General features: G+C 70.4%; 110 protein-coding genes, 1 tRNA gene and 11 pseudogenes (2 of these 122 cut by a window edge). 67 read left to right on the forward strand and 55 right to left on the reverse strand.

Features of this window, described 5'->3' with window-relative positions; translation table 11 throughout:
• The 4 genes and pseudogenes from OOK07_RS22725 to OOK07_RS22740 all read left to right on the forward strand — a co-directional run.
• A protein-coding gene (locus OOK07_RS22725) for a cation:proton antiporter (protein ID WP_266798173.1) crosses the window boundary here: on the forward strand, positions 1-124 show its 3' portion. 1655 nt of this gene lie to the left of the window's left edge; the window shows 124 of its 1779 coding nt (coding positions 1656-1779); its start codon lies off the left edge, out of view; its stop codon occupies positions 122-124.
• A gap of 593 nt (positions 125-717) precedes the next feature.
• Positions 718-2112 (forward strand): chloride channel protein, encoded by a 1395-nt coding sequence (locus tag OOK07_RS22730; RefSeq protein ID WP_406312182.1) that lies wholly within the window; start codon positions 718-720, stop codon positions 2110-2112.
• A 625-nt stretch (positions 2113-2737) separates the two neighbouring features.
• Positions 2738-3121 carry a DUF7144 family membrane protein gene (locus OOK07_RS22735; protein WP_524540338.1) on the forward strand — a complete coding sequence of 128 codons (384 nt, stop codon included), beginning with the start codon at positions 2738-2740 and terminating at the stop codon, positions 3119-3121.
• A pseudogene (locus OOK07_RS22740) lies at positions 3118-3280 on the forward strand (IS110 family transposase); the annotation flags it as partial. The gene OOK07_RS22735 and the pseudogene OOK07_RS22740, both read left to right, overlap by 4 nt.
• On the opposite strand, the pseudogene OOK07_RS22745 reads toward OOK07_RS22740, so the two are convergent.
• A pseudogene (locus tag OOK07_RS22745) lies at positions 3276-3678 on the reverse strand (IS110 family transposase); the annotation flags it as partial. The pseudogenes OOK07_RS22740 and OOK07_RS22745 sit on opposite strands and share 5 nt — an antisense overlap.
• Before the next feature lie 2 nt (positions 3679-3680).
• Here OOK07_RS22745 and OOK07_RS22750 point away from each other — a divergent pair.
• A pseudogene (locus OOK07_RS22750) lies at positions 3681-3866 on the forward strand (transposase); the annotation flags it as partial.
• Positions 3867-4043: 177 nt separating this feature from the next.
• Here OOK07_RS22750 and OOK07_RS22755 read toward each other — a convergent pair.
• Positions 4044-4250 carry a hypothetical protein gene (locus tag OOK07_RS22755; protein WP_266798176.1) on the reverse strand — a complete coding sequence of 69 codons (207 nt, stop codon included), beginning with the start codon at positions 4248-4250 and terminating at the stop codon, positions 4044-4046.
• Positions 4251-4387: 137 nt separating this feature from the next.
• Between OOK07_RS22755 and OOK07_RS22760 the strand changes: the two genes are divergently transcribed.
• Positions 4388-5644: an IS701 family transposase gene (locus OOK07_RS22760; RefSeq protein WP_266802008.1), complete on the forward strand. Its 1257-nt coding sequence runs from the start codon at positions 4388-4390 to the stop codon at positions 5642-5644.
• Positions 5645-5750: 106 nt separating this feature from the next.
• Here OOK07_RS22760 and OOK07_RS22765 read toward each other — a convergent pair.
• Positions 5751-5824 (reverse strand) — tRNA-Gly (locus OOK07_RS22765).
• 109 nt (positions 5825-5933) lie between these two features.
• Complete coding sequence (locus tag OOK07_RS22770) at positions 5934-6959, reverse strand: dCTP deaminase domain-containing protein (RefSeq protein WP_266682607.1); 1026 nt, start codon at positions 6957-6959, stop codon at positions 5934-5936.
• 289 nt (positions 6960-7248) lie between these two features.
• Between OOK07_RS22770 and OOK07_RS22775 the strand changes: the two genes are divergently transcribed.
• Both OOK07_RS22775 and OOK07_RS22780 read left to right on the forward strand, forming a co-directional pair.
• Entirely contained in the window at positions 7249-7887 is a 639-nt protein-coding gene (locus tag OOK07_RS22775; RefSeq protein ID WP_266682608.1) for an adenylyltransferase/cytidyltransferase family protein, read from the forward strand.
• Positions 7888-7902: 15 nt separating this feature from the next.
• Positions 7903-8790 (forward strand): deoxycytidylate deaminase, encoded by an 888-nt coding sequence (locus OOK07_RS22780; protein WP_266682609.1) that lies wholly within the window; start codon positions 7903-7905, stop codon positions 8788-8790.
• Here OOK07_RS22780 and OOK07_RS22785 read toward each other — a convergent pair.
• From OOK07_RS22785 to OOK07_RS22805, 5 genes are all read right to left on the reverse strand, one after another.
• Positions 8768-9226, reverse strand: a complete 459-nt coding sequence (locus OOK07_RS22785) for an HIT family protein (RefSeq protein WP_266798177.1) — start codon at positions 9224-9226, stop codon at positions 8768-8770. The two genes, OOK07_RS22780 and OOK07_RS22785, sit on opposite strands and share 23 nt — an antisense overlap.
• Positions 9223-9729 carry a dihydrofolate reductase gene (locus OOK07_RS22790; protein WP_266798178.1) on the reverse strand — a complete coding sequence of 169 codons (507 nt, stop codon included), beginning with the start codon at positions 9727-9729 and terminating at the stop codon, positions 9223-9225. The genes OOK07_RS22785 and OOK07_RS22790 overlap by 4 nt, the downstream gene beginning before the upstream one ends.
• A gap of 8 nt (positions 9730-9737) precedes the next feature.
• Positions 9738-10634: a thymidylate synthase gene (gene thyA, locus OOK07_RS22795; protein ID WP_266798179.1), complete on the reverse strand. Its 897-nt coding sequence runs from the start codon at positions 10632-10634 to the stop codon at positions 9738-9740.
• A 172-nt stretch (positions 10635-10806) separates the two neighbouring features.
• Positions 10807-11559 (reverse strand): helix-turn-helix domain-containing protein, encoded by a 753-nt coding sequence (locus tag OOK07_RS22800; protein WP_266682613.1) that lies wholly within the window; start codon positions 11557-11559, stop codon positions 10807-10809.
• Between the two features lie 786 nt (positions 11560-12345).
• Entirely contained in the window at positions 12346-13152 is an 807-nt protein-coding gene (locus tag OOK07_RS22805) for a class I SAM-dependent methyltransferase (RefSeq protein WP_266798180.1), read from the reverse strand.
• Positions 13153-13326: 174 nt separating this feature from the next.
• Between OOK07_RS22805 and OOK07_RS22810 the strand changes: the two are divergent.
• Positions 13327-13824: pseudogene (locus OOK07_RS22810) on the forward strand (winged helix-turn-helix domain-containing protein); the annotation flags it as partial.
• Positions 13825-14061: 237 nt separating this feature from the next.
• On the opposite strand, the gene OOK07_RS22815 reads toward OOK07_RS22810, so the two are convergent.
• From OOK07_RS22815 to OOK07_RS22825, 3 genes are all read right to left on the reverse strand, one after another.
• On the reverse strand, positions 14062-14496 hold the full coding sequence (locus OOK07_RS22815; RefSeq protein WP_266682615.1) for a peptidoglycan-binding domain-containing protein: 435 nt from the start codon (positions 14494-14496) through the stop codon (positions 14062-14064).
• 170 nt (positions 14497-14666) lie between these two features.
• Complete coding sequence (locus tag OOK07_RS22820; RefSeq protein WP_266798181.1) at positions 14667-15650, reverse strand: YIP1 family protein; 984 nt, start codon at positions 15648-15650, stop codon at positions 14667-14669.
• Positions 15651-16096: 446 nt separating this feature from the next.
• Positions 16097-17368: an FG-GAP repeat domain-containing protein gene (locus OOK07_RS22825; RefSeq protein WP_266798182.1), complete on the reverse strand. Its 1272-nt coding sequence runs from the start codon at positions 17366-17368 to the stop codon at positions 16097-16099.
• A 162-nt stretch (positions 17369-17530) separates the two neighbouring features.
• On the opposite strand from OOK07_RS22825, the gene OOK07_RS22830 reads away from it, so the two are divergent.
• Complete coding sequence (locus OOK07_RS22830; protein WP_266798183.1) at positions 17531-17857, forward strand: antibiotic biosynthesis monooxygenase family protein; 327 nt, start codon at positions 17531-17533, stop codon at positions 17855-17857.
• 19 nt (positions 17858-17876) lie between these two features.
• On the opposite strand, the gene OOK07_RS22835 is transcribed toward OOK07_RS22830, so the two are convergent.
• Together OOK07_RS22835 and OOK07_RS22840 are read right to left on the reverse strand one after the other, a co-directional pair.
• On the reverse strand, positions 17877-18419 hold the full coding sequence (locus OOK07_RS22835; protein ID WP_266798184.1) for a GntR family transcriptional regulator: 543 nt from the start codon (positions 18417-18419) through the stop codon (positions 17877-17879).
• Positions 18416-18676 carry a GntR family transcriptional regulator gene (locus OOK07_RS22840; protein WP_266798185.1) on the reverse strand — a complete coding sequence of 87 codons (261 nt, stop codon included), beginning with the start codon at positions 18674-18676 and terminating at the stop codon, positions 18416-18418. Before OOK07_RS22840 ends, OOK07_RS22835 begins: the two co-directional genes overlap by 4 nt.
• Positions 18677-18830: 154 nt before the next feature.
• Here OOK07_RS22840 and OOK07_RS22845 point away from each other — a divergent pair, with 154 nt between their 5' ends.
• The gene (locus tag OOK07_RS22845) at positions 18831-19124 is read left to right on the forward strand and encodes a hypothetical protein (protein WP_266798186.1); all 294 of its coding nucleotides are present in this window, start codon (positions 18831-18833) and stop codon (positions 19122-19124) included.
• Positions 19124-19411, forward strand: coding sequence for a hypothetical protein (locus OOK07_RS22850; RefSeq protein WP_266798187.1), 288 nt, complete (start codon positions 19124-19126; stop codon positions 19409-19411). Before OOK07_RS22845 ends, OOK07_RS22850 begins: the two co-directional genes overlap by 1 nt.
• An 81-nt stretch (positions 19412-19492) precedes the next feature.
• Here the strand turns inward: OOK07_RS22850 and OOK07_RS22855 are convergent, their stop codons facing one another.
• Positions 19493-21775: a (Fe-S)-binding protein gene (locus OOK07_RS22855; RefSeq protein ID WP_266798188.1), complete on the reverse strand. Its 2283-nt coding sequence runs from the start codon at positions 21773-21775 to the stop codon at positions 19493-19495.
• Between the two features lie 231 nt (positions 21776-22006).
• Here OOK07_RS22855 and OOK07_RS22860 point away from each other — a divergent pair, with 231 nt between their 5' ends.
• The 6 genes from OOK07_RS22860 to OOK07_RS22885 all read left to right on the forward strand — a co-directional run bounded on the left by OOK07_RS22860 (position 22007) and on the right by OOK07_RS22885 (position 28727).
• Positions 22007-23122 (forward strand): MraY family glycosyltransferase, encoded by a 1116-nt coding sequence (locus OOK07_RS22860; RefSeq protein WP_266682622.1) that lies wholly within the window; start codon positions 22007-22009, stop codon positions 23120-23122.
• 94 nt (positions 23123-23216) lie between these two features.
• On the forward strand, positions 23217-25064 hold the full coding sequence (gene dnaK / locus OOK07_RS22865; protein WP_266682623.1) for a molecular chaperone DnaK: 1848 nt from the start codon (positions 23217-23219) through the stop codon (positions 25062-25064).
• The gene (gene grpE / locus OOK07_RS22870; protein WP_266682624.1) at positions 25061-25723 is read left to right on the forward strand and encodes a nucleotide exchange factor GrpE; all 663 of its coding nucleotides are present in this window, start codon (positions 25061-25063) and stop codon (positions 25721-25723) included. Before dnaK ends, grpE begins: the two co-directional genes overlap by 4 nt.
• 33 nt (positions 25724-25756) lie before the next feature.
• Positions 25757-26935: a molecular chaperone DnaJ gene (gene dnaJ / locus OOK07_RS22875; protein ID WP_266798189.1), complete on the forward strand. Its 1179-nt coding sequence runs from the start codon at positions 25757-25759 to the stop codon at positions 26933-26935.
• Between the two features lie 5 nt (positions 26936-26940).
• Positions 26941-27390, forward strand: a complete 450-nt coding sequence (locus OOK07_RS22880) for a heat shock protein transcriptional repressor HspR (protein ID WP_266518527.1) — start codon at positions 26941-26943, stop codon at positions 27388-27390.
• 218 nt (positions 27391-27608) lie between these two features.
• Complete coding sequence (locus OOK07_RS22885) at positions 27609-28727, forward strand: substrate-binding domain-containing protein (protein WP_266798190.1); 1119 nt, start codon at positions 27609-27611, stop codon at positions 28725-28727.
• 99 nt (positions 28728-28826) lie between these two features.
• Here the strand turns inward: OOK07_RS22885 and OOK07_RS22890 are convergent, their stop codons facing one another.
• From OOK07_RS22890 to OOK07_RS22900, 3 genes are read right to left on the reverse strand one after another with little or no spacing between them, the layout of a single operon-like run.
• Positions 28827-29669, reverse strand: a complete 843-nt coding sequence (locus OOK07_RS22890) for a transglutaminase family protein (protein ID WP_266798191.1) — start codon at positions 29667-29669, stop codon at positions 28827-28829.
• A 1-nt stretch (position 29670) separates the two neighbouring features.
• Positions 29671-30603 carry an alpha-E domain-containing protein gene (locus tag OOK07_RS22895; protein ID WP_266682635.1) on the reverse strand — a complete coding sequence of 311 codons (933 nt, stop codon included), beginning with the start codon at positions 30601-30603 and terminating at the stop codon, positions 29671-29673.
• On the reverse strand, positions 30600-32144 hold the full coding sequence (locus OOK07_RS22900; RefSeq protein ID WP_266798192.1) for a circularly permuted type 2 ATP-grasp protein: 1545 nt from the start codon (positions 32142-32144) through the stop codon (positions 30600-30602). Before OOK07_RS22900 ends, OOK07_RS22895 begins: the two co-directional genes overlap by 4 nt.
• A gap of 252 nt (positions 32145-32396) precedes the next feature.
• Here OOK07_RS22900 and OOK07_RS22905 point away from each other — a divergent pair, with 252 nt between their 5' ends.
• Positions 32397-33440: a helix-turn-helix transcriptional regulator gene (locus OOK07_RS22905; protein WP_266682637.1), complete on the forward strand. Its 1044-nt coding sequence runs from the start codon at positions 32397-32399 to the stop codon at positions 33438-33440.
• Here OOK07_RS22905 and OOK07_RS22910 read toward each other — a convergent pair.
• Both OOK07_RS22910 and OOK07_RS22915 read right to left on the reverse strand, forming a co-directional pair.
• Positions 33403-33646, reverse strand: a pseudogene (locus OOK07_RS22910) (helix-turn-helix transcriptional regulator); the annotation flags it as partial. The gene OOK07_RS22905 and the pseudogene OOK07_RS22910 sit on opposite strands and share 38 nt — an antisense overlap.
• A gap of 195 nt (positions 33647-33841) precedes the next feature.
• On the reverse strand, positions 33842-34822 hold the full coding sequence (locus OOK07_RS22915) for a helix-turn-helix transcriptional regulator (protein ID WP_405671226.1): 981 nt from the start codon (positions 34820-34822) through the stop codon (positions 33842-33844).
• A 146-nt stretch (positions 34823-34968) separates the two neighbouring features.
• Here OOK07_RS22915 and OOK07_RS22920 point away from each other — a divergent pair, with 146 nt between their 5' ends.
• The gene (locus tag OOK07_RS22920; protein WP_266682638.1) at positions 34969-35196 is read left to right on the forward strand and encodes a hypothetical protein; all 228 of its coding nucleotides are present in this window, start codon (positions 34969-34971) and stop codon (positions 35194-35196) included.
• Complete coding sequence (locus tag OOK07_RS22925; protein WP_266682639.1) at positions 35193-35528, forward strand: Rieske (2Fe-2S) protein; 336 nt, start codon at positions 35193-35195, stop codon at positions 35526-35528. Before OOK07_RS22920 ends, OOK07_RS22925 begins: the two co-directional genes overlap by 4 nt.
• A 157-nt stretch (positions 35529-35685) precedes the next feature.
• On the opposite strand, the gene OOK07_RS22930 is transcribed toward OOK07_RS22925, so the two are convergent.
• Complete coding sequence (locus OOK07_RS22930; RefSeq protein ID WP_266682640.1) at positions 35686-36099, reverse strand: pyridoxamine 5'-phosphate oxidase family protein; 414 nt, start codon at positions 36097-36099, stop codon at positions 35686-35688.
• A 131-nt stretch (positions 36100-36230) separates the two neighbouring features.
• On the opposite strand from OOK07_RS22930, the gene clpB reads away from it, so the two are divergent.
• On the forward strand, positions 36231-38837 hold the full coding sequence (clpB, locus tag OOK07_RS22935; protein WP_266798193.1) for an ATP-dependent chaperone ClpB: 2607 nt from the start codon (positions 36231-36233) through the stop codon (positions 38835-38837).
• 48 nt (positions 38838-38885) lie between these two features.
• Here the strand turns inward: clpB and OOK07_RS22940 are convergent, their stop codons facing one another.
• Positions 38886-39020 (reverse strand): hypothetical protein, encoded by a 135-nt coding sequence (locus OOK07_RS22940; RefSeq protein WP_266682642.1) that lies wholly within the window; start codon positions 39018-39020, stop codon positions 38886-38888.
• A gap of 148 nt (positions 39021-39168) precedes the next feature.
• Between OOK07_RS22940 and OOK07_RS22945 the strand changes: the two genes are divergently transcribed.
• The 8 genes and pseudogenes from OOK07_RS22945 (at position 39169) to OOK07_RS22980 (ending at position 46762) form a co-directional block, all read left to right on the forward strand.
• Complete coding sequence (locus OOK07_RS22945) at positions 39169-39699, forward strand: YbjN domain-containing protein (RefSeq protein WP_266518564.1); 531 nt, start codon at positions 39169-39171, stop codon at positions 39697-39699.
• An 82-nt stretch (positions 39700-39781) separates the two neighbouring features.
• The gene (lxmK, locus tag OOK07_RS22950; RefSeq protein WP_266798194.1) at positions 39782-40990 is read left to right on the forward strand and encodes a class V lanthionine synthetase subunit LxmK; all 1209 of its coding nucleotides are present in this window, start codon (positions 39782-39784) and stop codon (positions 40988-40990) included.
• A gap of 82 nt (positions 40991-41072) precedes the next feature.
• Positions 41073-41618 carry a hypothetical protein gene (locus OOK07_RS22955; protein ID WP_266798195.1) on the forward strand — a complete coding sequence of 182 codons (546 nt, stop codon included), beginning with the start codon at positions 41073-41075 and terminating at the stop codon, positions 41616-41618.
• Positions 41612-42343, forward strand: a pseudogene (locus tag OOK07_RS43480) (ABC transporter transmembrane domain-containing protein); the annotation flags it as partial. The gene OOK07_RS22955 and the pseudogene OOK07_RS43480, both read left to right, overlap by 7 nt.
• A gap of 316 nt (positions 42344-42659) precedes the next feature.
• Positions 42660-43538, forward strand: a complete 879-nt coding sequence (locus tag OOK07_RS22965; RefSeq protein WP_353963541.1) for an LLM class flavin-dependent oxidoreductase — start codon at positions 42660-42662, stop codon at positions 43536-43538.
• Complete coding sequence (locus tag OOK07_RS22970) at positions 43535-44491, forward strand: hypothetical protein (protein ID WP_266798198.1); 957 nt, start codon at positions 43535-43537, stop codon at positions 44489-44491. The genes OOK07_RS22965 and OOK07_RS22970 overlap by 4 nt, the downstream gene beginning before the upstream one ends.
• Before the next feature lie 82 nt (positions 44492-44573).
• Positions 44574-45533: an ABC transporter ATP-binding protein gene (locus tag OOK07_RS22975; RefSeq protein ID WP_266798199.1), complete on the forward strand. Its 960-nt coding sequence runs from the start codon at positions 44574-44576 to the stop codon at positions 45531-45533.
• Entirely contained in the window at positions 45530-46762 is a 1233-nt protein-coding gene (locus tag OOK07_RS22980) for an ABC transporter permease (RefSeq protein WP_266798200.1), read from the forward strand. Before OOK07_RS22975 ends, OOK07_RS22980 begins: the two co-directional genes overlap by 4 nt.
• A 33-nt stretch (positions 46763-46795) precedes the next feature.
• Here OOK07_RS22980 and OOK07_RS22985 read toward each other — a convergent pair whose 3' ends face one another.
• Together OOK07_RS22985 and OOK07_RS22990 are read right to left on the reverse strand one after the other, a co-directional pair.
• Complete coding sequence (locus OOK07_RS22985) at positions 46796-48148, reverse strand: M16 family metallopeptidase (RefSeq protein WP_266798201.1); 1353 nt, start codon at positions 48146-48148, stop codon at positions 46796-46798.
• 27 nt (positions 48149-48175) lie between these two features.
• Positions 48176-49480 carry a M16 family metallopeptidase gene (locus tag OOK07_RS22990; RefSeq protein WP_266798202.1) on the reverse strand — a complete coding sequence of 435 codons (1305 nt, stop codon included), beginning with the start codon at positions 49478-49480 and terminating at the stop codon, positions 48176-48178.
• Positions 49481-49653: 173 nt separating this feature from the next.
• On the opposite strand from OOK07_RS22990, the gene OOK07_RS22995 reads away from it, so the two are divergent.
• Positions 49654-49866 (forward strand): LxmA leader domain family RiPP, encoded by a 213-nt coding sequence (locus tag OOK07_RS22995; protein WP_266798203.1) that lies wholly within the window; start codon positions 49654-49656, stop codon positions 49864-49866.
• Between the two features lie 142 nt (positions 49867-50008).
• Here OOK07_RS22995 and OOK07_RS23000 read toward each other — a convergent pair whose 3' ends face one another.
• The 3 genes and pseudogenes from OOK07_RS23000 to OOK07_RS23010 form a co-directional block, all read right to left on the reverse strand.
• The gene (locus tag OOK07_RS23000; RefSeq protein WP_266682657.1) at positions 50009-50449 is read right to left on the reverse strand and encodes a hypothetical protein; all 441 of its coding nucleotides are present in this window, start codon (positions 50447-50449) and stop codon (positions 50009-50011) included.
• The gene (locus OOK07_RS23005) at positions 50446-50721 is read right to left on the reverse strand and encodes a helix-turn-helix transcriptional regulator (RefSeq protein WP_266682658.1); all 276 of its coding nucleotides are present in this window, start codon (positions 50719-50721) and stop codon (positions 50446-50448) included. Before OOK07_RS23005 ends, OOK07_RS23000 begins: the two co-directional genes overlap by 4 nt.
• 49 nt (positions 50722-50770) lie before the next feature.
• A pseudogene (locus OOK07_RS23010) lies at positions 50771-51232 on the reverse strand (aminotransferase class I/II-fold pyridoxal phosphate-dependent enzyme); the annotation flags it as partial.
• A 102-nt stretch (positions 51233-51334) separates the two neighbouring features.
• Here OOK07_RS23010 and OOK07_RS23015 point away from each other — a divergent pair.
• Both OOK07_RS23015 and OOK07_RS23020 read left to right on the forward strand, forming a co-directional pair.
• Positions 51335-51604, forward strand: coding sequence for a type II toxin-antitoxin system Phd/YefM family antitoxin (locus OOK07_RS23015; RefSeq protein WP_266682659.1), 270 nt, complete (start codon positions 51335-51337; stop codon positions 51602-51604).
• Entirely contained in the window at positions 51597-51860 is a 264-nt protein-coding gene (locus OOK07_RS23020) for a type II toxin-antitoxin system RelE family toxin (protein ID WP_266682660.1), read from the forward strand. The genes OOK07_RS23015 and OOK07_RS23020 overlap by 8 nt, the downstream gene beginning before the upstream one ends.
• A 192-nt stretch (positions 51861-52052) precedes the next feature.
• Here the strand turns inward: OOK07_RS23020 and OOK07_RS23025 are convergent.
• The 3 genes and pseudogenes from OOK07_RS23025 to OOK07_RS23035 all read right to left on the reverse strand — a co-directional run.
• Positions 52053-52493 (reverse strand): annotated as a pseudogene (locus OOK07_RS23025) (aminotransferase class I/II-fold pyridoxal phosphate-dependent enzyme); the annotation flags it as partial.
• A 35-nt stretch (positions 52494-52528) separates the two neighbouring features.
• On the reverse strand, positions 52529-53833 hold the full coding sequence (locus OOK07_RS23030; RefSeq protein ID WP_266798204.1) for an SWIM zinc finger family protein: 1305 nt from the start codon (positions 53831-53833) through the stop codon (positions 52529-52531).
• On the reverse strand, positions 53830-56673 hold the full coding sequence (locus OOK07_RS23035) for an SCO1167/SCO6262 family helicase (protein ID WP_266802009.1): 2844 nt from the start codon (positions 56671-56673) through the stop codon (positions 53830-53832). Before OOK07_RS23035 ends, OOK07_RS23030 begins: the two co-directional genes overlap by 4 nt.
• Positions 56674-56970: 297 nt before the next feature.
• Between OOK07_RS23035 and OOK07_RS23040 the strand changes: the two genes are divergently transcribed.
• From OOK07_RS23040 to OOK07_RS23050, 3 genes are all read left to right on the forward strand, one after another.
• Entirely contained in the window at positions 56971-59121 is a 2151-nt protein-coding gene (locus OOK07_RS23040; RefSeq protein ID WP_266798205.1) for a plasmid pRiA4b ORF-3 family protein, read from the forward strand.
• A gap of 205 nt (positions 59122-59326) precedes the next feature.
• Entirely contained in the window at positions 59327-59578 is a 252-nt protein-coding gene (locus OOK07_RS23045) for a hypothetical protein (RefSeq protein ID WP_189927069.1), read from the forward strand.
• Positions 59578-59970: a type II toxin-antitoxin system VapC family toxin gene (locus OOK07_RS23050; protein WP_266682663.1), complete on the forward strand. Its 393-nt coding sequence runs from the start codon at positions 59578-59580 to the stop codon at positions 59968-59970. Before OOK07_RS23045 ends, OOK07_RS23050 begins: the two co-directional genes overlap by 1 nt.
• A 236-nt stretch (positions 59971-60206) precedes the next feature.
• On the opposite strand, the gene OOK07_RS23055 is transcribed toward OOK07_RS23050, so the two are convergent.
• A complete protein-coding gene (locus OOK07_RS23055) occupies positions 60207-61397 on the reverse strand; it encodes a pyridoxal phosphate-dependent aminotransferase (protein ID WP_266798206.1) in 1191 nt (396 codons plus the stop codon).
• Positions 61398-61526: 129 nt separating this feature from the next.
• Between OOK07_RS23055 and OOK07_RS23060 the strand changes: the two genes are divergently transcribed.
• From OOK07_RS23060 to OOK07_RS23140, 17 genes and pseudogenes are all read left to right on the forward strand, one after another.
• Positions 61527-61817: a hypothetical protein gene (locus tag OOK07_RS23060; RefSeq protein ID WP_266798207.1), complete on the forward strand. Its 291-nt coding sequence runs from the start codon at positions 61527-61529 to the stop codon at positions 61815-61817.
• A gap of 379 nt (positions 61818-62196) precedes the next feature.
• Positions 62197-62733, forward strand: a complete 537-nt coding sequence (locus OOK07_RS23065; protein ID WP_266798208.1) for a DUF2617 family protein — start codon at positions 62197-62199, stop codon at positions 62731-62733.
• A 99-nt stretch (positions 62734-62832) separates the two neighbouring features.
• Entirely contained in the window at positions 62833-64464 is a 1632-nt protein-coding gene (locus OOK07_RS23070; RefSeq protein ID WP_266798209.1) for a polyamine aminopropyltransferase, read from the forward strand.
• 50 nt (positions 64465-64514) lie between these two features.
• Positions 64515-64775, forward strand: a complete 261-nt coding sequence (locus tag OOK07_RS23075) for a hypothetical protein (protein WP_266798210.1) — start codon at positions 64515-64517, stop codon at positions 64773-64775.
• Between the two features lie 90 nt (positions 64776-64865).
• A complete protein-coding gene (locus OOK07_RS23080) occupies positions 64866-65867 on the forward strand; it encodes an SRPBCC domain-containing protein (protein ID WP_266798211.1) in 1002 nt (333 codons plus the stop codon).
• A 42-nt stretch (positions 65868-65909) separates the two neighbouring features.
• A complete protein-coding gene (locus OOK07_RS23085) occupies positions 65910-66698 on the forward strand; it encodes an aldose epimerase family protein (protein WP_266798212.1) in 789 nt (262 codons plus the stop codon).
• Between the two features lie 10 nt (positions 66699-66708).
• On the forward strand, positions 66709-67257 hold the full coding sequence (gene pyrE, locus OOK07_RS23090) for an orotate phosphoribosyltransferase (protein WP_266682670.1): 549 nt from the start codon (positions 66709-66711) through the stop codon (positions 67255-67257).
• 198 nt (positions 67258-67455) lie between these two features.
• The gene (gene fbaA, locus OOK07_RS23095) at positions 67456-68478 is read left to right on the forward strand and encodes a class II fructose-bisphosphate aldolase (protein WP_266518593.1); all 1023 of its coding nucleotides are present in this window, start codon (positions 67456-67458) and stop codon (positions 68476-68478) included.
• 78 nt (positions 68479-68556) lie between these two features.
• Positions 68557-70023 (forward strand): MFS transporter, encoded by a 1467-nt coding sequence (locus OOK07_RS23100; RefSeq protein WP_266682671.1) that lies wholly within the window; start codon positions 68557-68559, stop codon positions 70021-70023.
• A 123-nt stretch (positions 70024-70146) separates the two neighbouring features.
• Positions 70147-70560, forward strand: a complete 414-nt coding sequence (locus OOK07_RS23105) for a DUF3151 domain-containing protein (protein ID WP_266798213.1) — start codon at positions 70147-70149, stop codon at positions 70558-70560.
• Positions 70561-70712: 152 nt separating this feature from the next.
• A complete protein-coding gene (locus tag OOK07_RS23110) occupies positions 70713-71576 on the forward strand; it encodes a tryptophan 2,3-dioxygenase family protein (RefSeq protein ID WP_266682673.1) in 864 nt (287 codons plus the stop codon).
• The gene (gene kynU / locus OOK07_RS23115; RefSeq protein WP_266682674.1) at positions 71569-72774 is read left to right on the forward strand and encodes a kynureninase; all 1206 of its coding nucleotides are present in this window, start codon (positions 71569-71571) and stop codon (positions 72772-72774) included. Before OOK07_RS23110 ends, kynU begins: the two co-directional genes overlap by 8 nt.
• A 222-nt stretch (positions 72775-72996) precedes the next feature.
• Positions 72997-73884 (forward strand): alpha/beta hydrolase, encoded by an 888-nt coding sequence (locus OOK07_RS23120; protein WP_266682675.1) that lies wholly within the window; start codon positions 72997-72999, stop codon positions 73882-73884.
• 21 nt (positions 73885-73905) lie between these two features.
• Positions 73906-74172: pseudogene (locus tag OOK07_RS23125) on the forward strand (DNA-binding response regulator); the annotation flags it as partial.
• 234 nt (positions 74173-74406) lie between these two features.
• Positions 74407-75774: a sensor histidine kinase gene (locus tag OOK07_RS23130; RefSeq protein ID WP_266682677.1), complete on the forward strand. Its 1368-nt coding sequence runs from the start codon at positions 74407-74409 to the stop codon at positions 75772-75774.
• Entirely contained in the window at positions 75771-76436 is a 666-nt protein-coding gene (locus OOK07_RS23135) for a response regulator (protein ID WP_266682678.1), read from the forward strand. Before OOK07_RS23130 ends, OOK07_RS23135 begins: the two co-directional genes overlap by 4 nt.
• 68 nt (positions 76437-76504) lie before the next feature.
• Positions 76505-76744 (forward strand): hypothetical protein, encoded by a 240-nt coding sequence (locus OOK07_RS23140; protein ID WP_405671201.1) that lies wholly within the window; start codon positions 76505-76507, stop codon positions 76742-76744.
• Positions 76745-76872: 128 nt separating this feature from the next.
• Here the strand turns inward: OOK07_RS23140 and OOK07_RS23145 are convergent, their stop codons facing one another.
• From OOK07_RS23145 to OOK07_RS23175, 7 genes are all read right to left on the reverse strand, one after another.
• Entirely contained in the window at positions 76873-78474 is a 1602-nt protein-coding gene (locus OOK07_RS23145) for a carboxylesterase/lipase family protein (RefSeq protein ID WP_266798214.1), read from the reverse strand.
• An 84-nt stretch (positions 78475-78558) separates the two neighbouring features.
• Positions 78559-79197 (reverse strand): GOLPH3/VPS74 family protein, encoded by a 639-nt coding sequence (locus OOK07_RS23150; RefSeq protein WP_266798216.1) that lies wholly within the window; start codon positions 79195-79197, stop codon positions 78559-78561.
• Between the two features lie 162 nt (positions 79198-79359).
• Complete coding sequence (locus OOK07_RS23155) at positions 79360-80019, reverse strand: response regulator (protein ID WP_266798218.1); 660 nt, start codon at positions 80017-80019, stop codon at positions 79360-79362.
• A complete protein-coding gene (locus OOK07_RS23160; RefSeq protein ID WP_266798220.1) occupies positions 80016-81167 on the reverse strand; it encodes a sensor histidine kinase in 1152 nt (383 codons plus the stop codon). Before OOK07_RS23160 ends, OOK07_RS23155 begins: the two co-directional genes overlap by 4 nt.
• A gap of 116 nt (positions 81168-81283) precedes the next feature.
• The gene (locus tag OOK07_RS23165; RefSeq protein WP_266682683.1) at positions 81284-81598 is read right to left on the reverse strand and encodes a hypothetical protein; all 315 of its coding nucleotides are present in this window, start codon (positions 81596-81598) and stop codon (positions 81284-81286) included.
• Complete coding sequence (locus OOK07_RS23170) at positions 81595-81840, reverse strand: hypothetical protein (RefSeq protein WP_266682684.1); 246 nt, start codon at positions 81838-81840, stop codon at positions 81595-81597. Before OOK07_RS23170 ends, OOK07_RS23165 begins: the two co-directional genes overlap by 4 nt.
• A 74-nt stretch (positions 81841-81914) precedes the next feature.
• Positions 81915-82361 (reverse strand): ATP-binding protein, encoded by a 447-nt coding sequence (locus OOK07_RS23175; protein ID WP_266798222.1) that lies wholly within the window; start codon positions 82359-82361, stop codon positions 81915-81917.
• A 223-nt stretch (positions 82362-82584) separates the two neighbouring features.
• Between OOK07_RS23175 and OOK07_RS23180 the strand changes: the two genes are divergently transcribed.
• Entirely contained in the window at positions 82585-83436 is an 852-nt protein-coding gene (locus OOK07_RS23180) for a helix-turn-helix domain-containing protein (protein WP_266682686.1), read from the forward strand.
• On the forward strand, positions 83436-83621 hold the full coding sequence (locus OOK07_RS23185) for a DUF397 domain-containing protein (protein ID WP_266798223.1): 186 nt from the start codon (positions 83436-83438) through the stop codon (positions 83619-83621). The genes OOK07_RS23180 and OOK07_RS23185 overlap by 1 nt, the downstream gene beginning before the upstream one ends.
• Before the next feature lie 97 nt (positions 83622-83718).
• Here OOK07_RS23185 and OOK07_RS23190 read toward each other — a convergent pair whose 3' ends face one another.
• Positions 83719-84393, reverse strand: coding sequence for a class I SAM-dependent methyltransferase (locus OOK07_RS23190; protein WP_266682688.1), 675 nt, complete (start codon positions 84391-84393; stop codon positions 83719-83721).
• A 157-nt stretch (positions 84394-84550) separates the two neighbouring features.
• Entirely contained in the window at positions 84551-84991 is a 441-nt protein-coding gene (locus tag OOK07_RS23195; protein WP_266682689.1) for a UCP032817 domain-containing protein, read from the reverse strand.
• Between the two features lie 188 nt (positions 84992-85179).
• On the opposite strand from OOK07_RS23195, the pseudogene OOK07_RS23200 reads away from it, so the two are divergent.
• Positions 85180-86491: pseudogene (locus OOK07_RS23200) on the forward strand (helix-turn-helix domain-containing protein).
• Between the two features lie 46 nt (positions 86492-86537).
• Positions 86538-87740, forward strand: coding sequence for a cytochrome P450 (locus OOK07_RS23205; protein WP_266798224.1), 1203 nt, complete (start codon positions 86538-86540; stop codon positions 87738-87740).
• 26 nt (positions 87741-87766) lie between these two features.
• On the opposite strand, the gene OOK07_RS23210 is transcribed toward OOK07_RS23205, so the two are convergent.
• From OOK07_RS23210 to OOK07_RS23220, 3 genes are all read right to left on the reverse strand, one after another.
• A complete protein-coding gene (locus tag OOK07_RS23210) occupies positions 87767-87985 on the reverse strand; it encodes a hypothetical protein (RefSeq protein ID WP_266682692.1) in 219 nt (72 codons plus the stop codon).
• Positions 87986-88056: 71 nt separating this feature from the next.
• Positions 88057-89664, reverse strand: a complete 1608-nt coding sequence (locus tag OOK07_RS23215; RefSeq protein ID WP_266798225.1) for an ABC transporter permease — start codon at positions 89662-89664, stop codon at positions 88057-88059.
• Complete coding sequence (locus OOK07_RS23220) at positions 89661-90566, reverse strand: ABC transporter ATP-binding protein (protein WP_266798227.1); 906 nt, start codon at positions 90564-90566, stop codon at positions 89661-89663. Before OOK07_RS23220 ends, OOK07_RS23215 begins: the two co-directional genes overlap by 4 nt.
• Before the next feature lie 73 nt (positions 90567-90639).
• On the opposite strand from OOK07_RS23220, the gene OOK07_RS23225 reads away from it, so the two are divergent.
• Positions 90640-91134: a GbsR/MarR family transcriptional regulator gene (locus OOK07_RS23225; protein WP_266798228.1), complete on the forward strand. Its 495-nt coding sequence runs from the start codon at positions 90640-90642 to the stop codon at positions 91132-91134.
• Between the two features lie 12 nt (positions 91135-91146).
• Here OOK07_RS23225 and OOK07_RS23230 read toward each other — a convergent pair whose 3' ends face one another.
• Entirely contained in the window at positions 91147-93402 is a 2256-nt protein-coding gene (locus OOK07_RS23230) for an NACHT domain-containing protein (RefSeq protein ID WP_266798229.1), read from the reverse strand.
• The gene (locus OOK07_RS23235) at positions 93399-94535 is read right to left on the reverse strand and encodes an alpha/beta hydrolase (RefSeq protein ID WP_266798230.1); all 1137 of its coding nucleotides are present in this window, start codon (positions 94533-94535) and stop codon (positions 93399-93401) included. The genes OOK07_RS23230 and OOK07_RS23235 overlap by 4 nt, the downstream gene beginning before the upstream one ends.
• 269 nt (positions 94536-94804) lie before the next feature.
• Between OOK07_RS23235 and OOK07_RS23240 the strand changes: the two genes are divergently transcribed.
• On the forward strand, positions 94805-95194 hold the full coding sequence (locus tag OOK07_RS23240; RefSeq protein ID WP_266798231.1) for a hypothetical protein: 390 nt from the start codon (positions 94805-94807) through the stop codon (positions 95192-95194).
• A gap of 24 nt (positions 95195-95218) precedes the next feature.
• Here OOK07_RS23240 and OOK07_RS23245 read toward each other — a convergent pair whose 3' ends face one another.
• Positions 95219-96208 (reverse strand): DUF6801 domain-containing protein, encoded by a 990-nt coding sequence (locus tag OOK07_RS23245; RefSeq protein ID WP_323182981.1) that lies wholly within the window; start codon positions 96206-96208, stop codon positions 95219-95221.
• 103 nt (positions 96209-96311) lie between these two features.
• Positions 96312-97823 (reverse strand): APC family permease, encoded by a 1512-nt coding sequence (locus tag OOK07_RS23250; RefSeq protein WP_266798234.1) that lies wholly within the window; start codon positions 97821-97823, stop codon positions 96312-96314.
• Positions 97824-97973: 150 nt separating this feature from the next.
• Here OOK07_RS23250 and OOK07_RS23255 point away from each other — a divergent pair, with 150 nt between their 5' ends.
• Genes OOK07_RS23255 through OOK07_RS23265 form a run of 3 tightly spaced genes read left to right on the forward strand, consistent with a single transcriptional unit; the run spans position 97974 to position 100776 of the window.
• Positions 97974-99362 (forward strand): ethanolamine ammonia-lyase subunit EutB, encoded by a 1389-nt coding sequence (locus OOK07_RS23255; RefSeq protein WP_266682701.1) that lies wholly within the window; start codon positions 97974-97976, stop codon positions 99360-99362.
• Positions 99359-100129, forward strand: a complete 771-nt coding sequence (eutC, locus tag OOK07_RS23260) for an ethanolamine ammonia-lyase subunit EutC (RefSeq protein WP_266798236.1) — start codon at positions 99359-99361, stop codon at positions 100127-100129. Before OOK07_RS23255 ends, eutC begins: the two co-directional genes overlap by 4 nt.
• A gap of 35 nt (positions 100130-100164) precedes the next feature.
• Positions 100165-100776: a Uma2 family endonuclease gene (locus OOK07_RS23265; protein WP_266798237.1), complete on the forward strand. Its 612-nt coding sequence runs from the start codon at positions 100165-100167 to the stop codon at positions 100774-100776.
• Positions 100777-100785: 9 nt separating this feature from the next.
• Here the strand turns inward: OOK07_RS23265 and OOK07_RS23270 are convergent, their stop codons facing one another.
• The gene (locus OOK07_RS23270; protein WP_266682704.1) at positions 100786-101622 is read right to left on the reverse strand and encodes a diacylglycerol kinase family protein; all 837 of its coding nucleotides are present in this window, start codon (positions 101620-101622) and stop codon (positions 100786-100788) included.
• 195 nt (positions 101623-101817) lie between these two features.
• Between OOK07_RS23270 and OOK07_RS23275 the strand changes: the two genes are divergently transcribed.
• Together OOK07_RS23275 and OOK07_RS23280 are read left to right on the forward strand one after the other, a co-directional pair.
• Entirely contained in the window at positions 101818-103101 is a 1284-nt protein-coding gene (locus tag OOK07_RS23275; protein WP_266682705.1) for an adenylosuccinate synthase, read from the forward strand.
• Between the two features lie 567 nt (positions 103102-103668).
• Positions 103669-105498 carry a bifunctional metallophosphatase/5'-nucleotidase gene (locus OOK07_RS23280; RefSeq protein WP_266682706.1) on the forward strand — a complete coding sequence of 610 codons (1830 nt, stop codon included), beginning with the start codon at positions 103669-103671 and terminating at the stop codon, positions 105496-105498.
• Here OOK07_RS23280 and OOK07_RS23285 read toward each other — a convergent pair.
• A complete protein-coding gene (locus tag OOK07_RS23285; protein WP_266682707.1) occupies positions 105495-106178 on the reverse strand; it encodes a TetR/AcrR family transcriptional regulator in 684 nt (227 codons plus the stop codon). The two genes, OOK07_RS23280 and OOK07_RS23285, sit on opposite strands and share 4 nt — an antisense overlap.
• 173 nt (positions 106179-106351) lie before the next feature.
• On the opposite strand from OOK07_RS23285, the gene OOK07_RS23290 reads away from it, so the two are divergent.
• Both OOK07_RS23290 and OOK07_RS23295 read left to right on the forward strand, forming a co-directional pair.
• Complete coding sequence (locus tag OOK07_RS23290) at positions 106352-106735, forward strand: hypothetical protein (RefSeq protein ID WP_266682708.1); 384 nt, start codon at positions 106352-106354, stop codon at positions 106733-106735.
• Between the two features lie 51 nt (positions 106736-106786).
• Positions 106787-107044 (forward strand): hypothetical protein, encoded by a 258-nt coding sequence (locus tag OOK07_RS23295; RefSeq protein ID WP_266682709.1) that lies wholly within the window; start codon positions 106787-106789, stop codon positions 107042-107044.
• Positions 107045-107084: 40 nt separating this feature from the next.
• Here the strand turns inward: OOK07_RS23295 and OOK07_RS23300 are convergent, their stop codons facing one another.
• Positions 107085-107942, reverse strand: a complete 858-nt coding sequence (locus tag OOK07_RS23300; RefSeq protein WP_266798239.1) for an NAD(P)H-binding protein — start codon at positions 107940-107942, stop codon at positions 107085-107087.
• 187 nt (positions 107943-108129) lie between these two features.
• Between OOK07_RS23300 and OOK07_RS23305 the strand changes: the two genes are divergently transcribed.
• A complete protein-coding gene (locus OOK07_RS23305; RefSeq protein WP_266682711.1) occupies positions 108130-108423 on the forward strand; it encodes a DUF3303 family protein in 294 nt (97 codons plus the stop codon).
• A 3-nt stretch (positions 108424-108426) separates the two neighbouring features.
• Here OOK07_RS23305 and OOK07_RS23310 read toward each other — a convergent pair whose 3' ends face one another.
• The 5 genes and pseudogenes from OOK07_RS23310 to OOK07_RS23325 form a co-directional block, all read right to left on the reverse strand.
• Positions 108427-109077, reverse strand: a complete 651-nt coding sequence (locus tag OOK07_RS23310; protein ID WP_266682712.1) for a putative DNA-mimic protein — start codon at positions 109075-109077, stop codon at positions 108427-108429.
• 84 nt (positions 109078-109161) lie between these two features.
• Positions 109162-109665 (reverse strand): annotated as a pseudogene (locus OOK07_RS43735) (glycosyltransferase family 2 protein); the annotation flags it as partial.
• Positions 109632-110204 (reverse strand): glycosyltransferase, encoded by a 573-nt coding sequence (locus OOK07_RS43740; protein ID WP_406312221.1) that lies wholly within the window; start codon positions 110202-110204, stop codon positions 109632-109634. The gene OOK07_RS43740 and the pseudogene OOK07_RS43735, both read right to left, overlap by 34 nt.
• On the reverse strand, positions 110201-110902 hold the full coding sequence (locus OOK07_RS23320) for a GntR family transcriptional regulator (protein WP_266682713.1): 702 nt from the start codon (positions 110900-110902) through the stop codon (positions 110201-110203). The genes OOK07_RS43740 and OOK07_RS23320 overlap by 4 nt, the downstream gene beginning before the upstream one ends.
• A 138-nt stretch (positions 110903-111040) precedes the next feature.
• On the reverse strand, positions 111041-111254 hold the 3' end of the coding sequence (locus OOK07_RS23325; protein ID WP_266682714.1) for an aspartate aminotransferase family protein. 1142 nt of this gene lie beyond the right edge of the window; only the last 214 of its 1356 coding nucleotides appear in the window; the start codon falls outside the window, past its right edge — the gene reads right to left on this strand; its stop codon occupies positions 111041-111043.

The following is a 111254-nucleotide window of genomic DNA, read 5'->3' on the forward strand; positions in this document are numbered from 1 at the left end:
CCTCGTGCGCCGGGACGGCCGCCTCGATCCGGTCACGGAAGGCAGCACACCACTGCCCCGGCCAGGGGACACGGCCGTCCTGCTGACCCCCGGCGCGCGGGGAACCGACAGCCCGCCGGAGTAGGCCGGCGTCGGCTGGTGCCCGTCCGAAGCTCCGCCCCAAGTACCTGGGCGCCGAGCCTCTGCGCGTGGGAAGGGGAATCCGCTGCGGGCGGGTTCGTGCGCCCGGCCCCACTGACAGGCGATCCTCGGCTCGGACATGCCCTGATGCCGAATCGGGCACCAGCCACCATGATCGGTCTTGAGGGTGAGCGCGTGGGCGAGAGCAGAGTCCGCGCTGTGCCCTGATCGTTCCCTGGAGTAGTCACCACCCCAGGGCGATCACGGATCAGTGTCATTGGCCGGGAGGGTAGCGATGCCGCGGAGAACAGCCGCTGTTCCACGCCCAGCGGGGCGCGTCGCTCTCAAGGAGCGGATGGCCCGGTGGCAGGGATGCTCGTCGCCGTGTTCCTCGGCATCTCCGTGCAGAGTACGAACCGTGCGACGAGCGGCCCGGCCCCGTGCGGGTTCCGGAGGAGCGCTCCGTCCGCCGGATCCTGGAACTCGTGCCGATCCCTTTCGGCCCAGTGAGTCCTCGTTCCGGTTCCACCGGGGCGCCGCGACGATCACGGCTGGCTGCCGCAGCTCCGGAATCATGGCTCAATCCTGCTGTGATGCATGCAGGTCGGAGGTCTCGGCGTGACCTCTCAGAGCCGTCAGGTCGAGCCTGAGGGAAAGCCCGCTGTGGCCGCCACGGACCCGCTCTCACTCGTCCGTAGCCGCGGTTACGTGGTTCTCCTCCTGATCGCGGCGGTTATCGGCGTCCCGATCTCGGCGACGGCTTTCGGCTTTCTCGCACTCGTCAACAAGCTCCAGTCGCTCACCTACACGGACCTGCCCAAGGCCTTGGGGTTCCATGGCACGCCCAACTGGTGGCCCGTGCCGCTGCTGGCCGTGGCCGGGCTCCTCGTCGGCCCGATCGTCCGTTACCTTCCCGGCAACGGTGGACACGAGCCGGCCCGCGGGTTCGTGGCCTCGGGGCCGACCCCGGCAGTCAATCTGCCCGGCGTGGCGCTCGCCGCGCTGGCCTCACTCGGCCTCGGGGCTGTCATCGGACCGGAGGCCCCGCTCATCGCCCTGGGCAGCGGCCTCGCCGTGGGCGGGCTGCGACTGACGCGGAAGTCGTTCCCGAAACAGGCGACCGCCGTCGTGGGAGCCTCCGGCAGTTTCGCCGCGATCAGCACCCTGCTCGGCTCACCGCTGCTCGGAGCGTTCCTGCTCATGGAGATGTCCGGCTTGGGCGGACCGATGCTCGGCGTTGTCCTGGTGCCCGGATTGCTCGCCTCCGGCATTGGTGCGCTCATCTTCACCGGCCTGGGCTCATGGACAGGTCTGGGCACCTACTCGCTGACCCTGCCGAACGTCCCCCATGCCGCGACGCCGGACGCCGCCGGGTTCGGCTGGGCACTCCTGATCGGGGTAGCGGCGGCTCTGCTCGGCGTCGGGATTCGGTGGCTCGCCCTCCGCCTGCTGAAACTGGTCGAACCGCGACGGCTGACGGCCACCGTGCTCGCGGGCGTCGTCGTCGGTGTGATCGCCCTGCTCTACGCGGAGTGGACCAGCCACCCGGCATCGGGAGTCCTGTACTCGGGACAGAGCGGCCTCGGTCCCCTTCTCTCTACGAACGCGCAGTATTCGGCAGGCGCCCTTGTGGTGCTCGTCGCCTGCAAGGCGGTGGCGTACAGCGTGTCCATGGCAGCATTCCGTGGTGGCCCGGTGTTCCCCGCCGTGTTCGTGGGCGCAGCCGGAGGCATCGCACTCTCCCACCTGCCCGGTCTCGGCGTGACCGCTGGGCTCGCGATGGGCGTGGGCGCGATGTCGGCGGCCATGCTCAAAATGCCCATGACCTCCTTGTTGCTGGCCACCCTGCTTCTGGGCCTGGAGGGGCTTACCGTCATGCCGCTGGTGATCGTGGCGGTCGTGGCCTCCTACGTCCTCACGCTCAGGTTGACCCCGCCGCCGACCGCCGCACCCGCCACCGAGCAGGACGCAGGCGGGCCGCCGAGCGGCTGAGCTGCCAGGGGGTGCGGTCCGCAGTTCGTAACCTCCCGTCGGCGGCCAACGCCCGTGATCCCAAGGCCGGCTGGGCAGAGCCACCATCGGCGCTCCACGGCCGGTCAGGAGCGGCCACTGGATCCGTCTCGACATGCCGCCCGGCTCGCCGTAACCCGCACGCCCGTCTCAGCGAGCAGGTGCCCCGGCAGCGTGGCTCCCCGGGGGGCCCGGTCATGGCGCGCCGGACCAGGCCCGCTCGGTATGCGCCGGTTGCGGACGTGACTGTCGTCTACGGCTGGCGCTGCGGCGAGCTGCACGGCGCGACAGTCGGCACCGCTGACCCCAGGGCGGCGGTCTGCAGATCGCCCACCAGGCCGCGGTTGGCGATGCGGAAAGCTGTCCATGAGCGCCCCGTCGCAAAAGGTCCTGACGCAATCCACTGTCCGGCAGGCTGTATACGGGCACCTCTCGGAGCTGCTGCGGACAGGGCCGTCGGCCCGCGGTACCCGCGAGCCGGCCCCGCGAGAGCACAGCCGGCCGCGCAACACTCACGGTCCACCACCGGTTGCGGGCTGCCCCGGTGCTGCATCTCATGGATCCCATGCAGCAACAAACCTCTCCAGCAGGCGGTGCCGTGCCTCCGATGGAGCGATCGCACTGGGTGGCCTTCGCTGGAATCCTGCTATTGGTCAGCGCCCTCTTCAACCTGCTCAACGGATTTGTGGCGATCTTCAATCACGGCTACTACTCGACCGTCTATTCCGGAGGCAACCGGCTGCTCATTTTCAACTACACGGCCTGGGGCTGGATCTGGGTCGTCATCGGCATGGTGATGGCCCTGGCGGGTCTCGGCGTGCTCGTGGGCTCCAGAGCGGCGCGGCTGACGGGCATCTGTCTGGCAGCGTTCTGTCTCGTCGGTCAGATGATCTTCCTTCCGGTCTACCCATTCTGGTCTCTGTTCACGATGCTGGTGTCGGTGCTGGTCATCTACGGTCTGCTGGCCGAGCCGCGGCACGTGCACGGATGATCGTGGACCAGCCCGCCTCGATCGGCGCCCTGCCCCTGACAGTCGCCCGCGACGCCGGCCGCAAGGTCGCCTACCTGCCCGGTCTGTCCATGCGGCGAATCGCCGATCTCTACCCGGGAGGCGAAGACCGACGCCAAGGACGCCGCCGTGATCGCCGAGCTTCCAGAGCTCGCCGTTGCTCGTGGACAGCGCCGAGAGAGCGGGCCAGCGACGGGATCACGACGTCGAGGGTGGCGGTCCCGGGGACGATCACGGTCTGCTCGTCGAGCGCGTCGAAGAGCTCGTCGATCAGCCGTTGGGCCATGCGCGGGCCTTGGGACGGATCACCTCAACGAGCTTGCGGCGACCGGCTTTGCGCAGGGCGGCCGGAGATCCGTAGCGTTCCAGCAGCCAGTTGACCGCGGGGTGGTCCATACGGGGGCCAAGGACGCGCTCCAAGCTGGGGTGGAACTGGGTGAGCAGGCCGCGTATCCGGTTGGAGGTGCGGGTGGCCTCGTCAGCTCGGCGGTGCTCTCGTCGGTCAGTTCCAGCGAGCGCAGAGTGTGCGGCATGGTGCGGCCACCTGGCCTCCTACGCCGGCCTCGCCCCGACCACGAAGTCCTCGGGCACCTCGATCCACGGCGAACACGCACCCAGAGGCGGAAACCGGCAGCTCAAACGCGCGATGCTCCTGCCCGCGTTCGCCGCCCTGCACGACCCCGCCTCCCGCACCTACTACGACAAGTGCCGGGCCCGAGGGAAGACATAGAGGCACCCCCCTTGTCATTGCCGGCGGCCCACCCCTCGGCCTTCGTCCCCCTCGTCAGCGCGGCATGAAGCACCATCCAGGCTCAGCCAGAAGGCTCTTAGTACTCCAGCCGTAGATCGTGATCTCGCCGGTAGAGACGGTGAACAGAACTGTCTGGTGGGGCGCGGGTGGTTGTTAGCCGCTGATGCCTCTGTCCGCGAGAAGGTCCTTGATGCGTGCGTCAACCTGGTGGCGGTCGTAGCCCCGCCACACGATCTTGAACGGCGGCGGGCCGACCGGCGAGTCTACTTCAGACAGGGCTTTGAGATAGCGGTCGACCTGATGGCGGTCATAGCCCCGCCGCATCAGATCGAAGCCGCGGAACTCGGACGATGTCGACACTTCGCACCCCACTCCAACCCGGTAGGAAGACAGGTGCGGCCACCGCTGATCATCGGTGTGTGAAGACAGAAGACCCTGCGGTGGCCGCAGGTCACAGCGTAGTGCCTGCCCGCTGGCAGGCGATGTTCGAAGACCTGATGGGACGGATCGCGGGCCGCTTCGCGCGGGTCGAACCCCGGCGTCGGACCCGGCAGTTGGTGCTGGGGCTGCTGGCTGACCTGCCGCGCAAGAACTGCTGGACGATCGCCGAGCACACCGGGGACGCCACGCCGGACGGGATGCAGCACCTGCTCGGGCGGGCGAAGTGGGACGCCGACCTGGTCCGCGACGACCTGCGCGAGTTCGTGCTGGAGCACTTGGCCGATGACCAGGCTGTACTCGTGGTCGACGAGACCGGCGACCTGAAGAAGGGCACCCGAACGGTGGGCGTGCAGCGCCAGTACACCGGCACCGCGGGCCGGATCGAGAACGCCCAGGTCGCCGTCTACCTCACCTACACCTCCCGGCACGGCCACGCCGGCATCGACCGCGCCCTCTACCTGCCCAAGTCCTGGACCGGCGACCCGGAACGCTGCGAACAGGCCGCCGTCCCAGAGGATGTGGGCTTCGCGACCAAGCCGCAACTGGCCTGGCAGATGATCGAACGTGCCCTGGACGCCGGAGCCCGGGCCGCGTGGGCGGCCGGCGACGAGGTCTACGGCGACAACCCGAAACTTCGCACGGCGCTGGAGAGGTGCGAACTGGGCTACGTGCTCGCGGTCTCCCGCACCCACCACCTCTCCACCTCCGCCGGACCCCAACGGGCCGATCACCTCGCCAAGCGCATCCCGCGCCGGGCCTGGCAGAAACTCTCGGCCGGACACGGTGCGAAGGGACACCGCTACTACGACTGGGCGCTGATCGCCATCACCACAGACGTTCCGGGCCATCAGCACCTGATGATCCGCCGCAACCGCACCACCGGCGAACTGGCCTACTACCGCTGCTACTCGCCCCGTCCGGTCCCGCTGTCCACGCTGGTCAAAGTCGCGGGAAGCCGCTGGACGGTGGAGGAGATGTTCCAGAGCTCAAAGACACTGGCGGGACTGGACGAGCACCAGGTACGCCGCTGGGGCTCCTGGCACCGCTGGGTCACCCTGGCCCTGCTCGCGCACGCCTTCCTCGCAGTCGCCACCGCCCTCGAACGCCGCAACCAAGCCCCGGCCGACGATGGGACCAGCCCTGACGGACTGATCCCGCTCACCTGCAACGAGATCCAGCGTCTGTTCACCGCCCTCGCCGCCCGTCCCGCCCGCGACACCGCCCACCGAATACGCTGGTCCACCTGGCGACGACGCCACCAAGCCCGCGCACGCCACAGCCACTACCGCCGCCAAGCAGCCCTTCAACCATGAAGATCACGATCTACGGCTGGAGTATTAGGGGCACGCGGAGGGCACGCCACCCCAAAATTGGCTAGACAACAAACAAACCCCAGGCCACTGGCCTGGGGTTTCGCTATGGAGCGGGTGACGAGAATCGAACTCGCACTCTCAGCTTGGGAAGCTGATGTTCTACCACTAAACTACACCCGCTTGTCAGACGCCCGACCAAGTCGGCGTCCAAGTGCTCAGCCACTGTACCTCATCCGCACAGTACGAGGCCTGGGATCCATGCGCTCCAGGCCTCGTTGCGGACGGGGCGTCACCCGTCGTCGGTGGGGCCTGTCGGCGTCCCGGGCTGGATCGCTTTTGCCGCCGCCCGGGCAACCAGCACCACCCCCGTGACCGTGGCTCCGGCGTACAGCGTGGCCAGCGCGGAGAGCAGGGCGATTTTCCAAACGTCCAGGTCGGCGAGCTTGTCGACCAGGTCGCCGAGCATCACGAGCACGATTCCCAGCAGGGTGGTCGCGATCAGGAACACGCCGAACACGACGATCATGTTGCTCGTGTTGGTGACGCGGTCCACGGCCGTCTGGGCGTCGGTCACGCGATTCTTCATCTCCGCGTGGTTGCTCTCGACAGCGCGCCCCATGTCCGAAATCTCGCGGTCGATCCTTTGGCGCTGAATGTCGATTTCGGTGCGCAGGTCCTTGACGTTGCGGAAGTAGGAGAGCCCGCCGTCCTCCCCGTGCTCGCCCGCCCCGAACAGGGTGCTCAGGTAGTCGAATCCCACGTTGGCCACGGGGGTTTCAGGTGCCCGCTCAATGTCGAAGAACTGCAGATAGGCGATCGCATCGCCTTTCCGCATGGTGATGTTCTTCGGGCCCACATTTGCCACGATGAAATAGAGGCGCTCGTCGGCCTTCAGCCGCCAGTCATCGCTTTCCGGGTCCACCTCACGGCCGTAGCCGGGGTGGACCGTCGAGCCGTGCAGGACGAGAAGTCCCTTGGCGGCGAGGCCGAACCTGTCGCCGATGGTCGCGGTGACGTCGAAGTCGAACGAGAACTTCTCGATCGTGGATATCAGCGCGGTGTCGCCAGGAGCCAGGGTGAACTCGGGCATCACCCGGTCGCCCTTGATTGCCGTGTACTTGGCTTCCCCGGGATTGTCTGGAATTACCAGCAGGTCGTCACCGAGTCGAACCGAGTAGCCCGCGCCAAGCAACTGTTCGGGCTTCCATGACCCCGACCGGAAGATGCGTTCGGAGCTCTGCAGCTCGGTGAGTAGATCTTGTGGGGAGAGGAGGCAACCTGGACGGTGCGGACGCCGATCGCTTTCAGCAACCATTACCTGACCTTCTCTGGTGGTCCGGAGTGGAGCCAACCATACGGTGAACTCGCTTGCCACGGAAGGAGTTTGCGGCGCTTTGCCTGACGATGCGGGCCGGGGCGGACCGCGGCAACGGGCCGCTCGGGCATGCGCCGCCCTCACGGGGAAGCGCCACGGTAAGATGCGCGACTACCATTGAGGCGTTACCGCGGAGTCGGAGGGGGTAGGGTGACCTCAAGATTCGACGAGAATGCGTGATTGACGAGTCTTCCCCCCCCCAGACAGATCCCGATGAGGCCAAGAGGAAATGACGAGCCGGTCAGTAAAAGCCCAATGGGTCAATGGCTTGATTCGCGAGGATCCCATGTTCGGTAAAGACCTATTCGCAGACGAATCCCACTTCGACCTGCGTTTCGTGGAGAATTACGAAAAAATCACGGAAATCGTCAAGGCGCTTCGCGTTCTGGGTATGCGGGTCGTGTTGACGAGTGGTTCTTTCGATATTATTCACGAGGGCCACTCGATGTATCTCGAGGCTGCCCGGAAATACGGCGAATTCCTTATCGTCGGGCTCGACAGCGATGAGAAGATCCGCCGGCGGAAGGGCCCCAACCGTCCGGCCGTACCAGAAATGGAACGGCTGAGGATGGTGACACATCAGCGCGGCGTGGGACTCGTGACCCTGAAGCAGGTCGACCATCCCCGCTGGGCCCTCATCGACGCCGTCCGCCCCGATGTGCTGGTTGCCACGGCGGACACCTACACCGCCGAGGAGATCGCCGATCTCGAGGCGAAGTACTGCGTCCGGGTGGAGGTCCTGGAGCGCATGGCGACCGTGAGCACCTCGGCCCGTCTGCGCCGCCTCCAGCTGGGTCTCACCGAACAGGGCGACGACGAAGGCAATGGTCAGCGGCCTGCAGACCCTTCTCCCGGCAGCCCCGCGTAGAGGTCCGGTGCGCCAGTGAAGCAGACGATCCTGTACCTGCCGGTGGTGCACGCCGGCTACGAGGCATTCCTGAACCGGCATGCGGACTCCGACGAGATCCTGATTCTCGGCCGGGAGTTCACCGAGGTCTTCCCCAAGCTCGCGAAGGACATCCGGAGCCTGAGCCCGGAGCGCGCGGCGCAGCATGCCCGCCTGATCGTTCCGGACACCCGTGTACGGGTGATCGAGCCGGCCGATCTGGCCTGCGCCGTGGTCGCCGAGCTCGTCGTACTGCCCGACGAGGAAATGATGCACCGGCTCGTCGAGCTACCGGCCTTCCCGGACAAGGCCGAGCTTCGATTCGAGTCGACGTTCCTGCGCTGGGACCGCGACTGGAGCCGTGCGACGAAGCCGGCCCGATTCGACTACCGGATCTCACGGTCGAGTCTGGACCGGCGGTTCATGACCCGGGCGGACCGGGAAGCGCGGCGCAGTTCGGACTGGTGGCGGCAGGTGGGCGCGGTGGCCGCGCGCGACGGCCACGTCCTGCGGGCCGCTCACAACCACCACCACCCGACCGAGTACACGCCGTACATCGACGGAGACCCGCGCAACGACTTCAGCAGAGGCGTACGGCCCGATCTGTCCACCGCCATCCATGCGGAGGCATCCCTGGTGGCCCGGGCCGCACGGGACGGACTGAGCCTGGCGGGCTCCGACCTCTACGTCAGCACGTTCCCCTGCCCTGCCTGTGCACGGCTCGTGGTCGAGACAGGGTTCCAGAAGTGCTTCTTCGCCGGTCCGTACTCGATGCTGGACGGAGAGGAGATCCTGCGCGCGGGCGGTGTCGAGCTGATCTGGGTCGACATGACACCCGGGCAGGGTGATGCCTCCGGCGCCGCTAGCGGCCCGGAGACGAACTGAACCTCATCCGCACCGGGGTGAAGTCCTCATCGGCCGCGACCGCGCCTTCGCCGACGAGCACATGCACGTGCAGATGCCTTATGGTCCCGCCCGTGTACCGGCAGTCGCCGTTGCGGGCGCCCAGGCCGTAGTGGTCCAGGCCGTACTTCTCCTTCGTGTACGCGAGGACGTCCCAGAAGTCGGCGCGGGCGCCGGAGGAGAGTTCGAGCAGATCGGTGACGTGTTCCTTGGGGATGAGCAGCAGATGCAACCGGGTCCCGGCATACGGGAATTCATTGGGCGTGACCATCCAGTGGGCCGTCTCCCAGAGGATCTGCTGTTTCTCATGGCTGCGGATGACGTCCGGGCAGAACAGACAGATGCCCGCGCTGTCCAGCCGCTCCATCTCCGCCCGCTGCTCTTCGGTCCGGCAATTGCCGAAGTAGTACAGGGTCACCCGGGCACCCTTTCGAAACGCAGGAACGAGTGGGGCCACGTCGTCGCGCTTGCGGCGACGTCGACGCGCGACGTCTGTGCGAAGCCCTCCAGCCACCCCGATGGCATCCGGGAATCGCCTTGCACCTGCGCGTGTACGCGCGTCAGGTAGATCCTGTCGATGCTGGGAAGCGCCTGTTGGTAGACGGAGGCCCCGCCGATCACGAAGACCTCCTCGTCTCCGGACGCCTGCTCCAGCGCCTCTGCCCTGGCCAGGGCGGACGTGACCGAGGGCTGCCAGTGGACGTCCGCCGAGCCGGGACGCGGGGTCGCGCTCACCACCACACTGGTGCGGCCGGGAAGAGGACGGCCCAGGCGCGCGACGATGGATTCATGCGTGAGACGTCCGAGCACCACCGCATGCCCCTGGGTGACGTCCTTGAAGTACCGCAGATCTCCCGGTATGTGCCACGGCAGATCTCCGTCCTGACCGATGACGTCGTTATCCGAGGCGGCGACGATCAAGGACCTTCTCATGTCGCCACCGGAATGGCCCCGATGGCCGGATGCGGGTCATAGTCCGACAGGTCGAAATGCTCACCGCGGAAGTCATGGATATCGGTCACCCGGCGTCCGCTCTCGTTGAGCGTCACCGTCGGCAACCGCCGCGGTTCCCGGTCCAGCATGGCCTTCACACTGTCGACCTGGTCCTCGTAGACATGGGCGTCCGAAATGGTGTGGTAGTAGCGCGCGGCGGGGATGCCGGTGAGGTGTTCGAGCATCAACAGCAGGGCCGCGTACTGAATCATGTTGGACGGGACGCCGACGGGAACGTCTCCGGAGCGCTGGAACATGTGCAGATGGAGTTGGCCGGCGAGGACCCTGACATGGACCCAGCCGTGACAGGGGGAAATGGTCGTCTGCGGAATCTTCCCCGTCCCGCGGATCTGGTACTGCGGAATCCAGGGACTGACGAAATGAGTACGGTCGTTCGGGAGCTCGGTCAGCTGCTCCACCAGATGCTTGAACTGGTCGAAGCCTTCGCCTTCCACGGTGGGGAAATCGTGGAACGCCCCACCGTACGAGCCCGGCCCCAGATCACCCGGCGGCAGACCGCGACGCGACGTCTTCGCGTCACTGGCCCACGGCCCCCACCAGTCGCACCCGAACTCGGCCAGTTCATCGAGGGTTGTCGCCCCGTTGATGAATGCGCAGAGCTCTCCGATGGGTTTGCGCCAGAACCGGGAGACGCTTCTCTCGGTGATGATCGGAAACCCATTTGCCAATTCGAAGCTCATGGTCTGCTGCATCAGGGTCAGGGCATCCGGGCCTTGTCGCGTGGGTGCCGTGAGGCCGTGCTCCAGGATGGCACCCAAGATCGTACGATATTGCGAATCCGGTGCACGGTCCGCATACGCGACATACTTCACGAGGTTCCCTTCACTTGGCCCGGTGTCATTCTCTGCGTCAGTCTCTGCGCCAGGGCGAGGTCATGCTAGCAGCCGTGCTTACCGACTCTCCGCACGGTTATTTCCTCGTCATCCCAAAAGACATTGGTCATCATTGGTCATTCCAAGGGTCATTCCAAAGGCCTGCGAAGACCTACATGAGATCCTTGATGCTTACACTCAGGGCGGAGGCGATCTCCTGCAGATAGGTCAGGCTGAGGTTGTTCACCCTGTCGCTGTTCTGCTCCCAGTCCCTGAGCTGATCAGCGCTGAAGGCACCCGGGATCCTGGTGGATTCCGCCACCTGGCGACGCGTCATGTTCCGCAGCTCGCGCAACTCCTTGATACGTGCGCCCACCCGATGCTGTTCGAGCTGCGCGAGAGCAGTCCTGCGCTGCAGCAATTTGGGTCGCAATTCAGCGATCTCCAGATTCAGCTGCTCCTCAAGCCGTGAAATCGAGTCGTATCGCACAAGGGCGAGGGGGCTCGGGATCCCGGTCACCATACGACTGATCCTGGTGTCGATATGTGCGACCACCACAATCGGGATGATGGCTTCCTGGGCGAAAACGAGTTCCTGTCCCGCCCCCGTACTCGGATGGTGCGCGAGATAAATGAGGAAGTCGGAGTTGATGACCCGGTGGCGGTCCGTCCGGAAGACTTCCACGTCCGGCACGCTGGTGTGGTGAACCGGGTCCGTGACTTTTCTGGGCTCATACAGTCGAACGTTGTTGCGTGCGCAGACGTCGGCCACCGTGTCGGAAATCTCGAACAGGTACTTGCGCTCGTCGGCGTCCAGTCCGGTCAGGGCGGACGCCAGGTAGGCGTCGAGGTGGCCGTGCGGGACCTGGGGAGTCTGGACGCTCGGCTCTCGGGCCGCCGAGGACGGGCGATCGGGAAGGGTCATCGCTCGAATTCCGTCCTGCCGTCCAGATGCCATGTGCGCCCCCCAGACTACTCTGACGCCCCACCGCGCCCGGGTCGGACCGGAGCGGTGGCCGCCTGCGCAGGGTCGAAGCGGGGGCATCTGAGCACGCGTCAGGAGTGGGACATGCCCGCGCGGAGCGGAAGTTGGGGCGTACGGTGGAGACGCGGCGGAAGGCTCCGGCAGGTGGGGGCGCCGCCGGAAGTACCATCCCTTTGATGCCGTAACGTGGCTTTTGTCGGCAGGCGGTCGGTAGGTAGCCTGCAGCCGGACGCCGCTCTTGGGGAAGGGACTCTGGGACTTCATGGAACGCACTGTCGTCCGTTGTGCCGAGGGGCACGTGTTCACCACCGCTTCGCTTCCGATGCAGCAGGCCGAGCGACTCGGCCCTGTCCGGCTCATCAGGTGCCCAGGATGTGCCAGGTTGCGCAGTGTGGCGCCGGTTGCCCTGGAGAGGCACTAGCGGCAGGCACCGGTGTCGTGTCTGCGGCCCGCCGCATATCCTCGGGACGTGCCTTTCTCCGACATCGAGATGCGTCCCGAGCGCGGCCCGACCGCCTCCCGGCCCAACCCGGATTTCCGTCGGACGCAGGTGTGAGGGCGGCGGCATGAGCGGTGTGCGGGAGAACCTGACCTACGAGTCAGCGGACGGTCGGCGGAGGCGGGTGTGGGATCTGCCCGGCGCAGTCCTCGTCCGGGTCGGGACGCGCCTGTCGCATGCCTGAGGATCCCGACTCACGCCCATCCTCTGCGCGGGCGCGTCCGTGTTCAGGCCGCGGCACGGAAGACGTACGCCGTCATCGGGGCGGTGACCGGCCCCGGGCCCAGACGGGCCGTCATCTCCTCGATGACGGTGGCCCGGACGGCCGTTCCGTCGCCGCGCTCCTCAACGGCGGCGCGCACCGGTGTCCCGGTGAGGTACCCGGTGGCGAGGTCGGCGGTCGACGTGGCCCGGCCCTGAAGCGTCAGCTCCTGCTCGTCCTCGACGGCGAACCCGGCGGCCGCCAGATCGGCGGCCACGACGGCGGGGTTGGCATAGCCGTGCGGAACGGTCTGGAAGAAGCGTGGCGGGTCGACCGGAAAGGCCCGCTCCAGCCCGGCCTGCAGCGCGACTTCGAAGCCGTGCGTCCCGAGCGGGCCCCAGGTGTTGAACAGGAACCGGCCGCCCGGGGCCAGCACCCGGCGGACCTCGGTGAAGGCCTCGATGCGGTCGGGAAAGAACATCACGCCGAACTGGCAGACCACCAGGTCGAAGGCTCCGTCGGGGAACGGCAGCCGCTGCGCGTCGGCCTGCCGCCACACCGCGCCAGGGGCCCGGGCCGACCCGAAAGCGACCATGGACTCGTTCAGGTCGGTGGCCGTCACCTCGGCCGAGGGTGCCGCTGCGAGCAGATCGGCTGTCAACACGCCGGTTCCCGCGGCGAGTTCGAGGATTCGCCGCGGGTGGAGTGCCGCCGCCCGGGCCGTCAGGTCCTCGGCGAAGGGCCGGAAGACCACCGGTACGAGGAACTGCTCGTAGGCCATCGGCATGGATTCGGACCATCGCCGGTCGGCATTGACTCCTGTCACCCTCATGACGGTAGCGCCGCGTCGGGAAACCTCTTCCATGCCGCGCCGCCATGCACCCTGGGGCTGGACCCACCTGATGAGGCGGCAGGGCACACGTTCTCTGACACGGCAATGGTCAGCCGATGGCTGCCCCCGTTTTGTTGCTCAGGTGCCGGCCGTTCCTCTTCGCCGGCGGCAGGTCTCCAACGGGTGCAGAGGCAGTATTCCGCTCCGGTCATCGTCCTGTCCGCCCGCCACGACGAGACTGCCAAGATCAACGCCCTGGATGCCGGCGCCGACGATTACGTCACCAAACCCTTCGGCATGGGCGAACTCCTCGCCCGTATCCGCGCCGCCCTGCGCCGCGCCACCCCCGCCGACGAACAGCCCGTGATCACCACAGCGGCCTTCACCATCGACCTCGCCGTCAAGCGCGTCAGCACCGCAGCCGGCGAAATCCGCCTCACCCCCACCGAATGGCACCTGCTGGAGATTCACGTCCGCAACCCCGGACGCCTGGTCACCCAGCGCCAACTCCTCCAGGAGGTCTGGGGACCGCGCTATGAGAAGGAGACCAACTACCTGCGCGTTCACCTCGCCAACCTGCGCCGCAAGCTGGAACCAGAACCCTCCCGACCCTGCTACCTCATCACCGAGCCCGGCATCGGCTACCGCTTCACCCCCGACACTCCCGCTTGATTCCGCGTTCGCCATTCCGGAACCAACGATGGCGACGGCTCATCCGGATAAGCGGCTGTGTCTGGGAACTAGGCGAGTGTGAACCTTCGTTGGGGCGGGGGTACAGATCATCTGCAGGGCGGTCGTGCAGCGGCTTGAGCAGGTCCGGCTCTCATCACGCACCCCGTCGAGAGAAGCGCTCTGAGCGGTCTTGCGGCCTGGCACCAGCCGCTCGGCCGCTCCCTCTCCTGAGCCGGGTCAGCAGTCGAACGGGGCGTCTGGCTGGTTGGCCCAGAAGGAGAGGAACGACCACGTCTGCGCACCGATGCGGCCGTCGACTGCGATGTCGGCGCATTGCTGGAAGAACATCGTCGTGCGCCGTGTTGCCCGGCCGAAGTCCCCGTCCTCTGCCAGGTCGGTGCCTATGGCCTCGTTCAAGTAGCACTGAGCCTGTCGGACGGCCCTTCCTGCCGAGCCGCGCTGAAGGTTCGGCCGACGATTGGTGTAGTCGCAGATGTCGTCGGGGCCTTGGGCTACGAGCGTTCCGGGATGTCTGGCGGCCTGCGCGGCCTGCGCGCCGGTCACTTGGACGGTGACGGAGGGCGGACTGTGCTGCGATGCCGCGGAGGCCGGCCCGCCTGACAGCGCGAGCGGAAGAACCAGGGTCGCGGCGGCGAGGAATGCTCGTCGCATCCTCATCACCTCCAAGAGATGGGCCTCGTCCCATCGTGCGCCTGCGTATCTCCCGTTGCATCTCGCACTCTGTGCTCACAAGTCCCACCGTCACCGCCGCTCCCCGTTGAGGTGATGTGAAAAGGGGCTCCCCGCTGCTGCGGGGAGCCCCTTTTCCGGTGGTCGTGGGGTCAGAAGGTGCCCAGTTTCACGATCGACAGGAGGGCGATCAGCTGGATCGCCGAAGCGCCCAGGGCCTTGGGCCAGGGCAGGTCGTGGGAGCGGCTGACCATCATCGTCAGGAGGACGCCGGCGGCCACCCAGGTCGCCCAGCCCAGGGCCTGGACGAAGGTCGCGTTGCCGCCGAAGAACATGGCGAAGACCAGGCGGGGGGCGTCCGTGAGGGACATGATCAGCATGGAGAGGCCGACCGTGGGCTGCCAGGCGCCGTCGCCGCCGAGCTGGCGGGCCAGGGTGTGGCTGACCACGCCCAGCACGAAGGACGAGATCACCAGGGCCACGGCCGTGGTGAGGACGATGGGGACAGCGTTCGCAAGGGTGGCGGTGATCGCGTCCTGCCGCGCGCCGTCGAAGCCGAAGACCGCGAGCAGGCCGTAGAGGAACGTCACGATGAGGGCCGGGCCCCACATCGTGTAGTCCCGCATCTGGAGGAAGGTCTGGGCGGGGGACAGGACGATGCCCCGGAGCAGGTCCTTCCAGTGCAGTCGGGGGCCTGCCGGGGCCGCGGGGGTCGAGCCCGCGCGGTAGGTGCCGCCCTGGCTGTACGGGTCCTCGCCGACCGAGAACGCCTGGGTGTGACCCGGGTGGTTCGCCGCGTACGGGTCAGGGGTGCCCTGCGGTGCGTAGCCGCCGCCGTCCCCGAAGTACTCCGGCTCGCCGTACCCGCCGCCGCTGCCCTGCGGCCACTGGCCGCCGCCGTTCCCGTGCCGCTGCTGCCCGGGGTGGGGCTGCGGCGCGGGGGGATAGCCGTACGACGGGCCCTGAGGTGCCTGCTGTCCGTACGGCGGGTGTTGCGGTCGCGTTTGCGCAGCTCCGTTGTTCCGGGCGCCGCGTCCGATCCTGAATCCAGCCACGCCTTCGAACGTACCTGGTCCCGCAGAGTGGCGGGCCGGGCCCGGCGTTTCGGGCCCGGCTTTGCGGCCGAGCTGTGACATCCCCTAAGGGGACGCGCGGGTGACCCCTTAGGGAAGCACCGGGTGTAGTCGGGGGCGCCCGTGGTGGGGACGCCGTTGGCCGGAGGGCCGAGGCTCGTGGCGCCGGTGGCCGTCGCACCGCGCAGGGACCGGACCGCGCCGTCGCCGGAGTTCTCGCCCGCCGCCGAGACCGTGAGCCCTGTGCCCCGGGTGCGCGTGAAGCGGTCGCCGACGCGGTCGCCCTTCTCCGAACTGCCGGGTACGCCCCGGGTGTTCCGCGTGATGGTCCGGGCGCCGGCCGCCGGCCGCCGTCCTGAGACTGGAGGCCTGAGGCTGGAGGCCGAGCCGCACAGGACGGTGAGCGCGCCGGCGCCCGAGTTCTCGCCCGAGGCGCCGATCGCAAGCCGGGAGGCCGTCCACCGCCGCCCCGGGGTGTCCCTCGGCCCGCGTTCGTCAGTCCGCGTCCGTCAGCCCGCCAGGAACGCCGAGCTGGAGAAGGTGACGACGGGGCCGGTCGCCACCAGCCCCTTCTTCATGCCGCGATAGACGGCGATGGTGTCCTTGGTCTCGCCCCGGTACGTGCGCACCGCGAGGTCCGCCCGTCCGTCGCCGTCGAAGTCGCCGACGGCCAGCACCCGGGTGGTGCCGTGGGCCGGTGGCGCGACGGTCACCATGCCCGCCGTGGACAGGCCCGTCGTACGACCCCGGAAGACCCGGAGCTGTGAGCCGCTGGAGACGAGTTCGCTGAGGCCGTCGCCGTCGAAGTCGGCGGCGTCGAGCATGGAGCCGGGGGAGGCGAGGGTGGCACGGGCGGCGGCCGGGAGGTCGTAGCGCAGGGCCGTGTCCCCCATCGCGCCGACCGCCGCGTCCAGGGCGGCGCCTCTGCCGAAGCGGCCGAGGGCGATGTCGATGCCCTCGGGCAAGGCGGTGCCGGTGCGGGTCGGGCCGTCGGGGCCGCCGAGGACGACGGACGCCTTGCTCGTGCCCTCCGCCGCACGGACCACCAGATCGTCGTAGCCGTCCCGGTTGACATCGGCCGCCGGGCCCGTGGGGAACTCGCCCGGCGAGGGGACGGGCGCTCCGGACGCGCGAGGAGCGCCTTTACGGCTGAACGGGCCGCGCAGATAGCTGAGTCGCTCCCCGGACGCGTGCAGCACGAGATCCTCCGCGCCGTCGCCGTCGAAGTCGCCGCACACCGGCTGGTCGGGCCAGTCGTCGCCGAAGCGGGCGGCGGCGGGGACGGTGAGCGTGACTGCGTGGGTCAGCCCGCCGGGCGAACCGAAGAGGACCTGGAGGGGGACCGGAGGGCGCCCCTGGCCGTCGTAGGGCGGGTCCGTCGAGACGATCAGGTCCGTGAAGCCGTCCTTGTCCAGGTCGCAGCTCGCCTCCGCGTCGAAGACGGCGGGCAGTCGGCCCTTGGTGCGGGCCGCGTACCTGACGGGACTGATCAACTGCCGTGCACCCGGGGTGATTCCGCGCGGGCTGCCGTAGACGACACCGATGCCCGCGTCGTCGGCATGGCTCTGCGCCTTGACGAGCGCGTCGAGCACGAGGTCGCGGTGGCCGTCGCCGTTGAAGTCGTCGGGGGTTTTGCTGCCCTTGCCGTGCGGGACGGGGAGTTCGGCGGGGGCGTCGGCGATCTGTACGGGGGTGGGGTGGGCGGCTCCCGCTCCGGCGTCCCCGCCGGGTCCGCAGGCGGCAAGGAGGAGAGTGCTGCCGATGGCCGCCGCCGTACACATCCCGCCTCTTCGCCCGCGCACCGTTCACCTCGTCAGCACCGTCGACAACGCCTGGGCAATGATGCACGTGTTCGAGGTGGGGCGACAGCCCCGGGATCGGCCAACCGACTGCTCCGGCCCTGGGCCGCACGATCGCGGATGCGGTTGCGGCAGGATGGCTTCATGAGCGTAGTCAAGATCAACGTGTTGACCGTGTCGGCCGAGCAGCGGGAGGTCCTGGAGAAGCGGTTCGCCGCGCGGGCCGACGCCGTGGGGGACTCCGACGGTTTCGAGTGGTTCGAGTTGCTGCGGCCCGTCGAGGGCACTGACCAGTACCTGGTGTACACGCGGTGGCGTGACGAGGAGTCCTTCAAGGCCTGGATGGAGGGGACGATGAAGTCGGCCCACCAGGGCGGCACCGAGGGTGGCGAGCGCCCGAAGCCGGCCGCCTCCGGCTCGACTCTCTGGTCCTTCGACGTGGTGCAGTCGGCGGGTCCGAAGAACGGCTAGCAGGCTGCCTTGGGCACGGTCATCGGATCCTGAACTCGTAACGCAACCGCTGTCGCAGGGCGGGCATCACCATGCGGTCGAGCTGGATCGGCCGGTCGTCGCGGTCGAGCGTGAGCCGGGTGAGGCGCAGGACGGGGTCTCCCTGCGCGGTCCGCAGTGCGTGTCGCTCATCCTCGTCGGGCATGCCGGCCGTCACGTCCTCCCGGACGAGGAAACCGGCATGGCCCAGGCTCGCCAGCAGGGTGACGGATCCGCCGGGGATCTTGGCCGTCCCGGCCAGGCCCGTACCGCGGGCGATGTCGGCGGGGTAATAGGTGTCCGTCAGTTCGTTCGGCTCGTCGTCGAGAAGGATCAGACGCCGTCGTACGACGACGGGCTCGCCCTCCGCAATCCCGAACTGCCCCGCCACCTCGGCCGGGGCGGGCACCTCTTCGGCATGGACGATGCGCTGGGTTCCACGCCGGCCCTGTGCCGCTGCATCAGCGCTCCAGGCGTCGCCCTGCCCTTTCTCGCGCGGCGTCAGATACGGCATCGAGGTGCTGACCCACTTACTTGCACTCATGCGGGCGGTTCGGCCTCTGCGACGGGTCGCTCGGTGACGAATGAACCCAGGCCGACCTCGGCTCGGATGAGCCCTTCCGCCTTGAGGTGGGCCAGTGCCTTCTGTGCGGTCGAGACCGCGATGCCGAACTCGTTGGACAGTTCGACGACGGACGGCACGCGGGCACCCACCGGGTACTCGCCGCTGGCGATACGGGTCTCGATGGCGGAGGCGACCTGGCGCCAGACGGGTCGTGTGCGGTCAAGCTCGGGGCTCATGCGGTTGACGCTAAAACTCTGCGGTAGACCGCGCGACCGCAGTAGACTTCGGTAGACCGCGAATGAGCTGGTGTGTCACATAGAGGACCCCCGCGACGGGTGGAGCCGTCCGGGGGCATGGCCACCAGCTGAACCCTGAAACGGAGCCGATGACGTGACCGACCTTATCCACCGTCTCCTCGCCTGGATGGGCCTCCTGCTCATCCCGCGCCGAACCGAACACGTACCGCCGTCCCCTGCCGCACCACTGGAACCGTCGCTCCACCCCCTCCCGCCCCACCGCAGCCCGTACGGCCTCCACACCCCCCTCGACGGCACCGCCACCATCGCCGTACGCCCCTACCTCACCGCCCATGAACAGCGGCAACGGCGTCGCGAACTCGCTCTCGCCACGCTGGGGTTGGACATGCCCGGCTCGTACTGGATTCACGGTGTGGAGGTCGCCTGATGGAGTCGGAGTCACCTCGCCTGCTGCCCTGGCCCGGCCCCGAGGGCAAGCCCTGCTACCTGATCACCGACGACCTCGGCGGTCCCGTCTCCCGTCTCGCCGACGCCACCGAGTCGATCCAGCTCGGCATGGGGACCGAACTCCTCGCACACGCCCGCGACCTGCTCCCCGACACGAACATGCCGGCCGGTGAACTCCGTTTCCTCGCCGAGCGGTTGACCGAGGCTCTCCAGGACGCCCTCCGCGTCGCCGAGAGCCGCGGCCTGAGGTCGGGCCGCCTGAACTGACCGCCCCCGGGCGGGAAGCGCCGACGCCCCCACGTCCACGTAGGACATGGGGGCGTCGCTGCGGCCGTAGCGGCCGTGGAACTACTTCGCCGGCTCCGGCTCCGGTGCGCTCTCCGGCTCCGGCTCGCCCGCCGGGTCCGCCGGCGTCCTGACCGAGTCCAGGAGGAGCTGGGCGACGTCGACCACCTGGATGGACTCCTTCGCCTTGCCATCGTTCTTCTTGCCGTTCACGGAGTCCGTGAGCATGACGAGGCAGAACGGGCAGGCGGTGGACACGATGTCCGGGTTCAGCGAAAGGGCCTCATCAACACGCTCGTTGTTGATGCGCTTGCCGATCCGCTCCTCCATCCACATCCGCGCGCCCCCGGCGCCACAGCAGAAGCCGCGCTCCTTGTGGCGGTGCATCTCCTCGTTACGGAGGCCCGGGACGCTCGCGATGATCTCGCGCGGGGGCGTGTAGATCTTGTTGTGGCGGCCCAGGTAGCAGGGGTCGTGGTAGGTGATGATGCCCTCGACCGGGGTGACCGGGACCAGCTTGCCCTCGTCCACCAGGTGCTGCAGCAGCTGGGTGTGGTGGATGACCTCGTAGTCGCCGCCGAGCTGCGGGTACTCGTTGCCGATGGTGTTCAGGCAGTGCGGGCAGGTGGCGACGATCTTCTTGGCCGACTTCGGTTTGGCGGACTCCGGGACCACCTTGCCGTCGTCGTCCAGCTCCTCGCCGAACGCCATGTTCAGCGCCATGACGTTCTCCATGCCGAGCTCCTGGAACAGGGGCTCGTTGCCCAGGCGGCGGGCGGAGTCGCCGGTGCACTTCTCGTCGCCGCCCATGATCGCGAACTTGACGCCCGCGATGTGGAGGAGTTCGGCGAAGGCCTTCGTGGTCTTCTTGGCGCGGTCCTCCAGGGAGCCCGCGCAGCCGACCCAGTACAGGTACTCGACCTCGGTGAGGTCCTCGATGTCCTGGCCCACGACGGGGACCTCGAAGTCGACCTCCTTGAGCCACTCCAGGCGCTGCTTCTTCGCCAGGCCCCAGGGGTTGCCCTTCTTCTCCAGGTTCTTGAGCATCGTGCCCGCCTCGGACGGGAACGCGGACTCGATCATCACCTGGTAGCGGCGCATGTCGACGATGTGGTCGATGTGCTCGATGTCCACCGGGCACTGCTCGACGCAGGCGCCGCAGGTGGTGCAGGACCACAGCACGTCCGGGTCGATGACGCCGTTGTCCTCCGCGGTGCCGATCAGCGGGCGCTCGGCCTCGGCGAGCGCGGCGGCCGGCACACCGGCCAGCTGCTCCTCGGAGCCCTTCTCCTCGCCCTCCATGGTCTTGCCGCCGCCGGCCAGCAGGTACGGGGCCTTGGCGTGCGCGTTGTCGCGCAGCGACATGATCAGGAGCTTCGGGGAGAGCGGTTTGCCCGTGTTCCAGGCCGGACACTGCGACTGGCAGCGGCCGCACTCGGTGCAGGTGGAGAAGTCCAGCAGGCCCTTCCAGGAGAACTGCTCGACCTGGGAGACGCCGAAGACGTCGTCGTCACCGGGGTCGGTGAAGTCGATCGGCTTGCCGCCCGAGGTCATCGGCAGCAGGGCGCCCAGGGAGGTCTCACCGGTGGCGTTGCGCTTGAACCAGATGTTCGGGAAGGCGAGGAAGCGGTGCCAGGCCACGCCCATGTCGGTCTTCAGGGCGACCGTGATCATCCAGATGAAGGAGGTCGCGATCTTCAGGCCGGCGAAGAAGTAGGTGAGGTTCTGGAGCGTGGAGACGTCCAGGCCCTTCAGCCACGAGACCACCGGGTACGAGATGAAGAACGAGGCCTCGTACGCGTCCACGTGGTGCTGGGCGCCCTCCAGCGCGTGCAGCATGAAGATGCAGACGCCGACGATGAGGATGACGGCCTCGACGAAGTACGCCTGGCCGAAGTTGGAACCGGCGAAGCGGGACTTGCGGCCCGGACGGTTCGGCTTGCTCAGCTGGCGGATCACGATCAGGACCGCGATGCCGAGCACCGTCATCGTGCCGATGAACTCGACGAAGACGTTGTACGGAGCCCACTCGCCGATGACCGGCAGCAGCCAGTCGGCCTGGAACAGCTGGCCGATGGCGTTGACGATCGTCAGGAGCAGCGAGAAGAAGCCGACTGCCACGAACCAGTGCGCCACACCGACGATGCCCCAGCGGTTCATCCGGGTATGGCCGAGGAACTCCCTGGCCACGGTGACGGTGCGCTGGACCGGCTCGTCGGTACGGGTGCCCGCGGGCACGTCCTGGCCGAGCCGCATGAAGTTGTAGATCTGCACGATCGCGCGGGCGAACAGGGCCACGCCGACCACGATCAGAACCAGCGACACGATGATCGCGGCGAGTTGCATTTGGGGGCTCCTCGGGCCTGCGAGGGGTTTCGTTCGAGGGCGGGGCCTCGACATTACTAAGCGGTAACTTATGCGGTCCGTCTGAGACTACCCCCATCTTCCATCGCACTGTAGCCAGCCGTTTGGTGATCTGTGTCGCTGAGGGTTGCCTTAAGGGCCGGGTTCAAGGTCTCTGACGATCCGATCGTGTTATTCATGCCAAATTGGTACATTCGCGCCTAACTTAGATCCGTGCTCTACGGGATCGTCGCCGCCACCACCGCCCTTCTGCTCGCCGCCGTGCTCACCGCACTGCTGCGGGTGCCTGCCCTGCGCCTCGGGGTCGTCGAGCGCAGACGGCAGCGGCAGCGGCCCCTTCCGCTGTTCGGAGGTGTGGCGGTGGTGCTCGCCACCTGCGCGGTCGCGGTGGCCGGCGACCGGGCGGGTGTCGCGCCGCTCGGATCCGGGGTGGGCAGGCTGCTCGCCGCGGGGGCCGCGGTCTCGGCGCTCGGGCTCATCGCGGACCTGCGGCGGGTCAAGGCGCGGGTGCTCGTCGCCGGTACCGCCGTGGCGGCGGCCTGGGTGGTGCCGTACGACGAGATCGGGGTGCCCGCCGGTCTGCTCGCCGTCTGCTGGATCGTCTTCGTCGCCGTCGGGTACAAGGCCCTCGACCATGCCGACGCGCTCGCGGGGACCGTCGGGGTCGTCACCGCCTTCGGCGTCGGCGCCTGTGCGGCGGCCGAGGTGATGGACGGGCTCGCGGTGCTGCTGAGCGTGCTGGCCGCCGCACTGACGGGGTTCCTCATGCACAACTGGCCTCCCGCGCGCGTGGGACTCGGTGCGTGCGGGTCGCTGTTCGCCGGGTTCGTGCTCGCGGCGTCGGCCGTGTTCACCCAGGCCGGTTACGGGCTGGCGTCCAGCGCGGGGGTGCTGTTCCCGCTCACCGCGGTGGCGAGCGCCGACGTCCTTCTCGTGGTCCTGTCGCGGCGACTGGCCGGGCGGCCGTTGCTGCGGGGCGGGCCCGACCATCTCGCCCACCGGCTGCGGCGGTTGGGGCTCACCCCGCAGGGGGCGACCGTGCTGCCCGGGATCGGGGCGTTCGCCGGGGTGCTGGTCGGGGTGCTCATGCACATCGGGTGGACCGCCGAGTCCGGGGTGTTCTGGGTGGGGGCGGGGACGCTCATCGTCGTACTCCTGCTGCTTCGGGTGCCGGTGTACGGAGTCCGCAGACCCGTCCCCGCGCAGACCGGAAGAGCCACACAGGCCGGGAGAGTGCTGTCCACGCAGGCCGGGAGACCCGTGTCCACGCAGGCCGGGAGGCCGGTGTCCACGCAGGTCAGCGGCCACTTGCGTGTAAGGAACGGATAAGAGTTGAGCCCCTGCGACTCAGGTCTGTTGACCCATCGCCGGGTGTCGTGCACACTTGAGTCCGTTCCACTCAAGTCAGCTGGAGGAAATCACCATGGCACGTGCGGTCGGCATCGACCTGGGCACGACTAACTCCGTCGTCAGCGTTCTGGAGGGCGGCGAGCCCACCGTCATCACCAACGCCGAGGGTGCCAGGACCACGCCGTCCGTCGTCGCCTTCGCGAAGAACGGTGAGGTGCTTGTCGGCGAGGTCGCCAAGCGCCAGGCGGTCACGAACGTGGACCGGACCATCCGTTCGGTGAAGCGTCACATGGGCACGGACTGGAAGATCGAGCTTGACGGCAAGGTCTTCAACCCGCAGCAGATGTCCGCGTTCATCCTGCAGAAGCTGAAGCGCGACGCCGAGTCCTACCTGGGCGAGAAGGTGACCGACGCGGTCATCACCGTCCCGGCGTACTTCAACGACTCCGAGCGCCAGGCGACGAAGGAGGCCGGCGAGATCGCCGGCCTGAACGTCCTGCGTATCGTCAACGAGCCCACCGCGGCCGCGCTCGCGTACGGCCTCGACAAGGACGACCAGACGATCCTCGTCTTCGACCTCGGTGGCGGCACCTTCGACGTGTCGCTCCTGGAGATCGGCGACGGCGTCGTCGAGGTGAAGGCCACCAACGGCGACAACCACCTCGGTGGTGACGACTGGGACCAGCGCGTCGTCGACTACCTGGTCAAGCAGTTCGCCGGCGGTCACGGCGTGGACCTCGGCAAGGACAAGATGGCCCTGCAGCGTCTGCGTGAGGCTGCCGAGAAGGCCAAGATCGAGCTGTCCTCGTCTACCGAGACCTCGATCAACCTGCCCTACATCACCGCGTCCGCCGAAGGCCCGCTGCACCTGGACGAGAAGCTCACCCGGGCTCAGTTCCAGCAGCTGACGGCCGACCTGCTGGAGCGCTGCAAGACGCCGTTCCACAACGTCATCAAGGACGCCGGCATCTCCATCAACGAGATCGACCACGTCGTCCTCGTCGGTGGTTCCACCCGTATGCCCGCCGTGGCCGAGCTCGTCCGCGAGCTGACCGGCGGCAAGGACGCCAACAAGGGCGTCAACCCGGACGAGGTCGTCGCCATCGGCGCCGCCCTGCAGGCCGGTGTCCTCAAGGGTGAGGTCAAGGACGTCCTGCTCCTCGACGTGACCCCGCTGTCGCTTGGTATCGAGACCAAGGGCGGCATCATGACGAAGCTCATCGAGCGGAACACGACGATCCCGACCAAGCGGTCCGAGATCTTCACCACCGCCGAGGACAACCAGCCCTCCGTGCAGATCCAGGTCTACCAGGGCGAGCGCGAGATCGCGGCGTACAACAAGAAGCTCGGGATGTTCGAGCTGACGGGTCTGCCGCCGGCCCCGCGTGGTGTCCCGCAGATCGAGGTCGCCTTCGACATCGACGCCAACGGCATCATGCACGTGACCGCGAAGGACCTGGGCACGGGCAAGGAGCAGAAGATGACCGTCACCGGCGGCTCCTCGCTGCCGAAGGACGAGGTCGACCGGATGCGCCAGGAGGCCGAGAAGTACGCGGAGGAGGACCACGCCCGCCGCGAGGCCGCCGAGTCCCGCAACCAGGGCGAGCAGCTCGTCTACCAGACGGAGAAGTTCCTCAAGGACAACGAGGACAAGGTCCCGGGCGAGATCAAGACCGAGGTCGAGGCGTCCGTCGAGGAGCTGAAGGCCGCGCTCAAGGGCGAGGACACCGCCGAGATCCGCACCGCCACCGAGAAGGTCGCGGCCGTCTCGCAGAAGCTGGGCCAGGCCATGTACGCCGACGCCCAGGCCTCGCAGGCCGCGGCGGGCGGCGAGTCCGCCGGCGCCGAGGCCCCGAAGGCCGACGACGACGTCGTCGACGCCGAGATCGTCGACGAGGACCGTAAGGACGGTGCCGCGTGACGGAGGAGACCCCGGGTTTCGACGAGAAGCCTGACGTCCCCTCCGGCGCCACCCCCGACGACGCCGAGCCGCAGGCCGCCTCCTCCTCTTCGGAGGAGGGGGCTGCCCCGGCCGGGGACGCAGCACAGATCGCCGGCCTGACGGCCCAGCTGGACCAGGTGCGCAAGGCGCTCGAAGAGCGCACCGCGGACCTCCAGCGGCTCCAGGCCGAGTTCCAGAACTACCGCCGCCGGGTCGAGCGGGACCGGATCACGGTCAAGGAGATCGCCATCGCGAACCTCCTGACCGAGCTCCTGCCCGTGGTCGACGACATCGGCCGCGCGCGGGAACACGGCGAACTCGTCGGCGGATTCAAGTCCGTCGCGGAGTCGCTGGAGACCGTCGCGGCGAAGATGGGACTGCAGGCGTTCGGCAAGGAGGGCGAGCCCTTCGACCCGACGATCCACGAGGCCCTCATGCACTCGTACGCGCCGGACGTCACCGAGACGACCTGCGTGGCGATCCTGCAGCCCGGGTATCGCATCGGCGAGCGCACCATCCGCCCCGCGCGGGTGGCCGTGGCCGAACCCCAGCCGGGGGCGCAGACCGTCAAGGCGGACTCCTCGGAGTCCGGCGAGGCGGCCGACGACAAGGAGAGCGGTGGCCCGGACGAGGGCTGAGCTTGAACCGATGAGAAAGGAGGGGCGTCGAGGATGAGCACCAAGGACTTCATCGAGAAGGACTACTACAAGGTCCTCGGCGTCCCCAAGGACGCCACCGAGGCCGAGATCAAGAAGGCGTACCGGAAGCTCGCCCGCGAGTTCCACCCGGACGCCAACAAGGGCAACGCCAAGGCCGAGGAGCGCTTCAAGGAGATCTCCGAGGCCAACGACATCCTCGGTGACCCCAAGAAGCGCAAGGAGTACGACGAGGCCCGCACCCTCTTCGGCAACGGCGGCTACCGCCCGGGGCCGGGCGGCGCGGGCGGCTCGTTCAACTTCGACCTGGGTGACCTCTTCGGAGGCAACCCCCAGGGCGGCGGGGGCTCCGGAGGCTTCGGCGGCGGAATCGGTGACGTCTTCGGGGGCCTGTTCAACCGCGGCAGCTCCGGCACCACGCGGGTGCAGCCCAGGCGCGGCCAGGACATCGACACCGAGGTCAGCCTCAGCTTCACCGAGGCGATCGAGGGGGCGACGGTCCCGCTGCGCATGTCCTCGCAGTCACCCTGCAAGGCCTGCTCCGGCACGGGCGACGCGAACGGCAACCCGCGGGTGTGCCCGACATGCGTCGGCACCGGCCAGGTGGCGCGGGGCTCCGGCGGCGGCTTCTCGCTGACCGACCCCTGCCCGGACTGCAAGGGCCGCGGCCTGATCGCGGAGAACCCCTGCGAGGTCTGCAAGGGCAGCGGCCGCGCCAAGTCGTCCCGGACCATGCAGGTCCGCATCCCGGCCGGGGTGTCGGACAGCCAGCGCATCCGCCTCCGCGGCAAGGGCGCACCGGGCGAACGGGGCGGCCCGGCGGGCGACTTGTACGTCACCGTGCACGTCGACGCGCACCCGGTCTTCGGCCGCAGGGACGACAACCTCACCGTCACCGTCCCGGTGACGTTCACGGAGGCGGCCCTCGGCGGCGAGGTCAGGGTTCCCACGCTGGGCGGCCCTCCGGTCACCCTGAAGCTGCCCCCGGGCACGCCCAACGGCCGCACCATGCGCGCCCGGGGCAAGGGCGCGGTCCGCAAGGACGGCACCCGCGGCGACCTCCTGGTCACCGTCGAGGTGAGTGTCCCGGTGGGCCTGACGGGGAAGGCTCGTGACGCGCTGGAGGCGTATCGCGAGGCGACCGCGGGCGAGGACCCGCGGGCGGACCTCTTCCAGGCCGCGAAGGGAGCTTGACAGAGATGGACGGCCGTCGACGCAATCCGTACGAACTGACCGAGGAAACCCCGGTCTACGTCATTTCGGTGGCGGCCCAGCTCTCCGGCCTGCACCCGCAGACCCTGCGCCAGTACGACCGCCTCGGCCTGGTCTCGCCCGACCGCACGCCCGGCCGCGGCCGCCGCTACTCGGCCCGCGACATCGAACTGCTGCGCACCGTGCAGCAGTTGTCGCAGGACGAGGGCATCAACCTGGCCGGCATCAAGCGGATCATCGAACTGGAGAACCAGGTCGCCGCGCTCCAGCAGCGTGTCGCCGAACTCCAGTCGGCGGTCGAGGGCGCGGCGGCGGCGATGCAGCAGCGTGAGGCGGCGGTGCACGCGTCGTACCGCCGCGATCTGGTCCCGTACCAGGAGGTGCAGCAGACCAGCGCGTTGGTGGTGTGGCGGCCGAAGCGGCAGCAGTCCGACTGACGTCCTTGTGTCAGGTCGTGGCAGGGGCTCGGAGACATTCCGGGCCCCTCCGTCCTGTTCGGACCTTTGGTTGACAGACCGGCACGTATCGGCCCGACTCTAACGTTGACGTCTCATTACCCGGTTATTCCTTGACGATCGTGTGAAGAAAGCGTTGGCTGCCTTCACCTGGGCTGCGTGAAGCACCCTGGTTCGGAAGGTATTGGAAGGTAAGCGCAGTGAACACCCGTACCCGTCGTATCGCCCTGTGTGCGGCAGTCGCCACGACCGCCCTCTCGCTCTCCTCCTGCGGGGTGCTGAACGTGTCGGAGGATGGCAAGTCGGCGAGCCCCACGAAGGGCAACGACGTCACCATCGGGCTGCTGCTGCCGGAGACGGCCAACACCCGGTACGAGGACTTCGACTACCCGATCATCAAGGAGCAGGTCGCCTCGCTCACCAGGAAGCAGGGCAAGGTCGACTACGCCAACGCCGGCCAGAACGCGGACAAGCAGGCGTCCCAGATGCAGAAGATGATCGACGACGGGGTCGACACCATCCTGCTGGACGCCGTGGACGCGCACGCCATCGCCGGTGAGGTGAAGAAGGCGAAGGACGCCGGTATCCCGGTCATCGCCTACGACCGGCTGGCCGAGGGTCCCATCGACGCGTACATCTCCTTCGACAACGAACTCGTCGGCGAGGTCCAGGCCCGCTCCCTGCTCGACGCGCTGGGCAGCGGCGTCGACACTTCCGACAAGATCGTCATGATGAACGGTTCGCCCACCGACCCGAACGCCAAGCAGTTCAAGGCGGGTGCCCTGTCCGAGCTCAACGGCAAGGTGACGATCGCCGAGTCGTACGACACCAAGGACTGGGACCCGAACAACGCCCAGGCCAACATGACCGAGGCGATCAAGGCGATCGGCAAGGACAACATCGCGGGCGTCTACTCCGCCAACGACGGCATGGCCGGCGGCATCGTCAAGGCCATGGAGAACGCAGGCCTCACCAGCCTGCCGCCGCTCACCGGCCAGGACGCGGAACTGGCGGCCGTGCAGAGGATCGTGGCAGGCGAGCAGTACATGAGCGTGTACAAGTCGTACCCGCAGGAGGCCCAGGCCGCCGCGCAGATGGCCGTGGCCAAGGTGCAGGGCAAGGACATCGAGTTCGACGCCCTCACCCAGGACACGGTCGACAGCCCCACGGACAAGGGCATCCCCGCACAGCTCGTCACCGTGACCGCCCTGACGAAGAAGAACATCAAGTCGACGGTCGTCGCCGACGGCATCTACAAGATCTCCCAGATCTGCACGTCGAAGTACGCCTCGAAGTGCGTGGCGGTCGGCCTCAAGTAGGCCGGTTGTCGACCGTCTCCCTCGTGTGCCGCGCGGACGACGCGAACCCGGTGCCGGCCAGGTTCGCGTCGTACGTGGGGCAGCAGCCCGAGCCGGGGTTCACGCCACCCGGGTGAACTCCACCGACACCTCCGGCGGCCCGCCGGCCACGCCCCGGTAGATGCCCTTGTGCGGGGTGACGTCGTCGTAGTCGCGGCCCCGGGCCACCACGACATGGGACTCGTCGGCCCGGGTGCTGTTGGTGGGGTCGTAGCCGCACCAGTCGCCCGCCCAGTACTCGATCCAGGCGTGGCTCTGCCCGGCGACGGGACGCTGGAGTTCGGCCTCGCGGTCGGGGTGGAGGTAGCCGGAGACATAGCGGGCCGGCAGCCCCACGCCCCGCAGCAGGGCGACGGTGAGGTGGGTGATGTCCTGGCAGACGCCCGCGCCCTGCTCCCAGGCCTCCGCGGGGGACGTGTTCACGCTGGTGGCGCCGGGCAGGTAGGAGACCCGGCCGGCGACCAGGGCGGAGACGGCAGTCGCCGTGTCGTGCGGGTCGAGGCCGGCCGCCGCCTTGCGTGCCTTCTTGATGAGCTTCGCCGGGACCGTCGTACGGACCGTCGGATCCGTGAACTCCAACAGACGGGAGTTCATGGTGAGTTCGGCCAACTTCGCCCAGGTGGGAGCCGCCGGGAGCGGGTCCGCCGGGGACGTCTCGACCAGGCTGGAAGCGGTGATGGTGAGGTCGCCGTGCGGGTCCATCAGGTCGAAGCCGGTGACCTGGGTGCCCCAGTAGTCCCAGTACGACCAGGTGGCCGTCGCGGGGCTCACGGTGACGCGGGCGTCCAGCGTGGTCTGGCCGGGCAGCGTCAGCGGGGTCATGCGGACCTCGTTGTGCGAGGAGGCCGCGGGCTGGGCGTAGGAGACCCGGGTGGTGTGCTTGATGCGGAGGCGACGAGCCATCTCAGGCTCCTTCCTGGGCCCACTCGACGGGCCCCTGGTACGGGAAGAACCGCTCCGCCACCGCGTCCGCGGACGCCAGGCAGGCCTGCTGCAGATCCCGCAGCAGGACCGGGAGCTGGTCTTCGAGGGCGTGCCTGTCCAGGTATTCGAGGCGGGTGCGCAGCCGGCCGATGGGGCGCCGCGCCGGGTCCTGGCGGGGGCGGCCGAGCGCCGTCAGGCACTCCTCCGCCGTGGTCAGCGCGTGCAGCGCCGAGCGAGGGAAGTCCCGGTCCAGGAGCAGGAATTCGGCCACCCGCGGAGTGTCGCCGAAACCGCCGTACACGCGCGCGTACGCCTCGTCGGCGCCGGACGCGCTCAGCAGCGTCGTCCAGTCCGGCGCGTGCGCGGCGTCCAGCACCCGCACCGACAGCAGCCGTACGGTCATGTCCACCCGCTCCAGGCTGCGGCCAAGGACCACGAACCGCCAGCTGTCGTCCCGGCTCATCGTCGAGTCCGCGAGGCCGAAGAAGAGGGCCGCCCGGCGCCGTACCAGTTCCAGGTAGGCGTACGGGCCCGTGCGCCGTGCCGCGAGCCGCTGGTCGGCGAGCGCGTGCCAGGTGGAGTTGAGGCACTCCCACATCTCGGAGGAGACGGCCTCACGGGCACTGCGCGCGTTCAACCGGGCGGCGCCCAGCGCCCCTTCGATGGAGCCCGTGGAGCGGGCGTCGAAGGCCAGCTGGTCCAGGACCTGCTGCATGTCCACGCGCTCGTCCCCGGCGTCCATGCCGAGGATCGCGTACAGCGAACGGCAGGCGGCGTCCTCGTCGCGCCAGGGGTCCTCCAGCATGCGGTGCAGATACGCGTCGAGGATGCGGCCCGTGGCGTCCGCCCGCTCGACGTAGCGGCCGGTCCAGCTCAGGGCCTCGGCTATCCGGGAGAGGATCACGTCGTTCACTGCTGCTGGGCCCCTTCCTGTACGACGGCACGGGTGCCGTCTGGTCCGAGCCGGCGCGGGGCGACGGCGGGGATCGCGGCGGCCGGCTCGGGCGCCGGCGGCTCGGACTGGCCCTCGGCGAGCACCCAGGTGTCCTTGGAGCCGCCGCCCTGGCTGGAGTTGACGATCAGGTTGCCCTCCTGGAGGGCGACGCGGGTCAGCCCGCCGGGCAGCACCCAGACGTCGTTCCCGTCGTTCACCGCGAACGGCCTGAGGTCGATGTGACGCGGTGCCATGCGCTCGCCCGCGAGGGTGGGGGAGGTGGACAGGGCGACGGGCCGCTGCGCGATGTAGCCGCGCGGGTCGGCGATGACGGCTTTGCGAGTGCGTTCAAGAGTGTCCTTGTCGGCCTTCGGGCCGATGACGATGCCCTGGCCGCCCGCGCCGTCCACGGGCTTGATGACCAGCTGGTCGATCTGGTCGAGGACCGCCTCCAACTGTCCTGGCTCATCGGGCCGATAGGACTCGACGTTGGGAAGAACCGGTTCCTCGGCGAGGTAGTAGCGGATCAGGTCCGGGACGTAGGTGTAGAGCAGCTTGTCGTCCGCGATCCCGTTGCCGACGGCGTTCGCGAGTGTGACGTTGCCCGCCATGGCCGCGCCCATGATGCCGGGGCAGCCGATCACCGAGTCGGGACGGCAGTGGAGCGGGTCGAGGAAGTCGTCGTCCAGGCGCCGGTATACGACGTGGACGGGCACCTCGCCGCGCGTGGTGCGCATCCACACCCGGTTGCCGCGGCAGACCAGGTCGTGCCCCTCGACCAGCTGCACGCCCATCAGGCGGGCGAGCAGGGCGTGTTCGAAGTAGGCGGCGTTGCTGGGGCCGGGGGTCAGGACGACGACCCTCGGGTCCGGCACGCCATCGGGTGCGGCGGCACGCAGGGCGGCCAGAAGCCGGTGGCAGTACCCGTCGACGGGCAGGACGTGCTGCTCGGTGAAGAGGGACGGGAAGATCCGGGTCATGGCCCGGCGGTTCTCGATGACGTACGAAACCCCGCTGGGCACCCGCACGTTGTCCTCAAGCACCCGGAAGTCCCCGGCCTCGTCGCGTACGAGGTCGATGCCGGCGACGTGGATGCGCACCCCGCCCGGTGGCTCGACTCCCTGCGCGGACCGGTGGAAGTGGGGGGAGTTGAGCAGCAGCCGCCAGGGCACGACACCGTCCTCGAAGGCACGGCAGTGCCCGTAGGCGTCGGCGAGATAGGCCTCCAGGGCTCTGACCCGCTGGCTCACCCCGCGTTGTATGAGATCCCATTCGAGGGCGTCGAGGATGCGGGGCACGAGGTCCAGCGGCCAGGGCCGCTCCTCGCCCGCGAAGGCGTACGTGACGCCGCGGTCCGTGAAGGCGCGGGCCATCTGGTCCGCCCGGAACCTGAGTTCACTCGGCTCGATCGGCTGCAGCGCCGCCAGCACCGGCTCATAGGCGGCTCTGACCTCACCCGGCCGCTCAAACATCTCGTCCCACGCATCGGCCAACGCGTATGCGTCAAATATGTCCGCCATGGGGGGACGTTAGAGGCGAGGTGTAACGCGACGATCACTCCGGTATTTCCAGGAGCTTGCGTGCCCGGGCGGGGCGGGAGGGGTGCCTGGGACCACCCCCAGCTTGTTGCAGGACGACGGCAGGAGGACGGTGGGAAACGGGAGTTATGGGTTCTTAACGACCGGCAGCTGTGGTCGAGCCGTGTTGCGGAGCGGGTCGCGTCCGCGCATAGTTGCGCTGCGGAAGCGGCGAAACCGGGGGTGGGATGGGCGATGGCCGGGCACGGGACGGATGAGCATCCACACGGTGCTGACCGACTGTGCGAGGCCGGGGATCGCGTGTATTCCCGGGCCGTACGGCGGGGCCGCGTGCCGCGGCTGGACGCCCAACCGGTGCCGTGTCTGCTGGAGCTGGCCCTGCTGCACCCGGACCCCGACGACATGGACTGGCTGGTCCCGACGTCCCCGCAGGAGGTCATGACCCGGCTGCTGCGCGGGGTGTACGACGAGGTCAGCGCGAGCCAGCGGAAGGTGGGGGCGGCGGTCACCGCCGTCGAGCGGTACGCCGGACTGGGATCCGCCACACAGGCGGCCTCCGGCCCGGCGGAGGGTGCCGCGATCCGTGTCCTGGACGGGCTGTCCCGCATCCAGGCCGCGATGGACGCGGCGACCCAGGCGTGCACGACGGAGGTCCTGACGGTGCAGCCGGGCGGCATCCGCCCCGAGCACGAGCTGACGGAGGGGCTGCACCGGGCGCTGGCCCTGCGAGGGCGCGGCGTGCGCATGCGCGACCTGTACACGCATGTGGCCCGGCACGGGCAGGGGCTGCTCAACTACCTGGAGCTGATGGGCGGTTCGGTCGAGGCCCGCACCCTCGACGAGGTGATCGACCGTCTCATCCTCTTCGACCGCACGGTGGCCTTCATCCCCGCGAACGCGGACCGCACCCTCGCGCTGGAGCTGCGTCACCCCGCGCTGGTCGAGTATCTGGTCACTGTCTTCGACCGGCTGTGGCGGCTGGCGATCCCACTGACCGCGCCGCTGCCCGACACCGGCATCGAGGGCATCTCCCACCGCGAGCAGTCCATCGCGGCGCTGCTGGCGGAGGGCCACCAGGACGCGGTGATCGCGGAGCGGCTCGGCATAAGCGTCCGCACCTGCCGCGCCCACATCGCCCGGCTCTCCGAGACCCTCGGCGCGGCCAGCCGCACCCAACTCGGCGTCCGCATCGCCCAGGTGGGCCTCGACGGCCCGCGTCATTCCGCCGACGTCGCCCCGGTCACTCTTCCCGGTCAAGAATCCCCGACCGTCCGATGAGGCAGCCGAGCTGGGCCCGGCTCTCGCTGCCCAGGGTGGGCCGCCGGCTTGGCGATGTGCACCCGGGCGGTGCGGACGTTCATGCCGAGGCGCTTGGCGATGACGGTGTCGGTGTGGCCCTCGACGAGGAGGGCGGCGATGGCGTGCCGGCGGGGCGTGATGCCGTTGAAGGCGGCCCGGGTGGGGGCCACGGGGTGCATGGGTGTGCCATGTGCCACTGGCGACGGCGGGACGCAGCAGGCCGAAGTCGGTGAGTCAGGGGGCCGCTTCGGACTCCGTGCCGCTGACACGGCCCTCGCGCAGAGCGCGGCCGTACACTTCCAGGCCCGCTTCGCACAGCTCCGCCGGGCCGTGCCGGTGCGCCTGCCTCGTCGCGAATGACCCTTTTCCTCCGGGTGGGTTCAGGGTTCCTGCTTCAGGATCCCCGACTGCGCGATGAGAAAGCCGAGCTGGGCGCGGCTGCCGCTGCCCAGGGACGTGGCGAGCTTGGCGATGTGGGCGCGGCAGGTGCGGACGTTCATGCCCAGGCGCCGGGCGATCGCCTCGTCGACGTGACCCTCGACGAGGAGCTTGGCGATGGAGTGCTGGATCTCCGTGATGCCGTCGGGGGCGGTCTCGTAGGGGGCGCCGGCGCTCAGCGGGACCGCACGCGACCACATGAACTCGAAGACCTTGATCAGATAGCGCACGAGCCCCGGATGGCGGAGTTCGAGGGCCACCTCCCCGTCGTCGCGCGTCGGGATGAAGGCCACGGTCTCGTCGCAGACGATCAGCCGCTCGACGAGTTCGTCGATGGTGCGGTACTCCACCTTGCCGTCGGTGAACTGAGCCACGTAGGCCAGAGTTTCCGGGCTGTAGCGGGCGGGGTGCTGGTACAGGGTGCGGATGCGGCAGCCGCGTTCAATCAACGGCCTGTCGCGCTCCAGCGCTTTGGTGAGGGTGTGCTCCAGGCGGCGGCGGCTCGGCTGGACGGTGAGCATCTCCCTCTGGCACTGGGTGGTGGCCAGATCGAGCGCCGAGTTGATCCGGTCGAGGCCCTCCAGCACCGTAATCGAGTGGGTGTTCGCGGTCGACTGGGCGCTGAGGGTCATGAACGGCTCGAAAGCGTCGGCGAGTTCGATCGACAGCCGCCGGCGCTGGGTGATCTCGTTCTCGATCGGGTTGAGCCGCTGGGCCAGAGCGATCGAGGGGGGTACCGGCCGTAGCCAGTTCGGGTCGTCCGGATCGGGATGAAGGAGGGCGAACTCCATCAGACAGGGCGCAGGCTCGACATCCGCACGGGCTATGCGTCCCGTCCGGAGAGCGTTGCCGTAGAGGCGGCGTCCGTCCTCGCACAGGTCGGTCAACCCATGGGGATGTGTCCGCTTAGTCTCATTTATCACCAGATCTCCACCCCCCAGGGTCCTGAACGTGCAGGAACATGATGCATCGTTTGTGTGGCCATGACGTGCCGGAATGGGCCATCGTCGTATTCGGACGGGGGAGAGGTGACCTTCAAATGAGGACGAAGCCGACTATGCATAAGAGAATGCTTCGCTCGGCGCTTGTCGCCGCCTTCTCCGCCGCCTTGGCCTTCGGAGCGCTGGGCGGCCTCACGGGGACGAAGAGTGATGCCGCGCAGGACAGCAGCTGGAGCACGACGGCCACCGCAGCAGCCCCTCCCGGGGACAGCAGCTGGGTGATCGCCGCCTCCGACGTCCCGGGCGACAGCTCCTGGGTGGCTCCGACCGACAGTAGTTGGGCCGTCTCGTCATGACCACCCCACCCGACGACCGCTCCTTTCGCCGCGAAATGGCCACCGCCTACCGCTCCGGCTGGCACTTCATCGATCTGGTCACCGCGATCCCCCACGCCGGTGACTCGTTGATGGTGACTGTCTTCGGCGAGCCGGTCGTCGTCACGCGCGACGAGGATGAGGACGTACGGGCGTACCGGTGTCTGCGGCGGCCTCGGGGGGCGCCGCAGCCCGTGCGATGTGCCATCCGGTACGGAATGATCTTTGTGAACCTGGACCAGCGAGACCATCGGCTGGTGGAACCGGAAACCCCCCAAGTTCGGACCATCTCAGCCACCCCCCGCAGTGCCTGACGCGATTCCCCCGTCGCAACAGATCGCTCAGGTGCTTCCCCCCGCAGCGGCGTCACCGTGACCTGAACACGGTGACGCCGCTGCAGTTTTAGGGGATATCTCCGGGTATCGGGCTATTCGGCCACAGTCGAGCACTGGCCGAAAATCATCGGTGCCGTCATCCGAGCCCCATCGCCCGCGTCAGCTCGATCTCGATCACCACGCGTGACGGGTTCGGCGCCGGCGTCCGCTCGTAGCGCTCGGCATAGCGCCGCTCCGCCTCCGCGACCCGCTCCCGGTCGGTCCGCACGAAGGCCCGGCCCTCCAGCGTCGCCCAGCGCCGGCCATCCACCTGGCACACCGCGACCCGGGCGCCCTCGGGCCCGGCGTCCAGCACGTTCGCCACCTTGGTGCTCGTCTTGTTCGTGATGACCCGGGCCAGCCGGGCGCCGGGGTCGTAGGTCACCCCGACGGGCACGACGTGCGGGCTGCCGTCCGGACGCTGGGTCGTCAGCGTGCACAGGTGCCGCTCCCGCCAGAAGCTGAGGTACGTGGCGTCGGGGGCACCGGGATCCTGCGAATAGGTCGCCATACCCACGGGAACTTAGCCGCCGGACCGGCCCCGCTATCGCCTTGAGTGGAATAGACTCAACTTTGTGTACGCTGATTGAGTCAGCAATGGGAGACGTGGCGGAGAGCTGACATCAGGAGGAGAAAGCGAACGTGGACGCCGAGCTGACCAACAGGAGCCGGGACGCGATCAGGGCGGCCGAGCAGCGGGCCGTGACCGACGGGCACGCCGACCTGAGCCCCGCCCACCTGCTCCTGGCCCTGCTCCAGGGCCGGGGCCAACAGGGAAACGAGAACATCACCGACCTGCTGGCCGCGGTCGACGCCGACCAGGCGGCCGTGCGCGCGGGTGCGGAGAAGATCCTCGCCGGGCTGCCCAGCGTGACCGGCTCGACCGTCGCGCCCCCGCAGCCGAGCCGAGAGCTGCTCGCCGTGATCGCGGACGCCGGCGAGCGCGCCGCGGCCCTGGGCGACGAGTACCTCTCCACCGAGCACCTGCTCATCGGCATCGCCGCGAAGGGCGGCGCCGCCGGTGACGTACTGTCCGGGCAGGGGGCCGGTGCGAAGAAGCTGCAGCAGGCGTTCCAGCAGGCGAGGGGAGGACGCCGGGTGACCACACCCGACCCGGAGGGTCAGTACAAGGCTCTGGAGAAGTTCGGCACGGACTTCACGGCCGCGGCGCGCGAGGGCCGGCTCGACCCGGTCATCGGCCGGGACCAGGAGATCCGCCGCGTCGTACAGGTGCTGTCGCGCCGTACGAAGAACAACCCCGTCCTCATCGGCGAGCCCGGCGTCGGCAAGACCGCCGTCGTCGAGGGACTCGCCCAGCGGATCGTCAAGGGCGACGTGCCGGAGTCCCTCAAGAACAAGCGGCTGGTCGCGCTGGACCTCGGCGCGATGGTCGCGGGTGCGAAGTACCGCGGCGAGTTCGAGGAGCGGCTCAAGACCGTCCTGGCCGAGATCAAGGACTCCGACGGCCAGATCATCACCTTCATCGACGAACTGCACACCGTCGTGGGCGCGGGCGCCGGCGGCGACTCCGCCATGGACGCCGGCAACATGCTGAAGCCGATGCTCGCACGCGGCGAGCTGCGCATGGTCGGTGCGACGACGCTGGACGAGTACCGCGAGCGGATCGAGAAGGACCCGGCGCTGGAGCGCCGCTTCCAGCAGGTGCTGGTGGCGGAGCCCACCGTCGAGGACTCGATCGCGATCCTGCGCGGGCTCAAGGGCCGCTACGAGGCCCACCACAAGGTCCAGATCGCCGACAGCGCGCTGGTGGCCGCCGCGGCCCTCTCCGACCGCTACATCACCTCCCGCTTCCTGCCCGACAAGGCCATCGACCTCGTCGACGAGGCGGCTTCCCGGCTGCGTATGGAGATCGACTCGTCCCCCGTCGAGATCGACGAACTCCAGCGCGCCGTCGACCGGTTCAAGATGGAGGAGCTTGCGCTGGAGAAGGAGACGGACCCCGCCTCCCGGCAGCGCCTGGAGAAGCTGCGCCGCGACCTCGCCGACCGGGAGGAGGAGCTGCGGGGCCTGACCGCCCGCTGGGAGAAGGAGAAGCAGTCCCTCAACCGCGTCGGTGAGCTCAAGGAGAAGCTGGACGAGCTGCGGGGCACGGCCGAACGCGCGCAGCGCGACGGCGACTTCGACACCGCCTCCAAGCTTCTCTACGCCGAGATCCCGGAGCTGGAGAAGGAGTTGGAGGCCGCCTCGGAGGCCGAGGAGGAGGTCTCCAAGGACACCATGGTCAAGGACGAGGTCGGCTCCGACGACATCGCGGACGTCGTCGCCGCCTGGACCGGCATCCCCGCCGGCCGCCTGCTGGAGGGCGAGACGCAGAAACTCCTGCGCATGGAGGACGAGTTGGGCAAGCGCCTGATCGGCCAGCGGGAGGCCGTGCAGGCCGTGTCCGACGCGGTACGGCGCACCCGCGCCGGCATCGCCGACCCGGACCGCCCCACCGGCTCCTTCCTCTTCCTCGGCCCGACGGGCGTCGGCAAGACCGAACTCGCCAAGGCCCTGGCCGACTTCCTCTTCGACGACGAGCGGGCGATGGTCCGCATCGACATGTCGGAGTACGGCGAGAAGCACAGCGTGTCCCGCCTGGTCGGCGCCCCGCCCGGCTACGTCGGCTACGAGGAGGGCGGCCAGCTCACGGAGGCGGTGCGCAGGCGCCCGTACAGCGTGGTCCTGCTGGACGAGGTGGAGAAGGCCCACCCCGAGGTCTTCGACGTCCTCCTCCAGGTGCTGGACGACGGCCGTCTGACGGACGGTCAGGGTCGTACGGTCGACTTCCGCAACACGATCCTCGTGCTGACGTCGAACCTGGGCAGCCAGTTCCTGGTGGACCCGCTGACCGGCGAGGAGGAGAAGAAGGAGCAGGTGCTGGAGGTGGTGCGGACCTCCTTCAAGCCGGAGTTCCTCAACCGCCTCGACGACCTGGTCGTCTTCTCGGCCCTGAACAAGGACGAGCTGACCCGTATCGCCCGCCTGCAGATCGGTCGCCTGGCGAAGCGGCTCGCGGAACGCCGGCTCACCCTGGACGTCACCGACGAGGCCCTGGCCTGGCTCGCCGACGAGGGCAACGACCCGGCCTACGGCGCCCGCCCGCTGCGCCGCCTCGTCCAGACCGCCATCGGCGACCGCCTCGCCAAGGAGATCCTCTCCGGCGAGGTCAAGGACGGCGACACGGTCCGGGTGGACGCCTTCGGGGACGGGCTGATCGTGGGGCCGGTCACCGGCAAGACCCTGTAACCGGCCACCTGCCGTACGGGCCCGTCACCCTTCCGGTGGCGGGCCCGTTCAGTTCTGCAACTGGTTGAGCCGCATGCCGTCCACCCACAGCATGATCACCGCCACGACGAACCAGACGGCGACCACCAGGCACACCAGCCACAGGCCCCACAGCAGCCACCGCAGCTCTTTCCTCATCCGCATGCCGTGATCATGGCGCCCGCTGGTCATGGCACCGTCACTGCCAGATGACCGGATCGTGTCAGCCCGTGGCTGACAGGGCCGACCGGGCTTGCCACCCCCCTCCCCGGATGAGGGAGGATGACTGAATCCGTACGAAGGGAAAATCACGGTGAGCATCGACCCGTCCTCGATTCCGAACTTCGGGGGCCAGCCCGAGCCGCAGCCCGGCGGACCGGCGGGCCCCGTCGTCCCGGATCAGGACCTCGTGAAGCAGCTCCTCGACCAGATGGAGCTCAAGTACGTCGTCGACGACGAGGGTGACCTCGCGGCGCCGTGGGAGCAGTTCCGTACGTACTTCATGTTCCGTGGCGAAGGGGACCAGCAGGTCTTCTCCGTTCGGACGTTCTACGACCGCCCCCACCAGATCGACGAGAAGCCCACCCTGCTGGAGTCCATCGACGACTGGAACCGGCGGACGCTGTGGCCCAAGGTCTACAGCCACACCCACGACGACGGCACCGTCCGCCTGATCGGCGAGGCGCAGATGCTGATCGGCACCGGCGTCGCCCTGGAGCACTTCGTGTCCTCCACGGTCAGCTGGGTGCGCGCCGCCATCGAGTTCGACAAGTGGCTCGTCGAGCAGCTCGGCATCGAGCAGGAGATCAACGAGGCGGACAAGCCCGAGGACGACGAGGAGTAGTCCTCGCCCCGTACCCGCACGGGAGCCCGGCCGGGGCACCGACCATCACGGTCGGGTGCCCGGGTCGGGCTCTTCTCGTGCGGTGGACAGGGGGCCGGCCGGTGCTGACCGATTGTGGACATGCGCATTGCCCGGTCGTCGCGCGTGCGGTAAGAATCGGGCGTGCAGAAAATGGAGAAGAAATATCTTCAGGGCCGCCCCACGGCCGTTCCCGCAGGAACTCTTGTCGCACATCCGGACGTGGAGGAGTTGCTGTCCTGGCTTTCCCTCGGATCGCTCGGGCGCGGCGGAGGTCTTCTCCTTCCCCGGACGCAATGACAACTGGTCGGGAGTGACGGACGGCGGCCATGCGGTTTTCGTGAAACGGCTCTCCGGAAAGACGCCGGAATCCCTTGCCAGATTCCGCAGGGTGCTCGCCTTCGAAAATTCGGCCCACGGAATTCCGCATCCTGTTCTCATCGGCTCGGACGAGGAAAGCAGACTGCTGGTCTTCGAATTCATCGAGGACGGCAGGTCCGGAAACGAACTGGCTGCCGACGACGAGTTCACCCCCGAGCTTTCCCGGCAGGTCGGCGAGGTCCTGGCCCGGCTCCACGACCTGGACCCGGCACACGGCACGGACGTGACGGACGTACTCGACGATCCGCACTCCCTGCCGCCGGTCGCCGAACTGGAGGCGCTGCCGCTGCGGGCCTATCTCTCCGCGACCGGCGCCTCGCTGCAGGCGTGGGGGCTGCTCCAGCGGGACGCACCGCTGGTCGGCGCGCTCAGGGCGCTGCGGGACTCGGAGGCCGGGGTCGCCAGGGTGCCCGGTCACGGGGACTTCCGGCTCGACCAGTTGCTGGTCCGGGACGGCACGGTGCATGTCACCGACTGGGAGGAGTTCCGCCTGATGGACCCGGCCCGGGACGTCGGTGCCTGGACGGGCGAGTGGCTGTACCGCGCGGTGCTGCGCATCCCGGTGACGGGCGGCGAGGACGACGGGACGTTCGGTCCGACGCTGAGCCACGACGAGATCCTGGAGCGCGGGCAGCGCGAGATCGCCCGGGTGCTGCCGCTGGTCGGTGCCTTCTGGGACGGCTACCGGGCGCACCGCCCGACACCCGACCCGGCCCTCCCCGTCCGCGCCACCGCCTACGCCGGCTGGCACCTGATCGACCGCCTGCTGGCCTCGACCCGGGAGAGCGCCCGCCTGTCCGCCATCGTCCGGGCAGCAGCCGGCATCGGCCGCACGGCCCTGCTCGACCCGGAGAGGTTCACCTCGGCGGTGGGCCTGGGGGACGCGCCGTGAGTACGACGAGGGCGGCTGCGGCCGGTGGTGTGGGTGGTCTGGAGAGTACGCGGGTGTCGGCGATGAGGCTGGGGGAGGCGTCGTGAGCGTGGGTGTGAGTGTGGCCGGGTTGGACCGGCGGTTGTCGGCGGCGGTGGATGCCGTCGAGGTCGCGGACGGCGCGCGCTCGGCGTCGGTCGCGGGACAGGAGGTCACCGCGGAGGGTGCCGCCGCTCTGCGTGCCGTGCTGTCGCGGAAGCTCTACGAGGTTCTGCACACCGGCCGCGACGCGAGCGGGGACGCGCCCGCGCGGACCCTGCGCGACCCGGAGACCGAGGCCGCGCTGACCCGGGCGACCCCGCACCGCGAGGTGCTGGTGTCGGGCGTCCTGGCCGCGGCGCCCGGCGGGCGGGTGGTCGAACTCGACGGCCTCCGCGTCCGCGTCCCCGACGACGTGCCCCTCACCGAGGGCGCGGAGGGTGTCGTACGGCTGCGGCTGCCCGCCGTGCGGCCGGCGCTCTCGCCCGGGTTCTTCCTGGCCGACGGGTCCGCCGGACGTCCGGGACCGGGCGCGGTGCTGCGGGTCTACGTGCGGGTGCCGCACTGCTGCGGGGCCGCCGGGCGTTGGTCGTCTCGGCGGTGGTGCTGAGCCTGGCGTCCGCGGCCGGCACGCTGGCGCTGCCCCTGCTGGTCCGCGACCTGGTGGTGGCGCTCACCGAGGACGACGGGCTGCTCGGCGCCGTGGCCCGGATGGCCGCCCTCGCCCTCGCCGCAGCCCTCGCCTCCGCACTGTCGGGATACCTCCTGGCGCGGGCCGGCGAGGGCATGGTCGCCGGGATCAGGTCGGCCGTCGTCGGACACGTCCTGCGGATGCGGCTGCGCGACGTGCGGCGCGAGGGCACGGGCAATCTGGTGGCCCGGGTCAGCTCCGACAGCTCCCAGCTGAGATCGGTGGTCGACGTCGGCGCGGCCCAACTGCCGTCCTCCGCAGTCCTGGTGGCCGGAACCCTCGTGGTGATGGGCTTCCTCGACTGGGTGCTGCTGCTCGTCGTGGCGAGCACCTTCGCCGTCGCGGCCGCCGGGATCGGGCTGTCGATGCGCACGCTGCGCCAGGGCGTCGAACGCCAGCAGAGCGCCATCGGCCGGATGTCCCAGCAGCTGACCGCCGCGCTCATCGCCCTGCCGACGATCAAGGCATTCCGGGCCGAGCGGCAGATGGCGGGGGAGCTGTCCGGCAGCATCTCGGGGGCGGAGCGGGCCGCGGTCTCGGTCGCACGGACGCAGGCGCTCACCGGGCCCGTGATGCAGCTCGGCCAGCAGGTGGCGATCGTCGGCACCATGGTCGCCAGCGGAGTGCGGCTCGGCAGTGGCGCGCTGACCGCAGGCGAGTTCGCCGCCTTCCTCGTCTACCTGCTCCAGCTGATCTCCCCCCTGACGATGCTCATCGCGGGCGTCGCCCGTATGCAGACGGGCCTCGCGGCCCGCGGCCGGCTGGCGAGCGTGCTGACGGAGCCGACGGAGTACGACGACCGGGAGGGCGGCGCCGAACTGATCCCGGCGGCGGGCGCCGACGTCGCCGCCCGCCGCTCCCGCCGTGGTCTTCGAGGACGTCTCGTACGAGGGCGACACGGGGCAACTGGTCGTCGACCGCGCCTCCTTCAGTGTCGGCTCCCGCGGTCTCACGGCGCTCGTGGGCCCCTCCGGCGCGGGCAAGACGACGCTGCTCGGGCTGGTCGAGGGGTTCCTGCGGCCCGGCGCCGGCCGGATCCAGGTCCTGGGCCGGGACCTGGAGCGATGGCCGCTGTCGGAGCTGCGGGCGCGCAGCGTCGCGGCGCTCACCGGTCAGCCGTACGTGGCCGGGTACGGGGCCGGGGCGCCGGTGTTCCAGTCCGCGCTGCTGGGAGCCCCGTACGCGAGTCCGCGCACCGCCATGCGCGAGTACCTCTCCGTCGTACGGGCGTTGCTCGCGGGGGAGCGGGTGCGGGTCGGCGGTGAGTACCACCGCCTGCACGCGGGGCTCGTGGACCTGCCCCATCCCGAAGTGGAGGTGGGCGCCGGGGTGCTGCGCCCGGCCATGGCCCGCACGGCGGGCTCGGTCGCCGATGTGGCGATCACCTGGATGACGCCGCCGGGCTACGTCGAGAAGACCCTGCGCCCCGCGCTGGAGGAGGGTGCGGAGAGCGCGGGCAGGGACTCGACTGCCCGGGTGGTCACGGTGGTTCACGTCGCCGTGGCCCGGGAGGACCGTGACCCCGGCCGGTTGGCCCTGCTCGCCGCCTCGGCCCATCTGGGCGCCGACCACTACACCGACATGCTGCGCCGGGCCGGCGTCCCGGCCGACACCGCCGATCCGGTGGCCGGCGCCCGGCTCCTCGTGGAGCACGACGTCTTCGTCACCGGCACCCCGCAGCGGATCGCCGAGGCGCTGACGGAGTACCACCGGGCGGGCGTCGACGAGATCGTCCTCAACACGGCCGGGGTGCTGTTCGCCGAGGGGCAGGCGGCGGCGCTGGCCGACCTGGAGGCGGTCCTGACGGCGTGGCGGCCGCACGGGCGGACGGGCACGTGACGTCCGAGGCACCGCACGCCGCGGAGCAGCCGCTCTTCACCCACGGCACCGGACTCCTGCGGACGTCGGTGGCGCGGTTGCCCGGCGGCGGCTTCGTCTGGGAACGCCGCCCCGGCCCGGCGGCCCCCGAGGGCCTGGCGCCTCCCGCGCCCGGCCTCGCACGGACGGTGACGGAGGCCGGCCGGAGCCAGGGCGTCGAGCCCGCGCTGCCGACCGTGGCCGACCCGACCGCCACGGTGCTGCGCTACCGGCTCCCCGGCGCCTTCTCCGCCGCCCGCCTCCTGCGCATACCCGATCCGCAGGTCCCCGCCCTGGTGACCGAGGCGCTGCGCGGCACCGGCCGCCTGCTCGCGGCCCTGCACACGCACACCCCTGCTGCCTCGCTCGCCGCCCCGCCCACCGGCCCGCCTTCGGGCATACGGCGGCTGCGGGGCTGGTTGGCCCGGGGTGAGGGTCCGGGTGACGCGGGGCGGCTGCACCGGGCGTTCGTGGCCCGGCTCGGGGAGGGGCGCAGACGGCGTGCGATCGAGGCGGCGGACTGGGCGGGGTGGGCCGGGGGCGGGGCGCTGCTGCACGGCGCCCCCGGCCTCGGCGGGCTCGTACCGTCGCCGTACGCCGGCCGGGGCGCGCTGCTGACCGGCGAGGAACTCGCCGTGGGGACACCGGAGTTCGACGTCGGATGGCTGCTCGGCGAACTGGTCGAGCTGCGGGCCGCGGCCCGGCTCGGGCTCGGCGGCGCCCCGGCCCACGACTACGCCCCGCTCGCCCGCGCCCTCCTCGACGGCTACGGCCCGGCGCGCCCCGCCCCCCTCGCCCGCGCCGCCCTCCTGCGCATCCTCACCCACACGCACGACTACGCGGCGTACGTCGGCTGGCACGACGACCTCACCTCCTACCTGGACCTTCTCGCGGGCCTCGTCGACGAGGACGGGGCCCCGGCGGCTCGGTGGTGAAAACTTGACGAGTCGTTGTGGTTTCACAACACTGTTTTGGGTCAGAGTAATGAAGCAAGAGCGCGAAGACAGGGGGACGGTCATGCACGACGTGGACATCGTCGGGATCGGCAAGCGATACGGCGGCCGGTCCGTGCTGCGGGACATGACGTTCTCGCTGCGCCCGGGCGAGCTGTTCGGATTCGTCGGAGGCAACGGCGCCGGGAAGACCACGACGATGCGGATCGTCCTCGGCGTGCTCGCGCCTGACGCCGGCGAGGTCCGCTGGCACGGCGAGCCCATCACCTTCGAGTCCCGCCGCAGGATCGGCTACATGCCGGAGGAGCGCGGTCTCTACCCGAAGATGGGCGTCCTGGACCAGCTCTCCCACCTGGCCGAACTGCACGGCCTGCCGCGCCGCAAAGCCCGCGCGGCGAGCCGGTACTGGGCCGGGCGCCTCGGTCTTTCCGGGCGCCTCGGCGACGAGGTGGGCCACCTCAGCCTCGGCAACCAGCAGCGCGTCCAGCTCGCCGCCGCCCTGGTGCACGACCCGCGGCTCCTCGTGCTCGACGAACCCTTCTCCGGCCTCGACCCCACCGCCGTGGACGTGATGACCGAGGCCCTGCGCGAGAAGGCCGCCGAGGGCGTCCCCGTCATCTTCTCCAGCCACCAACTCGATCTGGTGGAACGGATCTGCGACCGCGTGGGCATCATCAGCGGCGGCCGCATGGAGGCGTGCGGCACCATCGGGGAACTGCGCGGCGAGACCGCCGTACGCCTGGTCGTCGACGCGCCCGACGCCCCCGCCGACTGGGCCGGGGGCCTCGACGGCGTACGCGTGACGCGCCACGAGGGCACCCGCACCCACCTCGAACTGGCCGCCGGCGCCGACGACCAGGCCGTCCTGCGCGCCGCCCTCGACACCGGCCCCGTGCACGAGTTCGCGCGCGAACAGCCGCCGCTGAGCGAGCTGTACCGCGGTGTGGTGGAGCAGCGGACCGCGAGCACAGGAGAAACCGCCGCGCCCGCCACCGCCACCGCGCCCCTGAGGAGCGCCGCATGAAGCAGCACGCGAGCGACCGCGTCCCGCCCGTCTCGTACCGCCTCTCGCCCGCCCGTGCCGTCGGCGTCGTCGCCCGCCGGGAGATCAACACCCGGTTGCGGACGAAGGCGTTCGTCGTGTCCACGCTCGGGCTGCTGCTCGGCCTCGCCGTGTACGCGTTCGTCGTGGTCTTCGTCGGCGACGACACCCGCACCGTGGCCCTCGACCGGCAGACCGCCGCGCTGCGTCCCGCCCTCACGGCGGCCGCCGAGGGCCGCGGCGAGGAACTCCGGTTCCGGCAGGCCGCGGGCCGGGCCGAAGCCGAGCGGCAGTTGCGCGACGGTGACGCCGACGCCTATCTGCACGGCTCCCCGGGCGGTTCCGGCCGCCTCGGCATCCTCGTCGAGCGCGATCTGAACCCCGGTCTGGAACGGGTCGTAAGGGCCGCGGCCCAACAGGATGCCGTGGCCCGGGAGTTGGAGCGGTCCGGTCTCGACCAGGAGCGGCTGAGCGCGTCGGCGGAGCGGGCGGCCCCGCGTACCGAGGCGCTCGAAGCGACGTCCGTACGGCCCGACCGTCTGGTGCTCGGCCTCGCCGCGAGCGGTCTGCTCTACCTCTTCCTCGTGCTGTTCGGCATCGTGGTCGCCCAGGGCGTGGTCGAGGAGAAGTCCAGCCGTGTGGTGGAACTGCTGCTGTCCGCCGTACGGCCCTGGCAGCTGCTCATCGGGAAGATCGTCGGCGTCGGTGTGGTCGGACTGGTGCAGCTGGTGGTGGTCGGCGGTGCCGCGGTGACGGCCGCCCGGGCCGCGGGGCTGCTCGACCTGCCCGACGCCGGCGTGGGGACGCTGGTGTCCGTCGCCCTCTGGTACGTCCTGGGCTTCTTCCTCTTCGCCACCCTGCTCGCGGCCGCCGCGGCGCGGGTCTCGCGACAGGAGGAGGTGCAGTCGGTCGTGCAGCCGGTGATGCTGCTGATGGCCGCGCCGTTCATCCTCGGGATCACGCTGCTCACCAAGGATCCCGCGAACCCGCTGATCGAAGCCCTCTCCCTGGTCCCGCCGTTCAGTCCGGTACTGATGCCCGCCCGGATCGCCATGGGCACCGCCCCGCTGTGGCAGCCCGCCCTCGCGGCGCTGCTCACCCTCGCCGCCGTCGCCGTCCTGGTCCGCCTCGGTGGCCGGGTCTACTCCAACAGCGTGCTCCGCAACGGCGCTCGGGTACGGCTGCGCGAGGCCCTGTCCCGCACCTCCTGAATCCCCCGGCCGCTACGAACTCCCCACCAACCCTCAACCGAAGGAAGGACCCCCATGTCCACCGTTGTCATCATCGCCATCGCCGTCGCCCTGATCGTCGCCGTCGTCGCCGGCAACAAGGCCCGCAACCGTCGCTGACGCCCCGTCGGCGACCACCACGCCGGTGAAGGCCCGGGGGTCGTAGAACTCCCGGGCCACAGCCATGACATGACGCTTCGTCACCGCACCGAGCCGCTCGGCCTGTTCATGCAGCCAGGCCGGACCCACCCCCACCTCCACCAGGTTGGCCACCGCCATCGCCAACGAGCCCGGCGACGCCATCGCGGTGGTCGTGGAGCCGATCGCATAGCGCCGGGCGGCGTCGATCTCGGCGGCCGACGGCGGCTGTCGGACGAAGCGGTGCAGCTCGCCCCGTATCGCCGCCAGGGCCGCCGCCGTGGACGCCGTGGAGGTGTCCGCCTCGACGACCAGCGTGCCGGAGCCGGGCGCCGAGTCGATGCCGGAACGAGCGGTGTACGCGTATCCGTTGCGCTCGCGCAGGTTGTCGACGAGCCGGGAGGCGAAGTAGCCGCCGAAGGCGAGATCGGCCAGCTGGAGAGCCGGGAAGGCGGGGTCGGTCCGGGGCAGCGCCCGCGCGGAGAGCCGGATGTGGCTCTGGACGGCGCCGGGCCGGTCGTACGGCCGCAGTCGTCCGCCGCGCACGGGCGGAGGACCCGGCGTCCGGGCAAAACCGCGGCCACGCGGCCAGCACTTGAGGGCCGCCTCGACCAGGGCGAGCGCCCGGTCCGGATCGAGGTCGCCGGTCAGGACGAGCACCGAGCCCGCAGGCCGTACCGCGGACGCGTGCAGGGCGCGCAGGTCCTCGAAGCCGACGGCGGGCAGCTGTGCCGGGTCGGGGATCTCCAGGGCCGCGAAGTCGTCGCCGAACCGGTGGCGTTGCAGGGCGGCCCGCGCCACGGCGGCCGGGTGGGACCAGGCCACGCGCAACCGCTCGGCCAGCGCGGCCCGTTCGTGGGCGAGCGCGCCGGGCGGGCAGCCGAAACCGTGGAGCGCCTCGGCGAGTACGTCGAGCAGCACGGGCAGTCCGTCACGCGCGTCGCCGCCCAGCGCGAACCCGGAGAGGATCAGACGCCGCGCGTCCGTCCCCGCCCGGAGCTCGCCCCCCACCGCGGCCAGCTCCCGGTCGATCCGCTCCGCCTCGTGGTGGTGGAGCAGACACGCCGCGAGCAGTTCGGACCGCGCGGCATCCCGTGGCACCGTCCTTCCGCACGGCACCACCAGCCGCAGTTCGACGAGCGGGACCACAGGGGTGCGCACGACGACGACCCGCACGCCGTTGTCCAGGACGGTGTCCACATCGGGGAGCACGATGTCGGTGACCTCCACCTCTTCAGCTGTATGGGCAGTTCTCAACTACGTCCGCGCGCCGGCCCGTTGGGGTTGGGCGGCGGGTTCGATCACCGCCACCGCGCGCCCCGCCGCCCGCATCCTCTCCGCCGCCGCGGCGATCCGTCCGGGCGTCACCGAGCCGACCAGGGCGGGCAGCCGGAGCGCCAACGTCCCGTCGCCGTGCAGCAGTTCGGCGCCGCCCGCGGCCCGGGACCGGGCACCGGCATCGGCGAACCCCCGATGGAACTGCGCGGTCCAGCGGGCCGTGATCCGCGCGAGTTCCTCGTCGCCGACCGCACCCCGGGCCACCGCGCGGACCTCGTCGTCGATCGCCGCGACCAGTTCCCCGGCATCGGTACGGGCGGTGTGGACGGCGAGGCAGGTGACGAGGTCCGGGTGGCGGGCGTCGAACGGTACGCCGAACAGACCGCTCGCCATCGACACGTCCACCGCAAGCCCCGCACCACCGAGCAGCCGGCGCCGCAGCCGCCCGGCCCGGCCCTGTCCGAGCACCGCGACGAGCGTCAAGTGATCGACGCAGGCGTCGAGTTCGACGGCGGGATCGGGCAGCCGGTACCCGACCGCGACGGCGGGCAGCGAGGCCCACCGATCGACGACACGCACGTCGCGCACGTCGGCCGCTTCACGCACACCGCGTTCATACGGCGGCGGCCCGGCCGGCGCCCCTGCCGAGCCGGTCCCCCCGGGTACCGGCTCGAAGTGCCGTCGTACGAGGGTGGAGGCCTCGGCAGGGTCGAAGCCGCCGGCGACGGTGAGCACGGCGTTGCCCGGCGCGTAGTACGAGGAGAAGAACTCCGTGCACTCGGGGATGCCGATCGTGCCGAGGCCGTCGATGTCGTAACCGCCGCGGGTGTTTTCCGAGTCGGGGAAGAGCGCCCCCGGGAGCATCCAGGGAAAGGCACCGTAAGGCCTGCCCGCCACATGGATCACGTGTTCCTCGCGAATGACGCGCGCCTGGTTCTCCAGGTTTTCCCGGGTTATCCGCGGGCCGCGCATTCGGTCCGCCTCCAGGGAAAGGACGAGTTCCAGCGCGGCCGGGGGCAGTACCGAGTGATAAACGGTGCAGTCCTGCCGGGTGTTCGCGTCACAGCCGCCGCCGGCCGCCTGGATGAGCCGCGCGTGTTCCGAGGGCCCGTAATTCCCGCTGCCCTGGAACATCATGTGCTCGAAGAGGTGGGCCAGCCCCGCGTGGTGCGCGGGTTCCGAGCGGAAGCCCACGTCGTAGCGGAGGGCCACACCCACCGCGGGCGTGTTCCGGTCCGGCAGGAGAAGCACGCGCAGGCCGTTGTCCAGAACGAATCCCACCATGCGGAAAACGCTAGCCACGGCATACGCACTGACACAACGTCAAAGCATGTCCGATGTCGGTCATTTGATGTCGGCGACCGAATGCGGACACCGTTCTTGCCCGTCGGCCGAGGTCCTGGCAAGGATGTTCCTGCCGCCCCCGGAAGCCCAACGGGCGAAGGGTGGCGGCGGAAATGGACACCTACTCGGAAAAGGAGTTCCTCATGGACTCGCAGGCTCTTGTCGGGGGTTACGCCGCTTACGCTTCGGCCGAGGAGATCGTGGCGGGTGCGGAGGCGCCGGCCGCGTCGATCACCATCACGGTGACCTCGTCGCAGGGGTGCATCAGCGCCGCGTCGGCGATCAGCGCCGTCTCGGTCGGCAACACCTTCGAACACGGATGCTGACCGACCCCACGCTGTCGTAGACGCTGTCGCTGTCGATCTGACAGTCGGCACACGGAGCGGGCGCCCGCCGCTGCAATCGGCGGGCGCCCGCTTCACGCGTCCCAGTGTGCCTCAGCCCGCGCCGGCGGCCCCGGCCCCTCGCTCACTCGCCGTCCTCGAACTCCTCGTCGGGCTGGGACCAGCCGAGGATGACGGTCGGCAGGGCTGCCGCGGCGAGCATCAGGGTCGCCAGGACGCCCGGCGCCCGGTCGAGGACCCGCTCGTGGTTCTGGAAGACGACCAGCATCAGGACGACGGCCATCCCCGAGGCGACCGCGAACTGGTAGCCGACGTAGCCGACCCGGTTGCGCACATCGCGCTCGCGCTCGTCGAGCCCGTCGGCCGGACGCTCGGCCACCGCCCGGGTCAGCGAGCGCAGGGCCGCCCACAGCAGCAGCCACAGGCACAGGCCCACGACCCAGGGCGTGTGCGTGAACGCGTTGCCGTCCGAGGTCAGCGCGAACGCGAGCATCCCGGCGAGCAGCAGCGCCATGCCGGCCGCCATGGGGCGGGCCCGCTCGGTGCGGGCGGGGGGATGACTCACCTGGACTCCTCCGTCGGCTGGTAGATCTGCGTGGACAGCGGCGCGAAGGGATGACGGCTGAACACCGCCTCGACCGGCAGCCCGAACACCTCGCAGATACGGAACGCGAGATCGAGGCTCGGGTAGTAGTTGCCGCGCTCCAGCGCCCCGATCGTCTGCGGGTTGACGTCCACGGCGGCGGCCAGATCGACCCGGCTGAGGCCGCGCTCGGCGCGCAGCACCTTCAGCCGGTTGTGGATGGGCGAACTTTCGCCGCGACGTACGGGACTCACACATCAAAGTGTCGTGAAAACACAACGCCGAGTCAAGGTTTCCCAACCCTCAACCCCTCCAACGCGCCCATCCATGACGCCACATGGACCGCAACCGCCTCACCGCCTCCTCAAGCACCCCCGTCTGCTTGCAGAACGCGAAGCGAACAAAGGGCGCGCCCTGCTCGCGGTGGTCGTAGAAGACCGCGTTGGGGATCGCCACCACTCCGCAGCGTTCGGGCAGGGCGCGGCAGAACGCGAAGCCGTCGGGCTCGCCGAGGGGCCGGATGTCGGTGGTGATGAAGTACGTGCCGGCCGGGCGGAATACCTTGAAGCCCGCCCGCTCCAGGCCGCCCGCGAGCAGGTCCCGTTTGGCCAGCATGTCCGCGCGGGAGTCCGCGAAGTACGCGTCGGGCAGGCGCAGAGCCTCGGCCACGGCGTACTGGAAGGGCCCGGAGGCGACGTACGTCAGGTACTGCTTGGCCGAGCGAACGGCGGCGACGAGATCGGGGGCGCCGGTCACCCAGGCGACGCCTCGTTCGCGCACATATTTGCGTGAGGGACCCACGGGACTACGCACTCCAGAGACAGTGAGCTGTTGTGTACACATGAGGCACTCGGTACTCTTGGGTGCATGACGCAGCCCATGCCCATAGAGTCGATCCGCGATGTCCGGGCACACCTTGCCGAGGTCGTTGAGCGGGCCGATCGGGACGACGTACCTACCGTCATCACCCGGCGCGGCAAGCAGGTCGCCGCCGTGGTGTCCATCGAAGTGCTGCGCAAGTACCAGGAGTGGGAAGAGCGCGAGATCAACCGGATCATCGACGAGCGCATGACCAACCCGGCACCCGGTATCCCGATCGAGGACGTCATGAGGGAGACGCTGGCGCGCAGTGAGTGAGTACCGCACCGTCTTCCGAGCCGAGGCTCAGGCCGAACTCCGCAAGGTGCCGCGAGACATGGCCCTTCGCATTTTGGCCAAGCTGGCTCAGCTGGAGAACGATCCGATGGGGTTCAATACCACGGCCCTCGTCTCCCAGCCCGACCGGCGGCGCCTACGGGTAGGCGACTACCGCGTGATCTACACAATCGACAACGGCGAGCTGGTGGTGTGGGTCGTACACGTCGGGCATCGCTCCACCGTCTATGACACCTGAGCGCTCCTGACATCGTCAGAATATTCAGCACCGATCCAGCGTCCTGGGGTGCCTGCGTGTCACGCACCGGGATGCGTCCGACCTGGTGCTGACCACGACCATTCATGGCGCGCTTCCGGCGCGAGTTCCGGGCGTGTGAGGTACGGCAGGCAATGAGGAAAGGAATGCGACGACCGGCCCTTAGGGCAGCGGTCAGTGCGCAAACGCCTTGCGGAGCCGTTCCGCCGCGTCTGTCAGCACCTCGGTGCGCTTACAGAACGCGAACCTGACATAAGGAGCGCCCGCCTCGCGGTGGTCGTAGAACACGGCGTTCGGGATGGCGACGACACCGGCGCGCTCCGGCAGCGCACGGCAGAAGGCGAAGCCGTCGATCTCGCCGAGGGGCCGGATGTCGGTGGTGACGAAGTAGGTGCCGGCGGGCTTGAAGACCTTGAACCCGGCCTCCGCCAGGCCGCTCGACAGCAGAGCCCGCTTGGCCCGCATGTCCTCGCGGAAGGCGGTGAAGTAGCTGTCCGGGAGGGCGAGCGCCTCGGCGACCGCGTACTGGAACGGGCCGGACGCCACGTACGTCAGGTACTGCTTCGCCGCCCGCACCGCCGTCACCAGGCCCGGCGCCGCCGTGACCCAGCCCACTCCCTGTTCGCACACCTATTTGTGTGCGGTGCGGGTCAGACTGCGAGCAGGGCGCTCAGGACGACGGCGGGGTCGGCGTCGGGTGGTCCGGCCGGCCACCAGGTGCCTTGGTCCTTGGTGTACGGGTACCACAGTCCGTCGCGGCCCAGGCGCAGCTGCGCAGCGTGACCCTCGACCGTCCAGCGGTTGCGCCAGGAGCGGAGACGGGGTGGTCTGCCGTCGGCCCAGTCCGCGCGCAGCGCCGCGCGGGCGCGATCCAGGAGGGAGGCGGGCGGGTACCAGGGGCTTTCCAGCACGTCCAGGGCTGCCGCGCCGCCGTGCCGCCATGCACGGGTGGCGGCTGCGAGCTCGCCGGGGGTGCGACCGCAGTTCGAGGCGATCCTGGCGAAGACGTCCATGGTGGGGTGAGCGGCGGCGAGGCGGACGGCGTCCTGCCATTCGGTGAGCGGGGCGGGCAGGGCCGTGCCGGCATGCTGTGCGCCGAGAGCTCCGGCGAGGAGATGGTGGGCACGCGTCGCGGCGTCGGCGGCGAGCAGTTCCAGGGCGGCCGGGTCCAGACCGGGCTCCGGCACGGCGGAGTCCACCAGCGCGGGGCCGCGGCCGGGCCGATCGGGCAGCGCCGGCGGGCCGGGCAGGGACGGGAGTGCGGTACGGGAGGCGAAGGCGGACCCGGCTGGATCACCCGGCCGGGCAGGGAACGCGGCCGGGCCCACTCCTGCGGTCGCTGCGGCTTCGGCGGAGGCGCGGGCGGTGTTGCGGCGGCCGAGCTCGTCCATCAGCTCTCGCTCGCCGCGACCGCGCAGGAGCAGCAGTACGAAGGGATCGCGGTCCAGGAGTCGGGCGACCTGGTAACAGAGGGCGGCGGCGTGTTTACAGGGGTAGCCCCAGTCGGGGCAGCTGCACTCGGGGTCGAGGTCCCGGGGGCCGGGCAGCAGCGGGACGCCGGCGGCCGCGGCGTCGTCGGCGAGCCCGGCGGGCATCTCGCCGTCCAGCAGCGCGGCGATGTTGGCGGCCCGCTCGGCGATCATGTCGAGCAGCTTGTCCCACTGCCGGTCCGTCAGCTGCTCGACCTGGACCGTGGAGCGGTACGGGGTGCGGCGACTGCCCTGCACCGGGGCGGCGGCCGAGCCGGGGCCGACGGTGACCGGTCCGACCGCGCCGCCGCGCGCGTAGGTCCGGCCCCGCGAAAGGCGGCCGGAGTCCAGGGACGAGTCCTCCAGGGAGCGCAGCCATGCGCGGCCCCACCAGGACTCGGCGAAGGGCGCGCGGCTGCCCTTGGCCGGCGGGAGTGCCTCGAAGGTACGGGCGGCTGACCTGCCCGGCCGGCTGTGCCTGGTCATCGTCCCGTCCTTCGCAGCGTGACCAGTTCGGCCAGTTCGCTGTCGCTCAGTTCGCTGAAGGCCGCCTCGCCAGAGCTGAGCACCGAGTCGGCCAGCTCCCGCTTCTGGCGGAGCATTTCGGCGACCCGGTCCTCCACGGTGCCCTCGGCGATCAGCTTGTGCACCTGGACCGGCTGGGTCTGTCCGATTCGGTAGGCGCGGTCGGTGGCCTGGTCCTCCACGGCCGGGTTCCACCAGCGGTCGTAGTGGATGACGTGTCCGGCCCGGGTCAGGTTCAGACCGGTCCCGGCGGCTTTGAGGGAGAGCAGGAACACCTTCTTCTCGCCGGACTGGAAGGCGTCGACCATCTCCTCGCGGCGTTTGACCGTGGTGCCTCCATGCAGGAACAGGGTGTCCACGCCGCGGTCGGCAAGGTGACGCCCGATCAGCTCGCCCATGGCCACGTACTGGGTGAAGACCAGGGCCGACCCGTCCTCGGCCAGGACGGTGTCCAGGAGTTCGTCCAGGAGTTCCAGTTTCCCCGAGCGGCCCGGGAGCTTGGCGCCGGCGGGTTCCTTCAGGAACTGCGCGGGGTGGTTGCAGACCTGCTTCAGGCCGGTGAGGAGCTTCATCACCAGGCCGCGCCGGGCGATGCCCTGCCTCTCCTCGATCTCGTCCATGAGCTCGCGTACCAGCGCCTCGTACAGCGAGACCTGTTCCCTCGTCAGGGACACCGGCTGGTCGGTCTCGGTCTTGGGGGGCAGTTCGGGCGCGATGCCGGGGTCGGACTTGCGCCGGCGCAGCAGGAACGGGCGGACCAGCGTGGCCAGCCGCCGGGCGGCCTGCTCGTCGCGGTCGCCCTCGACGGCAGTGGCGTAGCGGTCACGGAAGGAGGTGAGCGTGCCGAGCAGGCCAGGGGTGGTCCAGTCGAGCAGTGACCACAGTTCGGACAGGTTGTTCTCGACCGGGGTGCCGGTCAGCGCGACCCGTCCCCGCGAGGGGATCTTGCGCAGCGCCTGGGCGGTGAGCGCGTGCGGGTTCTTGACGTGCTGGGCCTCGTCGGCGACGAGCAGGCCCCAGGGCTGCCCGGTGAGGCGTTCGGTGTCGCGGCGCATGGTCCCGTAGGTGGTCAGGACGAAGCCGCCGTCTGCTCCGCCGTCGAGGCTCGCCAGGTCGCGGCCGGGGCCGTGGAAGCGGCGCACCACGGTGGCCGGTGCGAAGCGCCGGATCTCGCGCTCCCAGTTGCCGAGCAGCGAGGCGGGGCAGACCACCAGGGTGGGGCCGGCGGTGGTTTCCCGTTCCTGGCGACGCAGATGGAGAGCGATCAGCGTGACGGTCTTGCCCAGACCCATGTCGTCGGCGAGGCAGCCGCCCAGGCCGAGCGAGGTCATCCGGTGCAGCCAGTTCAGGCCGCGCAGCTGGTAGTCGCGCAGGGTCGCGGCCAGAGCTTTCGGAGGCCTCTGGGGCTCGCGCGCGGCGCGGGACTCGGGGTCGGCGATCCGGGAGCGCAGCTCCTCCAGCATGCCGCGCGCAGTGACCGCCACCTGTTCGCCGTCCACCTCGACGCTGCCGGTCAGCGCGGCGCCCAGGGCGTCGATCGGGGTGAGCGAAGTCGTCCTGGACTGCGCGGCACGTCGCAGTCGGCGGACCAGCTCCGGGTCCACGACAACCCACTGGTCGCGCAGCCGCACGATCGGCCGGTGCGCCCGGACCAGCCGCTCCAGTTCCTCCTCGGTGAGTTCCCGGTCCCCGAGGGCGACCTGCCAGCGGAAGTCCAGCAGGTCGCCGGAGGACAGGAAGGACTCGGCCGAGGACTGCGTCCCCTGGCGGCGTACGGGTTCCAGGACGCCGGTGGCGGTCAGCTCGCGTACCAGCTCCTTGGGCCAGTGCACGGCGACGCCGGCGGCGGCAAGGCTTTCGGCCGCGTCGCCCAGCAGCGACTGGGCCTCCTCGTCGGACAGCTCCAGACCGGTCGGGGCGGCGGAGTCCAGCAGCCGTCCGGCCGGGGGCCAGGCGCGGGCGGCCCGGCGTAGCGTCAGCAGCGTGTCCACCTTGGCCCGTGGGCCGAACAGTTCAGGGGCGGTGGCCCTGCCGGACCACAGGTCCGCGGCGTCGGCGAGCACCGTGGGATCGGCCAGGCTGCGCAGTTGGACCAGGGCTCGGAAGGAGTCCGCGTGGCCCAGTTCCAGCCGCAGAGACACCGCCAGCCCCGCGTCTCGGCCGGCGGCGACCTCCGCCGCCCACCTCCGCTGCTCGGGTACGGACTGTGGAGCGCGCGCCGCGAACGCCGGTCCGCCGGTCACCTGGCGGGCGGCGGGAGGGCGGGCGACGGAATCGGCCATGGCGTCGAGGAAGGCCCGAAGCAGCGGCTCGGCTGTGGGAAGCGTGAGAGGGGAGAGTCCGGGGACCGCGACCGCGCGGGCCTCGGGAGGCATGGCCGCGGCCAGGGAGTTCAACCGCTCATGGTCCTCGGCGTCGAGCGGGCCGACCCGCCAGGCGTCGAATCCCTCCGGCGACACCCCGGGCAGTATCCGTCCCCGGGCGAGCAGACGCAGACCGAGCAGGGTCGCTCCGCCCCAGAACGTGGTAGCGGCCGATGCCCGCCCGCTGCCGTCCGCGCCGAGTGCCCGGCAGCGGGTCAGCAGCGGCAGCGCCTGCTCCACCGGCAGCAGCACGGCGAGCACCCGCGCCCGGCGCACGGACGAACCGTGCGGGCGGACCACGGTGAGTTCCTCGGGCTCCACCCCGAGGTCCGGTGGCGCACCCCCGGGCGTCCAAAACGCCATCCGTCCCATCCGGGGCGGGTCCGCGGGAAGGAACACCGCCTCGCCCAAGGCGAGCTCCGGCAACCGAGCAAACATCCGTTCCCGGGCCGGAGTCGCCGACTCGGGCTCCGCCGACGGGTAAACCTTCGCCACCACGCCCACTCCTGGCCAGGTTCTTGCAACTGTTGGGAGGGCGCGGGTAGCCCACGGGCCCTCGACGGGTCAAGGCTATCCGCGCGGACGGGCAGAGAGCGCCAGAAGTGCTTCGCCCACTCGGCGCAGTGCGGAATGATGGTCACCGGCACCCACCAGGGGCGGCTGCGACCCCTTTGCGATCGCAGGCCCTTACCGGTGTCGCATCCGCCTCCGCCCGCTTTGAGGGAACCCATCGTCGTGACCGCCGAGCCCGTGCCGACCTATCAGTTGAAGATCGACCTGCGAGACGTCAGCCCGCCGATCTGGCGCCGGGTCACCCTGCCCGCCGACACTTCGCTCGGCTGCCTGCACGACATCGTCCAGACATGCTTCGGCTGGGACGACTCGCACCTGCATTCCTTCACCGAACCTGCCTCAGGCGGCCGGTTCGTCGACTTCGACGCACCGTTGGACCGTGGTCCTCTCCGCGACGCCGACGAGGAGTCCGTGACCGTGGCCGAGGTGCTGCCCTACGAAGGCGGCCGGCTGGAGTACACCTACGACTTCGGCGACGACTGGCGGCACCGGATCACCCTGGAGAAGATCCTCCCCGCGTCCACCCCCGACCGGCGCGTCCGCTGCACCGGGGGTCGCCGCGCCATGCCCCGCGCGGAGGACATCGGCGGCGCCTGGGGGCTGCAGACCGTACTCGACGCCGTTACGGACGGTGACGCTCCGGCCCCCGAGCCGTGGACCGTCCTGGTCGAAACCCTGTGCGAGGAGGGCTTCGACCCCGCTCGCTTCGACCGCGACGCCCTGGACCTGGAACTGGCCGGACTGGACCCGCAGCCGCCCACGGCAACCCCGGCAGCAGGGCGGGCCGAAGCCGCCCCCAGAGGGCGGCGCTGTTCCTGCGGCGAGGTCCACGACGACGAGGACCTGGACATGGAGTTCGTCCCGGTGCGACCCGTGTCCCTGGCACCCCGCGCGGAACTCGCCGCGGCCGTCCAGCAGGTGCCGCTGATCGCCTCCGCGCTCCGTCTGGCCCAGTGGTGCCAGGGCGGACGAGCCGTCACATCCCGGGACGTGCTCAAGCCCGCGTTGGGCCGCCTGGCCGTCCAGGAACTTCGACTGTGGACCCAGGACGATGAACTGAGCGCGCTCCGGCCCGCGGATCGCGACCAGCGGCTGGCCCGCCTGCGCAGCTCAGGAGACCTGCCCTGCCTGGACGGCCCCTGGCGGCTCGCTGTGTACGCGGACCTGGTGGAGATCAGCAAGGGCATCGCCCACCCCGGCAGCGGCCTGCCCGCCACTGCGGGAGACGAGGGGGTACTGGAACTCTGGTGCGATGCGCTCGGGGACGAACTCGATGATCTGAACGACCTGGGGAACCTCGGCCTGTCCTCGGTGCTGCTGGGCGCGCTGGGCATGGAGGACGAGGACGGCGACGGCCTCGCAGCGGTGGTGCTGCGGGCACTGTACGAGGTTCCCGACGGCGAATGGCTGGACGCTGCGCCGCTCCTCGGTGCTCTTCGCGAGGACCTTCCGAAGCAGCAGGCACGACTGGTCGAGCTGTTCTTCCTACAGATCCTCGACCAGGCGGCCGTCGTCCTCGCCGAGTATCAGGCAGCGGAGGTCGAGCCCGGTCCGGAGACGAGCCGGCAGCAGGATCACATCCTCCTCGGCATCCTCGGTATCGGGGCGAGCGTCGAGGACGGCGACGGCACTCCGCCGGCCGGGACACGACTCCGGCTCACTCCGCTGGGACGCCACGGACTGCGCGAGTACCTGCTCGCCGAGGGATTCCACGCTCCTGTCATCGGCGAACTGGCCGATGCCGACGCCCCGACCTTGCTCGACGCCCTGCTCGACTACGACCCGGAGGCCGCCCACTGCGAGATCACCGGATGGATCGGTCATCGGGGCCAGGGCCCTGCCGCAGTCCAGCTCATCGACGCCTGCGCCGGCTTGGAGGCCGATGCGGCCCTCCGCCGCCTTGCCGCCGCGCCGGTGCTCGCGGAACTCGATGAACCCAGAGCGCTCGCGGTCCTGCGTAAAGCCGCGGCCTCCCAGGTCCCCGGCTGCGCGGAGACCGCGGCGATCGCGCTGGCCGGCCGTGGTGAGATCCCAGAGGGACACGGTCCGGAACTCCAACTGTGGGGGCTCGTGGACCACCTGTGGGGCCCGCTCGGCGTGGCGGACGAGGCACTTGCCATGTTCCTGGAGCAGGAGGGGGACTCGGTACTGCCGTTCCTCGATCAGGCCGCCGACGATCTGTGGCGCTGCGACCACCCCGCCACCGGGGCCGTTCTGGATGCGGCAGGGCGACTTCTGAGGGCTCGGGACAAGGCGCTGGCCAAGCGACTGCGCAGGTCCGCGACGAGAGTAGGACCCGGGCGTCGACCATGAGGTGCCGGCATGCGTGAGTGCTGAGCGACGCTGGTACCGGCAGGGCCTGGGTCCGAAAGGGAGACGATGACGACCGGCTCATGTCCCGCCCGGGTGATGACGGCCTCTTCGCGGTCGTCGGTGACGGAGTTGAGCACGTCGGCGTACCGCGCGCGACTCGGAATACGCCATGCACCGAATTGCTACCGCTGGTAGGATCTGGGCCATGAGTGGTAGTAAGAAGTACTCGATCAGCCTCCCCGAAGACCTCGCTGAGGCCGCGCGTACCCATGTAGGTCCAGGCGGCTTCTCCGCTTACGTGGCCGAGGCCCTCGAGCAGCGTGTGGCCATGGACAAGCTTCGTGAGATGGTCGCCGACTTCGAGACCGACAACGACCCGCTGTCCCGGGAAGAGATCGAAGCGGCCCGCGCCGTACTGCGCCATGATCAGCGCGACTCGAGCGGTGCCGCAGCCTGATGCCCGGCACGCTCCTCCTCGACAGCGAGGGCCTGTCCAAGCTCTACCTCAAGGACCGCACCGCTCTGGCTCTCGTCCAAGCGGCCTCGGAAGAAGGCATCCGAGTGGCCACGACCGCCATGACCACGCTTGAGGCGGACTACGAGCGCATCCACCCCGCCCGCATCCGGTGGGTACTCTCCCGGATCGACGTCCATGACGTCACCAAGAGCGTCACCGACCAAGCGGCAGCACTGTTGCGCGACCATCACCTCAGCGGCCACAAGTACGCCATCGACGCCGTCCTCGCGGCCATTGCACGCTCGGCGCCAAGACCCGTGACCGTCCTCACCTCCGACCCTGAGGACATCAGTCTGCTCTGTGGAACCGCCGTCGAGGTCATCAAAGCCTGACGCGTGCAGATCGTGGGCACACCCGCTCACGCATGACGCTGTGCAAGCCCCCGACCGCGCACGGCCATCAGCCACCTGAGTTCCGCAGTTCGTAGGCGCGTACGGGTCCGTCGATCGATGTCTGCGCAGGTCACGGGTCGCGCTGCGTGGTTCCTCCGGTGTGGTGGTGTGTGCGCGGCGGCTCCCCGCAGCCGATGCCGTGCGGCCGGTACCTTTGCTCGTACGGTTGTCGGCTGCTATGCGGCCAGCCCCTTGAGCCGGGAAGCCGCCTCCTCAAGGACGCTCGTCCGTTTGCAGAACGCGAACCGGACGAAGGGCGCGCCCTGCTCGTGGTGGTCGTAGAAGACCGCGTTCGGGATCGCCACGACCCCGCAACGCTCGGGCAGCGCACGACAGAAGGCGAAACCGTCCGACTCGCCGAGTGATCTGACGTCCGTGGTGATGAAGTATGTACCGGTCGGACGGAAGACCGTGAATCCTGCCTGCTCCAGGCCGCCCGCGAGCAGCTCGCGCTTGGCCCGCATGTCGGCGCGGAACTCCTCGAAGTACGAGTCCGGCAGACACAGCGCCTCGGCCACGGCGTACTGGAACGGCCCGGAGGCGACGTACGTCAGGTACTGCTTGGCCGAGCGAACGGCGGCGACGAGATCGGGGGCGCCGGTCACCCAGCCCACCTTCCATCCGGTGAAGGAGAACGTCTTGCCGGCCGAGCCGATCGTGACCGTGCGCTCGCGCATCCCCGGGAAGGTGGCGAGCGGCAGGTGCTTCGCCTCGTCGAAGACCAGATGCTCGTACACCTCGTCCGTGACGACGAGCAGGTCCCGCTCGACGGCCAGTTCGGCGATCGCGGTGAGCTCCTCGCGGGTGAGGACCATGCCGGTGGGGTTGTGCGGGGTGTTGATGAGGAGGAGGCGGGTGCGGTCGGTGACGGCCGCGCGCAGTTCGTCGAGGTCCAGCCGGAAGCTCCCCTCGTGCGGGCGCAGCGTCACCGGCACCCGCCGCCCGCCCGCCATCGCGATGCACGCCGCGTACGAGTCGTAGTACGGCTCGAAGGCGATCACCTCGTCGCCGGGCTCCAGCAGCGCGAGAAGGGACGCGGCGATGGCCTCCGTCGCACCGGCCGTGACCAGGACCTCGGCGTCGGGGTCGAACGACAGCCCGTACCGCCGCTCCTGATGCGCGCTGATCGCGGCGCGCAGCTCGGGGACGCCGGGGCCCGGCGGGTACTGGTTGCCGCGCCCGTCGCGCAACGCCCGCACGGCCGCCTCCCGCACCTCCTCGGGGCCGTCCGTGTCGGGAAAGCCCTGGCCAAGGTTGATCGAATCCGTCTGCAGGGCCAGCGCCGACATCTCGGCGAAGATCGTCGTCCCGAACTCGGTGAGGCGGCGGTTGAGGAGGGGGCGCTCGCTTGAGGTCATGCCGGTCATCCTGCGCCGAAGCTCTGGAGTTCCTCAACTCTGCTTTGGCCGGTGAGAAGGCAGGGCATTCCCCGTTCACGCAAGACGCGAGGCACCCACGGGGGGCTGCTTCGGGAAACCCGAAAGGACGGTGACGCGATGTTCACCGGCTTCATCGTGGCGGCGGTCGTGATCGTGTTCATGGCGATCGTCGTATCGTCAGTGCGCAAGAGCGGCTCGAAGTCGTACGGCGCGGGGAGCAGCAGCAGCAGCGGGACCGGCAGCTGGTGGGCCGGCGGGGGAGACGGCGGCTCGTCGGGCGGGCATCACGGCGGGCATCACGGGGGCCACTCCTGCGGCGGTGGTCACTCGTCCTGCGGAGGCGGCTCGTCGTGCGGCGGTGGCTCGTCCTGCGGTGGCGGTGGCGGATGTGGTGGTGGAGGCAGCTGACACGGGGCAGCCGAACTCCACGAGGGGCACCACACCCCTTCCGCCACTCCGGTCGCGCACCCGTCGGGGCCCACGCCCCGGCGGGTGCGCGGCTGCTCCGGCGTGCGCCATGGCCGCCGTGGCGTACGCCCTGGTTGAACAGTTGAGCAGGGGAGCCCTCTGAGGGATGGAAACCCCACGAAGTTGGGTAAAAACGCTGTGGCGACGCCAGAGTTCATGATTCCCTCTCAATCACCAAGGCAGCTCCTCGGGCGTCCTGCGGAACCCTCCTGACCTCCCGACTGGGCTGACCGGGCCGATATCCCCCGGCATCGCCCGGGGTGTGCCGGACCCCCACCCCTTCCCTCCTTTTCTTTGCGTGCCAGCGGAGAGCCGACCCATGCTCACGACCCTGAACACCTCATACACCGACACGCGCGCGGCCGACCTCGCCTGGGCCCTGGGGCGCGAGCCGCTTCCCGCACTGGCCACGCTCGACCTCGAACTGGCCGGGGCCAAGCTGCAGCTGAGACTCCTCGGAGCGTCCCACCAGGTACTCCTGGAGGAGCAGCGGGGCATTTGTTCGGAGACGGTGGCGTGCATCTCCGGCAGCAGCACCCCGCTGCCGCTGGGCGTCGCCAAGCGGGCGGGTGACTGGGAGTACGAGTTCGCGGCCCGCGTGGAGGTCCTCTCACCGGGGTCGTTCGCGGGGCGCGCGCAGGAGTTGCTCGCGCTGGTCTCCGACCATCCGCACGGACTGGCGGGCGTCTTCCCCGGCAGCCCGCACGCCTTCACCGCGCTGCTGGCCCAGTGGCACGAGGGCCAGGTCCACTGGCGAACCTGGCATGCATACCCGCAGGACGGGCAGTTGGTGGCGACGCGGACCCGGGTGGGAGTCCGGGTGCCGGCGGAGCATGGCACACCACTCGACGTCTGACCGGGAGACATGATCTCAAACACGTGACGCCGAACTGCCCAACAGTTCCACACGTGTGGGTGACGAAGGGTGACTCCGGTGTGACGTAACGTCGCAGTCGTGATCGAACAGCACGCGCCGGCACCACCCGCCTCCCCGCCCCCCTGGGCGGGCCAGGCGCGGCTGCCCGTGCAGCCGGACACCGGACGGTTCCTCGTGCTCGCCTGCGTTTTCGTATGCGCGGCCTGCGGACTCGTGTACGAACTCGAACTCGTCGCCCTGGCCTCGTACCTGATCGGCGATTCGATCACCCAGGCCTCGGTCGTCCTGTCGGTCATGGTCTTCGCCATGGGCATCGGCTCGCTGGCCGCGAAACGCCTGCGCTGGCGTGCCGCGGCCGGCTTCGGCGCGATCGAGGCGACACTTGCGCTCGTCGGCGGCTGCAGCGCGATGGCCCTGTACGCCGTCTTCGCCTGGACCGGCGACTGGGGCGGCCTGTGGGGTCCGCGCTGGCTCCTGGTCGCCTTCTCCCTGACGATCGGCCTGCTGATCGGCGCCGAGGTCCCCCTCCTGATGGAGCTGATCCAGCGCATCCGGCGCCAGGACGCGGGCGGCGCGGTGGCCGACCTGTTCGCGGCGGACTACGTCGGCGCGCTCGTCGGCGGCCTCGCCTTCCCCTTCCTTCTCCTGCCCCTCCTGGGCCAGTTGACCGGCGCCCTGATCACCGGCGCCGTCAACGCGATCGCGGGCGGCACCCTCGTCCTCGGCCTGTTCCGCCGCGACCTCACCCCCCGCGCACGCCGGCTGCTCCTGATCGCCAACCTCACCGTCCTCGGCATCCTCACCTCCGCGGCCGTCCAGGTCGACGACTTCGAGCGGGCCGCACGGCACGCGGTGTACGGCACGGACGTCCGCGTGGCGCTGCAGACCGGCATCCAGGAGGTCGTCCTCACCGGCGGCACCGACGGCCGCCCTCTGTCCCTCTACCTGGACGGTCGCCTCAGGGTGAGCGGCCGAGACGAACACCGCTACCACGAAGCCCTGGTCCACCCCGCGATGAACGGCCCCCACGCGCGCGTGCTCATCCTCGGCGGCGGTGACGGCCTCGCCGCCCGCGAAGTCCTGCGCCACCCGGGCGTGCGACGCGTGGACATCGTCGAACTCGACCCGGAAGTCGTGAGGCTGGCCCGCCACGACCCGGCCCTGTCGAAGCTGAACGGCCATGCCTACGGCGACCCGCGCGTGCACGTGACCACGGACGACGCCTTCCGCCGGCTGCGCACGGCGCCCACCTCGACGTACGACGTCGTCATCTCGGACCTGCCCGACCCGGGCATCACAGCCAGCACCAAGCTGTACTCCCAGGAGTTCTACGGCCTCGCCCGGCGGGCCCTCGCACCCGGTGGCCGGCTCGTCGTGCACGCGGGCCCGTTCGCCACCCGCCCGCGCGTGTTCTGGACGGTCGAGGCGACCATGCGCGCCGCCGGCCTGCACACCTCGCCCTACCGCGTGGGCGGGCGGGACGCCGGCTTCGCCGCGGGCCCCGACCGCACGGCCGGCTCGTCCCGGGCCCCACGCGACTGGGGCTTCGTCCTGGCCTCCGCCGACGCCCGCCCGCGGCTTCGCCTGGACCCCCGTGAGCCCCGCCTGCGCACCCTCACCCAGACGGTCCTGAGGGCGGACGCCGAAGCCGCGACGGCCAGACGCATCGACGGGCTGCCGGCATCGACCCTGGTGCACCCGCGCTACTGACGTGCCTTGCTTGTGCGCTCGCGCTGCTGCCGTGCCGTGCCGGTGTCCGTGTGCTGCTGGTGTGGCTTGCTGGTGCGCCTGTGCTGCTGGTGTGGCTTGCTGGTGCGCCTGTGCTGCTGGTGTGGCTTGCTGGTGCGCCTGTGCTGCTGGTGTGGCTTGCTGGTGCGCCTGTGCTGCTGGTGTGGCTTGCTGGTGCGCTCGCGCTGCTGGCGTGCCGTGCCGGTGCACCCGCTCACTGGCGTGCCGTGCCGGTGCACCTGCTCACTGGCGTGCCGCGCCGGTGGGCCCGCGCCACCGGCGTGCCGTGCTGAAGTGCCTTCGGAGTCGGGCCGGCACCGACGCGCGGTCACTTTCGACCAACCGGGGTGCATGACCCGGCCTCCTGGGTAGGCTCGGCCGACATGGAGCATGAGGTGTTCGTTCCGGTTCCGGCCCGGCGGCTGAAGGAGACCCTCGCCGACCCCGCAAGGGTGGCCCGGGCTGTCCCCGGGCTCCAGCAGGACGCGGGCGCCGAGCCCGTCACCGGACGGCTGAAGGTGCGCGTCGGCAGTCACTCCGTCACCTATCGGGGGACCGTCCGCGTCACCCCGCAGGACGATGGTTCGTACGCCGCCGAGGGCGACGTCACCGAGACCCGCGGCAGCGGCTCGGTCAAGCTCGCCCTCACGCTCCGCGTCGAGGAGGCGGACGGCGGCTCCCGGCTCACCTTCGAGGGCACGGCCTCCGCGACCGGCCGGCTCACGGAGCTGCCGGCCGAGCAGGTCGCCTCGGCCGCGACCCGCCTGCTGAACCGTTTCGCGGAGAACCTGGCCCCGGCGGTGGAGCCCGAGAGGTCTGCCGAACGCCAGGCGTCCGGGGAATCCGAGCCCCTCGTCACCCAGGAGTTCGAGCCCAAGGCGACCAGCGACTTCGAGACGACGCCCGACGCCGACGACGCTCCCGCTCCCGAGACCCGTTCCGAGTCCACGGAGCACACTTCGGTCTTCGACGCCGAGGTCCCGCCACCGTCCCTCGACGCGCTCGCCGACGAGGAAGACGAAGGTGAGAGCAGGGAAGAGGGCGTGGGAGAGAGCGAGGGAGAGGGAGAGGGAGAGCAAGAGGCAGAGCCCGAGGCCGCGCCTGCGACCCGGCCGGAGGCCGTGGCTCCCGCCGACCTCACCCCCGCCGACCTCACGCCGCCCGCCGAACCCCCCGCTCCCGCCGAAGCCGCGCACGCGCGCCGCACGATGATCGGCCGCAGCGCGGAGGAGGTCGACCACGCTCCGCCCCGTGGCCGCTACGCCCCGGTCCCCGCCCCGCAGACGGTGTCCGCCGGTTCCCCCCTGCGCTGGGCGGCCCCGGCGGCGGCCCTCGTGCTCGCGTCGGCGATCGTCGTCGGCCGTGCGCTGCGCAAGCGCCACTGAACGAGGGCGCGGGGGGCTTGATCGCCCCAGTAAGGTCGTCCCGTGAGTAACGAAGACATCACGCTGACCGCGGGCGACGCGGAGGTGACCGTGCAGCCGGGCAACGGCGGCCGGGTCTCAGGGCTGCGCGTCGGCGGCATGGAACTGCTCCGCCAGGGCGAACGCTTCGGCTGCTTCCCGATGGTTCCCTGGTGCGGGCGGACCAGGGACGGCCGTTTCCGGGACGGCGCGGCCGTCCACCAGATGCCGCTCAACTCCCCGCCGCACGCCATCCACGGCACCGTCCGCGACGGCGCCTGGCGCACCGCGCGCGTGAACGCCGACGAGGCGGTCATCACGTACGAACTGGTGGAGCCCTGGCCCTACAGCGGCCTCGTGACGCAGCAGATCGCCCTCACGCCGGGCGGGTTGACGCTGACGATGTCCGTGGAGACGTACGACTCCTCCTTTCCGGCGCAGATCGGCTGGCACCCCTGGTTCAACCGCAACCTGGGCGGCGAGGACCTGACGCTCGCCTTCACTCCCGCCTGGCAGGAGGAGCGCGGCGACGACCATCTGCCCACCGGCAACCGCGTCGACCCCCGCCCCGGCCCCTGGGACGACTGCTTCGGCATGCCCGGCGGCGTGGACGTCACGCTCACCTGGCCCGGCCGGCTGCAGTTGAAGGTGACCAGCCGTGAGGAGTGGGTCGTGGTGTACGACGAACAGGAGGAGGCCGTGTGCGTGGAACCGCAGACCGGCCCGCCCGACGGCCTGAACAGCCTGCCCCGCACGGTCACCCCGCTGGAGCCCCTCGAAGCGACGACCACGTGGACTTGGCACCCCCTTTAAGCTGACTGGCATGACGGACGTACGTGGCGCACTGCTGCAGCAGATCAAGGACAAGGCCGTGGTGCACGGCAAGGTGACCCTGTCGTCGGGGCTGGAGGCCGACTACTACGTCGACCTGCGCCGCATCACGCTCGACGGCGAGGCCGCCCCGCTGGTCGGCCAGGTGCTCCTGGACCTGACCGCCGGCCTCGACTTCGACGCGGTCGGCGGTCTGACCATGGGAGCCGACCCGGTCGCGGCCGGCATCCTGCACGCGGCCGCCGCGCGGGGCAGGAAGGTGGACGCCTTCGTCGTACGCAAGGCGGCGAAGGCGCACGGGCTGCAGCGGCGCGTCGAGGGGCCGGAGATCGCGGGCCGCCGCGTCCTGGTCGTCGAGGACACCTCCACCACCGGCGGTTCTCCGCTGGAGGCCGTCCAGGCGGTGCGTGAGGCGGGCGCGGAGGTCGTCGCCGTGGCGACGATCGTGGACCGGGCGACCGGTGCCGCCGAGAAGATCCAGGAGGGGGCCGGAGTGCCGTACCTCTACGCGTACTCCAAGGATGACCTGGGCCTCGACTGAGCTTCGGCCGGGCCTGGGGCGAGCCTGGGACTGACTTCAACCGCCTTGTCCACAGGCCGTTGTCCACAAGCCGGACAGGCCCGGCAAAGCATCCGGCCAAGTCTGGGAAGATGGCGCCGACGACGACGTCGCCCCCAAGGTCTAGGTCAGGGCCGTAGTACGCAGAAAGCCAACCCGCAGATACCAAGGAGCGGACAGATGCCCATCGCAACTCCCGAGGTCTACAACGAGATGCTGGACCGGGCGAAGGCAGGCAAGTTCGCCTACCCGGCGATCAACGTGACCTCGACCCAGACCCTGCACGCGGCCCTGCGCGGTTTCGCTGAGGCGGAGAGCGACGGCATCATCCAGATCTCCACGGGTGGCGCCGAGTTCCTGGGCGGTCAGTACAGCAAGGAAATGGTGACAGGCTCCGTCGCCCTGGCCGAGTTCGCGCACATCGTCGCCGAGAAGTACCCGGTCACGGTCGCCCTGCACACGGACCACTGCCCGAAGGACAAGCTCGACGGGTACGTACGTCCGCTGCTCGCGATCTCCGAGAAGCGCGTCGAGGCCGGCCTCACCCCGCTCTTCCAGTCGCACATGTGGGACGGCTCCGCCGAGACCCTCGCCGACAACCTGTCCATCGCGCAGGAGCTGCTCGCGCAGGCCCGCCGGGCGAACATCATCCTCGAGGTGGAGATCACCCCGACCGGTGGCGAGGAGGACGGCGTCTCGCACGAGATCAACGACTCCCTCTACACGACGGTCGACGACGCGATCCGCACCGCGGAGGCCCTGGGCCTGGGCGAGAAGGGCCGCTACCTCCTGGCCGCGTCCTTCGGCAACGTGCACGGCGTGTACAAGCCGGGCAACGTCGTGCTGCGCCCTGAGCTGCTGAAGGAACTGAACGAAGGCGTAGGCGCCAAGTTCGGCAAGCAGTCCCCGTTCGACTTCGTCTTCCACGGCGGCTCCGGCTCCACCGAGCAGGAGATCCGCACCGCCCTGGAGAACGGCGTGGTCAAGATGAACATCGACACGGACACCCAGTACGCCTTCACGCGTCCCGTCGCCGACCACATGTTCAGGAACTACGACGGCGTCCTGAAGGTCGACGGCGAGGTCGGCTCCAAGAAGACCTACGACCCGCGCACCTGGGGCAAGCTGGCCGAGGCGAGCATGGCGGCGCGCGTGACGGAGGCCTGCGGCAACCTGCGCTCGACCGGCACCAGGATCAAGTAACACCCGGGGAACGCCCGAGCGGTAACGCACGAGCCCGGCGTCTGTCGACGGCGCCGGGCTCCCTGTATACCTGGGGGCATGCCCGACGTCCGGATCTCCTCCCCGCAGGGTAAGTGGATTCTGCTGACCACGGTGCTCGGCTCCAGCATGGCCATGCTGGACTCGACCGTCGTCAATGTCGCCCTCCCGCGCATCGGCCGTGACCTGGACGCGAACCTCGCCGCCCTGCAGTGGACGGTCAACGCGTACATGCTGACGCTGGCCGGCCTGATCCTGCTGGGCGGCTCCCTGGGCGACCGCTACGGCCGCCGCAGGATCTTCGTGATGGGCGTGGTGTGGTTCGCGGCGGCCTCCCTGCTGTGCGGGGTGGCGCCCAGCGCCGGTGTGCTCGTCGCCGCCCGCGCCCTGCAGGGCATCGGCGGTGCCCTGCTCACGCCGGGCTCCCTGGCGTTGATCCAGGCGTCCTTCCACCCCGACGACCGCGGGCGGGCGGTCGGCCTCTGGTCCGGTTTCGGCGGGATCGGTGCGGCGGCCGGGCCGTTCCTGGGCGGCTGGCTGGTGGACGGCCCCGGCTGGCGCTGGATCTTCCTCCTCAACGTGCCGCTGGCGCTGCTGTGCGCCCCCATCGCCCTGCGCCACGTCCCCGAGTCGGCGGACGGCCGCACCCACGGCCGCTTCGACGTGCTGGGCGCGGTCCTGGCCGCCCTCGCCCTGGCCCTGGTCACCTACGCCCTGATCGAGGCCCGCCAGGGTTCGCTGATCGTCGCCGTCGCCGCGCTGGCCGGCCTGGCGGCGGGCGTCGCCTTCGTGTACGTCGAGAAGCACCGCCCGGACCCGATGCTGCCGCTGGACATCTTCGCCTCCCGCCAGTTCACGGCGGTCAACCTCGTCACCCTGTGCGTGTACGCGGCCTTCGGCGGCTTCTTCTTCCTCACCGCCCTCCAACTTCAGGTCGCCGTCGGCTGGTCCCCCCTCGCCGCGGGTACGTCCCTGCTGCCGACGACCCTCCTCATGCTGCTGTTCTCCGCCCGCTCGGGCGCCCTCGCCGACCGCATCGGCCCGCGCATCCCGCTCACCGTCGGCCCGCTGCTGTGCGCGGCCGGCATGCTGCTGATGCTGCGGGTCGGCCCGGGCGCCTCATACGTGGCCGACGTGCTGCCCGCCGTACTGGTCCTCGGCACCGGCATGGTCACCCTGGTGGCACCGCTGACGGCCACGGTCCTCGCCTCCGTGGAGACCGCGCGGGCGGGTCTGGCCAGCGGCATCAACAACGCGGCGGCTCGCGCGGCCGGCCTGATCGCGGTGGCCGCGCTGCCGCTGCTCGCCGGAATGGGCCCGGAGGCGTACCGCTCCCCGGACGCCTTCGACGACGCCTTCCACCGGGCGATGCCCCTGTGCGCGGGCATCCTGGCGCTCGGCTCGGTTCTCGCTTTCGCGACGGTGCGTCCGCTGCCGCCGGGCTGCCGCCGCCCGGAGTGCCGCACCCACGGGTCGGTCACGGCTCCGCCGCTGGAGGGAGAGCGGGCGCGGGGGCGGATCGCGTAGCGGCCTCCCGGAAGGGAGCCCGTCCCACGTCACTCAGCCCGTCCGGCGGGTGAGGACAAGGCCCCTTGACGGCCGATGGGGGGCCTGGGGGCGGCAGCCGCCGGCAGGCGGGACACTGGTCACATGTCGATTCACGAGAACCTCCTCGGGGGCCCGCCCCCGACCCACCTCCCCGACGACCCCGCGCCCCGCGAGCTGCTGGCGAACGGCACCGCTTCGGCGGACGTCGCCGCCAAGTACCCGACGTCCTCGCTGGCCTGGGCCCAGCTGGCCGACGAGGCGTTCCAGCGGGGCAGCGTCGTGGAGTCGTACGCGTATGCCCGTACGGGCTACCACCGCGGCCTGGACTCCCTGCGCCGCAGCGGCTGGAAGGGCCACGGCCCGGTGCCCTGGGAGCACGAGCCCAATCGCGGTTTCCTGCGCGCCCTGCACGCCCTCGCCCGCGCCGCGCAGGCGATCGGCGAGCAGGAGGAGTACGAGCGCTGCAGCCAGTTCCTGAAGGACTCCTCGCCGGCGGCGGCCCAGACGCTGGGCTGACCGGGGCGCATAGGTGCAGGTCCGCCTGGTGTGACCGGGCGGACCTTGCGGTTTCGGGGGACGATTGTGGAAGATGCCCCTGGGGACCGGGGCCACCGTGTCGACAACGGCAGGGGCGGACCGCTACCCGGAGTACACAGCAGGAGACAGCGATGTCCCTTCAGGCTCAGCCCACGCAGGCTTCGGAGCCCGAGACCCCGCATCTCGCCCCGAAACTCAATTGGAGCAGCCAGGGCACCACCCCGTACGAGGACTACGTCCAGGCGGACGTGCTCACCCACCTCCAGCACCCCCTCTCCGACGACCCCGGAGAGATGGTCTTCCTGGTCACGACCCAGGTGATGGAGCTGTGGTTCACCGTCATCGTCCACGAGTGGGAGACCGCGACGCGGGCCCTGCGCGAGGACCGGGTGCCCGTGGCGGTCGACGCCCTGAAGCGGTCGGTACGGGAGCTGGAGGCACTGAACGCCTCCTGGAAGCCCCTCGGCCAGCTCACCCCGGCCCAGTTCAACTCCTACCGCTCCGCGCTCGGCGAGGGCTCCGGCTTCCAGTCGGCGATGTACCGGCGCATGGAGTTCCTGCTCGCCGAGAAGTCCGCGTCCATGCTCGTCCCGCACCGCGGCGCCCCGCGCGTCCACGCCGAGCTGGAGAAGGCCCTGCACGAGCCGAGCCTGTACGACGAGGTGCTGCACCTGCTCGCCCGGCGCGGCCACCCGATCCCCGCCTCGGTCCTGCAGCGCGACGTCTCGCGGCGCTACGAGCCCAGCGAGGCCGTCGAGGCCGTCTGGACCGCGATCTACTCCGGTGACGAGCACGCCGAACTCGCCCGTCTGGGCGAGGCGTTGACGGACGTCGCCGAGCTGGTGTGGCGATGGCGCAACGACCATCTGGTCGCCACCCGTCGCGCGATGGGCGCCAAGGCCGGCACCGGCGGCTCGGCGGGCGTCGCCTGGCTGGAGAAGCGCGCGCAGAAGAACGTGTTCCCGGAGCTGTGGACGGCTCGGTCGCATGTCTGAACTCATCGTGCGCGCAGGGGAGTTGGACGCCTCCGACGAACTGGCCGGCTCGCGCAAGCAGTTCGTGCTCGACGAGGTGGTCTACCTGGACGGGAACTCCCTCGGCGCGCTGCCGACGACGGTCCCGGGGCGGGTGGACGACGTCGTACGGCGTCAGTGGGGCGAGCTGCGTATCCGGTCCTGGGACGAGAGCGGCTGGTGGACGGCGCCCGAGCGGATCGGCGACCGGATCGCACCGCTGGTCGGCGCGGCGGCCGGGCAGATCGTCGTCGGCGACTCGACAAGTGTCAATGTTTTCAAGGCACTTGTGGGCGCGGTACGGCTCTCGGAGCAGTCGGAGCAGTCCTCGGGTGGCCGGGACGAGATCCTCGTGGACGCGACGACCTTCCCCACGGACGGGTACATCGCCGGATCGGCGGCCCGGATGACGGGCTGCACGCTGCGTCCGGTGACCCCGGCCGAGGTGCCGGACGCGCTGTCCGGTCGTACGGCTGCCGTCCTGCTGAACCACGTGGACTACCGCACCGGCCGGCTGCACGACCTGCCCGGACTGACCGCCGCCGTGCACGCGGCGGGCGCGGTGGCCGTCTGGGACCTGTGCCACAGCGCGGGCGCGCTGCCGGTCGGGCTGGACGAGCACGGGGTCGACCTGGCGGTCGGCTGCACCTACAAGTACCTGAACGGCGGCCCTGGTTCACCGGCGTACCTCTACGTCCGCGGCGATCTGCAGGACCGCTTCGACTCCCCGCTGCCCGGCTGGAACTCCCACGCGGAGCCCTTCGGGATGCGGTCCGAGTACGAACCGGCCGGGGGCGCGCTGCGCGGTCGGGTCGGCACCCCGGACATCCTGTCCATGCTCGCCCTGGAAGCGGCGCTCGACGTCTGGGACGGCGTCCCGATCGAGGCGGTGCGCGCCAAGTCCCTCGCCCTGACGGACTTCTTCCTGGAGTGCGTGCGGGAGTACGTGCCGGCGGGGCGCGTGGAGTCGCTGACTCCGGTGGCCCATGAGGAGCGCGGCAGCCAGGTGGCGCTCAGGTGCGCGGGCGCCGGGGACGTCATGAAGCGGCTGATCGAACGGGGCGTCGTCGGGGACTTCCGGCGCCCGGACGTCCTCCGGTTCGGTTTCACGCCGTTGTACGTCGGGTTCGGGGACGTGGAGCGAGCGGCCCGGGTGCTGGGGGAGACGCTCGCCGGGTAGCCGCAGGCGGTTGTGGCGTACGGGCCGGGCAGGCTGGGGAAGCGCCCGGCCCGCGGTCACAGAACCGTTTCCCCTCACCGAGCGTGATATCCCCGTGTCCGCGCACGTCACCGGCCTGGTACCGTCCCCGCCAACGGCCCGATTTTCTCTCCTGGTCCGCCAAACCCTCCCCCAGTGCCGAAAGCCCGGGAGGTGCCCCCATCGTCGCTGAGAGGTTGGAGCATGCCGGACGACGCCGCAGCAGCCCGGGCCGCCACCGAGGAGGAGTCGGCGTTCTCGCATCCCGCGGTCGAGCCCGACTCCACCGCCGCGTACGGTGACCACCCCGACCAGCTGATCGACTTCTACGCCCCGCGCGTCGATCCGGCCCCCGGCACTCCCGTTCCGCTGGTCGTCGTCCTGCACGGGGGCGCGTGGCGCGCGGCCTACGACCGCCGGCACATCTCTCCGTTCGCGGACTTCCTCGCCCGGCGGGGGTTCGCGGTGGCCAGCGTCGAGTACCGGCGGGGGAGCGTGATCCCGGCCCAGGGCGGCACGGGCGGTCCCCTCGCGGGCCGGTGGCCGGAGACCTTCGACGACGTCGCCGCCGCGCTGGACGCACTGCCCGCGCTCGTGCGTGAGGCCCTTCCGGGGGCCGACCCGCGCCGCATGGTGGTCACCGGGCACTCGGCCGGCGGCCACCTCGCCCTGTGGGTGGCGGCCCGCCATCTGCTCCCCGCCGACGCCGCCTGGCGCGTCGACCGTCCCGCACCCCTGCGCGGGGTCGTCGCCCTGGCCCCGATCGCGGACTTCGAAGTGGCCGGCAAACTCGACGTGTGCGCCGGGGCCGCGCGTCAACTGCTGGGTGGCGAGGAGAAGTTCGCCGAGCGCCGGCCGTACGCAGACCCGTCGCTGCTGCTCCCGACCGGCATCGCGACCACTCTGGTCCAGGGCCGCAGTGACATCGACGTCCCGCAGGCGGTCGCCGAGGCGTATGCCGACGCGGCGGCCAAGGCCGGGGAGGTCGTGGGCTTCACGCTGCTGGAGGACGTCGGCCACTTCCCGCTGATCGACCCGGCGGCGGACGCGTGCGCGGTGGTGGCGGAGGAGATCGCACAGCTGGCGTGGTGAGCCGCCCCAGGTGAGCCACCGGGAGCGTCCGGGTTCCTCCTGAAGGATGCGTCGGCGGACCGGCTGGCCGAGGCGGTGCGGGTGATGCCCGGTGCCGGCGACGCGCTGCCGGCACCGGGCATCACCCGACGGCTGGTCGACCAGCCTCCCGCCTGGACGGCCGCCCTCGCACCCTCAAGGAGCGTGTCGGCCGGATCCCGGATCCTGGTGAAGCCGGGCCTCAGGGGCCGCGCGCAGGCAGCGGTGTTCGCGTACGAGTCGGGGCTGGCACGGCTGTCCGGCTACTGACAGTCGTCCGGCTGCTGACCCGGTCGTCGGTTACTGACAGCAGCCGTCCGGCTGCTGACCCTGTCGTCCGGCTACTGGACAGTTGTCCGGCTACTGGCCGGAAGCCCGCGTCGGCCGCCGCGCCGTACCCGCAGTATCGGCCGCCGCGCCATACCCGTAGTACCTGAGAGGGAGGTCGAAGGACCCTTCTCACTGGTGACGACGGCGCGTCCGGCACCGCCTACCGTCTTCATCGTGACCGACAAGACCCACACGCAGCCGACGCCGTCGGAGCCGCCGGATGGCGCCTTCGAGCCGTACAAGCCGCGCAGCCCCGAGTTCCGGGCGGCGATGGACGCCCTGGGCGGGCTGCGGCAGGACCTCTTCCACGACGCGTTCGCCTACCGCCCGCTGCCTCGCGCGAGCGCCGACGGCCGGCTCGCCCGGCGGCTGTCCGGCCGGATGCGCGACTACGTGACGTGGGCGCCGCACGTCCTGATCACGGCGGCCGGCCTGTTCGCGATGCTCATCGCCTCGAGCGTCGGCTTCCGTGGCGCGGGCACCAACCTGGCGCTCGGGCTGCTCGCCCTGGCTCCGGTCCTGCTGACCATGGTCCGGCCGGTCGGCGCGTTCTGGCTGTCGATGGTCGCGACCCCGGTCGCAGCGGTGCTCGACAGCTCGTGGGAAGGGGACTGGCCGTGGCCGGCCGGCAGCTTCGCCTGCCAGCTGATGGTGCTCACCATCGTGGCCGTACGCACCCGGCCGCGCACGGCCGCCTGGATGTGGGCGCTGACGGGGGTGTACGGGTTCCTGGCCGGCAGCTTCGGCGGCGGCCACTACTTCGGCTCGAACACCGTGCCACTGTTGTTCCTCTCGGCCATCGCCCTCCTCGCCGTGACCGTCTGGCACATCCGCCGGGACGCCCGGCAGGAAATGACCGCGCAGCAGACAGTGACTGCGCACGAGCGTTCCCGGCGCACCCTGCTGGAGGAGCGCACGACGATCGCGCGCGAGCTGCACGACGTGGTCGCGCACCACATGTCGGTCGTCGCCATCCAGGCGGAGGCCGCTCCCTACCGGGTGGAGAACCCGCCGCCGGAGCTGGAGCGCGCCTTCGTCACCATCCGGGAGAACGCGGTCGCGGCGCTCGCCGAACTGCGCCGGGTGCTGGGCGTCGTCCGCGCCGAGGACTACGAGGCCCCCGACGCCCCGCAGCCCACCCTCGCGGACCTGGACGCACTGCTCGCCAATGTGCGCGACGCGGGCCTGAGCGTCGACAAGGCGGTGACCGGGGCGGTGCGCGAACTCCCGCAGGGCGTCGAACTGTCGGCGTACCGCATCGTCCAGGAGGCGCTGAGCAACAGTCTGCGGCACGCGCCGGGTGCGAGCGCCAAGGTGGAGGTCTCCTACGTCCTCGGCGGTCTGGGTCTGCGCATAGTCAACGGCCCGCCGCCCGCGCCGAACCTGGTCAAGCCCTCGCCGGGTGCCGGCCACGGCATCACCGGGATGCGCGAGCGCGTCTCGATGCTGAACGGCGAGATGACGGCGGCCCGCACCGACGAGGGAGGCTACGAGGTGGCGGTGTTCCTGCCGGTCGCGGGCGTGACGGAGGGTGAGGCATGACCATCCGGGTCCTGATCGCGGACGATCAGATGATGGTGCGCGAGGGCTTCTCGGTCCTGCTGAACGCGATGCCGGACATCGAGGTCGTGGGCGAGGCGGTGAACGGCCGCGAGGCGGTCGACCGGGTCCGCGAACTGGCCCCCGACGTCGTCCTGATGGACATCCGTATGCCCGAACTCAACGGCATCGAGGCGACCCGGGAGATCGTGGCCGCCGACAGCGCGTCGAAGGTGCTCGTCCTGACGACCTTCGACCTCGACGAGTACGTGTACCAGGCGCTGCGCGCGGGAGCCTCCGGCTTCCTCCTCAAGGACGCCTCGGCCCGCCAACTAGCGGACGGCGTAAGGGTGGTGGCCTCCGGCGAGGCGCTCCTCGCACCGACCGTCACCAAGCGGCTGATCACGGAGTTCTCGAAGCTGTCCACGTCCCCCCGCCTCATGCAGTCCGCCCAGGCGGCGTACGGCGATCTGACCGAGCGCGAGACGGAGGTCCTGGTCCTGATCGCGCAGGGCCTGTCGAACGCGGAGATCGCCGGTCGACTGGTGGTCGCCGAGTCGACGATCAAGACCCACGTCAGCCGGATCCTGGTGAAGCTGGGCCTCAGGGACCGCACACAGGCGGCGGTGTTCGCGTACGAGGCGCGACTGGTGACGCCGGGCTGACCGGCGTGACGGGTGGCCGGCCGCGGTGCCGTGCGCGTGCGTCAGCCCTGGCTCTGGTGCAGAGCCCGGTGCGGTCCGGGACCCTGAAGGGCGCGGAGGCGAACCCGGGCCGGATCCGTGCCGCGATGCTGGTCCAGCGGCGGCGGATCCTGCTGGTGACGGACGCGGCACAGGTGGCGAGGCCGGTGTCGGCCGAGCGGGACGGGATGAAGGCCTCCGTGCTGAGGACGTACTTCACGGTCGTGGCCGACGAGCAGGTCCGCGGCCGCAGGGTGACGGTGTACGAGCGACGCGCGTCAGCTCGTTGAGCACCGACCACCCGAGGAACACCCCTGGTCAGGCTGGGGTGTTCCAGGCCGGGGCGCCGGCGCCTGCGTACGGGAGCAGCACGGGAGCAGCAACAGAGGAGCTGTTCTCGGCCCACGGCCGAAGCGGCTCACTGCAGGGCGTTCCAGAAGGTGCAGTGGTGGCGGGTGGTGGTCCGGGTGGGGCCTGTGTGGTCCGGGGCCAGGGACTGGACGGCACCGCTGGGCCAGTGCGGCGAGCCGGTGGCGTTGGGGTCGCCGGTGCGGGCGAAGCTGGCCCAGTAGTCGATCATGGTGTCGGCCAGGCGGTGCTGGGCCGCGGTCATGGTGCGGGGGCGGCCGCCGAGGTCGTACAGGTAGGGAAGCTCACTGGCATGAGGTGCGCCGAGGGGGAACGGCGGCGTGCCCGGGGTGAGCGGCGGGGCGTGCTCGTCGGCGAACTCGTAGCGCCAGACGGGGACTTGGGCACTGAGCAGGTCGCCGGTGCGCAGGGTGGGGCAGGCGAAGTCGGCGTCGCCGATGACCGCGCCGAACACCGGGCCGCCGTTCGACGGCGTCACCGGGTACTCGTGGACGATCGCGCTCGCTTGGTCCGGGCCGGGGAAGAAGGTGGCCGCGACGTCGGGCCAGGTATCGGGGGTGACGGGGTTACCGGCCTGGATGATGCCGGCGGCCCAGCCGTTGCCCTCGTCGTGGTTGCTGCCGATGAGTACGGGCACGTGCGGGAAGCCGCCGGCGGCGACGGCGGTCGCGGGGTCGTGGGGCAGCAACGGCGTTCCGTAGGCGGGCTGTTGGTCGGTGGCCTGGGCGGCCAGCACACGGGACACGCTCTTCCCGCGCAGACAGGCCAGGACGTGCCGGGCGGAGGAGCAGCCGACCTTGGCCGCGAACCGTGCGCCGGTCCCACGCGCTGTGGGCAGTGAGGCGGCGGACGGGGCGAACGGCCGGTCCGGGCGGCCGGTGCACGGCCCGCTCTGGATGATCGCCCGCTGGAAGAGCCCCACGGCGGCGGGCGAGGCGAGCTGGGCGCAGACGCTGTAGCCGCCGGCGGACTCGCCGGCCAGCGTCACGTTGCGCGGGTCGCCGCCGAAGGCGCCGATGCCGGCCCTGACCCAGCGCAGTGCCGCCTGCTGGTCGGCCAGGCCGAAGGTGCCGGAGCCGGGCAGTCCGGCGTGGGCGAGGAAACCGAGGGCGCCGAGGCGGTAGTTGACCGTGACGACCACGGCGCCGCCACGGGTGGCCATGCGATGGGCGTCGTAGGAGCTGCCGGCGCCGGTCGTGAAGCCCCCGCCGTGCAGCCAGACGATGACCGGCCTCGGGTGTCGCGGGGTGGCGGCGTCCGGCGCGGTGACGTTCAGGTAGAGGCAGTCCTCGTCGATGCTGCCGCCGGGCACCTCGCCCGCCGCCTGCGGGCAGGCGCTCGCGGGCCGGGTCGCGTCCCGGGTCCCCGTCCAGGGCCTTGCCGGACGGGGTGGCGCCCAGCGCAGGCGGCCCTTCGGAGGCGCCGCGTAGGGCAGGCCCTCGAAGGTGCGGTAGCCGTCGTGAGCGGTGCCCCGCACGGCGCCGTCGTGCGTGCGGACCACCGTCCCGACGGCGGGTGCGGCGCGATCCGCCTGCTGAGTCGGCAGGGCAGGCCCGGCGGCTGTGGCGGGCGGGGCGGCCGTGGCGAACACGGCGGTCAGCGCGCAGGCGGCCAGGGTGGTCAGGCTGGTCAGGACACGGTGCGTGTTCATAGGTTTCCCCCGTTTCATGCGTTTCCCCGTCTCTTGGATCGCCCGGCTTCTTGGCCCCGGGTTCTCGGGTTCTGGTGCTGTCGGTCAGCCGCCGCCCATCCCGCCCTGGGCGGCGATCATGGTCATGGACAGTCCGCGTACGGTCTTCTCCAGACCGGGGGCGAGGGTGCCGAGGCGGCCGGTGCAGGCGTCGATGCGGTGCCGCAGCTCCCGGGCGTCCTGCCGCGAGACGACCGACCGGTCCTTGCCGGCCGCGGCCAGGGCCGCCAGAGCGGCGTCGGCGACGGGAATCCCGGCGACGGGTGCGTCGCCGTGCAGGACGGCCGACACGCGGTCGCGCACCGCCCGGAGCGTGCCCGGGTCCGACACGGTCACGCGCCGTCCGCCCAGGCGGAGCCGCGACGACTCGACGGTGAGGAGCCCCAGCGCGGCCAGCTGGTCCTCCACCGCCGTCAGGGTGCGCCCGCTGTGCCGCCGGACCAGCTGCTTCCAGCCGTGTCCAGGAGCCTCCCGCAGCATCTCGTCCAGAACGGGATCCCCCGTCGATCCCGTTCCGGCGACCGCCACGCTGCCGCCGCCGGCCTCCACCAGCCGCCCGCGCAGGGCGAGTTCGACCAGGACGGCGGTCCGGACGAGCAGCCCGGTCCGGGAGCGGTCGTACGGCCCCCGGGCCTCTTCGTCGTAGGCGAGCAGGTACATGCGGTGATGGAGCGATTCGGTCATACCGATGACGCTACGGTCCCGCGGCGCGCCGTTGATCGGCCGCGCGAACGGATCCGCTCTGGGAGCACAGGAGGGAGCGGCGCGGTTTCTCCTCCTCAAGGATGAGCCGCCCCGCGGTCCCGCAAGCCGCGCTCAGGGGTTTCTCGCTCAGCAGTTTCCCGCTCACGGGTCTCTCGGCCGGACGAGGCCGTGATCGTACGCGGCGACCACGGCCTGTACCCGGTCCCGCAGGCCCAGCTTGCGCAGTACACCGGTGACGTGGTTCTTGACGGTGGCCTCCGACAGGTCCAGCCGCCGGGCGATCTCCGCGTTCGACAGGGCCTGCCCGATCAGGGTGAGCACCTCCCGTTCCCGGCCGGACAGGCGCTCCAGGTCCGGCGGCGGCCGCAGGTCGGGCGCGGTGCGCAGGAAGCGGTCCAGGACACGGCGCGTCACCGAGGGCGCCAGCAGGGCGTCCCCGCGGGCCGTGAGACGGATCGCGTCCACGAGTTCGGCGGGCCGGATGTCCTTCAGCAGGAACCCACTGGCCCCGGCACGCAACGCCGCGACCACGTGCGCGTCCACATCCCAGGTGGTCAGCACGAGCACGCGGGCCTCGCTGCCGCGGGCCACGATCTCCCGGGTCGCCTCGATGCCGTCCAGCGCGGGCATCCGTACGTCCATCAGCACCACGTCCGGCCGCAGTTCACGCGTCAGCCGCACGGCCTCCCGGCCGTCGGACGCCTCGCCGACCACCTCCAGGTCGTCCCGCGCGTCGATGATCATCCGGAAGCCGGTACGCACCAGGGCCTGGTCGTCGGCCACCACCACTCGAAGGGTCACGACGCGTACTCCATCGGCAGGTCCGCCTCCACCGCGAATCCGCCCCCGGCGGCCGGACCCGCCCGCAGGCTCCCGCCCAGCAAGCGGGCCCGTTCCCGCATCCCCACCAGCCCGCGCCCCGCGCCCGCCCTCGCGGACCGGGCGGGCGGCGTACGCCCGTTGTCGGCCACGGTGATCCGGATCCGCTTCCCGTCGGCCGTCACCGACACGCGCACCTCGTCGGCGCCGACGGCGTGCCGCAGCGCGTTGGTCACGGCCTCCTGCGCGATCCGGTACGCCGCGAGGTCCACGGCCGCCGGCAGACCAGCGGCCGGAACGCCCTCGCGGTCGAGCCGCACCGTCATGCCCGCAGCCCGCACGGCGTCGGCAAGGTCGTCCAGCCGCGCGAGCCCGGGCCGCGGAGCCCGCTGCCCGTCGACCGGATCCCCCTCCGCCCCCCAATCCCCGGCCGCCGGATCTCTCTCGTCCGGATCCCTCTCCTCCGGACCGAACGCCCGCAGCAGCAAGCGCAGTTCGTCCAGCGCCGAGCGCCCCGCGGTGTCGATCGCCCGCAATGCCTGCCGGGCCTGCTCGGGACGATCGCCGAACACGTCCTCCGCGGCGCCCGCCTGAATGACCATCACCGACAGGGTGTGCGCCACCACGTCGTGCACCTCCCGCGCGATACGGGCCCGCTCCTCCGCCACCGCCCGTCGTGTCTCCGCCGCCGCCCGCGCCCGCTGCGCCCGGCGCCACTGCCCCACGGTCCATGCCAGCAGCACCGCCAGCAGACAGACGGCCACGGCCCCCGGGCCACCGGAGACGAACCCGAGCCCCGACAGGGCGCACATCCCCGCAAGCGCCGCCACCGACACCCGCCTCGGCCGCGTGGCCGACACCACGCACAACGCGACCTGCGCCGCGAGCAGCGCCCCCGTCAACGTCACGGCGGGAAGCAGCGCCCACACGGCGACCCCGGTCACCACGCAGACGCCCTGTACGGCGAGGGGCCCGCGCAGCACCCACCTCAGAGCACCGGCCTGCGCGACGACCAGAACGACCCCCGCGGCCAGCCGCCAGCCCGTGCCGACGGCGAGCACCGACGTGCCGAGCACCCCGAGCACCAGACCGGCCGACCCGCACCACAGCCACCGCGCGTCCCGACTCACGCCCCGACCCTACCGAGCAGTTCGCACCTCACGTACTTGTCGCGGTTGCCGAATCCGAACTGTGTTGCCGGCTCGCCGAGGCGTGGCGCCGCCGGAAGACGCGAACGGCCATGCGGTCAGAACTCGGCGCCGCCACCGGCGAGACGTACGGGTGACACGAGAGCGATGCGGATCAGGCCGGGCTCCGGAGGAGGGGCGTCGTAGACATAGGTGATCGTGAGCGTGGGGCGGACGTCCGTGCCTTCGAGGCGGGTCGTATAGATCTTCATGCCCCCCATGGCACTCTGGGCTCGCCGTCCGAGTGCCGGGTTCTTCTCCAGTTCGGCTCGTAAGGCCTCGACGGCCTCCAGTGCTCCGCCGCCGATGGCGAGGCAGCGGGCGTGGGCCTCACGGGTGATCTCGGCGACGGTCGGCTGCTGGTCGTCGCTCACCGATCGTTTCCCCGAGCCGTGCGGATTTCGGCGACGGCCGCGGCGACGGCTGAGTCGAAGCCGGGATCCTGGCGGGCGGCGACCCGACCGCGAAACTCCTCGACGAGCCGGACGACCCCGGACAGGTCCGCGGGATCGGCATGGTTGATCTCGCGGGCAAGTTCGGCCTCGAAGTCGTCGGCGTCGCCTGGGAAGCCGTAGCCCATGGTGAGGGCGGCGCGAAGTTCCCCGATGGTGCGCATGGGAGGGAGGTGAGGCTGGCCGGACTCTGCCGGTTGGGTGGTCATTGCATCGGCTCCCTTTCGCGGTGTCGCTTTCACCGTACCCGGACGAATCCGCGCGGTGACTCACACGCGGCGGCCAGTTCGAACCACACGCACTTGCCGCGGTTGCCGTTTCTGGACAGCGGCTGCCAGCCCCAGACGTCGGCGCAGGCGCGGACCAGGGCGAGGCCGCGGCCGTTCTCGGCTCCGACGACCTGATCCAACGCACGTGGCGGTTCCGGCGGCTCGGGGTCCGCGTCCCATGCGCCGATGCGGAGTACGCCGGCCGACCAGCGGACCCGCAGGGCGGCGGGGCCCTTGGTGTGCAGTACCGCGTTGGAGACCAGTTCCGCCGCGAGCAGCTCCGCTGTGTCGACCAGGGCGATCAGCCCGTGCATGGTCAGGATGACGCGGAGAGTGCGGCGGCAGACGGTGACGGCGCGGGGGTCGTTGGGGATGTGGAGGGAGTACTCCCAGGACTCGGGATCGTTTTCGGGCACGGCTGAACTCCTGTGGGGGAGAGGGGAGTTGGAGGAACGGTCGGTGGCAGTGCCGTGTCCGTCGTGGCATGACGGCGCGGTGCGCTTCCGGTGTCCCGGCGTTTCGCAGCGTGTGCGTCGCGTCACTGACGGTATGGCATCAATTCGTGCCAGCGCAACCGGCTGTCGTAACCTGATACCCGAACGTGCCGTACCGGCAGAGGCGTTGAGAGCAGGAGGGTGCATGCCGCCGAGGAGTAACCCCACTGCGCGTCAGGTGCGGTTGGGGACCGAACTGCGCAGGCTGCGCGAGGCTGCCGGGCTGAAGGCGCGGGATGCGGCGGCATTCCTCAACTCGACTTCGGGCCAGATGAGTCACGTGGAGCTGGGCATCGCTGCCGTCAGTGCGGAGCGGGTCCGCCGCCTGGCTGCCTATTACGCCTGTACGGACGAGACGTTGATCGACGAACTCGTGGCGATGGCGACCGACCGCACGCGTGGCTGGTGGGAGGAGTACCGGGGGGTGCTGCCACCGGTGTTCCTTGACACCGCCGAGGCCGAGCACCACGCGACATTCCTTCGCGAGGTAGTGATCACGCTCGTTCCCGGGCTTCTGCAGACCGCCGACTATGCCCGCGCGGTCTACATGTACATGCGTCCCGAGCTTCCCGAGAGTGAGGTGGCGCTCCGCGTGGAACATCGGCTGAATCGGCGCGTCGTCATCGAAGGCGACGCCCCCACTCCGTACGAGACGGTCATCCACGAGTTCGCCCTGCGGGTCCATGTGTCGGATCGCCGGGCGTCACTCGCTCAACTCCGCGTCATCCTGGAGGACATCGAGAAGGGGCACGCCGTCGTGCGGGTTATCCCCGTCGACTACGTGGGTTTCGCCGGGGCTGGAGCGTCGATGATGTATCTGGGTGGTCCCGTGCCCCGTTTGGACACCGGGTTGCGTGACTCTCCGACCGGCGTCGGCTTCTCCGATGCGGAAGCCCAGTTGGAAAAGCTCCGCGCGCTGTTCCATAAGGTGAGGAGCGCGTCGCTGGACCCAGGGGCGTCGCGGGACTTCATTCACCGGTTGACGAAGGAACTGTAATGAACTGGCGGAAGTCGACGTACTCCAGCGGCGGCGACGGCGACACCTGCGTCGAGATAGCCCCCCTCCCCACCCGAATAGCCATCCGTGACTCCAAGGCCCCGGCCCGCGCCACCCTCACCTTCCCCGCCCTCGCCTTCACCGCGCTGATCGACCATCTCAAGGCACGGAAGCCCGCGCCCTGAGGCTCACGCCAGGGATGCCGACGCACTGTCCAGGGACCGTGTCGCACGCCGAGCACGAGGTGTGGCTGGCGACGCCGGGGCGGGGTCACTCCCTCGCTCATCCAGGTGCGTGGGCGCGTACCAGGAGAGTCCCCAGCTTCCCCGGCTCCGGGGCCGTGAGGACGCGTGCGTCGATGTCGGTGAAACCGTGCCTCTTGAGGATGTCCGCCCATGTCTCGGGGGCGTACTGCCAGCGGAGGACGGTCAGCTCACGCGCGCGGCCTTCGAGCCATTTGCCTCGCATTTGCTGAGGACCGTAGGAGCCAGCGACCGGTTCGGCCTGCGAGAAGGCGAAGACCCCGCCGGGTACCAGCCGGTCAAGAGCACGCGGGAACAGGTCCTCGGGGTCCGTGAACCACACGGCGCCCCACACCGAATAGATCGCGTCGTACGTGGCAGAGGCCGCTGTGAGATAGGCACAAGCCTCGCCATGGACGAAGGACAGCCCGGACGTGCCCTTCCACCATGCGCGGGCGCGCTCGACCTGGACGGAGGAGAAGTCGACCCCGATCACCTCAACGCCCCGACGGGCCAGGTGGGCGGCCTCCTTGCCCTCGGCCGGTCCGAGCTCCAGAGCGCGAAAGGGGACGCCGAGGACCTCGGCACCGGGCCCGTGACCGGGATACTGCGTCCAGTCGAACCGGTCGGCCTGTGGGGCAGGTTGGCTTTCCTCACCCTTGTAGGGCTTGTACCTGTCCCAGTACTCGGCCGGTGTCATGGGCGCGTGGGGCATGAAGCTCCTCGGAAGGATAGGAGTGGCCGGTGTCCGTTGAGCTGGACACCGTACCGGTGCTCCCTCCGCCGCCTGCGCGAATGACGCCGGCTCACCGGATTCGCACACGAAGGAGCCCGGGAGCGTATGTATCGCCCCCGGGCCCGATCGTTCCGGATCAGTGGCAGTTCGCCCCCGGACTGCACGGCCCGCACTTGCCGTAGTCCCGCTCCCAGAGCTTCCAGTCCACGTCGAAGCCGGCGCCGGCGATGATCTGCGCTGTGCGCTCCACGGAGCCGTCGTACTTGAACTCGATCTCCGGGATGTGTTCCAGGAACCTGCCGCCGAAGTGCTCGGCGCAGAACTCGCGGTAGTTCTTGGTGTCCAGGATGAAGACGTGAACTGCCAGGTCGACCAGGCGGCCACAGCACATCTCCAGGCCCTGGCCCCACTTCTCCATGGCAGTGATCAGGTACGAGACCGCCGCGCCGAAGAGCCGGTTGGCCATCACCTCGTCCACGGGGTGATCCCGCATCAGCAGCTGAATCTCCCGATCCCACACGTCGCGCTTCACGTAGTCCCGGGGTTCTCGGACCTTGCTCTCCGTCGCTGTCGTCATTCTGTCCTCCGCGGCGTCGTCGGCCCTGCGCCCAGAGGGCCGTATTCGTACGACACCACCGGCTGACCGCAGCTGGTGATCAACTGCCTTATGGCGCAAGCTATTTGCAGGTCCTGCACACGTCATCGACGGTCGCTTCGTGCGGTCGCTACCTTGGACTGGCCCGGCCCCGGCCAGTGGGAGGCGCGATGCGCAGCATGGACCCGCTGTGGAGTTCCGCACAGGCCCGTACGCTCGTCGACCACCAGGACCCCGGAGGGCTCGTCCGATTGGGCCGCGTCGGCCAGGGATGGCGGCAGGCCGACCTCGGGGCACGCCTGGGCTGCTCCGCCTCCACCGTCTCCCGGATGGAGCAACGCGGCAGCCGAACCACTGACCTGCATCTCCTGCGCCGGGCCGCTCAAGAGGTCGGCGTGCCGCCCCAGGTTCTTGGTGCGGCACTCGGGTTGAACGTGATGCGCGCCATTAGAGTGGCGGCCGACGGTCCGCGTCATGCAAAGGAGGACCCCATGCGCCGCCGGACCCTGCTCGCAGCCGCCGGGCTCGCGGCGCCTGCCCAGCTTCTCGCCGGTGTGGACGAGGCCTTGGCGGTGACGCCCGGCCCGACCGGCTCGACTGTGCCACTCGATACGCGCCTTGCACGGGCGCGATCCCTCTTTGATGCGGGCAGGCACATGGATCTCCTCAAGGCGCTCCCGGGGCTTCTCGCAGACGCTCACGACGCCGCCAGGTCCCGGTCCGACCTCGCGCACGCCCGTCTCTCGTCCTGCTACAGCCTGGCCACCCAGCTCCTCATCAAGATCGGGCGCTACGACCGGGCCCGCCTCACCGCAGACCGAGCCACCGTTTACGCGGAGCTGTCCGGGGCGTCGCTGGCCGCCGCCGCTGCCGCTCGGGAACTGAGCATCGTCCTGCGCCACCAGGACCAGCAGGGTGCCGCACAACGCCTGCTTCTGGGCGCAACTGCCAAGGTCGAGGCCACTGGCCTGACGACCCTGGCCCAGTCGGCGGCCTACGCACAGATGCTGTGCACCACGGCTTACACGGCGGCCCGGGCCGGCGACCGAGACCAGGCGCTGAGCATGATCCGAGAGGCGTCCCAAGCAGCGTGTGGTCTCCCGAAGCAGGCACCGGCTGGGCGCCTGTTCCCCATCACCCCGGCGGCCGTGGATCTCTACGCGGTCGGCGTCCACTGGGCGCTGGGCGACGCGGGAGCCGCGATCCAGGTGGGCGGGAGACTCCGCGCCGCCCAGTTCCCCAGGGGGGCGCAAGGGCCGTATGCACACCGATCTCGGGCGTGCGTGGTGGCAGTGGGGCAAGCCGGAGCAGACGGCGAATGAACTGCTGTCCGCTCTGCGGATCTCCCCCGGAGAGGTGCGCGACCGCCCAGCGATCCGGCAGATCGTCAGCGACCTCTCCGCACGACACCCTCGGGTGATCGGAGTGCGTGAACTGTCGGCTGCGGTGGGCGTTCGCGACCTGCCTCCGACCGTCACGTAGACAGACACCCTGGTCAGACAAGGGGATCCCGGGCTAGCGTCCCCGCATGGCAGCCTTCGACCCCTGGGACTCCGCGTTCCTCGCCGACCCGTACCCCGCCTACGCCGAGCTGCGTGCCAAGGGCCGTGTGCACTACTTCGAGCCCACGGGCCAGTGGCTCGTGCCGCACCATGCCGACGTCTCGGCGCTGCTCAGGGACCGGCGCCTCGGGCGGACGTATCTGCACCGGTTCAGCCATGAGGACTTCGGACGGACCGCGCCCCCGGCGGAGCACGAGCCGTTCCACACCCTCAACGACCACGGGATGCTCGACCTGGAGCCCCCGGACCACACCAGGATCCGGCGCCTGGTGTCGAAGGCGTTCACGCCGCGGACGGTCGAGCAGCTCAGGCCGTATGTCACCGGCCTCGCCGCGGACCTCGTGGACCGGCTCGTCGAGAAGGGCGACGGGGACCTGCTCAGCGATGTCGCCGAGCCGCTCCCCGTCGCCGTCATCGCAGAGATGCTGGGTATCCCGGAGTCGGATCGGGCCCCGCTGCGGCCCTGGTCCGCGGACATCTGCGGGATGTACGAGCTGAACCCGCCGCAGGAGACGGCACGGAAGGCGGTGCGGGCCTCGGTCGAGTTCTCGGAGTATCTGCGGGAACTGATCGCCGAGCGGCGCAAGGAGCCGGGCGAGGACCTCATCTCCGGGCTGATCGCCGCCCACGACGAGGGGGACCGCCTCACCGAGCAGGAGATGATCTCGACCTGCGTGCTGCTCCTGAACGCCGGTCACGAGGCCACCGTGAACTCCACCGTCAACGGCTGGTACGCCCTCTTCCGCAACCCCGACCAGCTCGCGGCCCTGCGCGCCGACCACTCCCTCGTCCCGTCCGCCGTCGAAGAGCTGATGCGCTACGACACCCCGCTCCAGCTCTTCGAACGCTGGGTGCTGGACGACATCGAGATCGACGGGACCACGATCCCCCGGGGCGCGGAGATCGCCATGCTCTTCGGCTCGGCGAACCATGACCCCGCGGTGTTCGAGAACCCCGGGCGGCTCGACCTCACCCGTCAGGACAACCCGCACATCTCCTTCAGCGCCGGCATCCACTACTGCATCGGCGCCCCGCTCGCCCGTATCGAACTGGCGGCGTCCATGACGGCCCTCCTGGAGAAGGCCCCGACCCTGAGCCTGGCCCAGGACCCGGAGCGGAAGCCGAACTTCGTGATCCGGGGGCTGGAGGGGCTCGCCGTCACGGTCTGAAGGCACGGGCCGGGGCAATCTCCGGGTCACTGTCTGAGACGCCGGACCAGGGCCCAGACGACGAGGGACGCGGCGGTTCCGCCGAGGATCGCCAACGGCAGTTCGGCGTAGAGCACGCTCCAGTCCGGGCTCTGTTCGAACCGCCACAGCCGCGCCCGGACGTCGACCGCCCACACCGCGAGCCCGGCGCCCGCGCCCACGGCCGCGGTCAGACAGCCCGCGGCGGCCTGCATGCGTTGTCCCATGTCCGGCATGGACGCCCGCAGGCCCCTCGGGGGTTGCCCGCACAGGTCAGCTCGTGGTCCGTCGTGCCTGCTCAGCTCGTGAGGTCCCGGCGTCGTAGACCGGCCAGTCCCGCGGTCACCAGCGCCGCCGCCACCCCGAGCAGGATCAGTACCGGGCCCCACTCCATCTCCCCGCCGGGCAGCTTCGGCAGGTGGCCGAAGGGGGACACGTCGAGCACCGCCTGCGGGACGTCCAGTGCGGGGCCGACCCAGCCGATCAGCAGCACCGCACCCGCGACTCCCCAAGCCGCCATCGCCAGCCGAGGCGCCACGCCGTACAGCAGCACCGCGATCCCGCCGATCACCCACACCCCGGCGACCTGCACCAGGCACGCTCCCAGGATCGCCCCGGCCTCCCTGCCGTAGCCGACGGTGAAGCCGAGGCCCGTGACGAGCATGAGCAGGACGGAGCCGCCGAAGGCGATCACCAGGTGGCCGGCGGCCCAGCGCAGGCGGCCCACCGCGTTCGCCAGGACCGGCTCGGCGCGGCCCGACGTCTCCTCGCCGTTCAGACGCAGTACCGAGCCGACGACGTACAACGCGGCGACCAGGCCCATCATCCCGACCATGGACGCCAGGAACGCGTCCGTGATCCCGCTCTGGCCGCCCATCCGCTCGAAGATCTCGCGGGCCTTCTTGTTGTCACCGACCAGGCCGGCCACGCCGTCCGCCAGGCCGCCGTAGACGACGCCGACGGCGAAGAAGGCGATGCTCCAGCCGTACACGCTGCCCCGCTGCAGCCGCCACGCCAGCGCGCCCGCCGTGCCCAGCCTGCCGACCGCCGGTCCGGGGCGGGTCGCCAGGAAGCTCATGCCGATGTCCCGGCGCCCGGCCAGCTCGTATGCCATCGCGCCCTGCACCAGGCTTGCCGCCGCGAACAGCAGCAGCACCCACCAGCGTTCGCCGGCGTACGGGCGCAGGTTCTCCAGCCAGCCGAGAGGGGACAGCCAGGTCCACACCGACGAGCCGTCGGTCGTCGCCGCGTCGCCCGCCGCCCGGAGGACGAAGGCCGCGCCCAGCACCCCCGCGGTCAGCCCCCGTGCCAGCCGCGCGCTCTCCGTCAGCTGGGCGACGATCGCCGCCGCCGTGGCGAAGACCATGCCCACCGCCGCGAGCCCGAGGCCGAGAGCGAGCGCCCCGGTGGCTCCCTGGCCGGCCAGGCCACCCGCAACCAGCAGCGCCAGTACGGCGTTTGCGACCGCCGCCGCCAGCAGGGCCGCCGTCAGCGAGGCCCGGCGGCCCACCATCCCGGACGCCACCAGCTCCTGGCGGCCGCTCTCCTCCTCGTCCCGGGTGTGCCGTACGACGACCATCAGGCTCATCGCGGCGGCGAGCGCACCCGCGTACACGCCGACGCGCCAGGCGGTCAGTGCGCCGATCGAGGTGTCGAAGACGGGGCCGATCAGCGCGCGGAACGAGGCGTTGGCCGCCACCTGGTGGATCAGGTCGGCGCGTTCGGCCGGGGAGCCGTAGAGGCTCTTGAGCGTGTTCGGCATGGAGAGGACCATGAGCGCGTTCACGCCGACCCAGAGTGGGATCATCACGCGGTCGCGGCGCAGGGCGAAGCGCAACAGGGTTGCGGTGCCTGCCAGTTGGCGGCTGCCCGAGCGCGGTGCCGCGACTGCCGTCAGTGTGGTCATCGGGCCGCCGCCTCTTCCCGGTCTTCCTGGTAGTGGCGGAGGAACAGCTCTTCCAGAGTCGGCGGCGTCGACGTCAGTGACCGTACGCCGGACTCGCTGAGCGAGCGCAGCACGGCGTCCAGCTTGTCGGTGTCGACCTGGAGGCGGACACGACGGCCCTGTACGTCGAGGTCGTGGACGCCGGGCAGGTGAGCCAACCCGTTGGGTGCGCCCGCGAGTTCGGCCGTCACGCTCGTCCGGGTCAGATGGCGCAGCTCGGCCAGCGAACCGCTCTCCACCGTGCGGCCCCTGCGGATGATGCTCACCCGGTCGCAGAGCTCCTCGACCTCGCTGAGGATGTGCGAGGAGAGGAGGATCGTGCGGCCCCTGTCCCGCTCCTCCTCCACGCAGCGCTGGAAGACCGCCTCCATCAGCGGGTCCAGGCCCGAGGTCGGCTCGTCCAGGATCAGCAGGTCGACGTCGGAGGCGAAGGCGGCGACGAGGGCGACCTTCTGCCGGTTGCCCTTGGAGTAGGCGCGGCCCTTCTTGGTGGGGTCCAGCTCGAAGCGTTCGACCAGGTCGGCGCGGCGGGCCGGATCCAGGCCCCCGCGCAGGCGGCCGTAGAGGTCGATGACCTCACCGCCCGACAGGTTCCTCCAGAGCGTCACGTCGCCGGGGACGTACGCGATCCGGCGGTGTACCTCCACCGCGTCCTGCCAGGGGTCGCGGCCGAGCACCTGCGCGGCGCCCGCGTCGGCGCGCAGCAGGCCGAGCAGGACGCGGATGGTGGTGGACTTGCCTGCGCCGTTCGGGCCGAGGAAGCCGTGGACCTCGCCGGTGCGGACGTCCAGGTCCAGCCCGTCTAGGGCGTGAGTGCTGCCGAACGACTTGTGGAGCCCGGAGACGGTGATTGCCTTCGTCATGGTTCTGAACGTACGCTTCTTTCAGAAATTTGTGAAGTTAAGGAAGCGTATGAAGCCCGGATAGGATGAAGGCATGACGGAACGAGCTGGTGGTGGGCGGGACCCGGAGGCCGTGTCGAAGTTCGTGGAGTCCTTCGCGGCGCAGCTCGTCGAGGCCGGGATGCAGCGCATGCCCGCCCGGGTCTTCGCCGCCCTGCTCTCCTCCGACGCCGGCTCGATGACCGCCGCCGAGCTGGGCGAACAACTGCAGATCAGCCCCGCGGCCGTCTCCGGGGCGGTGCGCTACCTGTCCCAGACGCACATGGTCTCGCGCGAGCGGGAGCCCGGCTCGCGCCGGGAGCGCTACCGGGTGCACGGCGACCAGTGGTACGAGGCCCTGACCAACCGCGAGGCCGTCATCAAGCGGTGGGAGGTCGCCCTGCGCGACGGTGTGACCAGCCTCGGCGCCGGCACGCCCGCCGGACGCCGCATGGCCGAGACGCTCGCCTTCTTCGAGTTCGTCGAGGGCGAGGTCGCGGCCATGATGGAGCGGTGGCGGGTGCACCGGGAGAAGACGTTCGGCGCGTGAGCAGTTGTCGCGTCAGGGCCTGGTGATGCGGTCGCGGAGTCGGGCGTGGCGGAACTGGTAGACGGCGCCTGCCTGGCGCAGGACGCCCCTGCGGTGGGCATCCTCCAGGAAGGCGCCCGGGTTTCGGGGCAGTCGGCCGGTCAGCGGCAGCCAGATGCGGGCGAGGGTCACCCAGTGGCCCAAGGCGGTGAGGCCGAGGCCGAATGCGAGGCCAAGCCCGAGGCCGCCCATGGTGGTGAAGATCAGCCAGTCCACGAACTGGCCGTTGAGTCCGTAGAAGAGCCCTCCCACGAGCCCGAACACCAGCGTGCTCACGAGCGATCGATGGAGCATCGTTCTGCGGTCGGTCTTCAGGAGGTCGGAGGGGCTGACCGCGGAACTGACCGGGATCGGGACGGCGAGTTCGACCGCCAGGCCGTACACGAGCCCGACCACGAGGCCGTATCCGAGTCCGCTCCTGAGTCCGAATTCGAGTGAGTCCATCAGCAGGGACGTGAATCCGCCCGGGGTTCCCAGCGCGAGCCCGAACGCGAGCGTGTCCACGAACCAGAACGCGAACCCGACCCCGAACCCGGCCGCGAGCCCGATCGCCAGCCGGGGCGCGATCCGCTCACGGAACTCCCTCATGCCGTCCGCGAACCGCAGGGGCTCGTCCGACGGCTCACTCGCTCCGCCCGCGTAGGCGAATCCCAGGAGCAACCCGCTGACGAGACCGCCGATGACGCCGTTCAGCAGCCCGTACAGGAGCAGCGCCATGGGGGTCGACCCCGACAAAAGCCCGACCACGAGCGCGTTCACGAGCCAGGACACGAACCCGAATCCGAACCCGCCCGTGAACCCGGCCGACAGGCGCGGGAGATACGTCTTGCGAGACCGAGTCCTCCTGCCGAGGATCCGCATGCGCACGCGCGACGGTTCGCGTGCCGCACCCCCGTCCAGGAGTCCGTACGCCAGCCCGAAGGCCAGGCCCGACACCAGCCCGAAGACGGCCCCGTTCGCGAGTCCGATCAGGAGCCCGTCCAGGGGACCGTACGGCCACACGAACCAGGCCAGGGACCAGGCCACGAGCGCGTCCATGCCCCCGAAGACCAGTCCGGTCACCAGCCCGACGACGGCCATGCGCACCGGGCGGCGCAGGGTGCTGCCCAGCTGCCACCACTTGAGGTCGGTCGTGTCGAGCAGTTCGAGGTGGTGGGCGAGGTGGGCGAGCCAGTCCTGGACACGTTCGCGCTGGGCGAGGGGCCTGTCGCGGTAAACGGTCGGCACGAAGCTGTCGAGGAGATGGTTCTCCAGGGCTTCGGTGGTCGGGAACAGGTCGGTGAGCAGGTCGCGTGGGTCGTGGTCGGGGACGTCGCTGTAGACGGTGCGGGCGAGGGCGACCATCAGGGGAGTCCTCAGGGCCGTGGCCGCCGGGCCTTCGGGGTCGGCACGCAGGCGTTGCAGGACCTCGTTCCACTCGGTTGTCCTGGCGCCCGCGCCCGTGTACGGCAGGTATGTCTCCAGGTCGTCCAGGGAGAGTGTCTCCAGTTCGATCGTCGCGGCGGACAGAACGCCACCGGATTCGGGATACCCGTCGTCGCGACTGGTCAGCAGCAGCGGCATCCTGGAGCTGGCGGTATCGCTGAGATTGACCAGGGCGGACGGCCGCAGACCTTCGGCGATCTCGTCGAAGCCGTCCAGGACGGGCAGGATGCGGCCGTGGCCGACCAGTGCCGCGGCCAGCGTCGAGTTGCCGGGGCCGTCCGCCGCCAGACCGGGGTGGTCGCGCTTCAGCTGTGCGGCCAGCCAGTCCCGCAGGGGCGTTTCAGGGTCCCAGGAGCCGAGGCTGAAGATCACGGGTACGACGGCGACACGGGTATCGGGGGACCCCAGCATCTCCAGCACGAACCGTATGGCCAGGGCCGACTTGCCCGATCCCGCCCGGCCCAGCACCACCAGCCGTCCGGTGGGCACCTGGTCGTAGAGATCCGCGATCCCCCGCAACTCCCCGGTCGGTGGCAGCGGTTCGTCGTCCCTTGAGCGACAGACCGTCCGCCAACGGACCGGCAGCGAGTCCGGCGCCCACAGCCGCTGCCGTTCCGATTCCTTCCACCACTGCTCGCGCAGCGCCTGGGCGAGTTCGGCCGCGGCATCGTCCAGGGCGATCGTGGTGCTGGAGCGCGGGGGATGGGTGATGTTGATGGTGGTGTCGCGGATGTCCCGGCCCATGAAGACCGGGCCGTGCGCGACGCCGGAGAACTCGCCGTGCACGTCGCCCGGCCCGGTCACGGGTGCTGCAGCCGCTTCATGATCAGGCCCACGAAGTCGTTCATGTCGGCCTGCAGGCACGGGTCCTGGGCGTGTTCGCCGGTGCATCCCTTGGCCCAGGTGCTGCCGTTTCCGTAGTCCGCGAAGCGGTACGGGATCCCCGCCGCCCTCAGGTTGGCAGCGGTCGACAAGGCTGCCTGCCGGACCGCCTTCTCGCTCAGGGCCAGGATGTCCTGGTTCGGGTCGAGGGTCAGTGAGCCGCCGTCGCCCGCGTACATCGCGACGCCCATACCGCGCAGCTTCGCGACGTGCTGGGCGGGGCTCACCTTGTTCCACACCCCGTCAAGGGGCCAGACCGGCGGCCCGAAGACCGCGTCGGGGGCGGCGATCGGGCTGCCGAAGCCCGGCAGCAGCTCGCTGCCGGTGACGGCGGCGCGCATCACCGGATCCCGCATGTCGAGGTCGCCGGAGAAACTGCCCACGTAGCTGAACAGTTCGGGCCGGTCCTCGGCGTAGTGGAAGGCGCCGAAGCCTCCCATCGAGTGGCCGGTGATCGCCCGGCCCAGCCGGGTGGGGACGGTCCTCAGGTTGGCGTCGATGAACGGGATCACCTGGTCGAGGTGGAAGGTCTCCCAGTTCTGGGAGCCCCGTGAGCCGGGCTTCACCCAGTTCGTGTACCAGCCGCGGCCGGCGCCGTTCGGCGTGACGGTGATCAGCGGGACGTCCTTCGTCGCGCCCTCGGCCATGGCCATGTACCGGGTGCTGTTCGGGGGTTCGCCGGCTCCGTGCAGGTCGTACAGCACGGGGTAGCGGGTGCGCGCGGCGCCGTCGTATCCCCTCGGCAGGGTGACCATGACGACGTGCTCGCCGGAGACCTGGCCGGACATCGCGTCGTAGACCGGGACCTGGGTGGACTTCACGGTGAGGACGAAGGTGCGGTGGTTGTCGTCCGCCCATTTCGGCTGGCTGACGACGGTGAGGCCGTGGCCGCTCGCGAAGTGCGGTGCTGCTGTCGTGGCGGAAGCGGAAGCGGAGGCGGAGGCCGCTGTGGTGACGGACTGGGCGGGCGGTGCGAAGAACAGGCCCATGAGGGCGGCGAGGCCGAGGACTACGGGGGTGCGGCTGCGTAAGACGGCCTTGGACAGGGTCTGCATACGACGTCTCCCGTTGTGCGGGCAGGCCAGGCCGAAGCTCTCACCGGCGTGGTGTGCCGGGAGCACCGGCAGCGCGAGGTGGTGCGGTGCGGTGCTGCCGTGACGGGCCTGACGTGGACCTCAGATGGTGCGGCGGTCTGCCATGTTGAGTCAACTGCCTTGTGTGACAAGGAAGTTGAGGTGTGGTGAGGAAATCGTCGACGGATGGACACCGGCGTTCTTCTGGCGGTCAATGGGAGAGGGGCAACATCCGAGCCCGGAGGTGTTTCGTGGAAACGATCACGGTGGGACTGCTCATGGCCTTCGCGGGCAGTACGGCGAGTGCGGCGGGCCAGCAGGCGTGGCAGTCGCTGCGCGGTCTGGTGACGGGGCGCTCGGAGGAGGACGGGGGCGAAGCGACCGGCGGGCGGCGGGAGTTGGCGGCCCTGGACGAGCAGCCGGACAGCGTGGAGCGTGCCCGGGCGTTGGCGCATGCGCTGGCGGTGCGAGCCGAGCGGGATCGCGAGTTCGCGCGGCGGTTGCAGGTGTGGTGGCAGGAGGCCGGGGCGGCGCGCGGCGAGCAGACCGGCGCGGGCGACGTGCACATCGACTTCTCCGGTACCGCGCACGGCCCGGTCGTCATGGGCCGGGACTTCCACGGAACGATCAACCTCGGCTGAGCCGGTAGCGGGGCCACGCCACCGCTACCGGCCCTTCGTACGGAGCCGCCGCCGGCCCCACCAGCCGGCCCCCAGCACCCCCGCGCCCACGGCCAGAGACACCGCGACCACCCGCAGCGGGCCCACGGCGCCGGTGCCGTCGGTCTCGGCGGCGGCCGGGGAGGCGGTGCCGCCGGGTGTGCCGGGGTGCGAGGCCGGCGTCGTACCGCCGGGTGAGCTCGCGGGGGCCCCGCCCTTTGCCGAAACGGAATCCGGTGCCGAACCCGACGCCGAACTCGATGCAGGCCCCGAACCCGAACCCGACCCCGAACCCGTTGCCGGCCGAGACTCCGACGTGCCCGAGTCGCCGGCCCCGGGCCTCGGTGCCTTTACCGTCCCCGGGGCACTCGGCTCAGCCGCCGCCGTGCGGATCGTGAACGCCGCCGCTTGCCCGTCCTGCCCGGAGTTCAGGTCGCACGGCGCGTCGATGTCGCCCATCGGCTTGCCGCCGTTCGCGTCCCGGGGCGTGAGGTGCAGGTCGATGTGGCCGAAGACGAGCTTTGCCCCGCCCGCCTTGCCGAAGGTGAGCGAGGGCAGGGTCCCGCTCGCCCGGACGGTCAGATCGCCGGACTCCGGGACCGCGGTCCTGGGCACCTCGAAGGTCACGTTGACGGGTTTGTCGCCCCCGGGTGCTGCCGCGACGGCCCGGACGTCCGCCGTGCCTTCGACGGTGGTCGCCCCGATCAACCGGAGCGATCCGCTGACGTTCCCGCCTACTGTCGCCGTCGCGTCGAGAGCTGAGCGGGGGGCGGCCCGGCCGACCACGTAGGCGGGAGGGGCGGGCCACGCGACCGACGCCGTCATCGGCTTGTCCCCAATGTAGGGGAAGCCGCAGGTGTAGTGCACAGAGTGCGGAGCCGGGGCCGCTGTGGCGGACCCGGCTCCGACGAGACCGGCACTTCCGAGAAGAGCAACTGCCGTGACGTACCGGGCGACGCGCCGCCGTGAGCCGGCGGAGGCTAAGTCAGCGACCATGCTTCGCAGGCTACGAAGACCGCCCCGCGGGCACCAGAGGAGCGCCGGAGCCCTTACGGCTCCCACGTATCCTCTACGGCATTTTCGCCCAACTCGCCTACGCCTACCGCTCCTTCGTCTCCTCCAGCACCGTCCGCCCCAGCAGCGCGTACCGCTCGGGGGCGCGCCGTTTCAGGTACTGGGCGTAGCCGACACCCGTCGCCGCGACCAGCGCCACCAGCCAGGGCGTCGCCTTCAGTACCAGTGAACCGGACTCCGCTCCGGCCGCGACGCTCATGTTGGACACCAGCAGGACGACCACGGCGAGCATCGCGATGCCGCCGACCAGCGGAGCGGTGAAGGTCCTGAACCAGTGCCGGCTCTCGGGGTGGTGGGTGCGGAAGTAGACCAGCACGGCGAACGAGCACACCGCCTGCACGATGAGGATCGCCATCGTGCCGAGGATGGCCAGCAGCACGTAGAGGGCGTTGTACGGGTCCTTGCCCGCGGCCCAGAACGCGCCGATCAGGACGGCCGAGACGATCGTCTGGACCAGGCCCGCGATGTGCGGGGAGCCGTGCCGGGCGTGGGTGCGGCCGACCGTGTTCTTCAGGGACGGCAGGACGCCCTCGCGGCCCAGCGCGTACATGTAGCGGGCCGCGCAGTTGTGGAAGGCCATGCCGCAGGCCAGCGAGCCGGTGATCATCAGCCACTGCATCACGTCGACCGCCCAGTGGCCGACGTAGTGCTCGGTCGGGTTGAAGAACATGGCGAGCGGGTTCGCCGACGAGGCCGCCTTCACGGCTTCCGCCTCGCCGTTGCCGATGATGGCCATCCAGGAGACGAAGACGTAGAAGACGCCGACGCCGAGGACCGAGACCATCGTCGCCTTGGGGATGATCTTCTTCGGGTCGCGGGACTCCTCGCCGTACATGGCCGTCGACTCGAAGCCGACCCACGACCAGAAGGCGAAGAAGAGGCCGAGGCCGGCGGACGTGCCCTTGAAGGCGTTGACCGGGTTGACCGGGGCGAAGGTGAAGCCGTGCGGGCCGCCGCCGTGCAGGGCGACCGAGATCGCCATCGCGGCGAGGACCGTGACCTCGGTGGCGAGCAGGACGACGAGGAGCTTCTCGGCGACCGAGACGCCGAACCAGGTGCCCATCGCGTTGACGGCGAGCATCAGGATCGCGAACGCCCACCACGGGACGTCGAGTCCCGTCTGGTCCTTGAGGGTTGTGGTGGCGAAGGTCGAGAAGATGCCGATGAGCGCCGGCTCGAAGACGGCGTACGCGAAGGTGGCCAGCATTCCCGATGCCAGTCCGACGGTGCGGCCGAGGCCGTAGGAGATGAAGCCGTAGAAGGCGCCGGTGGACGTGATGTGCTTCGCCATCGAGGTGAAGCCGACGGAAAAGATTGCCAGGACGACCATTGCGACGAGATAGCTCGCCGGGGCGCCGATGCCGTTGCCGGACGACACCATGAAGGGCACGTTGCCCGTCATCGCGGTGATCGGCGCGGCGGTCGCGACGGCCATGAAGACGACGCCCAGCAGGCCTACGGCATTGGGCTTCAGCCGGTGAACGGTGCCGTCCTCGCTTGTGCTCGCCGCTGGGGCGACTCCCTCGTCCACTGCCATCGGGCTGGCCCCTCTCCTGCTGGTCGGCTGGTGCGCTGAACCGGAACTCTGTAGGCCGAATGAGTCGAGCAAGGGTCTCGGGGCGTTAAATGTTTGTCAACCAGACCTTTAGAAATCTGGCGGCAATACGTGGCTCGTACGGTCGCCGGCATGAGCTATACGTCCACCCTCGGCGGCGAGCGCCACCGCTTCGACTCCCTCGCGCGCCTGCTCGCCGCCGCGAGCCCCGAACGCTCCGGCGACCGGCTGGCCGGCCTCGCCGCCGACAGCGCCCGGGAGCGCGTGGCGGCGCGCTGGGCCCTGGCGGAGGTGCCGCTCGCGACCTTCCTGGCCGAGCCGGTCGTCCCGTACGAGACCGACGACGTGACCCGGCTGATCCTGGACACGCACGACGCCGCGGCCTTCGCGCCAGTGGCCGGGATGACGGTCGGCGAGTTCCGGGAGTGGCTGCTGTCCGCGGACACCGAGTCCCTGGCCCCGGTGGCGCCCGGCCTCACCCCGGAGATGGTGGCGGCCGTGTCCAAGCTGATGGGCAACGCCGACCTGGTGGCCGTGGCCCGCAAGGTGCGGGTGGTGACGGCGTTCCGCTCGACGATCGGCCTGCCGGGCCGGCTGGCGACCCGCCTTCAGCCCAACCACCCGACGGACGACCCGGCGGGAGTCGCCGCCGCGTTGCTCGACGGCCTGCTGCTGGGCTCCGGCGACGCGGTGATCGGCATCAACCCGGCGACGGACAGCCCCAAGGCGGTACGGGATCTGCTGGAACTGCTGGACGGCGTGATCGGCCGGTACGCGATCCCCACCCAGTCGTGCGTCCTGTGCCACGTCACGACGAGCGTGGACCTGATGGAACGGGGCGCCCCGGTGGACCTGGTCTTCCAGTCCATCGCGGGCACGCAGGCCGCGAACGCGTCCTTCGGGGTGACGCTGGGCCTGCTGGACGAGGCGTACGAGGCCGCGCTGGCGCTGGAACGGGGGACCGCCGGCCGCAACGTCATGTACTTCGAGACCGGGCAGGGCAGCGCCCTGTCGGCGGACGCGCACCACGGGGTGGACCAGCAGACGGTGGAGGCGCGGGCGTACGCGGTGGCCCGCCGCTACGAACCGCTGCTCGTGAACACGGTGGTGGGCTTCATCGGCCCCGAGTACCTCTACGACGGCCGCCAGATCCTCCGGGCCGCCCTCGAGGACCACTTCTGCGGCAAGCTGCTCGGCCTGCCCATGGGCCTGGACATCTGCTACACCAACCACGCGGACGCCGATGACGACGACGTCGCGACCATGCTGACCATGCTCGGCGTCGCGGGCGCGTCCTTCGTGATCTGCACGCCGGGCGGCGACGACATCATGCTGAACTACCAATCGGCCTCGTACCACGACGCGTTGTACCTGCGCGAGGTGCTCGGACTGCGCCCGGCCCCGGAGTTCGAGGCGTGGCTGGAGTCGATCGGGCTGCTGGACGAACGGGGTGCCATCCGGGACACGTCGTCCGACACGGCTCATCCCCTGACGGCGATCGGAAGGGAACTGGCGGCATGACGGACCGTCAAGTAGCAGTGCCGACGGAGGACTTGGCGCTGTGGGCCGCGATGCGCCGGCACACCCAGGCCCGCATCGGCCTCGGCCGCGCGGGCACGGCCCTGCCCACCCGGCACCGGCTGGAACTCCAGACGGCGCACGCGGCGGCCCGGGACGCGGTGCACTCGCCGTTCGCCCCGGACGAGGTGGCGGCGGGGCTGACGGGGATGCCGACGGTGCGGGTGCGCAGTGCGGCCGGCGACCGGCTCACCTACCTCCAGCGTCCCGACCTGGGCCGCCGCCTGCACCCCACGGACCGGGCGCACCTTCCCGCCGGTGACTGGGACGTCGTCTTCGTCGTCGCCGACGGGCTGTCCAGCCGGGCGGTGCACGAGCATGCGGCGGCGATGGTGCGGGAGACGGCGGCGCGGCTTTCGGGGTGGAGCATCGCGCCGGTGGTGCTGGCCGAACAGGCCCGCGTGGCCCTCGGCGACGACATCGCCGACGCGATGGGAGCGGCGATGGTGGTCGTCCTGGTCGGCGAACGTCCCGGGATGTCGGCGGCGGACTCCCTGGGCGCGTACCTGACCTACCGGCCGGCGCCGGGCGTGACGACGGACGCCGACCGCAACTGCCTGAGCAACATCAGGCCGCCGCTGGGGCTCACGTACGAGGTGGCGGCGGGGAAGTTGGCGGGGTTGATGGGGAGGGGGCGGGAGTTGGGGGTCACGGGGGTGGGGCTGAAGGACGAATCCGATCACGAGTGCGTGAGCGACCGGCTACGCTGAGTTGCGGCTGGTCTGCATCCGCGGGAGGGCGCATCATGACGTTGATGACTGAGCGACCGACGACAAGCGGCACCGAGCCCCACGGCTTCGAGGATCTGCTGGACACCCTCGACGAGTTGGATGTGCCCGGCTACAGGGCCGAGATCATCAGGGGGAGCATCGTCCTGTCGCCGTGGTCGAAGGGGTATTACCAGGACGCAATGGAGCTGATCTGTGATCAGCTGCGGCCGCATCTCCCTGAAGGGCACCGCGTCAGCGTCGGCCCGTTTCTCTACGTTTTCCCGGGGGATGAGCGTGCATACGGACCGGACATCCACGTGGCGTCCCGACAAGCGTTCAGGACAACCAGCAACCGCCTGGACGGAGAGGCCCTCTCGTTCGTCGCTGAGCTGACCTCCACTTCTACCCGCGACGACGATCTGACTGACAAGGTCCGTGTCTACGGCAGGGCAGGTGTCCCGGTCTACCTCGTCCTCGACATGCAGGAAGAGCAGGCCACCGTGTTCTGGACGCCCTCGGCCAAGGGCTACGAGTCGCACTGCACGAGGCCTTTCGGTGAGAAGCTCCCGATGCCCGCGCCGTTCAACTGCACCCTCGACACCTCCGGTTTCCAGGCCCCGGAAGAGGAGGAGAGGAACCGGACGTGACCTGACGGCTCACGATGATGACGGCACCGTAAGCCCCCAAGCCCCCTCCCAGACCGTCCAGGTCCGTCTCCGTACCGGCCCCCACACCCCCGCATCGGCCCGGTACCGGAAGTCCGCCCCGGACACGCTCACCAGCCGCCCCTGAGCCCGTACCGGCGAAGCCTCCGCGCCCACCGACAGCGGGCGTACCTCGATCTCCGCCAGCCCCGCCTCCCCGGGCGTCACCGACACGGCCTCCACCGGCTGGTCCAGGTCCACCAGCGTGACCCCGTCGACCTCCACCCGCAGCCGGGCGGGCCGGGGCCCGGGGACCGTGGTCTCGCGGGCGGGCACCAGAGTTCGCACGAGGGACTGCGCCGTGCGCAGCCATGGGCGCGCCGCCTCCAGTGACGGTGCCTGCGCCTGCGGGGTCAGCGGGGGAATCCGCAGTGCGCCGAGCACCACCCCGTCGCTGTCGTCCACCAGCAGGTCCAGCCGCCGCTCCACCCCTTCGAGCACGGCCCTCGCCGCCGCGACCGCCCCCATGGGCACCCCCAGCGACCGCGCCACCGACAGCGCGCTGCCCACCGGCACCATCGACAGCGCACATCCGGCCAGCTCCCGCCGGCGGTGCAGGAGGGAGACCGCACGCACCAGCGCACGGTCGTCGCCCACCACCACCGGCCGGCGTGAGCCCCTCCGGGCCAGCGCCCGGGCGAACTCCTCCGGCCCGTCCGGCAGGCACACCTTCGCCTGCGCACCCGCGCTGAGCACGTCTTTTGCGATGCGTACCGACTCCCCGTCCGTCCGTCGGGCCACCGGATCGATGACCACCAGCAGCTGATCGGAAGTCGCGGAAGTGGCCACCTCGGTCCTGCCTCGCTTCCTCGGGTAGCATCTTTGTGCAAGAGCCCCTTGCGCTATTGCGCCAGGGGCTTCGTCTATTCCGGGGCATCCGGTCCGACGGTTTGCGGCCAACGACGGTCGCGGTGCACGCGGCGGTGAACCTTACGCGTACGCCCCTGACCTTGGACATGCCCCGCCCGGAAGGGGTGTACGCGCGTGCCCGCACTTGTGCTGCTCGGTGCTCAGTGGGGTGACGAAGGCAAGGGAAAGGCGACGGACCTGCTAGGCGGATCCGTCGACTATGTGGTGCGCTACCAGGGCGGCAACAACGCCGGCCACACGGTAGTCGTGGGCGATCAGAAGTACGCCCTCCACCTGCTCCCTTCCGGAATCCTGTCTCCGGGGTGCACCCCGGTCATCGGCAACGGTGTCGTCGTCGACCCGTCGGTCCTGTTCTCCGAGCTGAACGGGCTGAACGAGCGTGGCGTCGACACGTCCAAGCTCCTGATCAGCGGTAACGCTCACATCATCACGCCCTACAACGTGACGGTGGACAAGGTGACGGAACGCTTCCTCGGGAAGCGGAAGATCGGGACCACCGGGCGAGGCATCGGCCCGACCTACGCGGACAAGATCAACCGCGTTGGCATCCGGGTCCAGGACCTCTACGACGAGTCGATCCTCACCCAGAAGGTCGAGGCGGCCCTCGACATCAAGAACCAGGTCCTCACCAAGCTCTACAACCGGCGCGCGATCGCGATCGAGCAGGTGGTCGAGGAGCTGCTGACCTACGCCGAGCGGCTCGCGCCGTACGTCGCCGACACGGTCCTGGTCCTCAACCAGGCCCTGGAGGACGACAAGGTGGTGCTGTTCGAGGGCGGCCAGGGCACGCTCCTGGACATCGACCACGGCACGTATCCGTTCGTGACCTCGTCGAACCCCACCGCGGGCGGCGCCTGCACCGGCGCCGGTGTCGGCCCGACGAAGATCAGCCGGGTCATCGGCATCCTCAAGGCCTACACCACCCGTGTCGGCTCGGGGCCCTTCCCGACCGAGCTGTTCGACGAGGACGGCGAGGCGCTGCGCCGTATCGGCGGCGAGCGGGGTGTGACGACCGGCCGTGACCGTCGTTGCGGCTGGTTCGACGCGGTGATCGCCCGTTACGCGACCCGCGTCAACGGCCTCACCGACTTCTTCCTCACCAAGCTCGACGTCCTCACCGGCTGGGAGCAGATCCCGGTCTGCGTGGCGTACGAGATCGACGGCAGGCGCGTCGAGGAGCTCCCGTACTCGCAGTCGGACTTCCACCACGCGAAGCCGGTCTACGAGAACCTGCCGGGCTGGTCCGAGGACATCACCGGAGCGAAGTCCTTCTCCGACCTGCCGAAGAACGCCCAGGACTACGTGAAGGCGCTGGAGGAGATGTCGGGCGCCCCCATCTCCGCCATCGGCGTGGGCCCGGGCCGGGACGAGACGATCGAGATCAACTCGTTCCTCTGACACGACGAGCAGCAGGAGCCGGCCCTTCGATGCGAGGGCCGACTCTCCGCGCTGCGGAGCCGCCCCGCCCGGGACGGCTCCGCAGCGCTGCTCACCGGGTGGCGGCTCAGTCGAGCTGGGTGACCACCGCACTGCCGCCGGGTGCCGTCGCGTCCGCGGGTGGCAGTGCCGTCGGACAGAGGCGGACGTCGCTGAGGCGGCCGTTCGCGATATCCCCAGCGGCCCACCCTCTCGGCAGCCCCCGCTCCACCCGGCCTCGCCCTCGGCCCGGCGCCGAGTGCGCGTCCGAGGAGGTCGATGGCGTTGCGCTGGAGGCGGCGCCGGACGTACGCATACACCGTCGCGGTTACGCCGAGAAGAGCCGCGGGATTCCGTGCGGTGACGGGCGTCGGGCGGATCGTCGTTCAGTGGCCGGCCTGCCTTCCCGTGTCGGCCGAGGTGACCCATCCTTGACCCGGACATGGCCATTTCCTGGTTTCCGGCACTGGCGGGGCGCGCGCACGATCTACGCGGGTAGCCGCCGCTCCCGCGTCCCTCTTCACCCTTCTCCAGTACCAGGAGCCCCGTATGCCCGTCAGTCCCATGAACCGCCGGGAGTTCGTGCAGAAGTCGGCCGTCACCGGTGCCGCCGTCGCCGCCGCGGGTGCGGTCGGCACCGGCAGCGCCGAGGCCGCCGACCACAGGCCCGGCAAGCCCGGGAAGAAGGCACCCAGGACGTGGACCTTCTCCATCCTGGGCACCACCGACCTGCACAGCCACGTCTTCGACTGGGACTACTACCTGGACAAGGCCTACAGCGACAAGGCGGGCAACTCCGTCGGCGTCGCGCGCGTCGCCACCCTCATCAAGCAGCAGCGCGAGGCCAAGGGCGAGGAGCACGTCCTGCTCGTCGACGCCGGCGACATCATCCAGGGCACCTCGCTCGCCTACTACTTCGCCCGCGTCGACCCGATCACGGGCAAGGACGGCAAGAAGGGGCCGCGGCACCCCATGGCCGTCGCCATGAACCACATGCGCTACGACGCCGCCGCGCTCGGCAACCACGAGTTCAACTACGGCATCGAGGTGCTGCGCAAGTTCGAGCAGCAGTGTCACTTCCCGCTGCTGGGCGCGAACGCGCTGGACGCCAAGACCCTGCGCCCCGCCTTCGCCCCGTACACCGTGAAGCGGATCTGCGTGCCGGGCGCGCCTGACATCAAGGTCGGCATCCTCGGGCTCACCAACCCCGGCATCGCGCTGTGGGACAAGGACAACGTCGCCGGCAAGATGGTGTTCCCCGGCCTGGTCGAGCAGGCGAAGAAGTACGTGCCGAGGCTGCGCGCGCTCGGCTGTGACGTCGTCTTCCTGACGGACCACTCCGGGCTCGACGGATCGACCTCGTACGGTGACGCGCTCCCGTACGTGGAGAACGCCTCCAACCTCGTCGCCGAGCAGGTGCCCGGCATCGACGCGATCCTGGTCGGCCACACGCACGTCGAGGTGCCCTCGTACACCGTGAAGAACGAGGAGAGCGGCGCCGACGTCCTGCTCTCCGAGCCGTACTGCTGGGGCTACCGGCTCAGCGTCTTCGACTTCGAGCTCGAACTGCACCACGGGCAGTGGAAGGTGACGAAGAAGACGGCCCAGACCCTCAACCCGAACACCGTGGACGAGGACCCGGAGATCAAGAAGCTCCTCCAGGCCGACCACGAGCTGGTCGTGAAGTACGTCAACACGGCCGTCGGCACCTGCACCCAGGACCTCTCGGGGGCGGAGGCCTGCTGGAAGGACGTGCCGATCATGGACTTCATCCACCAGGTCCAGATGGACACGGTGAAGGCGGGCCTGTCGACGAGCGATGCCGCGCTGCCGCTGATCTCCGTCGCCGCGCCCTTCAGCCGGACCGCAGACATCCCGGCAGGCAGCGTCACGATCAAGGACATCGCCGGCCTCTACATCTACGACAACACCCTGTACGGCAAGAAGCTCACCGGCGCCCAGCTCAAGGACTACCTGGAGTTCGCGGCGAAGTACTACCACCAGGTGCCGGTCGGCACGAAGGTCGACACCGCGGCGGTGACGAACGCCAACAGCTTCTGGGACTACATGTACGACACGGCCGCCGGCGTCTCGTACGACATCGACATCGCGCAGGCGGAGGGTTCGCGGATCAAGAACCTGACGTACGAGGGCGCCGCCGTCGCCGACGACCAGGTCTTCGTCGTGGCGGTCAACAACTACCGGGCGAACGGCGGCTCCGGCTACCCGCACATCGCCTCGGCCGACATCGCGTACAGCTCGACCAACGAGATCCGCCAGCTGATGATCGACTACGTCACCGCCAAGGGCGCCCTGGACCCGGCCGACTTCGCGGATGCCAACTGGAAGCTGACGCAGGGCGGGACGGCGGTGTTCTAGGGCGAAAACCCCGGCGGCGGTGCGGCAGTTGGCGAGCCGGGCCCGCCGTCGGGGCATGGTGTCCCGGCGACTGCGCAGTCGGAGCAGGCGGGCGGCAGGCCGAGGCAGGCGTGCACGACCTGGCTCAACCTCCGGTCGATGGCCGCTCGTTCAACGGCGGGATCCGGCGAACTCTGCGACGGGATGAGCGCATACGGCATCGCTGCCGTCAGCACGGAGAGCGTGACCGTGTCCTGCTCGCTGCCCCGCGGCAGATGGCCGGTCACATGCTCACCCAGCCAGTGCCAGGCTTTTTGGTGCCACACGGTGGTCAGACAAAGGATGGCGGCGTACGTCAGCGTCGGCTCGGTCCGCGCCATGGCTCCTACGACCGGGTGCTCCCGCAGCAGCCGGGCCGCCCGCACCACGACGCGAACCGCGCAACACCGTGGTGGCGGCAGCGGGCCCGGCACCTCCCGGGCCGTGTCCAGCAGGCGTGTCAGCTCGTGCAGCGTGGCGTCCCTAAGCAGAACCCGGGGACTGGCCCAGTTCCGGTAGAGGAACGGGCGGTTGGTGCCGGCCAGCCGGGCGATGTGCGTCACGCCGACGCGCCGGGGGCCGTACGCGGCCAGCGCGTCCAGAGTCGCGCGGTACACGGTGGCCATCCCGGGCGGCGCCTGGAGGTGTGGGGATCCGCTCATGCCGGTCAGCGTGGCGCGGAGGAGGGATGCGTGTCCCGAGGAAAGTGTGTCGGTTTCCCCGAAAGTGTCACGTTTTCTTGGCGGAGGGGGCAGCTGGAGCCGCGGGGAAGGTGGACATGGGTTGCTCTACGCTCGATGCACGATGTCCGTCGAGCGAATCGCGGAGGGTGTCCGTGGAGCCGATAGCACCTGAACTGCTCATGGCGCTCGCGGGAGGCACCGCGGGCGCGGCGGGACAACAGATCTGGACATCCCTGCGTGATCTGGTCCGGCGTAGACCAGCTGCTGGAGAGCCGCATGGGGAGAGCGAGTTGGCGGCCCTCGCCGAAGCGGCGGACAGCGCGGAACGCGCCAGGCTGCTGGCCGCGGCGTTGGTCCTGCGCGCCGAGCAGGACACCGCCTTCGCCCAGGCCCTGGCGGAATGGCGGCGGAAGGCCGAGCCCCTGGTCGGCCAGTGGACCGGCGCCGGCGACGTGCACAACGAGATATCGGGGGGAACGCAGGAGACCGTCATCATGACGCGGGACATCCACGGTTCCATCAACCTTGGCGGCTAAGCGTTCCGTGGCGGAACACGGGGAAGCCGAGGAGCGACCGGGGGACGCACAATGAGGTCTCCGGCGGAACGCACAGGAACGTCCGATCCCCGGGACCAGGGCCTGACCTATTACGCCGAACAGCCCGGAAAGGGGAAGCGCTACGAGATGTTCCTGCGTCGGCAGCTCGGTTGGAACGACAAGGGCAAGCCGCTGACCTGGCGGATCTGGGTGCAGGTCGACGTCCCGGAGAGCGACAGGGCACTGGCTCAGAAGATCGTGAACGACATCTTCACGCAGACCGCCGGGTTGGGGCGCGTCAGACGGTGATGCCGCCGACGGCATGCGCAAGGGGCTTGCCTCGCCCGCGTCAATCCGCGAACGCCCCCGCGTGCTCCCGCGCCCACTGCGCGAACGTCCGTGGCCGGCGGCCCAGTGCCTTCTCCACCGTCGGAAGCACTTCTGCGCCCCGGTCGCTCTCCAACGTGCGCTGCATGATCGCGTCCACGACCTCCGGAGGGAAGCCGTAGTGGGCCATGCCCGTGCGGGCCGCGTCGTCCGGGACCGGGCGCAGGCGCAGGTCGCGGCCCAACGCCTTGCCCAGGATGGCCAGTTCGTCCGCCGGAGTCAGGGACTGCGGGCCGCTCAGTTCGTACGTCGCGCCCGCGTGGTCGTCGGTCGTCAGGGCCAGTGCCGCCACCTCCGCCAGGTCCGCCGGGTCGATGCTCGCCGCCGGGCGGTCCGCGAAGGGCGTGGAGACCTCGTCGCCCGCGCGGAGTTGGCCCGCCCACTGGAGTGCGTTCGACATGAAGCGGCCGGGGCGCAGCAGCGTCCAGGCGAAGCCCGGGGACGGGTCCGTCACCGCCGCCTCCGCCTGTGCGTGCCAGCGGGCGATCACGTCGGATCCCGCGCCGCCGTCCAGCACCGACAGCTTCACCAGGCGCCGTAGGCCTGCCCGGGCCGCCGCCTCGGCGAGGGCGAGGTCGTGCGTCGGGCCGGGGGCCGTGCCGACGCCCTGGGCCGACATCAGGAAGGCGCCCTCGGTGCCCGCGAACGCCGCGTCGAGGCTCGCCGGGTCGTCCGCGTCGCCGTACACCGCCTCCACACCCTCGGGCAGCCGTGCCTCGGCCGGGCGGCGGGTCATCGCCCGTACCGGCTCGCCCGCGGCCGCCAGCCGCCGTACCAGCTCGCCGCCCACATGGCCCGTCGCCCCGGTCACCAGGATCATCGCCGTCTCCTCTCGTCGAGGCCTCCAGGCTGCGCGTCCCCACCTCCCCTGTGCATCGCGCGTGCGGAGGTACCGGCCCTGCTCCCGGGGGAGTACCCGCCGCCACAGAACAAGGCGCCCATTTCGGGCATACGCTGGGGGTGTACCTGTGGATGACAGGCGCGGGATGCAGAGGAAGGTGAGGGCCATGCGGATGCTGCTCAAGGCGTCCTTCGACACGGAGAAGGCGAACGAGGCCGTCAGGAACGGCACCCTGACGAAGATGGTCCAGGAGGCGGTGGAGCACATCAGGCCCGAGGCGGCCTACTTCACCGCCGACGAGGGCAGGCGCACCGCGTTCATCTTCTTCGACATGAAGGAAAGCTCCCAGATGCCGGCACTCAGCGAGCCGTTCTTCCAGAACCTCGACGCCAAGATCTCCTACACGCCGGTGATGAACCTGGAGGACGTACAGAAGGGCCTTTCGCAGACCGGGAGCTGACCCTCAGCTGAAGACGATCATCGACCCCTGCGCCAGACTCCGCGTCGCCGCCGCGTGCAGTCCGAGCCATACGTGGCGTTCGCGGGCGAAGGGGCTCGGGTCGTACGGCGCGGGGACGGCCGGCTCCTCCAACTCCGTGGGGGCACGCGGCGGTTCCGGCGCCGCCGGGGGGTTCGCCGGGTCGATGCCGATCGCCGGAGCGACGTATTCGAGTTCGCGCAGGAGAGCCTGCGCGGAGCCCAGCGGACCACCGCCGGCGAGGAGTTCGTCGTTGGAAAGGGGCTGGGGGAAGTCGACCGGGACGTACGCACCCGCGTGGTCGTAGTGCCAGACGAGATGCGACTGCTGGGCCGTCGACTCGAACATCTCCAGCAACTGCTCGTAGTCGCCGCCCAGTTCGTCCACCGGCGTCACCGGCAGACCGCACACCTGCAGCAGATAGACGCGGCGCAGGAAGTGCAGCGCGTCGTAGTCGAAGCCGGCCACCGGGGCGACCTCGCCGGACAGACCCGGCATGTACTGGTACACGGGCACAGGCGGAAGGCCGGCCGCGTTCAGTACGCCGTTGTACTGCGCGAGTTCCTCGGCGAACGGATTGTCGGGGGTGTGGCACAACACGTCGACGAGCGGTACCAGCCACAGGTCACAGGCCAAAGAGGGCTCCTCAGACAGGGTGGTCAAGGCCGGGCAGAAGGCAGGGTAGTCGGTACGGCTTCCGCTGACCCCTTCCAGGACGGGTCAGCTGCCCTGGTGCAGGTCCCATACCCACACTCCATGCGCCCACTTCCCGTCACGGCCCACCAGTTCGGTCACGGCCTTGCGCAGGGCGTCGTCGTGCGGCTGCGGCGCCACCACCAGCGCTCCTGCCTTCCAGTACGCGAAATCCCGCTTCGCCTGCGCCCGCCAGTTCTTGCCGATCGTGGGAATCACGCCTGTGTAGCGGACATCACCTAGCATCTGCGAGGTGTAGCGGGGGGAGGGGCCGTAGATGCCGACGCGGTCCTCGCCGTAGGGGCCGTTGAAGTAGCCGCCGGGGACGGCGAAGCCGAGGCCGGCCTCCTCCTGCCAGTGCAGGGCCTCCGCGTTGCCGGGATCGGGCAGCGGCACGGGGACGAGGGACTCGCCCTCGCGGACGTACCGCTTCCACGCCCCGTCGGTGAAGAAGGCCGGTGTCGGCGGGCGGCGGACCGTCTTCAGCGGGGCCGGGATCAGCGGCAGCAGCGCGAGACAGACCCCGAGCAGGCGGCAGACAGACCGCGGCGGCGATCGCCAGGCCGTTGAGCAGCGGCCGCCAGGACTGCCGGGCCACATCCCTGCGTACGACGGCGTAGGCGCCCGCGAACAGCGTCATGCCGATCGTCGCGAGCAGCAGCGGCTCCTCGCCGAGGAAGACCGGCCCGGGAGCCGATCGCCGCCGTGTTCCCCTCGCTCAGGGCCTTGTCGAGCTGCTCCAGATCCTCGATCGGGGACGCCAGATCGGCGTCCGTGACCAGCACGCGCCGGCCGCCGCGGGCGGCGACGCCCACCCGCAGGACGTTGCCCTTGCCGCGGTTGCGGGGGCTGGTGACGAGCTGGACGCGAGGATCCTCGCGGGCCGTGACCAGCTCGCGGGTGCCGTCCGTGGAACCGTCGTCGGCGACCACGACCTCCCACTCGCCCCAGCGGCCCTCGTTGTCGCGCAGATAGCCGGTGACCGCGTCCAGGGTGGGCCCCAGACGCTGCTCCTCGTTGAACGCGGGGATGATGACGGACAGGTCCACAACCCTGGCCACGGTGCTCATTCGTCCGCGGGCCCCTCGATGAGGCTCAGGGAGTACGCGTTGTACTCGGCGACGATCGCACGCGCCGTCGTGGTGTCGCGCTGCGCCAGGGCGTCGACCAGATCCGTGTGGGCGCACCACAGGGCGCCGCGCAGATCGGTCAGCCGCCGCAGATGCTGCACCGCGCACACCCAGGACTGCACGCGCAGCCGGTGCAGGAAGTCGGCGAGGTACGGGTTGCCGAAGAGGGCGCCGAGCTCGCGCCAGAAGCGCAGGTCGTAGCCGATCAGCACGGTGAGGTCGCCGGCGGCCGCGGCCCGCTGCGCCTCCTCGCCGCGGCGGCGCACCCCGGCGAGGGCGGCGACCGCGCGGGGCTCGTCGAACCGCCGGTTTCGCTCGGGCCTGATGCCCAGCTCGTGGAACATGCCGTCGGTGACCAGGGTGCGGGCCTCGACGATGCCGCGGTAGTCGCCGGCCGAGAACTCGTGGACATGGAAGCCACGGTGCTGGTCGGCGTCGAGGAGCCCCTGCGCGGACAGGTCGACGAGCGCCTCGCGCACGGGCGTCGCGGAGACCCCGTACTGCTCGGCGATCTCCTTGACCGTGAACTCCTGGCCCGGCTGCAGCCGCCCCGCCAGCACCTCGTCGCGCAGGGCGTCCGCGATCTGCTGGCGCAGGGTGTTGCGGGTGACGGCGCCGTTTCCGCTGCTGCCGGGCATGGGTCGGGCGTCTCCTCGTCGCGTTCGGGTGGCGTGCACGTCCATATGTACGAGCACGCCACCTTACGCGTTCGGATTCCGCGTGTTGACCCGCGTAGCCGTCGGCGGGCGGTACGGCGGCCGAACAGCCGCGGACGGCTAGCGCGTGTACTCGTCCGCCACCGAGAGCGCCGCGTCCAGCGCCGCGAGCCCCTCCTTCAGCTCGGCCTCACTCACGTTGCACGGGGGCACGACATGGGTGCGGTTCATGTTGATGAAGGGCCAGATGCCGTGCTTCTTCGCGGCGGCGCCGAAGGCGGCCATCGGCGCGTTCGCCTCGCCGGCCGCGTTGTACGGCACCAGCGGCTCGCGC

This window comes from Streptomyces sp. NBC_00078 (assembly GCF_026343335.1).
Lineage (GTDB): Bacteria > Actinomycetota > Actinomycetes > Streptomycetales > Streptomycetaceae > Streptomyces.

Excerpts from the sequence above, each read along its gene's own strand:
- OOK07_RS22840 (WP_266798185.1), bottom strand. The coding sequence starts at position 18,676 with ATGAGCCCCGAGCTTGACCGCACACGACCCGTCTGGCGCCAGGTCGCC.
- OOK07_RS23210 (WP_266682692.1), bottom strand. The coding sequence starts at position 87,985 with ATGGGACAACGCATGCAGGCCGCCGCGGGCTGTCTGACCGCGGCCGTG.
- OOK07_RS22830 (WP_266798183.1), top strand. The coding sequence starts at position 17,531 with ATGAGCGTAGTCAAGATCAACGTGTTGACCGTGTCGGCCGAGCAGCGG.
- fbaA (WP_266518593.1), top strand. The coding sequence starts at position 67,456 with ATGCCCATCGCAACTCCCGAGGTCTACAACGAGATGCTGGACCGGGCG.
- OOK07_RS22835 (WP_266798184.1), bottom strand. The coding sequence starts at position 18,419 with ATGAGTGCAAGTAAGTGGGTCAGCACCTCGATGCCGTATCTGACGCCG.
- OOK07_RS22975 (WP_266798199.1), top strand. The coding sequence starts at position 44,574 with ATGCACGACGTGGACATCGTCGGGATCGGCAAGCGATACGGCGGCCGG.
- OOK07_RS22735 (WP_524540338.1), top strand. The coding sequence starts at position 2,738 with ATGGAGCGATCGCACTGGGTGGCCTTCGCTGGAATCCTGCTATTGGTC.
- OOK07_RS22900 (WP_266798192.1), bottom strand. The coding sequence starts at position 32,144 with ATGGCGGACATATTTGACGCATACGCGTTGGCCGATGCGTGGGACGAG.
- OOK07_RS23225 (WP_266798228.1), top strand. The coding sequence starts at position 90,640 with ATGACGGAACGAGCTGGTGGTGGGCGGGACCCGGAGGCCGTGTCGAAG.
- OOK07_RS22825 (WP_266798182.1), bottom strand. The coding sequence starts at position 17,368 with ATGTGTACGGCGGCGGCCATCGGCAGCACTCTCCTCCTTGCCGCCTGC.
- OOK07_RS22800 (WP_266682613.1), bottom strand. The coding sequence starts at position 11,559 with ATGACCCTTCCCGATCGCCCGTCCTCGGCGGCCCGAGAGCCGAGCGTC.
- OOK07_RS23285 (WP_266682707.1), bottom strand. The coding sequence starts at position 106,178 with ATGAGCGGATCCCCACACCTCCAGGCGCCGCCCGGGATGGCCACCGTG.
- OOK07_RS23135 (WP_266682678.1), top strand. The coding sequence starts at position 75,771 with ATGACCATCCGGGTCCTGATCGCGGACGATCAGATGATGGTGCGCGAG.
- OOK07_RS23185 (WP_266798223.1), top strand. The coding sequence starts at position 83,436 with ATGAACTGGCGGAAGTCGACGTACTCCAGCGGCGGCGACGGCGACACC.
- OOK07_RS23065 (WP_266798208.1), top strand. The coding sequence starts at position 62,197 with ATGCTCACGACCCTGAACACCTCATACACCGACACGCGCGCGGCCGAC.
- OOK07_RS23045 (WP_189927069.1), top strand. The coding sequence starts at position 59,327 with ATGAGTGGTAGTAAGAAGTACTCGATCAGCCTCCCCGAAGACCTCGCT.
- OOK07_RS22990 (WP_266798202.1), bottom strand. The coding sequence starts at position 49,480 with ATGGTGGGATTCGTTCTGGACAACGGCCTGCGCGTGCTTCTCCTGCCG.
- OOK07_RS23060 (WP_266798207.1), top strand. The coding sequence starts at position 61,527 with ATGTTCACCGGCTTCATCGTGGCGGCGGTCGTGATCGTGTTCATGGCG.
- OOK07_RS22760 (WP_266802008.1), top strand. The coding sequence starts at position 4,388 with ATGGGACGGATCGCGGGCCGCTTCGCGCGGGTCGAACCCCGGCGTCGG.
- kynU (WP_266682674.1), top strand. The coding sequence starts at position 71,569 with ATGTCTGAACTCATCGTGCGCGCAGGGGAGTTGGACGCCTCCGACGAA.
- OOK07_RS23205 (WP_266798224.1), top strand. The coding sequence starts at position 86,538 with ATGGCAGCCTTCGACCCCTGGGACTCCGCGTTCCTCGCCGACCCGTAC.
- OOK07_RS22925 (WP_266682639.1), top strand. The coding sequence starts at position 35,193 with ATGACCACCCCACCCGACGACCGCTCCTTTCGCCGCGAAATGGCCACC.
- OOK07_RS23190 (WP_266682688.1), bottom strand. The coding sequence starts at position 84,393 with ATGCCCCACGCGCCCATGACACCGGCCGAGTACTGGGACAGGTACAAG.
- OOK07_RS23150 (WP_266798216.1), bottom strand. The coding sequence starts at position 79,197 with ATGACCGAATCGCTCCATCACCGCATGTACCTGCTCGCCTACGACGAA.
- OOK07_RS23250 (WP_266798234.1), bottom strand. The coding sequence starts at position 97,823 with ATGGCAGTGGACGAGGGAGTCGCCCCAGCGGCGAGCACAAGCGAGGAC.
- OOK07_RS22770 (WP_266682607.1), bottom strand. The coding sequence starts at position 6,959 with ATGGTTGCTGAAAGCGATCGGCGTCCGCACCGTCCAGGTTGCCTCCTC.
- OOK07_RS23305 (WP_266682711.1), top strand. The coding sequence starts at position 108,130 with ATGCGGATGCTGCTCAAGGCGTCCTTCGACACGGAGAAGGCGAACGAG.
- OOK07_RS23050 (WP_266682663.1), top strand. The coding sequence starts at position 59,578 with ATGCCCGGCACGCTCCTCCTCGACAGCGAGGGCCTGTCCAAGCTCTAC.
- OOK07_RS23105 (WP_266798213.1), top strand. The coding sequence starts at position 70,147 with ATGTCGATTCACGAGAACCTCCTCGGGGGCCCGCCCCCGACCCACCTC.
- OOK07_RS23120 (WP_266682675.1), top strand. The coding sequence starts at position 72,997 with ATGCCGGACGACGCCGCAGCAGCCCGGGCCGCCACCGAGGAGGAGTCG.
- OOK07_RS23245 (WP_323182981.1), bottom strand. The coding sequence starts at position 96,208 with ATGGTCGCTGACTTAGCCTCCGCCGGCTCACGGCGGCGCGTCGCCCGG.
- OOK07_RS22850 (WP_266798187.1), top strand. The coding sequence starts at position 19,124 with ATGGAGTCGGAGTCACCTCGCCTGCTGCCCTGGCCCGGCCCCGAGGGC.
- OOK07_RS23055 (WP_266798206.1), bottom strand. The coding sequence starts at position 61,397 with ATGACCGGCATGACCTCAAGCGAGCGCCCCCTCCTCAACCGCCGCCTC.
- pyrE (WP_266682670.1), top strand. The coding sequence starts at position 66,709 with ATGACGGACGTACGTGGCGCACTGCTGCAGCAGATCAAGGACAAGGCC.
- OOK07_RS23110 (WP_266682673.1), top strand. The coding sequence starts at position 70,713 with ATGTCCCTTCAGGCTCAGCCCACGCAGGCTTCGGAGCCCGAGACCCCG.
- OOK07_RS23220 (WP_266798227.1), bottom strand. The coding sequence starts at position 90,566 with ATGACGAAGGCAATCACCGTCTCCGGGCTCCACAAGTCGTTCGGCAGC.
- OOK07_RS23015 (WP_266682659.1), top strand. The coding sequence starts at position 51,335 with ATGACGCAGCCCATGCCCATAGAGTCGATCCGCGATGTCCGGGCACAC.
- OOK07_RS23170 (WP_266682684.1), bottom strand. The coding sequence starts at position 81,840 with ATGCGCACCATCGGGGAACTTCGCGCCGCCCTCACCATGGGCTACGGC.
- OOK07_RS23035 (WP_266802009.1), bottom strand. The coding sequence starts at position 56,673 with ATGTTTGCTCGGTTGCCGGAGCTCGCCTTGGGCGAGGCGGTGTTCCTT.
- OOK07_RS23295 (WP_266682709.1), top strand. The coding sequence starts at position 106,787 with ATGAGGTCTCCGGCGGAACGCACAGGAACGTCCGATCCCCGGGACCAG.
- dnaK (WP_266682623.1), top strand. The coding sequence starts at position 23,217 with ATGGCACGTGCGGTCGGCATCGACCTGGGCACGACTAACTCCGTCGTC.
- OOK07_RS23265 (WP_266798237.1), top strand. The coding sequence starts at position 100,165 with ATGACGTTGATGACTGAGCGACCGACGACAAGCGGCACCGAGCCCCAC.
- OOK07_RS43740 (WP_406312221.1), bottom strand. The coding sequence starts at position 110,204 with ATGAGCACCGTGGCCAGGGTTGTGGACCTGTCCGTCATCATCCCCGCG.
- OOK07_RS23180 (WP_266682686.1), top strand. The coding sequence starts at position 82,585 with ATGCCGCCGAGGAGTAACCCCACTGCGCGTCAGGTGCGGTTGGGGACC.
- OOK07_RS23280 (WP_266682706.1), top strand. The coding sequence starts at position 103,669 with ATGCCCGTCAGTCCCATGAACCGCCGGGAGTTCGTGCAGAAGTCGGCC.
- OOK07_RS23100 (WP_266682671.1), top strand. The coding sequence starts at position 68,557 with ATGCCCGACGTCCGGATCTCCTCCCCGCAGGGTAAGTGGATTCTGCTG.
- OOK07_RS23195 (WP_266682689.1), bottom strand. The coding sequence starts at position 84,991 with ATGACGACAGCGACGGAGAGCAAGGTCCGAGAACCCCGGGACTACGTG.
- OOK07_RS22930 (WP_266682640.1), bottom strand. The coding sequence starts at position 36,099 with ATGGCGACCTATTCGCAGGATCCCGGTGCCCCCGACGCCACGTACCTC.
- OOK07_RS22905 (WP_266682637.1), top strand. The coding sequence starts at position 32,397 with ATGGCCGGGCACGGGACGGATGAGCATCCACACGGTGCTGACCGACTG.
- OOK07_RS23145 (WP_266798214.1), bottom strand. The coding sequence starts at position 78,474 with ATGAACACGCACCGTGTCCTGACCAGCCTGACCACCCTGGCCGCCTGC.
- OOK07_RS23030 (WP_266798204.1), bottom strand. The coding sequence starts at position 53,833 with ATGACCAGGCACAGCCGGCCGGGCAGGTCAGCCGCCCGTACCTTCGAG.
- OOK07_RS22880 (WP_266518527.1), top strand. The coding sequence starts at position 26,941 with ATGGACGGCCGTCGACGCAATCCGTACGAACTGACCGAGGAAACCCCG.
- OOK07_RS22920 (WP_266682638.1), top strand. The coding sequence starts at position 34,969 with ATGCTTCGCTCGGCGCTTGTCGCCGCCTTCTCCGCCGCCTTGGCCTTC.
- OOK07_RS23080 (WP_266798211.1), top strand. The coding sequence starts at position 64,866 with ATGGAGCATGAGGTGTTCGTTCCGGTTCCGGCCCGGCGGCTGAAGGAG.
- OOK07_RS23300 (WP_266798239.1), bottom strand. The coding sequence starts at position 107,942 with ATGATCCTGGTGACCGGGGCGACGGGCCATGTGGGCGGCGAGCTGGTA.
- OOK07_RS23320 (WP_266682713.1), bottom strand. The coding sequence starts at position 110,902 with ATGCCCGGCAGCAGCGGAAACGGCGCCGTCACCCGCAACACCCTGCGC.
- OOK07_RS22995 (WP_266798203.1), top strand. The coding sequence starts at position 49,654 with ATGGACACCTACTCGGAAAAGGAGTTCCTCATGGACTCGCAGGCTCTT.
- OOK07_RS22940 (WP_266682642.1), bottom strand. The coding sequence starts at position 39,020 with ATGCGGATGAGGAAAGAGCTGCGGTGGCTGCTGTGGGGCCTGTGGCTG.
- OOK07_RS22890 (WP_266798191.1), bottom strand. The coding sequence starts at position 29,669 with ATGGCTCGTCGCCTCCGCATCAAGCACACCACCCGGGTCTCCTACGCC.
- OOK07_RS23235 (WP_266798230.1), bottom strand. The coding sequence starts at position 94,535 with ATGCAGACCCTGTCCAAGGCCGTCTTACGCAGCCGCACCCCCGTAGTC.
- OOK07_RS22980 (WP_266798200.1), top strand. The coding sequence starts at position 45,530 with ATGAAGCAGCACGCGAGCGACCGCGTCCCGCCCGTCTCGTACCGCCTC.
- OOK07_RS22815 (WP_266682615.1), bottom strand. The coding sequence starts at position 14,496 with ATGCGACGAGCATTCCTCGCCGCCGCGACCCTGGTTCTTCCGCTCGCG.
- OOK07_RS22820 (WP_266798181.1), bottom strand. The coding sequence starts at position 15,650 with ATGTCACAGCTCGGCCGCAAAGCCGGGCCCGAAACGCCGGGCCCGGCC.
- OOK07_RS22855 (WP_266798188.1), bottom strand. The coding sequence starts at position 21,775 with ATGCAACTCGCCGCGATCATCGTGTCGCTGGTTCTGATCGTGGTCGGC.
- OOK07_RS22730 (WP_406312182.1), top strand. The coding sequence starts at position 718 with ATGCAGGTCGGAGGTCTCGGCGTGACCTCTCAGAGCCGTCAGGTCGAG.
- OOK07_RS22775 (WP_266682608.1), top strand. The coding sequence starts at position 7,249 with ATGACGAGCCGGTCAGTAAAAGCCCAATGGGTCAATGGCTTGATTCGC.
- OOK07_RS23215 (WP_266798225.1), bottom strand. The coding sequence starts at position 89,664 with ATGACCACACTGACGGCAGTCGCGGCACCGCGCTCGGGCAGCCGCCAA.
- OOK07_RS23255 (WP_266682701.1), top strand. The coding sequence starts at position 97,974 with ATGAGCTATACGTCCACCCTCGGCGGCGAGCGCCACCGCTTCGACTCC.
- OOK07_RS22805 (WP_266798180.1), bottom strand. The coding sequence starts at position 13,152 with ATGAGGGTGACAGGAGTCAATGCCGACCGGCGATGGTCCGAATCCATG.
- eutC (WP_266798236.1), top strand. The coding sequence starts at position 99,359 with ATGACGGACCGTCAAGTAGCAGTGCCGACGGAGGACTTGGCGCTGTGG.
- dnaJ (WP_266798189.1), top strand. The coding sequence starts at position 25,757 with ATGAGCACCAAGGACTTCATCGAGAAGGACTACTACAAGGTCCTCGGC.